The organism is Candidatus Poseidoniia archaeon (assembly GCA_030748895.1).
Lineage (GTDB): Archaea > Thermoplasmatota > Poseidoniia > MGIII > CG-Epi1 > UBA8886.
The window spans coordinates 42,345-155,192 of the sequence record JASMLC010000001.1; the positions used below are offsets into that span (position 1 = coordinate 42,345).

Genomic DNA, 112,848 nt, shown 5'->3' on the forward strand with positions numbered 1-112,848 from the left:
CGTGAGCGCCAGGTCATCGAGCCCCGGAATCGCCGCGAGCATCTGCACCAGCCGGTCGAGGTCAGTGCGCAACAGCGGCTCACCACCAGTTAATCGCACCCGCGAGACGCCCAGTTCCACCAGCAGCCGCACCACCCGCGCCAGCTGTTCGTAGCTCAGCAGCTCTTCGCGCGCGACGAAACAGGGCTCCGGCCCGTCGGCAGGCATGCAGTAGAGACAACGAAAGTTACAGCGGTCGGTGACCGAGAACCGCAGCTGGGTGAGGGGGCGGCCGTGGAGGTCACGCACCGGTCGCATAGCCGACTGAGCAGAGTTCATACCAATTCGCCAACAGGCCAGCCAGCGCTTTAAAGATAGGAGGTTGTGCGCGGTGCCGGCTCTCCAAAAGCATAAATATACGTTGCTAACTTGCATAGATAGCATCTATACGATACATCGCTCAAACACATTTCGGCGAACTATGCACCCCACCATACACCGATTGAAGTCTCGCAGAATCGAATCTTTGGCAGTACTGGAACGGCGTCAGAATACGGCTGCAATCCTAATCATAGTGCTGGTGGCTCTGGTGGTGGTCAGTATCACCCCTCAGAATGCTATTGGGAAGGAGGGCGGTACCAATGAGTATGACCAATGTGTTTGCCATGGTTCCAACCCCTCATCTGATGTGAAAGTCATTTTGGACCTGCCGGTTGGAGGCTATAACACTAGTGAAACCTACCTGATTGGTATTAGTTTCACTGGCGGCCCCGAGGAAAACCAAGATCCAGACACTGCACAGGGAGGCTTCTACCTCGATGTTGATTCTGGAACTCTGGCAGCCACTGGTTCTGATGTGACCGTAACGGCAGATGGAAAGGAAGCCAATCACACCGCAGCAGGGAACGGGAAGCGCAGCTGGAATCTGCAATGGACCGCCGGTAGCGCAGACTCCACGGTCTTCACCCTGCGAGTCAACTCAGTCAATGGCGATGGTCAACCCAATCTAGGAGATGAAGATAGATGGAACAAAATTACAGTCACATACAACAGCGATGGAACGACAGGTATCAAGCTGGCCGAGAAAGGATGGGAAGCTCCCGAGAAAATGCTCGAATGGGAGTTGACACTGGTGCTGCTCTGTCTGGCGGGAATCACAGGCTATACCATGCGCAAGGTCACCCGCGGCCGGAGGAGGGAGTAATTCATGGCTTCAGACAAGCTTGATGGTGCCCGCTGGTTCCGCGTTGCTCCCGAATCACGAACCTGGGAGCAGTTCTACCGCGACCGCTGGTCATACGATCGCACAGTCCGTACCAGTCACAGCGTTAATTGTTCAGGCTCCTGCTCATGGGAAGTTTTCGTCAAGGATGGGCTTATCTGCTGGGAACTGCAGAAAACCGACTGGCCCCAAATCAATGATGAAACGCCCAATTACGAACCGCGCGGTTGCCAGAGAGGTATCTCGGCCTCCTGGTATCCTTACTCACCTCTGCGCCCGAAGTACCCGTACGTCAGAGGAGTGCTGTGGGATTACTATCAAGAAGCGCGCAGCAATGGTCAGAACCCGGCGGCAGCCTGGGCTTCGATTGTTGACGACCCTGTAAAATCCGAGACATACAAGAATGCACGGGGCAAGGCAGGGTGGAAACGCGTCACCTGGGACGAGGCTGCTGAGCTTGCCGCTGCGGCCCAGATTCATACTATCAAACGCTACGGCCCGGACCATCTCGCTGCTTTTTCACCGATTCCTGCAATGAGCATGGTTTCGTTCATTGGAGGTCAGCGCTGGAATAACCTGATGGGGGGCGTGATGCTCTCATTCTACGAGTGGTACCACGACTTGCCACATATCATGCCAATGATGTGGGGGGACCAGACCGATGTAGCCGAGAGTGCCGACTGGTATCAGGGGACCTACTGGATAGTCATGGGCTCCAACTTGCCGATGACCAGGACTGCAGACGCTCACTTCGCTTCCGAACACAAGTACAATGGCGGCAAGATTACCAACCTCTCACCCGATTACTCGGATGTTACTAAGTTTGCCGATCTCTGGGTACAGATTAAGGAAGGGAGAGACGGTGCTTTCCTTAACGCTTGCATCCATGTGATTCTGAAGGAATACTATGTCGACCGGCAGTGTGAATACTTTCATGACTACGTTAAACGATACACCAATCTTCCTTTCTTGGTAGTGCTGGACAAAGAAGACAAAGTGTATCGTAACGGTCGGTTCCTGCGCGCCTCCGATATCAAAGCGTTTGTGGATGAGGAACACGGTGAATGGAAACCACTGCAGATGGATTCGAACGGTAAGTTGAAGATACCCACTGGTACCGTTGGCCACCGCTGGGAACAGGAAACCGAGGGGCGCTGGAACCTGACTCACCAGGATTCGTTGACTGGCAAGGATTACGACCCGGCCCTGACACTGCTTGGAAGCAAAAAGGCCAAGGAAGTACAAGTAGCATTTTCTGACTTTACCAATACCTACGACGAACTGGGACAGACCGAGAACACGGGAAACCCAGCGATTGATCGCTATCGCGGAGTTCCTGCAGTGGAAGTCGAGACAGCCGAAGGGAAATTGCTGGTAACTACTGCATTTGACCTTTTGATGGGTCAGTTTGGAGTTAACCGAGGCCTCTCTGGCGACTATCCAAAGGATTACGACGACCCAGAACAACCTTTCACGCCAGCTTGGCAGGAACAGGAGACTGGCGTCAGTCGGGATTTAGCTATCCGAGTCGGGAGGGAGTGGGCAGATAACGCTGAAGCGACAAAGGGAAAATCACTCTTCATCACTGGTTCAGGCATCCTGCACTGGTACCACGGCGGTTCTCTCATCTACCGTGCTGAGGCGGTGATGGGGATTATCTGCGGTTGCCAGGGCAATAATGGTGGCGGTTTCGCCCACTATGTCGGGACCGAGAAGATTCGTAATTACGCAGCCATTGGAATGCTCGGCGGTGCAACAGACTGGTACCGCCCGCCACGGCATCAGAATTCTACCTCTTGGCAGTACTTCCACACCGACCAGTGGCGCTACGACGGAATGCCACTCGATGCACTCTGGTCTCCTGGTGCGAAGTCACTGCCGAAGCATGGTCAGCACTCCGCCGACCTGAATCACCTGGCAGTGCGCAGCGGCTGGCTCCCATTCTTTCCGCAGTTTGACAAGAAAAATCCACTTGATGTGTACAAAGAAGCTGTTGCAGATGGTTGCAAAACCGATGCGGAAATCACCTCTTGGGTTGCGAGACAGTTCAAAGACGGCAAGATGGACTTCGCTCTGACTGACGTTGATCACAAGGATAACCATCCCAAAGTACTCACCATCTGGCGTGGCAACCTCTTCGGTACCAGCACGCGTGGTCAGGAGTATGGCCAGCGATATCTGCTCGGAACGCATGACAATGTGCTCGGTGGAGAACGCTCCAAGGAGATGGTGGAGGAAATAAAGTGGCATGACCAAGTTGATGCCGGCAAGCTGGATTTGGTGGTAAATTTCAACCTGCGCATGGATTCTTCGGCCAACTATGCTGACATTGTCCTGCCGACCGCCCACTGGTATGAGAAACATGACTTGACCTGCAGCGACCTGCACTCCTTCCTGCATCCTTTCAATCCGGCGCATGATCCACCGTGGGAGTGTAAAACTGACTGGGAAGGGTTCAAAGTACTGGCAAAGAAGTTCAGTGAACTGGCGGCTGACGAATTCGAAGGACCTGTGAAAGAGGTGGTGATGACCGCGCTCCAGACAGATACACCTGATGAGATGGCACAGCCGCTAGGTAGAGTACACGACTGGCGTGCAGGCGAATGCGAACCGGTTCCAGGCAAGACCTTCCCCAATGTGAAGGTGGTTGAGCGTGATTACGCGCAGCTCTATGACCGGCTTACCACGATGGGACCGCTCAGCTGCCAGCCCGGTGGCTATGGTGCCAAGGGCATCGACTGGGACCTGAGTGGAGTTTACGAAGAACTCAAAGATAATCGTCAGGTTGGTACCAAAGATGGCCGCCCTGACATAACCAGCGCCCAGCAGGTCTCCGAGGCCATCCTGCGCATCTCGCCCGAGTCCGATGGTGAGGTCTCCTACCAAATATTCAAGAATCTCGAGAAGCGAGTTGGGCTGCCATTGGCCGATATGGTGGAGCATGAGCGAGAGATTGCTCACTCCTACGTCGATCTCTCCTCGCAGCCGCGTCGCACACTAACATCGCCACACTGGTCGGCCATTGAGGCCGCAGGCCGTACATACGGACCGTGGACCATGAACGTCGAGAAACTGAAGCCGTGGCACACATTGACCGGCCGACAGGAAATCTACTTCGACCACGAAGGCTACGTTGACTTGGGTGAGGCACTCCCGACGTACAAGCCACCGATTGACACGGTCGCCATCGGCGATCTGCAGATGGACGAATTAAAGGATAGCAACGCCAAACTGTTACGCTTTCTCACCCCGCACGGCAAATGGCAGATTCACAGTAATTTCCGCGACACTTGGCAGATGACCAATGTCTTCCGGGGAGGCCCACTTGGTTGGCTTAACAACGAAGATGCCACCGAGATAGGTGTCGAAGACAACGACTGGATTGAGATTTTTACCAACAACGGTATTCAGGTCGCCCGAGCAGTCGTCAGTCACACGGTTTCCCGGGGCATTTGCATTGTTTACCACCAGAATGAGCGACATATCAATGTTCCATTCTCACCTCTCGCCAAGAAACGGGGCGCTACCGATCTGCGTGGAGGCGGCAATAACGCCCCGACGCGGGTGATGATGAACCCGGCCACTATGATCGGGGGCTACGCCCAGTTCACTTATTTCATCAACTACTGGGGCACCAGCCCTTCGGAGCGTGATATGGGAGTGCTGGTGCGCAAGATGCCACTAACCGCAGAAGGCAAGCCAGTCTATCAGGAAAGTGAGCTTTTCAAGCTCCCCACGGAGGCAGACTCATGAAAATCATGAAGCAGATGGGGATGATTTTCAACATGGACAAGTGTCTAGGGTGCAACACCTGTACCGTCGCCTGCAAGAATGTCTGGACCAATCGTGAAGGAGCCAAGTACATGTTCTGGAACAACGTCGAGACGAAACCCGGTATTGGTTACCCCAAAGAGTGGGAGAATCAGGAGGAGTATGGCGGCGGCTGGGAACTCACCGGTAAGAAAAACAAACCTCTGAAACTGAAATTGCATGGCAAGGGAAAGGCACTGCTCAACCTATTCTACAATCCTCGTCAACCAGAGATGGGCGACTATGTCAACCGTGATGGTACCTACACATTCACCTATGAAGACCTGCACAGTCCTAAACTGCACAAGCAGCAGCCCGTGGCGCGCCCCAAGTCAGAAGTGACTGGCGAGGAGGATATTCCCATTGAATGGGGAGTCAATTGGGAGGACAACGCCGCTGGGGCTCACGTGACCGGCCAGTGGGATTACAATTTCTCCGACATGAGTGAAGAGGCTCACAAGGCCATGCTTCAGTATCAGGACTCCTTCATGATTTACCTGCCACGCATTTGCAATCACTGTGCCAATCCTGCCTGTGTTGGGGCCTGCCCTAGCGCGGCAGCACACAAGCGTGAAGAAGATGGCGTGGTGCTCATTGACCAGACTCGTTGTCGGGGCTGGCGCTATTGCGTTTCGGCTTGCCCCTACAAGAAGGCCTACTACAACTGGCGCTCGGGGAAGATGGAGAAATGTATTCTCTGCTACCCCCGACTTGAATCCGGGCAACCACCTGCGTGCTTCCATGCCTGTCCAGGACGGATTCGTTACATGAGCCCCCTGCTCATAAATCGCGACAGAGTGATCGAAGTCGCTACGGCACCGGAGGCAGACTTAGTGGAGTTGCACCGCGAAATCGTACTTGACCCCCACGATCCAGAGGTCATCGCAGCAGCAAAGGAACAGGATATTTCAGAATCGTGGCTTGATGCTGCCCAGCGTTCCCCGGTCTACAAGATGTTCAAGGAGTGGAAGATCGCCCTGCCGCTGCATCCTGAATTCCGTACTGTTCCGTCGCTCTTCTATGTTCCGCCCGAGAGCCCAGTGTCGTCGTCACTGGACAAGGGAACTCGGCGTTCAGCAATAGGTGGTAAAACGGTCCTTCCTAACTTAGAGGAATTCCGGGTGCCAATCAAGTACCTCTCCCGATTGCTAGCAGCTGGCAATGAACAGCAGGTTGAACAAGCGCTCCAGCGACAGCTTGCCCTGCGCCGCTACCGCCGTTCACAGCGGGTAGAAGGCAAACCGGACATCGAAGTACTGGCACAAGTGGGTCTGACTGCCGACCAGGCCGATCAGATGCACAGACTACTATCGCTTGCTTTCCTCAACGAGCGCTTTGTGGTTCCTACTACCCGGCGTGAAGAGACTGGCAGCAGCCCGCATGTTGAGCGTGGTTTCGTCGGTTTCCATGAAATGTCTCCGTTATCTCCTATGTCACGACGCGAAGAATGGCATGTCGACCACCACCGTAAGGACAAGGTGGAACCATGAGTATACCCTTGGCAGTCCGAGAGGCAGAATCCGAGTCAACCGTAAATCCGACTCTGGAGACAGTTTACCGTCTTATCTCGGATCTGTTCAGCCATCCTGAAACCCTTGACCGACCGACGGTGGAAGCTACAGCTGCGGAAGCGTGCGCGGCGCTACGTGAGGAAAAAAGCCTTGCGGCAGCGAAAGCATTGGAACAATTTCTAACAGAGGTTTGGGAAATCTCACCCGACGTGTATCTGGCGACCCTCGAGCTCACTCCTGCCAGTCCACTCTACATAGGCCACTATGCCTTCGACACGCCTGCAAGTTGCGCCGGCCTGGGATTTTCAGAGCGCAATGGCTACATGATTGAGTTGATTAACCTCTACCGTCATTTCGGTTTTGCCGTGGACCACGGTGAACTGCCAGACTTCCTGCCGGCAATGGTGGAATTTCTCTGGCTCAGTCTGGACCGACCAGAAGAATTGCGCCAGAAATTCATAAGCGACTACCTGCTTCCCTACCTGCCATCACTCGTGGCTTCCCTACAGAAAATCGAGAGCCCTTACCTGCACCTGGTGAAGGCGCTTGAACTGACAGCCGAAGTGGATATAGCACGCCTTTCAAAGGGAGGTGACTGAAATGGCCGATTTCTGGTCAATCTGGGCGGATTTCTGGTTCGGCGTATTTCCGTATCTGGCATTGGGTCTGTTTCTGGGCCTCCCGATTTACCGGGCCTACCGGGGGCATCTGGTATACCCGTTCAAAGAACAGTGGACTGCACGGGGCGACTTCGAATGGACCCCCCGACCCAGTGGATTCTTCGGACGCCGCTGGATGGGGACTGCCAGTATGGCCCTCCACTGGGGTATCATTACTCTCTTCGTTAGTCACCTGCTGGGGTTGATTGGAGGTTACTACGGTAAAACCAACTGGATTGAGGCCTTCCACTGGCTGGGACTGGCGGCAGGCCTGCTATTCGTCTATGGCCTTTCCATTGCCCTGATTCGAAGGGTAAAGATTCCCGAGATGCGGGCCATGTCAAAGAACGAGGACTACATAATCCTGATTTGGCTACTCTCCATCGCACTGACGGCACTTTACCAGGTGATCGTCAACCGCTTTTTCGGTGCCTCAATGGATGTGGCACCGTGGGTAATCAGCCTCGTCAGATTCTCCCCTGATGTGGCGCTGGTGACCAGCAACTCGCTGATTACTCAGCTGCACCTTGGACTGGCCCTCGGTTTCTTCGCCTACTTCCCGTTTACCAAGATGGTCCATATGTGGAGCTACCCTTTTGGCTACATAACGAGGCCCTACATCGCCGTCCGGCAGTACATGCGCTGGGCGCGGTGATGCTCCTTGACAATCAACAACACTGTGGCCGACAAAGAAGCGTTTGAAGAACTCTATGAAGGGGCAGAAGCAACCCCTCAACGGGCAACCCGGATACTAATCCTCAATACATTTGCCTTCACGATTAATTTCGCCTGCTGGATGATGTACGGCGTGCTCATCACCCACCTCACCTTTGTAAACCAGCTTTACGACTGGGATCAGTCCGAGATTGGTTGGCTTATTGGCATTCCTGTGCTTACTGGAGCCTTGCTGCGATTACCAGTAGGTGGGCTTACTGACATGTACGGCGGTCGTAAGGTCTTCACAGGAGTAATGCTGGTTTCAGCCATCCCCATGTACCTCGTGAGTATGGCTAACAGCTTCTGGGGATTCTTCTTGGCCGGACTGGGCTTTGGAATCTGTGGAGCTTCATTTGCAGCAGGCATCGCCTACACCTCGATCTGGTTCCGCAAGGACAAGCAAGGCACTGCCCTCGGAATATTCGGAGCCGGCAATGCCGGAGCGGCGCTGACAGCCATCTGCGCTCCGAGGCTACTCGCCCATTTTACCAACGATGGTGCCAATCCAGACGGATGGCAGTCTCTGCCTCAACTGTATGCCGGGATGCTGGTCGTGACGGCAGTCCTCTTCTGGTTCTTCACTTACGAACGCAAAGTTAGAGGGGGGGAGGAGATTGCGATGAGGAAACGTCTGGAACCGCTTCGGGATGTGCGGGTCTGGCGGTTCGGACTCTACTACTTCCTCGTGTTCGGTGGTTTCGTCGCTCTCGCCCAGTGGCTGATCCCCTACTATGTCAATGTCTACACCGTTAGTGTGGCGACAGCTGGCATGCTGACTGCAATATTCAGCTTCCCTTCCGGAGTTATCCGCGCCCTAGGAGGCTGGATGTCGGACTATTGGGGTGCTCGCACCATAATGTACTGGATTCTCGGCGCATGTCTCCTTTCCTCAGTCTTGCTGCTTCCGCCTCGAATGGATGTCACCTCGCCGGGTGAGGGAGTTACTGCGCTTTCTGATGGCACGGTCATCAATGTGGACGAAATCAACCACACAATAATCGTCGAGGAGGCGAATGGGGTTAATCGCACCTACGAATATGATGGTGCGACCGAGGCAGAGTTAAAGAAACTGGAAGAAGGGTTTGGCAATGAGCTCCACATCCTTCCAGTTGTCAGCAGCTGGCAAGAGCCAATAGTCGAGATTGGCGATGAAATTGAACGGAAGGAATTGCTCGCCAAAGGAATCACATATATCGTTTTCCAGGCCAATGTCTGGATTTTTACCTTCTGGGTGTTCGTCCTCGGTATTGCGATGGGGATTGGCAAGGCTGCAGTGTACAAACACATCCCGGTCTACTACCCAAGGGATATTGGCGTGGTTGGAGGCCTGGTCGGCGTACTCGGTGGACTGGGTGGTTTTGTATGCCCTGTCATCTTCGGCTACCTGCTGGAGTGGACCGGGCTGTGGACCACCACCTGGGCCTTCTTCGTTTTCATCTCAGCCGCGTGTCTGTTCTGGATGCATCGCATCGTGCAGCGCATGACACATGCCCACGCTCCAAACATTACACGACTGATTGAGGATCCAGGGGCATCGTTCATTCCATCGATTAATATTCGCTGCCCACACGATGAGGTCGATGCCGAAGTACATTTGCGCGTTGTTACCGGTGACCCAGCCGTACTCCAGGTGTCATGGTGTTCTAACTGGGTCGATGATAAATGTCCTAATCACTGCAGTTCACAATGCTTGGTAGAGACAGAAATGTGATAAGTATGACAGAAGAAGATGAATCGAATAAGGAAATGGCTGCAACACCTGCTGTAGAATCCAAAGACCCGGGTACGGGAGTGCAGTTCGATTGCTGGGACCCGGAAGACGATGAGTTCTGGGAGGAGTCGGGTAAGGGGCTAGCGAATCGCAACCTATGGATATCTATTCCCAACCTGTTTTTGGGATTTGCGATATGGATGGTTTGGAGTGTGATTGTCACGAAAATTCAGGGCATCCATGATGCTAACGCTGATATCTATTCATTCAGTGGTTGGGGGGGCCTGACTGGGGATGAATACAAGGCTCTGCTGTACATACTTCCAGGTGTGGCAGGGCTTGCTGGTGCGACCTTCCGCATCACTAATTCATTCATGATTGAAATCTCTGGTGGTCGTAATGTCATCGCTGCCACAACACTGTTACTGCTGCTGCCGATGGTTGGAGCAGGCATCGCTCTGAAGGACCCCGATGTCTCATTCACGGTACTAATCATTTACGCATTGATGTCGGGAGTGGGAGGTGGGGCATTCGCCTCCTCGATGTCTAACATCTCCTTCTTTTATCCGCGCAAGATGCAGGGCCTTTCACTCGGCCTTAATGCCGGACTTGGAAATCTAGGAGTAAGCGCGATGCAATTCTCAGTCCCAGTTGTGATGGGATTTGCCCTGTTTGGAGGAATGTCTGGTTCTGCAATCGGTGGTTATTATGTGGGTAACGCTGCTCTGCTGTGGGTACCGTTCTGTGCCTTTTTCATGGTTGCCGCATGGCTATGGATGAACAACATGCCAGAGCATGATGTAGCCAATACAGCAAACTCGCTGAAGAAATATTTCTGGCTTGAAGCGATTGGTTACATGGCTGCAGGAATCGTCGTCGCTGGATTCGTTGCCACCCGTGACAGTTCCATTTTTGTTTCACCTTTAATGGGTATTGTTCGCATCTTCATAATGGTCGGGATAGCGGTGGCCGTCACTCTCGCCCTGATGCGATATGCTACACCGGGTCAGGTGAAGGAGAGTCTGTTAGACCAATGGAAGATATTTGGTAAAAAACATAATTGGTTGATGACCTGGCTCTACATCATGACCTTCGGATCGTTCATCGGCTTCTCCGCTGTCTTTCCCAAGCTCATTCTCGACGTATTCGGGTACTTGCCGGATGGCACAGACAACCCCTGGTACGACAACCAAGCATTGACTTACAGTTTCCTCGGACCGATGGTTGGTGCGGCATTACGTCCACCGGGTGGTTGGATGGCCGACAAGTGGGGTGGCGCTAGAGTAACTCACTGGGCAACTGTGGTGATGGTTATTGCTACAATTGGAGTCGGTTTGATCATTGTCGCGGCACAGGCATCTGAGACCCCACAGGATTACTTTGTCTCATTTATGGCTTTGTTCATGATTCTGTTCACCACCACCGGCATCGGGAATGGCTCGACATTCCGAATGATAGCCATCATATTCCCACGTAAACAGGCAGGCCCTGTTCTCGGTTGGACATCTTCTATCGCCGCATATGGGGCATTCATCATCCCGTCTGTATTCGCAGTCTCAATCGCCGCCAAAGTGCCTGAGTATGCAATGTATGGCTTTGCCGCTTACTATGTCTCCTGTCTCGGAGTCAACTGGTGGTACTATGCTCGTAAAGATGCTGAGATGCCCTGCTGACAACAGTTCAGGACCTCCTATTATTCTGTCAGTCACAGCTTCCAGAACAAAAAACTTACTTTTATACTAATCTTCGGCAGCCGCGGCCGTGTTGGCCATCAGCATCGCGACCGTCATCGGCCCCACACCGCCCGGCACCGGCGTCAGCGCGCCCGCCACGTCGGCGACGCCGGGCGCGCAGTCGCCGACCAGCCCACCCGCGGTGTGGTTGACGCCGACGTCCACCACCGTTGCACCGGGCCGCACCATCTCGGGCGTGACGGTATTCGGTCGGCCGGCAGCCACGACCAGCAGTTCGGCTTGCCGGGTGTGGTGCGCCAGGTCGGCCGTTGCGGTGTGGCAGACCGTCACGGTGGCGTTGGCCTGTGTAAGCATCACGGCGAGTGGCTTGCCGACGATGTTGCTGCGGCCAATGATGACAGCGTGCTTCCCTGCGGGCGAGTGGCCGCTGCGCTCGAGCAGCTCCATGATGCCGGCGGGCGTACAGGGGCGCAACCCCGGTTCGCCGCGCAGCAGCTTTCCGAGGTTCTCGGGGTGGAAGCCGTCGACGTCGCACGCTGGCGCGATGCGCGCCAGCGCCGGCTCGAGGCCATCCGGTAGCGGCAGCTGGACGATAATGCCGTGTTCGCTGGAGTTGAGCCGCTCGACAAGTGCCCTTAGCTCCCCGAGCGTGGTAGCGGCAGCGAGGTGGTGGTGCGCCAGCTTGATACCAACGCGCTCCGCGGCGCGTGACTTGGCGCGGATGTAGCTGGTCGAGGCGGGGTCTTCGCCTACCTGCACCACCGCCAGCCGGGGTGCGCTGCCGAGTTGGGCGACGCGCGCCTGCAGCTCGCTCTCGATGGCGGCCGCGACTGCCCGCCCGTCAATGATGGCAGCGCTCATTTGCCCCCCAAGGGGTCGAGGGTGTAGAGGCAGACTTCGACCCGCGGCGCGTCGCCCTGCGCGGCGCGCCGCTTGCGGACGACCAGCTCGGCGACCTGCCCGTCATCGTGGTAGAGCACGCCGCTCAGGCCATCCTTGACCGCCTTGGCGAGGTTGTCGGCGTCGGGGCGCTTGTCGTGGTGCTCTTCCGGCCGCGGGACGCGCTTGCGCCACTTGCTCCTGGGGCAGGGAAAGTAGGCCACGACGGTCAGGCCGAGGGGTCCTTCGAGCAGCCCGGCCACGCCAGCCTCCTCGCGGGCGCGCTGCGCCACGTAGGCGATATCGGCCTTGTAGACCTTCGACGCCTTGGGGTCGGTCGCCACGACGTAGCTGCCCTTGCGATAGAACCGCGGCCGCCCCTGCGCGACCGGCTTGCCGGGGATAGTGAACTCAATGCGCACGTCCACCGTAGGGGCGGGGGGATTATGGCTTTCCCGCCGTATCCCTTAATTACGAGAGCAGCAGCGGTGCGCCGATGCGAGTCGCAGTACTGCACGAGGACCGTTGCCAGCCCAAGCGCTGCATGAACGAGTGCTACAACTTCTGCCCGCCGGTGCGCAACGGGGTCGAAGTCATCACCTGGCGTGAGGACGACAAGCCACTGGTTTCCGAACCGCTCTGCATCGGTTGCGGTATTTGTATTCACAAGTGCCCACACGACGCGCTCACGATTATCAATCTCCCGGAAGGCGACGAGCGTGAGACAATTCACCGCTACGGACAGAACGATTTCCGGCTCTTCCGGCTGCCGGCGCCGAAGCAGGGGCAGGTGGTCGGCCTGCTCGGCGCGAACGGCACCGGCAAGACCACCGCCATCTCGCTGCTGGCGGGCGAGCTGGTGCCCAACCTGGGTGACTGGGAACTGGCGGGCGACTGGCCAGTGGTGCTGGAGCATTTCGCCGGCACCGAACTGCACGCCCATTTTGCGGCGCTGGCAGATGGCAGTGCCAGCGTCGCGCTCAAACCGCAGTACGTCGACCAGATTCCGAAGCGCTTCGCAGGCACGCTGCGCGAGCTGCTGGTGCGAGTCGCGGATGACGACAGGGTCGCCGAAGTGGTCGCCGAGCTGGGGCTGACCGGGCTCGACCAGCCGCTGGCGAAGCTCTCGGGCGGCGAATTGCAGAAGGGCGCTATCGCCGCGACGCTGCTGAAAGAGGCGGAGCTCTATTTCTTCGACGAACCCTGCTCGTATCTCGATATCGAGCAGCGGTTGCTGGTGGCGCAGCGTATCGCCGAACTCGGCGCCACGAAATCGGTCGTGGTCATTGAGCACGACCTTGCCATTCTCGACTATGTTACCGAGCAGCTGCACCTGCTCTACGGCGAGCCCGCGGCATACGGCATCGTCTCGCAGCCGCTGGGAGTCCGTCACGGCATCAACAGCTACCTTGAGGGGGAGCTGCGCGAGGAGAACGTGCGACTGCGCGACAGCCGCATCGAGTTCCTGGCGCACCCGCCGCGGACCGGCTGGGACGCGCAACCGCTCGTCAGCTGGCCGGAGTTGGAGAAGCAGCAGGGAAGCTTCAAGCTCAAAACGGCCACGGGCGAAATCCTGCAGGGGCAGGTGCTGGGCGTCGTGGGCGGTAACGCCACAGGCAAAACGACTTTCATGCGCATGCTGGTGGGCGACCTTGCGCCCGATACCGGGAAGGTTGAGCTGGCGCTGCAGGTTTCCTACAAGCCGCAATACATTACGCCGCAGTCGGACGTGCTGGTGGAGGAGTTGCTGCGTTCGACAGAAGGTTTCGACGAGCACTATTTAAAAACAGAATTGATGAATCCGCTTGCGCTGGAGACCCTGATGCGGCAGGACCTCGAGTCCCTTTCCGGGGGCGAATTGCAGCGCGTCGCGATTGCCGAATGTTTGCTGCGCGAGGCTGATTTGTATCTCTTCGACGAGCCCTCCGCGTATCTCGACGCGAACCAGCGCATGGTTGCGGCACGCACCATCCGGCGCTGCATGGAGCAGCGCACCGCTTCGGCGCTGGTGGTTGACCACGACGTCTACTTCATCGACTACGTTTCCGATGGCCTGTTCTGCTTCTCCGGCACGCCGGGGGAACATGGCCTGGCGGAGGGCCCATTCAGGATGCGTGTCGGGATGAACCACTTCCTGAAGCGGCTCGATGTCACTTTCCGGCGCGACCGAAACACCAATCGCCCGCGCATCAATAAGCCCGGCTCACGGCTTGACCGGGCGCAGAAGTCGGCTGGCGAATATTACTACTCCAGTTGAGGCTGCACTCTTATCAGCCAGTCGTAATGCGCCGGCGTGCTTCCAGAACTGGCTAGTGGGTTTACTCGAGCCTACACGCGCCTCATCCTGCGCAGCCCGTCGCTGACGGTACTGGTGCTCGTGCTGGTGACGCTGTTGCTGCTCAAGCCTGCCCTGACCTTCGAGCAGAATATGACTCGCGACATCGAAGTCTACCTGCCGGAAGGTGAGGAATCAACTGACCTACTGATTGAGGTGCGTCAAGACTGGGCCACGGACACAATCATCGTCTATATCGAGACCCGCAACGCGAACGACCCGGAGCGGTTCAACGACCGCGTAATACACAATATCACCTACGTCCCGACGCTCAAGGAGATTGCGCGGCTGGAGCAGCAAATTGACCCGTACGGCCAGTCGATGGACCAGGACAAATATCAGGCAGACCGCGGGATTCAGGACGACATAATTTTCACGCTCAGTATCTCGACGCTAATCAAGGAGTTCAACTCGACTAACGCTCGCTTCATCGAGGCCACCGAAGGGAAGGTGTTTGGTGGCCTCTCGGTTGAGCAGCGCGACGACGAACTGGTGAATGAGACCGGGCGCTACGCGATACCGAGCGACCAGGACCGGGTTGACCAGATTTACGCGCAGACTTCGGGTGCGCTCCAGAATTTCGCCATCGACACCAACGGCGACGGAATCCTCGATACCGCGTACATCATGTTTGCGCTCAAGTATTCAATCGGCGACAATGATGCGCGGCAGGCCGAAATCATCACCAACATCCAGCAGGTAATCGACTCACGGCCGAGCCCGGCGCGCACCGAGATGACACAGACCGGACTGGTGGTGGTGCTGCATGAAGTCACGGAGCGCCTTTACGAGGACCTGCTGGCGATGCTGCCGATTTCGCTCATTATCGTGCTGGGGATGATGCTCTGGTTCCACCGCAACGTCTTCGTCATCCCGGTGGTGCTCATCCCGATTTTCTTCGCACTTATCTGGACGCTGGGACTAGTGCGGATTTCAGGGGTGGTGCTGACGCCGATGATTGTCGCCGCCGGGCCAATCCTAGTGGGGATTGGCGTCGATTACGGGCTACACGTCGCCAATCGCATCGTCGAATTCCGCGAAGCGGGGCTCTCGCATTTCAAGTCGACCAGTAAGGCGATGCTGACCACCGGCAAGGCGACGCTGCTCTGCGCACTCACCGACACGATTGGCTTCTCAGCGCTCTTCATCTCGCCGATTGCGCCGATGCGTACGGTGGGGCTGACGATGATAGTTGGTGTCATCTGTTCGTTCATTCTGACGGTGAGCATGACTCCCGCCATCATGAAGCTCACTAACTACACCCGCCACCACCCGAAAACGTGGACCGGCATTGCGCGTGTTTCGTCGCAGCAGTGGCGCGTTATCCTGCTGGTGGTGCTGCTGGTGACCGGCTACTCGCTGGCGCGGCTTTCGGTTATGGACCAGGACATTCGCGGCGACGAGTCGGCGCCCGAGGATGTCGCCTCGATTCGCAAGCTGGCCGAATATTCCGAGAAGTTCGAGGCGGGGCAGACCGGCATCCTGCTCGTAGCGGGACCGCCCGATCGGCCGAAGCCGGCCGCCAAGGACCTCGACGTGCTGGACGTGATGAACTGGACTACGGTCGAATTGAATAATCTCACGATTAACAACCGCAATTCGGGTGACCCTATCAACGTCTCGGCGTTCTCAATCGTCGATTTTTTCAAGTCAGCGCACATTAGTATCGAGGTTGGGCAGGGCGGTGACGAGGAGCCTTTCTTTGTCTTCGACGGCAGCTTCTGGGAGTTCCTGCACCACGAGTTCTTTGACAGTCAGGCGTGCCAGATCGAGACCGGCCTGTTCTACACCTGCGAAGAATTGCGGCAGGACATGATTGACGTCTTCTACGATTCGTTCACGGGAGAGATGCGCGCGATGTTGCTGACCGATGACTACACCAAGGCGCTCATTTACGTCAGTATGCCGTATATCAACATAGATGATACCGCGTTGCTGGTCGAGCGCACCGACAGTATCGCCTACTACTACAACACCCTGCTCTTCGACGCCGAACTGTCGCAACTCACTGGCGGCCCACCGGTCACAATCGCCATCAATCAGGGTATCCAGGATACGCAGTACAAGACCATCGGACTGAGCCTTGTGCTGGTGCTAGTGACGATGGTCCTGATTTTCCGTTCGTTCCGGTTCGGCTTCATCACCTTCCTGCCCATCCTGATTGTTGTCCTGTGGTATCCCGCCACAGTCCATACCGGCGGGACCAACCTGAATATCTTCACCGCCATGGTTGGTACCATCATCATCGGCATCGGTATCGACAACTCAATCCAGATTACCGAACGTGTCCGCGAAGAAGGCACGCGTCCTGAAGGCATTAGGCGCGCCGTAGAACATACAGGCCAATCCGTGGTAGAAGCTACTTTCACAACGATGGGGGGCGTTCTGGCAGGTGTTATCATCTCGCTCTTCCGCACCCAATTTATCGGCTTGCGCAATTTCTTCGCGCTGATTATCACGCTGGTACTATTCTCGTTGCTGATGGCGGTCTTCGCGCTCCCCAGCTTCTATCAGGCACTGCATCACTACGGCGACAAGTTCAGTCCGCGACGCCTGAAAGTCAAGCGGAAAAGTTGAGCATTTCTGCGACGGCGTCGACCGCCTTGCGGGCATACGGAAGCAGCCGCGGCTCGATGTGCTGCGGCTCCGCCCCGGGGCCGATGACGCCCATGCCGACCGGCTTTCCGGTTGCGAGTTGCAGGTCGAGCACGGCCTGCACGACCGCCTGCCCCATCGCGAGCCCGTGCTGCGTCTCGCCGCGCTCGATGATGCCGAGCAGCACCGCGCCGGCGATATCGTCGCGCGCCAGCAGCCGTTGCAGCGCCAGCGGACATTCCAGCGCGCCCGGCACCCACCGTTCGGCGACGACCTCGAGCCCCAGCTCGCCGGCGCGCTCGCCCGCTGCGACTGCCATGCGCGCGACCGCTTCGCGGTGGTAGCTGCCGCAGACCAGCGCGATGCGGCTCAGCGTGCCTCCATGATGCGCGTGACGGTTTCGACGGCGGCGCGCGTCAGCGCGTCAACCTCGACGTTGAGCCGATCGCCCGGCTGGCGCGCACCAATCGTGGTGCGCGCCAGCGTCTCGGGAATGATGTGAACGACGAATTCGCCTGAATCGGGCCGGGTGCGGCCGACAGTGAGCGAGATGCCGTCGAGCGCCACGAAGCCCTTCTCGAAGATGCAGGCCATTGCGTCGCGCCCGACGCGCAGCCGCAGGTCGTGGACGCCCGCATCGGTTTCGACCGCCACGACCTCGGCGACGGCCGCGACGTGCCCCGAGAGCAGGTGACCGCCCAGTTCGTCGCCCAGCTTCGCTGAGCGCTCCAGGTTCACCGCGCCGCCGTTGGCGAGCCGCTCGCCGAGCGTCGTACGGGAGAGCGTTTCGGCGACGACGTCGAACTCCAGTGTACCGTCGCCAATCGCACTGACTGTCAGGCAAACACCGTCGACCGCTACGCTTGCGCCGGTCGCGATGCCAGCGGCGAAGCGGGCGGGTGGTTCGACCGCGATGCGCTGCGCGCCGTCGCCCTCGACGGCGCGCAGCGTGCCGGTGGCGGTCACGATGCCGGTGAACATCCTACTCCTGTCTGAAGATGCGCAAGATGCGCGCCACGATTTTGCGCGTCCCCGCCAGGCCATGCTCGAGCTTCGGCAGCCGCACGACTTTGGCGACGTGGCCGCGCTCGGCCAGCTTTGCCTCCAGCGCCTTGGGCTCGAACAGCTCCTGGTCGTGCCCCAGCGCGATGATATGCGGCCTGATTTCCTCCACGATGATGCCGAGCATGTCGCCCTCGCGCCCCACCACGGCGCGGTCGACCGGCTTCAGCGCTGCGACCATCTCGGCCCGGATTGCGGCTGGCACGACCGGCTCGCGCTTCATGCGCCGCACCGTCGCGTCGTTGGCGATAATCACCACCAGTTCGTCGCCCAGTTCGCGGGCGGCTCGCAGGAAATGAATGTGTCCGGGGTGTAGCAGGTCGAAGACCCCGGTGGCTACTACGCGCTTGCGTCCCACGCGGCAACAATTTCATGCCCCTCCAAAAAAGGATATCTCTCTGCTTCAGCCCATGCGGCTGCTGCCTCGGGCGGCAGCCGCCCCCCGTCGTCAGCGAGCATCTCGCACCCGAAGGCGACCGGCGGTAGCCCCGCCATTTCAGCCAGCGCGACCATCAGTTCGGTGTGCCCCTGCCGCCCCGCCAGCCCATCGGGGTGCGCGACGCAGACCGGCACGTGTCCGGGGGACCGGAACCGCTCGCCCAGCAATAGTTGCGCCGCGTCTAGCTCAAGGTTGGCGGCAGCCAGCTCGCCGAAGGCGGCGACGGTGCGCGCGCGGTCGCGGTCGGTGATGCCGGTGTAAGTATCACGCGCGTTCAGCCAGAGCGAGAACGACGAGCGGCTGTCGTACGGCAGGTCATCCGCACGCAGTGCGGCCAGCGCCGGGAAATCGGCGGCCGCCGAATCGAGCACAGCGTCCATGAACGGCAGTCCCAGCCGCTCCGCCGCGGAATGCGCAACGGCGATGAAGACCAGCCCCCCGCCGCGCTGTCGCAGCAGCCGCACTCGCTCTGGCGCCGCGTGCCGGGCGCCGAAGACGATGTCGGTCTCTCCCTCGCGCCCCGGGGCGTCGTAGAGCAGCAGCGGCTCGCCCGCCCGTAAGGCGGCTGCGGCAGCCTCGACTGGCTTCGCGATGGTAGCGTCCACGCTGCGCGACCCGCGCGCTATCTTAAACGGTTGCGTAGCTACGCGAAAATACGTAATTAACTAGTCGCTGAGGACCTTGAACTTCGGTTTCTCATCCGTGACCGCCTTGAATTGGGGAGCGTCATCCTCGACCGGCTGGAAGACCGGTACATCCTCATCGACTGCCTTGAACGATGGCTCATCCGCGACCGCCTTGAAGGTGGGGGCGTCGTCTTCGACCGGCGCGAAGGTTGGCAGGTCGGCTCCGCTTTCGCGCACCATCGGGGAGCCGGTGTCGACCGGCGTAAAGGAGGGCACACTGCCACCGATACCGTGCTCGAAGGCGGGCTCCTCGCCGTTGCCCTTGATTTCACGCATCGCAGCTACCGCGGCGTCCTTGACGTCCTTGACCGCGTCGTTGGTCAGTATCAGCAGCGCATCCATCACGCCGGAGGGCATCTCGAAGTCGATTGCCCGCGCCACGGCTCCCAGCGCCGTAGCGGCGGTGGCGCGCACGCGCTGGCTGCGGTTCGTGGTCTCTTCTACGTAGAGCCTTACCAGTTCATCGAGTTCGCCGGGCGGCAGTTCGGGAATCCGGGTCCAGAGCTCCTTCGCGGCGAGGTAATCGCCCGCCAGGACTGGCTTGAGCAGTGCCTTGACGGTGACCCCCTTTTCCGGCGCGGGTTGCTTGCGCGCACGTTTCACCTTGCGCACCTTGCGCTTGCGAGCGGCGGACTTGCGCTTGCGTATCGATACCTTCTTGGGGGGGACGAGCTCCATCCCTTCCTCTCCCTGTTGCAAATGCGCCTTGCGTCCAGTCAGCTCACGCACCTTGAAAACCTGGTTGTGCGGCATCTTGTCGTCGTGCTTGTCGAGTCCTGCATTGTGCCGGCGACTGGCAATATCCGCGCCGCTTTCGCTGTCGAGCCCCGGGGAGACCTCGAACTGAGGTCCCTCGTTGAGCATCACCACTCCCGGCCCCCCGTCGGGCTGCCCCGTCGGAGGGCTGATTGGCTGCGGGTCGAAGAAGGGCTCCCGCGCGAGCAGCGCCCGCAGGTTGCCGTTGTTGTAAGCGTCGAGTGCAATCGCATTACCGGTGACTAGCTTGAGCAGCTCGGGCGCATTTGCGCCGCGCACCAGCCGTTCGACCGCGTTGAGCAGCTCGGGCCGCTCCTTGGCTAGAGCGTGGAATTCGGGCGCCATCGCCCGGACTTCGGCCAGCTTCTGCTCCAGCCCGGTGTCAAGGCTGGGGCCGGAGCCGGGTTGCGGGGCGGTTGCGCCGCCAATCGAAACGACGTTGGTGAAAGTCTCCTCGAGGAATTCCTGCGGCGTGTAGGGCATGCGGCCACCGCCCTGCTCACGCAAGTCGCCCTCCAGCGCCCGCTCGCCGAGCGCCAGCACAAACATACAGCGCGGCAGGTCAAGGTAGCTGGCCATGAACTCAATCAGCTTCAGCAGCACCCCGGGAGCAGCCATATCGACGCCCTGCACCAGCACCACCAGCGGCGGCTGCGTCACCAGCCGGTCGAGCAGCTTGCTCATCGCAGCGTCGAACTCGCGCATCGCCTCCATGTGGGCGGTGCCGCGCGTCACGACGGCTAGCTGGTCCAGTCCCTCCATCAGCCGGTTGGTAATTTCGGTGACCGTGCTGTCGTGATCCGAGAAGTCCTGCAACTGGAGCAGTAGCTGCTGCGCCAGCGGGACGCCGAGGTTCGGCTCCGACAGGTGTCGCCGCGCGTTGAATAAAAGCACCGCCAGCCCGCGCTCTTGCAGTCGCGGTTCGAGCTCAACCAGCAGCCGTTTGCGCTCGGCCGGAGAACCATTGTAGAGTGCAACTGAGGACGGTGGTTTGCTTGCACCGGCCAGCTCTTCGAGACGCTGAAGGGCTTCTTGCATACAGAGTTTTGTCCTTGAGCAGAAAGCAGATTCCTGCTGCTGTCGCGGCAGTCACCATCTATTTTAAAGGTTCGGGAGGGGTGGAAACTGAGTGCGGGGGTCGCATAGCCTGGCCAATTGTGCCGGACTTAAGATCCGGTTCCTCAGGGATTCGTCGGTTCGAATCCGACCCCCCGCACCATCCTTTACCGTTCAGCTACGGCGCTGCGCTCGTCGCCAGTCGGTGCCGCCGTGCGGCGACACGCCGGTAGAGCCAGCGCAACAGCGGCATCACGCCGGGAAACCGCGAGAGCAGCCAGAGCGGCCAGCCCCACCAGATGTGGCGGCAGATTTCGACGAGCGCATCGGCGCCGCCGAGCACGCTGTCATCGGGGAGCAGCAACAACAACTCGTCCGGGGCGGCGGTCATGTCCGCCGCCCCGTCGTTCCGGGCGAGCCGCTCGCGCACCCACTCTGCCTCCAGCTCCGCCAGTGAGAAGCCGGCGCGCTGCGCCAGCCCGCCCCAGCGGTCGGCGAGCCCGCGGCAGAAGCTGCACTCGCCGTCATACAGCAGCCACCCCGCTCCAGACACGGTGCGCCAGCCGGCGCAGCGTAAAAGCGCGTTGCGTCGCCCTGTGGGGTCGCCCGCACGGCGTTACGCAGCTTAAATATCGGTCGTCAGAAAGGTGGAATGGTCCAGTAGACCATCGCGAGCGCCAGGATGCCGGCGACGATACCGCCCCACGCGGCGCTGCTCCACGCCATGATTTTGGAGCCGTCGAACGGCGGGACTGGAATCATGTTGAATCCGCCCAGGATGATGTTGATGATAACCAGAAAGCGCGCCAGCGCGCCGGCCCAGCCGAGTGGCCCGGCGGCGCCAGCCAGCAGCAGGTAGAACGGCAGCGCCGCCAGCGCCAGCGCGATGTTGGTGAGCGGTCCCACCGCAGCGATGTGGCCGTGCTGCCGCGGGGTGACGTGGCCGGCGACCATCACCGCGCCCGGCGCCGCAATCAGGAAGCCGAAGGCGCCCATCAGCAGCGCCAGCAGCAGCCCGTTGCGGTTGCCGCGGTATTCGGCCCAGCAGCCATATTTCTGCGCCATCCACTTGTGCGCCAGCTCGTGCAGCAGGAAGCCGGTCATCACCGCCGCGAAGGACATCAGCAGTTTCACTGCAAAAATCGAGAGATTCGCCAGCGCCGCGCCGAGTCCGCCGGCGAGTGCCAGCGCCAGCGCGACCGTCAGTATCGCCACCGACTCGGCAATCTGCGCCTTCTCGTAGTCGGAGAAGAGCATCCCGCCCGGCCGGCGGTTAACCTGTAGCGGCTCGCCCCAGCCGGCGGTAAACGGGGAATACTCGGCGCGGTAAGTCGCCTGCCGGCCCCGCGAGCGGTCGCTCCACACGGCGCGCCACCCTGCCCCCGTCTTAAGGAATTTGGCCGGCGCGCGACGCAAGCGCTTAAGCGCGCCAGCCATCGGCGCGCGTGGGCGAAGGTCAGGAGCAGCTGCGCACGCGCATCGCCGCGCTCGAGGCGCAGCTGGAGGAGCAGCAGGCGGTGCACGCTGCCGAGATGAAGCGCCTCAAGTCGGAGAACTACGCGGTGCTCGAGGCGTCGCAGACGCGCTATCAGGGTGAGCTCGCTATCCAGCACGCCAACTTCGAGCGACAGATTGCGGAGCTGAAGGCGAAGCTCCGGGCGTTCGACGCGTGAGTTCTCCCTTCTGGGCCGCCAACCTGCTCGGGATGCTGGTGCTCTTCGCTCCAGCGTTCTGGCTTTTCCTGCGCACCATCGCCCCCGTCGAGGAGCAGCTGGAGGAGCGCAAGCTCTATCTGGCGTGCGGCGGCGGCGCCATTTTCGGGACGATTGCCGAGGTGCTGATGCTGCTGGGCGGCTTCGACCGGCGCTCACCCACCGTGGGCTACGCGTCGCTGATGATTGTCGCGCCGGCGCTGGTGATGCTGGTGCTCTGGCTCGGGCTGCGGCTACGCACTTTCCGCGACGCGCGCTACGCCGGCTACTACGCGGCCGGCTTCGGCCTCTTCTTCGGCGCGGCGCACGAGTTCTGGAAGCTGCTTGTGCTCGAGGCGGGGCAGCCCGACGGAGTGCTGCCGTTCCCCGGCGGGCTGCTCGACGCCTGGTTCGGACTGGCGGCGACGGTGCTGCTGGGCGGCATGGCGCTCTGGCTTATGCCGGCGCTCCAGCGTGACAGCGGCGTCCGCACCGCCGCCCGGCTGGCGCTGCTCTACCTCGCCCTCGGCTTCCTGCGCATCTCGGCCATTGAGCGACCCGAGCCGGCGATTGACGCGGCGACGGCGCTCGCCTTCGCGGCGGGCGCCGCGGCGCTCTACCAGCAGGGAGTCGCGAGGCTACCGACGTGATTTTCACCATCATGCTCGTCCTGCTGTTCGTCGGGCTCATCGCCGGGATTTTCCTGTGGCAGAAGCTCTACAACCCCGGGGAGCTCTGCGCGGAGTGCTACCGCGTGCTCCCGCCGGACGCACGCGAATGCCCGTGGTGCGGCGAGTCGCGCGACGATTAATTCCGTCTCGGCTCCAAGATAATCATCAGCGCCCAGCCGGTCACGCCGCCGGCGAGCAGCCCCGTGATTATCCGCCGCGGATTGGTTGACTCGTAGTTGGTCAGCAGCTGGATGGTGCCATCGAGCCCGATGGGCACCAGCGCCAGCAGCACCAGCGGCAGCGACAGCTCCGGGCGACGCCGCAAGGCGACGGTGAAGCCCAGCGCAAGGCCGGCGAAGATGCCGAGGTCGCGCGTGCAGAACGGCATCTGGTTGCCTGCGTAGGCGTAGGAGCGGCTCGAAATCTGGTGGCAGTTTGCGTCGCCCAGCCAGTAGACCACCGCGGCGATGGGGTTCATCGCGTCAATCGTCTCGCGGTTATCGACGCGCCCGACGTAGCCCGACAGGTCCCCGGTCGCCCCCGGCTCGAGCAGCAGCGGCCCGCCTGCGACCAGTAGCACCCAGCCCCAGAGCAGCGCCAGCGCCACCTGTTCGCGGCGTGAAAGCGCGGTGACGAAGCGCGCCACTTGCGAAGCGGTCACACCTCGAACCGCTCACGGTCGCCGAGCAGCAAAAGTAATGCAGCTAGAGACAACAAACTGCCGAGCAGGAAGCCCCAGCTCAGGATGCCGGCGACCGCGCCGAAGAGCGCCAGCCGGAAGTGGCGCTCGAGCAGCGCCGCACCTGCTCCCATCAGCGCCAGCAGCGCCATCAGCGCCAGCACCGGCGCCTGCGCAGCGCTGGGCGGCCACGGTCGCGCGACGTTGCTGCGCTGGTCGATAATATCGTGACCGTCACCCGGCTCGAGCTGTGCGTTGAGCAGGTTGGTCGCAGCGGGCCGCAGGTCAATCCAGGTCGAGTGGGTGCGGAAGCCGGGGCTGAAGAAGGTCACCTTCAGTTCGCCGCTGGTCAGGTTGTGCAGGAAATAGCGCCCTTCCCCGTCGGTGAACGCCTGCTGGCCGCCCGCGGCGACCCGCACGTTCTCGAGCGCGGTGCCGTTGACGTCAATCACCGAGCCGTAAAGGCTGGCTGTCGCATCGCCTTCCCACGGCGAGTCGTAGCCGCTCCACTTGATGGCTGTCGCGGTCGCCGCGAACAGCCCGAGCACCGCCACCGCGAGCAGCAGCAGCCCCGCCAGCTGCGCCTTGCTGCGCGGGCCGTCGATGACCGATTGCAGCCGCTCTGTGCGGTAGGCGGTCGAGAGCTCGCCCAACAGCTCGAGTGTCCCGGGCGCGCTCGGCTCGGGCGGGACAGGTGGCTCATCGGGCGGTGCGGGCTCCGGCGGCGCGGTTTCCGGCTCGTCGCCTTCCGGCGCCTCCTCTTCGGTAGCCACTTCTTCGTCGCCTTGCGGGGATTCCTCTTCGGCCGCCTTTTCCGCTGCCGCCTCCGGGGCGGCTTCCACGGCGGGCGCTTCCTCGCCCGGGACGTTGAAGCCGTGGTCGCAGCTGGGGCAGGCGACCGACCGCCCCGGCCGGCGTCCGGTATCGAAGCGGATGAAGCAGACCGGGCACTCCAGTTGTTGCGTCACCATCGGCGCGGACTTGCACCCGCGTTAAATAAACGTGGCGACTCGCCGCGCGATGGAACCAGCGATAGCGTTGCTGCTCGGCATCGTGCAGGGGCTGACCGAGTGGCTGCCGGTCAGCAGCAGCGGCCACTTGGTGATTTTCGAGCACCTCAGCGGCGTGCGCCCGCCACTCTTCTTCAACATCGCGCTGCATCTCGGCACGCTGCTCGCCGCCGGCTGGCTGCTGCGCACCGACATTGCGGGCGCGCTGCGCGCGACGCCTGCTGCGCTGCGCGCAGTGCGCACCGGCACGACCGATCCTGACGAGCGCACCGTGCAACTGGTGCTGCTCGCGAGCATCCCGACGGCGATTATCGGCTTCAGCTTTGACGCCTTTGCGAGCGGCTGGCTCGGCTCGCTACAAATTACGGGAGTTGGGCTGCTCGTGACCGCTGGCGTGCTCTGGCTCTCGCGCGGTCGCGGCGGCACGCTCGACGTGGCGAGCGTGCCGCTCGTCGTCGGCCTCTGGATGGGGCTGGCGCAGGGGCTGGCGGTGCTACCGGGACTCTCGCGCTCGGGGCTGACAATTGCGGCCGGCATGGCGGCTGGCATGCGCCCGGTCGCGGCGGCGCGGCTCTCGTTCCTGATGTCGATGCCCGCCATCCTCGGCGCAACCGCCCTCGAGCTGCTGCAGGAGCGCGAAGGCGCGCTCGCGGGAGTCGCGCCGGCCGAGTTCCTGCTCGGGATGGCTGCCGCCGCCATCACCGGCTTCCTCGCGCTGCGCTGGCTGCTGGCGCTGGTGGAGCAGCAGCGGTTCCACTGGTTTGCGCCATATTGTGGGCTGGTCGGCGCGGCGCTCCTGCTGCTGTAACCTTGCAGCGCAGCCTATCTGTCCTCGCTTCGCTCGGCCAGCGGCTGCTCGCCCTCGTAGAGCAGCAGCGGTTCCACTGGTTTGCGCCCTACTGCGGGCTGGTCGGCCTCGTTATCCTGTCGCTCTAGCGCTGCAGGATTTCGGTCTGGACGACTAGTTCATAGTTGCCCGAATAGAGTTGCGAAGCGACCCCCTCCATCCCCGAGCCGGAGATGGTGATGGTCCACTCGCCCTCGACCGTGGGGAGCGGTGGCGAGTAGGGGCCGATTTCCTTCTCGTTGCCAGTCCAGTAGACGATTTCGTAGCAGGGCGGCTCGCGGTCATCACGGCAGAACACCTCGCCGTCCGGGGTGCGGAAGGTGAGGTCGAGCGTTCCCGCCGGCCCTTCCTCGGGTTGCTCGCCACCGATGAGCATGTAGTCAATCGTAATCTCGACTCGCAGGTAGCGCGCACCTTGCGGCAGCTCGAACTTGTGGGTATATTCGACCCACGAGAGGTTCTGCAGCGCCTGCTGGAACTGGAGCGGGTCCTCGGCAATATCCAGCACGGCCTCGATTAGCGTATCCTGGTCCTGGTCGGGGTCGGGCGCGAACTGCCCCTCGAAGTGGTTGAGTTCGACCTGCGTGTAGACCGCCTCCGGCTCGGGCACCAGCCGGTCCATCAGCCCGTTCATGGCGGGAACGTCGATGCAGCCCACCGTGGCGAGCATCAGCGCGACCGCCAGCATCCGCTTCATGTCCGCCCCGTGCGCTTGAAGGATTAAAGATTGTCGCCGTCGCCGCAGGCGGCAGCAGCCGCGTGTCGCGCGTAGCGGGACACGCCAGACTGCGCTTGCCAGCCTGCGACCGACGGGAGCGGGCGACAGCAGCCGCTGGCCGAGCAGGGCGAGGCCAGAGAGGTTGCGCTCGCCGCCGCCGCGAGTCGCGGCGGCGGCAGATTGATAACCCCACCATCGCCCTCGTCGCCGTGGAAGCGGAAGAGGCGCTGCGCGCAGCCGCATTGCAGGAGGCGGCGCGGCATGGTGCGGCGCAGCCGAAATCGGTGCTGGGGAAGGTGCTCGGCGCGCACCCGGAATTGCGGTCGCAGGCGCGTGAACTCAGTGCAGTCGCCGAGCGCATTGTCGCCGAAGTGAACGCGCTCTCGCCCGCGGAAGTGGCGGCACAGGCGCCCGCCCCACCGGAGCCCCGCCAGGCGACCGACAGCGGCCACCGCGGGCTCCCGCCGCTCGAGGCCGACGGTGCAGTGGTGCTGCGCTTCGCGCCCGGTCCGAGCGGGCCGCTGCACTTCGGCCACTCGCGCGCGGTGGCGCTGAACCACGCTTACCGCGAGCTGCACGACGGCAAGCTCATCCTGCGGCTGGAGGACACCAACCCGGCGGCGGTCGACCCCGGCGCGTACGACCTGATTGCGGCCGACATGGAGTGGCTCGGCGCGACGCCCGACGAGACGGTGGTGCAGTCGGATCGGCTCGAGATTTACTACGACGACGCCCGCGAACTGCTGTCGCGCGGCGCGGCCTACGTCTGCCATTGCGACGCCGAGGAGTGGCGCGAGCTGAAGCGCCAGAGCACCGCCTGCCCCTGCCGCGGCGGCAAGCCTGAGGCGCAGCAGGCAGCGTTCGAGGCGCTGCTTTCCGGGGACGACGACATCGTCGTCGTGAAGACTGACCTCGAAGACCGGAACCCGGCGCTGCGCGACTTCGTCGCCTTGCGGGTCGCTGAGGCGGAGCACCCGCGGCAGGGCGACGCGTGGCGGGTCTGGCCGACCTACAATTTCGCCGTCGCGGTCGACGATTACCGGCTCGGCGTGACGCACGTATTGCGCGGCAAGGACCATTTGAACAACACGCAGCGCCAGCAGTGGGTCTACCGCCACCTCGGCTGGGACGAGCCGCAATTCATCCACTACGGACTGGTCTCGATTCCTGACACGCTGCTCAAGACCAGCACCATCCGCGAAGGCCTCGCTGCCGGGGAATACTCGGGCTGGGACGACCCCCGCCTCGCGACGCTGGGGGCGCTGCGGCGCCGCGGCTACCAGCCGCAGGCTATCATGGATTACTGGGTCGCCGCCGGCGTCAAGGAGGCCGATATTTCCCTGTCATGGCAGAACCTGGAGGCGGCCAACCGCGCGCTCGTCGAGCCCGAAGCAAAGCGGCTATTCTGGGTGCCGGAGCCGGTCGAGTTGAGGCTCGACGCGCCACAGCCGCTGGAGAAGCATGCGCCGTTCCATCCCGACCGCGACGAGATGGGCGAGCGACGCGAAACGGTCGCGCCGGGTGCGACCGTTTCGCTGCCGGCGGCCGACGTGCAGAAGCTGGCAGAGGGCGACCTGCTGCGGCTGAAAAACCTCTGCAACTGCCGGCTGCGCGACGGCCGGCTCGAGCACGCCGGCGACGACCCGGTCAAGGGCGTGCCAATCGTCCAGTGGTGCGCAGCCGGCACACCGTTGCAGCTGCTGCGGCCGGACGGCTCGGCGACCGATGGCATCGCGGAGCCGGCGACGGCAGAACTGGAAGGCGAAGTGGTGCAGTTCGAGCGAGTTGGCTTCGTCAGGCTGGAGCGAGGGCGAGCGCTATTCCTGCACCGCTGATTCGCTGACGACTGATATATAAAATCAGGGACACACTTTTAACCCCATACGCCTGCCGTCCCGACAGGTAGAGCATGCCATCCAAAACAGAGGATTACAGGGCGGACCAGATTCAGGTTCTGGAAGGGCTTGAGGCGGTCCGCAAGCGACCGGCGATGTACATCGGCTCGACCGGCCGTGACGGGCTGCACCATCTGGTCTACGAAGTGGTCGACAACGCCGTTGACGAGGCGATGAACGGGCACTGTGATACCATCACGGTCGAGCTGCATAAGGATGGTAGCTGTTCAGTGCACGACAACGGCCGTGGCATCCCGGTCGACGAGCATCCGCAGTACAAGGTGCCGGCGCTGGAAATCGTGATGACCAAGCTTCACGCCGGCGGCAAGTTCGACAGTGACACCTACAAGGTTTCGGGCGGGCTGCATGGCGTTGGCGTCTCGGTCGTCAACGGCCTCTCGGAGTGGACGCGGGTTGATGTCCACCGTGACGGAGGGCACTTTCGGCAATCCTACAAGCGTGGCGAGACCGATTCCGGACTGGAGCGGGTCGCCGACAGCAAGGAGCACGGCACGCTGGTGCAGTTCCTGCCCGACAAGGAGATTTTCGAGACGACGCAACTGGAGTACGAGCTGCTACGAACGCGCTTCCGCGAGCTGGCGTACCTGAACGCTGGTATCAGCATCTCCATCGCCGAGGAGGGCGGCCGCTCTGAGAGCTTCCGCTTCGAGGGTGGCCTTGCGGAGTATGTCAGCTTCCTGAACGATAGCCGCACTACGTTGATGCGCGACCCGCTGCTCATCACCACCGAGCTGGAGCAGGTACAGGTCGAGGCGGCGCTGCAGTGGACCACCACCTACCGTGAGCACATCCACACGTTTACCAACAACATCGCCACCCGCGAGGGTGGCACCCACCTTTCGGGACTGCGTAGCGCGCTGACGCGCACGCTCAATAGCGTCGCACTAAAGCGCAAGCAATTGAAAGAGAAGGATGCGGCGCTCGACGGTAGTGACGTGCGTGAGGGTCTCACCTGCATCCTCTCTATCAAGGTGCCCGAGCCGCAGTTCGAGGGGCAGACCAAGACCAAGCTCGGCAACTCCGAGGTCAAGGGTATCGTCAACAAGGCTATCGGCGATGGCTTGGCAAACTGGTTCGAGGAGAATCCTTCCGACGCGCAGACTATTGTCGCTAAATGCATTCAGGCGTTCGCGGCGCGTGAGGCGGCCAAGAAGGCGCGTGACCTGACCCGTCGCAAGGGGCTGTTGGAGGGTGGTGGCTTGCCTGGAAAGCTTGCTGACTGCCAGTCCCGTGACCCTGTGCTGAGCGAACTGTTCGTCGTTGAGGGAGACTCGGCGGGAGGCACCGCCAAGCAGGGACGTAATCGCACGACACAGGCGGTTCTGCCGCTGCGCGGAAAAATCCTGAACGTCGAGAAGGCTCGCGTCGACAAAATGCTCGCCAACGCCGAAATTATGGCGCTGATTACCGCGATGGGGTGTGGGTGTGACATAATGCCTGACGACGGTGAGGATGACAATGTTGATGAAACCAACGGTGAGGAACTGAATCTCGAGCAGGCGCGCTACCACAAACTGATTATCATGACCGATGCGGATGTTGACGGGGCGCACATCCGCACGTTGCTGCTGACGTTCATCTACCGCTACATGCAGCCGCTGATTTACGCCGGCTACGTCTACATCGCGCAGCCACCGCTCTACAAGATTTCCCGCGGCAAGAAGGCGGCCTACGCCTACGACGACCTGCAGCTGGAGCGGCTGCAGGCGGAGTTCGGCGAGAACCACCACATCCAGCGCTACAAGGGACTCGGCGAGATGAACGCCATCCAGCTGTGGGAGACGACGATGGACCCCGAGCGGCGCACGCTGTTGCAGGTTACCATCCAGGATATCGAAGAGGTACTATGGCCAATGGTCGGCGCTGACGAAATCTTCCGCACCCTTATGGGCGACGATGTCGCACCGCGCCGCGAGTTCATCGAAGCGCATGCGACCGAAGTCACGAACCTGGATATCTGAGGCTGCTCCGGCGCGACTAGCTGTATTCCGTTTCCATCCGGAATAGCCGCAGCCCAATATAAATTATAATAGTCAAGTTCCAAGTCTGAACTCGGAAAGCAGCCCCCGCACGGTCGCGACTGCCGAGAGCGCCGCCAGGTGCGAAGTGCGTGGATTGCGCAGGCTCGGCAGGTTCGCGACCTCGACGCGCATGCGGCCGAAATCGCCCTCGACTGTGATGATGTGGGTGTTGCGCTCCGCGTCCGGGTCGGCGACGATGCGCACCCGCGTGCCCTCGGCGCCGAGCCCCGCCAGCCCGAGCGTCGCGGCGACGTTAACGTTCTGCGGAAAGCGGCGGCACGCTTCGGCGGCGGCACCGTCGAAGATGGTGCGCGGCTTGCGGATGCGTGCCAGCGCGCCGCCTTCCCACGCCTCGGTGCCCTCGAACATGCGCGGCGGCTTGCGCGTCTCCAGTTCGACGCTGTGCAAGTTGCCGACTTGAGCCGACTTGAGCCCGTCCAGTCCCGCAATGGCGCCCGACGGGACGTGGAAGTGGCTGCCGCCCTTGCGCGCTGCGCGCCTGAGCGCGCGCAGCGTTGCGGGTTCGGCGAGCGCACCGACCGACATCACGACCAGCTCGCGCCCCGCCTCGAGCACGGCGGGGCCGCGCGACCGCACCGCCGCCTGCGACGCCGCCTCGACAACCACCTCGACCTCATCGAGCATCGCGCCGAAGCTGGGGACATAGGTGATTTTGTCCATCGCACGCGCCAGTTCGCGAGCGCGGGTGCGGGCGCGGTCCCAGATGATGATTTCGCTGACACCCGGCTCCGCCTGCAGGAAGCGCGCCAGCGTCGAGCCGATTGAGCCGCAGCCAATCAGCCCGAGTCGCACAGCCGCTCCATCACGCGCGGGAAATGCTCGGCGAACCGCTCGACCTCGGGGGTCGGCAGCGAGAAGGAGACGCGCACGAAGCGGTCGCCGAAGCGCGCCGAGACGTAATTACCGGCGCGGATGAAAACCTGATGGTCGTAAAGCAGCGCATCCTGCACCGCCTGCGGCGAAACCCCGCACTCCGCGATGTCGATGACCATCATGCTGGCTGCCGACGGGTAGACCGGCAGGTGCGCGGCGTCGACGGCGTCGACGGCGCGCTTGATGATGGCCTGGTTGCGGTGGCAGGTTTCAAGGTTCCGCGGCAGCCACTCCGACTTTGTCTCGAGCGCGGCAATCGCGGCGCGCTGGCCGATAATTGAAATCCCCAAATCGGAGACCATACTGCCGGCGATGTCATCGATGAACTCCTGCGGTGCCACCAGCGCCCCCACGCGCAGCCCCGCCAGCCCGCAGTTCTTGCTCACCGAGTAGGCGATGATGGTGCGCTCCGGTGTGAACTCGGTCGCCAACGTGTGCTCTGGTGCGAAGTCGCGGTAGGTGATGTCATCGATAATCCACAGGTCGTGCTCGCGCGCGATTTCGCAGAGCGCGCGCACCTCCTCACGCGGGTAGGTCGAGCCGAGCGGGTTGAGCGGGTCAATCAGCAGGATGCTCTTCGTCTCCGGCGTAATGGCAGCCCGGACCGCGTCCAGGTCGAAGCGGCAGCTACCGCCGTAAATCGGCAGGTCGGTGCACTCGGCGCCGCCCATTTTCGCGAACTTGTGGATGATGAAATAGGACGGGTCTGACGTAATCATGCGGCTCCCGGGCGGCTGCAGGTAGCGCATCAGGCAGTAGAGCGCCTCAGTGCCGCCGTTGGTGATGTGCATCCCGAAGTCGGGCAGTCCCAGGTCTTCGCGGATGAGCTCGCGCAGCCGCGGCAGCCCCTGCGCGAGCGGATACTTGTTGAATTCCCGGCTGGCGGCCGAGTCGCGGATGGCCTGCTCGATGGCGGGATGCGTCGGCAGGTGGTTGGTGTTCTGCGCCATCCAGACGATGTCGTCGCGACCGTGCGCGTACGCGAAGTCCCCGCTCATCGCGGGCGACGCGTCAGGGCTGAATTAAGAGTGCGCCCGGCGCGGCGGCCCCCGGCTTCATTAAGCGCCCGAGCGGTTCGTCGGCGTGCGCGCGCCCCTGCGACTCTGGCTGCGATTCATCGGCGTCGAGTTCTGGCTGGTCGCGCTGGTGCCGTTCCAGATTGGTTTCATCGTCGGCGCGCAGGCGTGGAGCAGCGCCGCTGGCTTTCTGGGGCTGGCGACGGTGGCGCTGCTGACGTCGAGCAGTTTCGTCCTGAACCACCTCTGCGACCTCGATAGCGACCGGCGGAATCCCCGCAAGGCGTTCAGCCTGCTCGTGCGGGGCGACCTCACCCCGGCAGCCGGATGGGCGCTCTTCGGCGCGCTGCAGGCGGCGACGCTGGCGCTGGCGGCGCTCGCGGGGCGCGATTTTTTCCTGTGCCTGCTCGGCCTTACGGCGATTTCGCTCGCCTACAATATCGCGCCGCTGCGGCTCAAGGAAAGGCCGGGACTGGACATCGCTTCCAACGGCGCCAGCCTCGGCTTCCTGCTGCCGCTGGCGGGCTGGTCGCTCTCGCAGCCGCTGGCGGAATTCCCGCGACTCTACTTTGCGTCGGTCGTCTGCTATCTCGTCGCGTTCTACTGCCCCACGATGGCGGTCGACGTCGCCGCTGACCGCGCGGTCGGCACGACCACCTTCGCGACGCGCTTCGGCGCGGTGGCGACGATGCGGCTCTCGTGGGCTGCGACGACTGCCGGCGCCGGAATCCTGTTCTGGAGCGGCGCGACCGACGCGTTTCCGTGGGACCGCAACCTGCTCTGGTGGACCGGCTGGATTCTGCTGCTGCAGCCGCTGGCGCACTGGCGCGAGCTGCCGCCCAACGTTGCGCCAGACTACGAGACGGTGCGTCGCGGGTCGATTATCCTCGCGACGATTGCGGCACTCGCGACCGCGTCGTTCCTCTGGCTCTACCTCTCTGGCTCGCCGTCTCCACCCTTCAGGCGTTGACGAAGCCGAGAATCTTGCGGCAGTTCGCGCAGGAGATGGACATGACCTGCCCGCCGCCAGTATCCAAATCGATGGCACTGAAACGGTAGGTGTTATCGACCACGCCGATATCCTTCTTGCAGAAGGGGCATTTCTCCGGCGCGTCCGGGTCTGCCGAGCTGCTGAACATGGGTGCAGCGCAGGCTGCCGTGTATTTATGCGCGCGGTCGCTGCCCTTCGTGGCGGGACGGCTGTTGCTGGTGGGGACGGCGCACGTGATGGAGCTGGCGCTGCCGCTCGAGCGGGTGCTGCGCACTTTCGACCCCGACGTCGTCGCACTCGAGCTTGACCCCCAGCGCTGGGCGGCCTTGCGGGCGCCCGTCAGGCCGCGCCGCGGTCCGCTGTTGCTGCGGCTGCTCGCGTCGCTGCAGGAGCGGCTGGGCGAAATGCTGGGCGCGCCGCCCGGCAGTGACATGCTCGCCGCCGGCCGCACCGCGCAGCGGCTCGGTGCGCGGCTGGCGCTGGTGGACCTGCCGGTCATCCCGACGCTACAGCGCGCCTGGCGGGCGCTCGGCTGGCGCGAGCGGCTGGCGCTGGCGCGCGAGCTGCTGCCGCCGCTGCTGGGCGCGGATGCGCTGGCGAGCGGGCCGGCCGCCGCGAACCCGCTTGCGACCGGCGACTTCTCGCGCGAACTCGCTGAGTTCGCGCGCCGCTTCCCGTCGCTGCAACGCGAGCTGATTGACCGCCGTGACCGCCACATGGCGCGCCGGCTGGTGGCGCTGCTGCGCGACGGCCAGCGCGTGGCGGCGGTCGTCGGCGAAGGCCATTTGCCGGGGCTGGAGCGGCGGCTCGCTCGTCTGTCTCCAGATATGGTGCCGCTCAGCCGGCTGCTCGCGCTGCGCGGAAACGGCTAGCTTACTTGCTGGTGCCGCAGCAACCGCTGGCCGAGCTCCGCGAGGCCAGAAAGATTGCGCTGCGAGGCGAAGCTGAGCATGTTGTGCCAGCTATTTGCTGGCACCACAAGCACTGCAACCGCCGCCGCCACCGCCGCCCGCCTTGCCGCCGCCGGCGCCCTTGCCGGGCGCGAAGTAGGGGTCTTCGCCCTCCACATGGTCGGTGACGTCGACAACCTCGCTGATTTCCGGGACTTTCTGCCGCAGGTAGGATTCGATGCCGTGCTTGAGCGTCACGTCGGCCATGCCGCATCCCTGGCAACCGCCGCCCATCTGGACGAACGCCTTGCCTTCCTCGACCCGCTGTAGCGTGACGACGCCGCCGTGGTTGGCGATGCTGGGGTTAATCTCGTTGATGAGCACGGCCTGCACGCGCTCGAACAGCTCTTCGCCGCCCGCCGTGGCCGTTTCGCCCACGGCCGGCTCGCCGCTCGCAATTTGCGCGCGGATGGCGTCGCCAATCAGCTTGCCGATTTCGGGCCACGCCGCGTCGCCCTGCTTGGTTATGCTGACCGTGTCGCGCGCGATGGTGACTGCGCTGACGTCCGGCAGCGCGAACAGCGCCTCGGCCAGCGGCGCCCCTTCGGCTGCCGCTGCGGAAGCGAAGCTGGCGTTGCCACCGTGCAGGCTGCGGTCAACGACGAAGCGGCACACCTGTGGGTCGGCGGTCGGCTCGCCCCGGATGCGGATTTCGGACATCCTGCGGGGGCTGCGCTGTCGCGCTATTAAGTGCTTTGCTGGCTGAGTTCCAGCAGCGCCGGACTCGGCTCGGCGCAGCAGTACCAGCTCTCGGAGAGCCGCGGTCCCGCCGCCGCCGCCATCGTAGGCGGCGGCGCCTGTCCGGCAGCGGAGCGCGCCACGCTCCAGAGCGCGTGGAACAGCGTCGCATCATCGCCACCCTCTTCGGCGACCGCAACCGCCTCGCGGTGCAGCGCATCCATGCGCGGGTCGGGGTGCTCCCAGCGATGGCCGAAGTCAGCTGCGCTGAGTCCGCGCAGGTGCGGCGCCATCCCGGAGTGGTCGAGCAGCGCCGACCCGGGCGGCAGCAGCAGCCGGATGGTGAACTGCACCGGCTCGATGGCCCCCACCAGCGCGTTCGCGGCGGCGAACTCGAACAGCTCCAGATAGTCGTCAAGCGTCGTCCACGGTGTGAAGGCGACCAGCGACGGGCGCATCGTAATCCCCGCCGCGCGCGTCGCCGCCAGCGCCCGCTCGACGTCGAAGCGCGTATGCCCCTTGTCAAGGATTTCGAGCACGCGGTCGCTGAGCGACTCGACCGCCGTGACGATGAACAGGCAGCCGCACTCGGCCAGTTGCGGAAGCAAATCGGCGAAGCGCAGCAGGTGCTCGACCTTGGCGGTGACGTCAAACGTCAGCTGCGGGAACTCGGCGTGCAGCGCCTCGGCCACCCGCAAGGCGTGCCGCGGGCCGTTCAGGAAATCGGGGTCGCCGAAGGTGATATGCTGCGCCCCGCCGGCCACCTGCTTGCGCACCTGCTGTAGCACGTTCTCGACGGGAACCGCGAAAAAACGGCCGTTGTAGACCGGCGTGACTGGACAGTGGCGGCAGGTGTACTTGCACCCCCGCGTCGCCTCGGCGAAGCCAGCCGGCGCGGAGTGGCCGTTGTCCAACAACTCGGCGTAGCCGCCCGCAAGGCCGCTGCCGTCGGGAACCGGGTAATCCGGCCGCGCCAGCAGCGGTGCTGCCGACATTGGCGCAGATTCGCCCCGCGCCAGCGCCTCACAGAGCGCAACCAGCGCCTGCTCCGACTCCCCGCCAAGGCAGCTGTCGGCAACGTTGGCGAGCAGCCAGTCGCGGTTGAGCTGCGCGTAAAGGCCATGGAAGCAGATGTGCACCGCCGCGTTCAGTTCCCGAACGCGCCGGGCGACCGGCACCGCCAGCCGCAGCGCGGTGTGCATCGGGACCGAAATCGCAACCAGCTGCGCCTCGCGCACCGCGCCCTCGTCCAGCTCGCAGGTCGCCAGGTCCGTTACCCGCGGCGCGAAACCGGCACGCCGCAGGAATGCCGCCGGCCAGGCGATGCCGGCCGGCGCATGCCCTAGCTCGTAGCACGAGAGTAGCAGGATGCTGCCGTCGCCGTGCATAGCGGCCGCGGTGGCGCTCAAACCTCGAACGCCGCTGCGTCGGCCGCCGCATCGCCAATGGCGCGTAGTCGCGCGAACTCGAAGATGCCGCTGTTGTGCCCGTCGCTGAAGTCGAGTCGCACCGCGTAGCGCCCGATGCTGGCGGTCGAGGCGACCGTGATGTCGGCCGGAACCTGCTCTGGCTGCAGCAGTTTCTCGCCCGAGAACTCGTCGACGCAGCCAGCGCAGGGGCATTCGCTGCGCAGCGTGTGCGCCGGGATAATTTGCTCGGCACCGTCGCGCCACTTCACCTGCACCGCGCCACCCGCCACCACCGCCAGCTCCTGCGGCGCGGCCGGGTTGAGCGCCTCGCCCAGCGCCGTCGCAGAAGCGCGCGCCATAGCCTCGCCCGCCAGCGCAGCGAACGCGTCGCCGATTTCGCCCTCCGCGATTGGCTTGCCGGCGTCCATCGCCGCGGCGATGCTGGAGTTGAGCGGGATACGCGATAGCAGTGGAATGTCCAGTTTCTGCGCTGTGGCTTCGCCACCGCCTTCGCGAAAGATGGGATCGCTGTGGCCGCATTCTGGGCAGTGGTAGTAGGCCATGTTCTCGACGATGCCGAGTATCGGGACCTTTACCTGCTGGAACATGTGCAGCCCCTTCTCGGCAATCGTGTGCGCCACCTCCTGCGGCGTCGTGACGATGATTGCCCCGGAGAGCGGCACCGCCTGCGTCAGCGTCAGCTGGATGTCGCCCGTCCCCGGTGGTAAATCGACGAAAAGGTAGTCGAGTTCGCCCCACGCTACCGCGCTCAGGAACTGCTGCACCAGCTGCGACGCAATCGGCCCACGCCACACCAGCGGCGTTTCCTTCGTGGTCAGGAATCCCATCGACATCACCTTGAGGCCGTGCGCCGCGACCGGCTCAAGGACTCCATGCAGGCTCCCCGCCAGGCTATGGTCGCGCAGGCCAAGCATTCCCGGCACCGACGGGCCGTAGACGTCGATGTCCAGAATCCCGACGCGCGCGCCAGCCCGCGCGCAGGCGAACGCCAGGTTCACCGCCACCGTTGACTTGCCGACGCCGCCCTTGCCGCTCGCGACTGCGACAATCTGCTTCACCTGCGCCAGCGCGGCGGGCGTCGTCTGGGACTCGAGCGCCGGCAGCCGCGGCACCTCCCACGCCGTCTTGATATCGACGTCATCGACGCCGTCGAGCGCCAGCAGCGCCTCGCGGCACTGCCCCGCCAGCGCGTCGCCGTGCGGGGACGCGGGCGACGGCAGCCGCAGCGTGAAGCGCACGCGGCTGCCGCTAGCGGTCAGCCCGCGCACGTAGCCCAAGCTGATGACGTCCCGCTTCAGCAGCGGGTCTCTGACTGCGCGCAGCGCTTCTTCGGCTCCCATGGGCGGCACCACGGGACGTCCGTTGTATTTGGAGTTTTTCGTCAAAATGCTGATAATGACTGCGCGTTACGGCACAATGTTCTTTTTCGTCAACATTTTGCGTCCGGCGGTGCCACGGGCGCCGCCGGGCAGAAAAGGTTGGTTGACGGCGATCCCAGATTCCCGTGGGCTCTCGCACCACAGTACCGCCAGAAACGCTGGTGGACTTAACTTCCGTGTTCGGAATGGGAACGGGTGAACCCCACCGCTATGGCCGTCAGACCATCGGCTCGACCTTGGGGGGGTATTTAGAATTTAGCGCCCGGCGCCCGCTGGCATCCGCATTTCAGGCTTCGGCGGCCGCTTCGCGCACCTGCCGGATGCGCTCGGAAGCTTCGCGGCGGGCGATGCGCTCCTGCCGCCGCGACTCGACGCGCTCCATGATGAGCTTCATGTACATCGCGTCGTGCTCCATCAGCGGCGAGTCGGAAATCATGATAACGTTGTAGTCGTTCTCGAGGATTACCTCGGCCAGATGCTCGAACTTGATTTCGCCCCGCTTGACCGGAGCGTAGTGCCGCTCGTTGCCGTCGACGTCGAACTCGACTCCCGAGAAGTGGCAGTAGAACTTGTCGAGCCCGAGGTTGGCCTCGAAGAAGTCGAAGACGCGCTTGAAGCTCTCGCGGTCATTGAGCCAGCGGTTACCGCGTGCGTGGAGGTGCGGCCAGTTGATAATCGGCACCAGCCCGCGCACTCGCTGGCAGAGCTCGGTGATTTCGCGCAACGTGCCGAACAGGTCGGGTCGCCCCGAGAGCTCGACACCGATGCGCGGGCGGAAGTTGTGCTGCAGGTAGTGGTTGCGCAGCTCACGGAAGGCTGGCACCAGCGCCTCGATCGCCTCGCGCGAGGAGAAGTCATGGTAGGGGCCGATGTGAGTGACGATAGTGCGCGCGCCAATCTTCGTCCCGATTTCACCGGCGAACTGCAGGAACTTGCTCGACTTGTTACGCATGTAGCCATTGCCAAGGAAATCCATGTAGTAGGGCGCGTGGATTGCCATGTAGATGTCGAGCGAGTGGGCAATCTCGCCCAGCTCCTCGAAGTCATCCAGTTCGACGACCGCGCGGCCGCGCACCAGCTGGATTTCCATCGCGTGCAGTCCCAGCGCGTGGATATCCTCGATGCCGTCGCGGACGGTGCGTCCCTTGCACGAGAGCGGTATCCCCGCCGGCCCGAAGCGAATCATGGTTCGGCCCGCAAACCGGGGTTCTATTTTACCTGTTGGCCGTTTTATAACGGAGCGCCGACTGCCGCGGCCGTGAGCACCCCCGCACGGGAAGCGAAGTGGCAGCAGCGCTGGGACGCTGCGCGGCTCTTCGAGGCGGAGCCCGACCCCGGGCGCGAGAAATATTTCGTCACTTTCCCGTATCCCTACGTCAACGGCTACCCGCACCTGGGGCACGGCTTCACGCTCCTGCGCGCCGAGATGATGGCACGCTACCAGCGCATGCGCGGGCGCAACGTGCTGTGGCCCTTCGCATTCCACTGCACCGGCACCCCCATCGCCGCCGCGGCGCAGCGCGTTGCCGAGCAGGAACCGAGCCAGATGCGCGCGCTGGAGCAGATGGGCATCACCGGCGAGCTGGCGGAGTCGCTGGCGGAGCCGCAGGCGTGGTTCGAGCACTTTCCGGAGCGGTTCCAGCAGGACTTGCAGGCGCTGGGGCTGGCGGTCGACTGGCGCCGCAGCTTCATCACCACCGACCAGAACCCGGCCTACGACGCGTTCATCCGCTGGCAGTTCAACCGGCTGCGCGAGGGCGATTACCTGCGCAAGGGGTCGTTCCCGGTCGTCTGGTGCCCCGAGCGCGAGACGGTCGTCGGCGACCACGACCGCGTCTCGGGCGAGGGCGAGACACCGCAGGAATACTGCCTGCTCAAGTTCCGCGGCGACGCCGGTACGCTGGTCGCGGCGACGCTGCGGCCCGAGACGGTCTTCGGGCAGACCAACCTGTGGGTTGACGGCAGCGGCACTTACGCGCGAGCGCGGGTCGACGGCGAGGAGTGGATTTGCTCACAGCAGATGCCGGCCAAGCTGCGGTTGCAAGGGCACGCGGTCGAGGAACTGGGCACCATCACGGGCCGCGAACTTATCGGGCAGCGCTTTGCGGCGCCGGGGGTCGACCGCGAGCTGATTGTGCTACCGGCCGATTTCTGCGACGCCGCCATCGGCTCCGGCATCGTGACGTCAGTCCCGAGCGACGCGCCGGACGACTGGCAGGGGCTGGCGGACTTGCAGGAATCGGCCGCGCTCTGCGCCAAGTGGGGTCTGGACTATAAATATATAAAAGAAATCGAGCCGCTCGCCATCATTGATTCGGGCGAGCTCGGGACCGTTCCGGCGCCCGCGCTCTGCCGCCAGATGGGTGTGCGCGACCAGCATGACCGCGCCCGGCTGGAGGAGGCGAAGCAGCAGCTCTACCTGCACAGCTTCCAGCATGGCGCGATGCTCAAAACGGTCGATATGGGCTGCGCCGGACTGCCGGTGGACACGGCGCGCGAGAAGGTGCGCGCGGCGCTCATCGCCAGCGGCGACGCCGCGCGCTACTACGAGCTGACCGGGCCTGCACGCAGCCGCTGGCTCACCGACTGCACCGTCAAAATCGTCGAGGACCAGTGGTTCCTGAAATACGGCGACGAGGCGTGGACCGCGCGTACCCGTGAGGCGCTCGATGGCATGACGCTCTTCCCGCGCAAGGCGCGCGCGCAGTTCGAATATGTGCTGGGCTGGCTGCGCGACTGGGCCTGCGCGCGCGAGCAGGGCTTGGGAACGCGGCTGCCGTGGGACGAGAAGTGGGTCATCGAGTCGCTGAGCGACTCGACCATCTACATGGCCTACTACACTGTCGCGCATCACGTCAACTCGCTGCCGGCCGCAAAACTGGGTGGGGAGCTTTTCGAGGCGCTCTTCGGCGACGGCGACCCCGCCGTGGTACCGGGCATCGACGCGACACAGGTGGCCGCATGGCGTGCCGAATTCGAATACTGGTACCCTTACGACTTGCGCGTGAGCGGCAAGGACCTTATCCAGAACCACCTTTCGTTCAGCCTGTTCAACCACACCGCCATCTTCCCGCCCGAGAAGTGGCCGCGCGGTTTCGCGGTCAACGGCTGGGTACTGGTCGACGGCGAGAAGATGTCCAAGTCGCGCGGCAACATCTACACCATCCGGCAGCTGATTGACCGCTACGGCGCCGACGCAACACGGCTGACTCTTTGCAACTCCGGCGAAGGGCTCGATGACCCCAACTGGGAAGCGAGCTTCGCCGACACCGCCGGCCGCAAGCTGGAACGCTGGCTGCGCTTTGTCGCCGCCAACGCCGGCAGCGGACGCGACGAGCCGCACCCTGCCGACGACTGGTTTGCGGCGATGCTCTCGCAGGCTGCGCACGGCGCGCGGCGGGCGTGCGACCGGATGCGCTTCCGCACGGCGATGCGCCGCCTTTTCTTCGAGCTGCCGCGCCACTACCGCTGGTACCTGCGACGCTGTGGAAAGCCACGCAGGGACCTGCTCCACGACTATCTTTCGACCGTCACGCGCGGGCTGGCGCCGATAGTGCCGCACCTGTCCGAGGAGGCATGGGAGCTACTCGGCGGCGACGGTTTCGCCAGCGAAGCGTCCTACCCGGACGGCGATCCAGCGCCCGCGACGCTGCTGCGCGGCGAGGCGCTGGTCCAGCGCACCCACGCCGACATTGAAGCCATCCTGAAAGTGGCGCGCATCGAGTCGCCGCAGGCGATTACGCTGCTGGTCGCGCCCGACTGGAAGTGGCAGGCCGTCGGACTCGCTGCCGGACTGGCCGACGAGCGTGGCCGCGTCGATATGCAGCCGCTGATGAAGGCGGCGATGGCCGCGCTTCCCGCCGCGACCCGGAAGGAGGCGGCCGCCTTCCTGAAGCGATGGGTGATGCAGGAAATCCCTGCGCTCGGCCCCGGCTGGGCGGCGCGCTACGCCGAGCAGCTCGACGAGGAGGTGGTGCTCGAGCAGGCTTCCAACTTCCTCGCCGCAACGTTCGGCTGTGAGGTGGCGGTTGCGCCTGCCGGAGACGCGACAGGTGGAGCCGCCGGGAAGGCGCGGCAGGCGGCGCCGCTGCGGCCCGCTATCTTCGTGAAATAGTGATAGTGTCCCAACGATTATCGTTTTGCAATCTATATATATAGCCCCCGACTCGGCCGGCCCCCGGGTTTCCTGCCGGGAGTGATCACCATGACTCAACAGCGACAATCGCTCAAAGTCCTGCTAGCCACTGCGATGCTGCTCTGCGGAGCATTCGCGGGGCTGCTTCTCGCAACCAATGCGAGCGCGGCTACCTACGACCGGGACGGCTTCGTTCTGGCTGACGGCGCCGGCCTTTCTGGCGCGACAGTCAGTGCGTTCAACAGCGCTACCGGCGCGGTAACGAACACCTCAACGCTCGAAGACGGCTGGTACAGCCTCGACAACCTCGAGGATGGCGACTACCAGTTCGGTTACGAGATGGCGGGCTACCTCGCCGTCGTGAACGACGTCACCGTCGACGGCAGCGGCAGCATGGATGATGTTATCTTGGTCGCCACGATGGGCGGTTCCGACAGCTTTGCCGGCAACGTCACCGACGGCTCCTCGGCAATCGAGGGCGCCAGCGTCACGCTGGCAGGCGAGGAATCTGGCGACGACTGGTGGGGCGGCAGCGCCGCTTACGAGCGCAGCGCAACCACGGACGCCGACGGAAACTACAGCTTCAGCGGACTCGCCAACGAGTCCTTCACGCTGCGGGTCACGGCTGCGGGCTACTATTCCTCAATTAGCAGTTCAGCAAATGTCGTGCTTTCAGTGGTCAACGATGACAACCTGAAGTATGTGCGCATCCTTGACGGCGACGGCAACACGCTGCGCGACGCCGAGGTCATGCTCTACGAGGCTTCGACCGCCACCTGGGGCGCGGCCGAGAAGCTGGGCGGTGCGACGCACGTCGTGCGCCCCAGCGCAGCGAGCAACGGCAACTACATCTTCGCGTTCCACGCGGACTACGCCACCGGCGTAACCGTGGCTGGCGACGGCGCGGGCGAGAATCTGGAAATCGTGCTCGACACTGCTTCGAGCGGTACCCGGGTTGCGGCGCTGCCGGGCGTCCCCGCAGTCACCTCGAGCATTCCGGTAATGGACGTCAGCGGCATGACTGTGCTGCTGCAACTCAACCCCGGCCCGACGGCTGACGTCGTGGTCACCAGCGAGGCGAACATGCTCGCCGGCGCGTATGTCGTCGCAGTCGATGAAGCGGTCAGCTTCTCGGCGGCCGGCGCGAGCGCGACGGTCGGTATCACGCAGCTGGAGTGGGACTTCGGCGAGGGCGGCGCAAGCACCTACGGACAGGAAGAGCTCAACCATTCCTGGAGCGCGGGCGGCAGCTACACAGTCAACCTGACCGCGATGGACCAGTACGGCAACGTGGACACCGCCAACGTCACAATCCTGGTTGACGGCAGCGCGCCCACTTCCAACTTTACGACTACGGTCAAGGCTTCCATTGACGACGAAGGCGCAGCCTACAATGACACCAACGTCAACGAAGACACCTCGACGCTGGTCTTCAACGGCTCCGGCTCGAGCGACGGCGAGAGCGAGATTGCCTCCTGGGTGTGGGACTTCGGCGAAGAGGGCAGCGACAGCGGCTCGGTCGTCAGCAAGCAGTTCAGCGAACCCGGGGAGTATGAGGTCACGCTCACCACCACCGACGCGGCTGGCAACAGCGCCTCGGATTCGGCAACAATCATCGTGAACGACGTCACCATCCCCGACGCCAAGTTCACTTACTACTACGACATTAACGGCAACGGCACCATCGAGGCAGATGAACAAGCCTTGCAGAAGGCAATGGAGGGCGCTCCGGTAATCTTCAACGCCTCGAGCACCGAGGACAACTTCGACTCACTGGCTGACCTCACCTTCAACTGGGTGTTCGATGACGGCATGAGCGATTCCGGCGCCGTGGTTGAGCATGTTTACGCCGAGCTGCAGGAAGGGGGGTTCAACGTCGTCCTGACGGTCACCGACCGCGCTGGCAACGAAGCGGTCTTCGGGGCGCTGGTCGAGCCGGCGACGATGGTGCGGCCTGACCTCTTCATCTCCTCGCTCAACTTCACCAGCGACTCCCCGCAGGAGGGCGACAACCTCGTGATGGAGGCAACGCTCAAGCTGCTGCAGGAGAACATCTCCGGTAGCTTCAACGTCGCATTCTACGCCGACTCGATTGCAGCCGGCAACGAGTTTGCTAACATCTCGGTCGATGGCGCTAACCTCAGCGCCGGTATCGAGCACTCATACACGCTAACGGCTACGTGGAGTAACATCCCCAAGGGCGAGCACACGATTTTTGTCGTGGTCGACGCCGCTAACGTAATCGACGAGGGCGTTGAGAAGAACGAGCTGGTGAAACTGGTCACAGTCAAGGCTGCCGATGACGGCCGCGACTGGACCTCAATCGGGCTGATTGCTGCCATCGTGATGGCGGTCTTCGGAGCGCTGGGCTACATCTACCGCGACCAGATCTTCGGCAAGTAAACGCACCGCGCCTGCTGCTTTAGTGCCCGCGCGAAGCCATCTTCGTTTCCAGCGCCGCCTCTTCCAAGCCGTCCATCGCGCTGCCGAGGTCGTCCGAGACTTTCGCCACGACGTGTGGGTCGTCGAAGTGCGCGGTCGCCTCGACGATGGCGCGCGCGCGCTCGGCCGGGTCGTCAGACTTGAAGATGCCCGAGCCGACGAAGAGTCCGTCCATCCCGAATTGCATCATCAGCGCCGCGTCGGCCGGCGTCGCGATACCGCCTGCCGTGAAAGTGACGACCGGCAGCCGCCCCAGCTTCGCGACCTCGTCCATCAGCTCGGCGATTTCAGCCTCGATTTCGCTGCGCGGCATCTCGAACGGAGTCGCGCCAGCTGAAGAACCGAGGTTGGTTACCACCTCGCGGTCGAGCTCGAAATACTTGTCAACGACGCGGGTCGCCATTGCGGCGCGGTCGTCAGATTGCTGCACCGCTGCGATTTCGGCGTCGAGCAGCCGCGCGTGGCGCATCGCAGCGACGATGTTCCCCGTCCCCGCCTCGCCCTTGGTGCGAATCATGGCCGAACCTTCCCAGACGCGGCGCAGCCCCTCACCGAGCGAAGTGGCGCCGCAAACGAACGGGACGGTGAAGTTGCGCTTGATGACGTGGAAGTAGGGGTCGGCCGGCGTCAGCACTTCCGACTCGTCAATCATGTCCACTCCCAAAGCTTCGAGCACGCGCGCCTCGGCGGTGTGGCCGATACGGCACTTGGCCATCACCGGAATCGTGGTGCAGTCGATAATTTCGCGAATCTTCTGCGGCTCCGACATGCGCGCGACGCCGCCTTCGGCACGGATATCAGCCGGCACGCGCTCGAGCGCCATGACTGCGACGGCGCCGGCGTCCTCGGCAATCGCTGCTTGTGCAGCGTCGGTTACATCCATGATGACTCCGCCTTTCTGCATGCGGGCGAAGCCGCGTTTCACCAGTTCCGGGCCGTGTTGCAGCGAATGCAAATCAAGTTCGAGTGGCATGTTATGCTTCTGGTGGACCGGGCGGGATTTGAACCCGCGGCCTCCGCCTTGCGAAGGCGGCGATCTTCCGGGCTGATCTACCGGCCCACTCCCGCGGCGGCAGTTCCCGCCGGCAATAAGGTTTCACTTGTCGCTACGCCGCCAGATGTTCCTGCGCCGCCTCTGCCAAGGCATTGAATAGCTCTTCATCATCCACCGACTCATAGCCGCCACCCCTGGCGACGTGCAGGATATCCACTTCGAGCACATCCTCACCGCCGTCGGCGGGCGACATCACCGCATACTCCTCGCCTTCCATCTCGAGCGTGCCGTGGACCCGGAAGCGGTGCTCCCGCCCCTCGGAGTCGGTCAGCACCTCGATGTCGCCACCGTCCGGCGCTGCGGGAGCGTCCGCCGCCGCCTTGCTGCCGCCGAGGAACGGCAGGCTCCAGCCGCCCGCTGCGTCAGCGACGCTGATTTCGCGCCCCATCGCTTCGGACCAGCCGTTGATAATGGCCTTCTGGTCGAATCCCGAGGCGGCTTCGAGCTTGCTCCAGTTGTTGATTGCCCAGGGCGACCTCTCGAACTTGTCGGACAGGAGCCTCAGGAACATGCGCAGGTCGTTAGGGTTAGCTGTCCCGATTTTCAGCCGGAGGTAACAGTTGCGCGGGACGCCGTAGAAGCCCTTGTATTTCTGCGCTGAAAGTCGCGCCTTGAAACCGGCGAAGCGGAAGGCGGCGGTCCAGTTCATCTCGTCAAAGCCGCTCTCGCGCAGTTTCACCTTCGCGTCGGAATCGATTTCCTGCGCGCAGGCCCAGAAGGCGTCGAAGAAGTCGGTCAGCCAGACCAGCCCGAAGGTGCCCCGGCCGACTATCTCTAGCTGCCCTTTCTGTAGCAGCTTGCGCTTCGCCAGCGGGTGCTTTTTACGAGGCTGCGCCAGCAGGGTCACGACGTGCATTGTGCCGGCAGCATGGGGCTGGATAAAATGGCTCCGTCGCGGACCGCCAGCTTTAATTAGGTCCCGGTACCGGCCGGGTCGGCCTGCGGGCCATTACGGTAATCACTTTATCGACTCTCGGCAAAGAGTCCTGGACCAGACGTTCGGACTTGCTTGAGAGAGGCTCAGGCCGCACAAGCAAAAGGTGGAAAAATGACAGACCCCAACAGTAGTAAGTACGTTATCCAAGCCAGAATCACGGCCAGCGGCGTGGTTGAGCGATCAGACGTTGTCGGTGCAATTTTCGGTCAGACCGAAGGGTTGCTCGGCGACGAACTGGACCTCCGGGACATGCAGAAATCGGGCCGTATGGGCCGTATCGAAGTGGACATCAAGAGCACCAAGGGCAAGTCCACAGGTGAAATTACCATAGCCTCCAGTATGGACCAGGTGGAGACTTCGGTCTTTGCCGCCGCGCTCGAGACAGTCGAGCGCGTCGGTCCCTGCAAGGCGACCCTGAAGGTACTCAACCTCGAGGACAGTCGTGCTGGCAAGCGCGACCAGATTATCGAGCGCGCCCGCGAGCTGCTGCTCGGCATCGTGACCGAGTCCCGCAGCGCCGGAGTCAACATAACCGACTCCGTCAGGCAGCTAATCCAGACTGATGAAATCGTCACCTATGGCGGCAAGCTCCCCGCGGGGCCCAATGTCGATAAAAGCGACGCCATCATCCTGGTCGAGGGACGCAGCGACGTCCTGAACCTGCTGCGCCACAGTATCAAGAACGCTATCTCGGTCGAGGGGACCAACATCCCCAAGGAGATTGTCGAGCTGTGCAAGTCACGCACCGTCACTGCTTTCGTCGATGGCGACCGCGGTGGCGAAATGGTCCTGCGCGAGCTGTTTCAGGTCGCCGACGTTAATTACGTCGCGCGCGCACCCTCTAACACCGAGGTCGAACATCTGGGTCACAAGCAGATTATGAAGTGCCTGCGCGACAAGTCGACTACCGAGCTGTTCAAGGACCAGAACAAGTGGGCGCAAGATGGCAAGAAAAAACGCTCGCGACGTGGCGGACGCAAGTCGAAGACCAGCAAGGACACGAAAGCGCCCGCAGAGGCGCCAGCCGCTGAGCCCGAAGCGGCGGTGGAAGAGCCCGCAGCCCCGTCTGAGGCACCTGCAGAGAAGCCAGCCGCTGAGCCAGAGGCAGTCACGGCTGCCGCCCCCGCAGAAGCACAGGCACTGCTCAAGCACCTTGACGAGCTCAAGGGCAGCAAGAACGTGCGGTTGCTCTCGGGCGAGAAGCTAAGCGACGAACTCCCGATTACCAAGCTGCAGGAAAAGCTGCAGTCGAAGGGCAACAACGGCGTCACAGCACTGGTGATGGACGGTATCATCACCCAGCGGCTGGTCGACCTCGCCCCCGAGGCGGGCATCTCGACCGTCGTTGCCGAGAAGAAGGGACCGCTCCCGCGCAAGCCGGTCGGCCTTTCACTCTACACCCGCAGCGACCTTAGTTAAAGCGGCTCAGCCGCCTTGGCAAATGGTTAAATCCGGCAGTAGCCGTCGCCGCATGGCGAGAGCATGGCAGATGACACCAGCATAGACGAAGAGGGCCTGCGGCGCTCAGCGCGTAGCCAGATAATCGTGGACACCATCGAGCGCAGTCTCGAGAAGATGATGTTCGTCGAGGCGAGCATGGCGCGCGAGATGGATTCCAAGGACCTGTTTCAGGTCAAGCGCGAAGCGGTCGCGGCGGTGGCCGAACTGCGATACGCGCTCTCAATCCTGACCGGCAAGCTGGAAATCTGATGGGGTCCCGGCTGCTGCTGGCGCTGGACGAGACAGACCCGCAGCGTGCCTTTTCCGTAGCCGAAGCGGCAGCACCGCATCTGGCCGGTATCAAGCTGAACTGGCCGCTGCTGATGCAGGGCGGCCTCGAGACGGTCGCGAAGCTGGCTGAGCTGGCGCCGGTCATCTGCGACCTGAAGGTAGCGGACATTCCCAACACGGCGCGCCTCATCGCCGAAGCGGCCTACGGCGCCGGCGCGGCCGGCATCATCGCGCACGCGTTCCCCGGTGCCGGCCCACTGCGCGCCATCCGCGACGTGGCGCCCGAGCGCGACCTGTATGCGGTCATCACGATGTCGCACCCCGGCGGCGGCGAATTCTTCGACATCCCGGCACTGGCCGCCGTCGCGCGCGACGGCGGCGCAACCGGTGTCGTCGCCCCGGCAACGCGGCCCGAGGACATCGCCGCCGTGCGGGCCGCGGTCGGCGACCTGAAAATCATCGCCCCCGGTGTCGGCGCGCAGGGGGGTGACCCCCGCGCCGCGATTGACGCCGGTGCCGACCTCATAATCGTGGGGCGCGCCATCTACCAGGCGGACGACCCGGGCGCCGCTGCGCGGGAATACGCCGCCGCGCTGGGCGACTGATGCTCGTCGTCCGCGGGCTGCAGAAGGCGTTCGGCGCGCGGCGCGTGCTGCGCGGGCTCGACCTCGCTGTTGAAAACGGCGAAGTGGTACTGTTGCAGGGCGAGAACGGCGCCGGCAAGTCGACGCTGCTACGCATCCTCGCGACGCTCGACCGCGCCGACAGCGGCGAAGCCGCGGTCGACGGCTTCGCGCTCTCCGACGGCGTCGAGGTGCGGTCGCGCATCGGCTTCGCCGGCCACCGCCCCGGTTTCTACGGCGAGCTGAGCGGCCGCGAAAACCTGGCGCTCTGGGCGCGGCTGCACCAGCTGCCGGAGCACGCGGCGGAGATTGATGTTACTCTCGAGCGTGTCGGGCTCAAGGCGTTTGCCAATGACCGCACTTCCATCTATTCCCGGGGAATGTTGCAGCGACTGGCGCTGGCGCGCGCGTCGCTGCACCGGCCGACGACGCTGCTGCTCGACGAGCCGTTCGCCGCGCTCGACTCTGCCGGCCGCGAGCTGCTGCGCACGCTCATCTCCGAATGGCGTGACGATGAGCGGGCGGTGCTGGTGGTGGCGCACGGCAGCGGCCTCGCGGCGGACCGCACGCTGGCGCTCGCCGGCGGGGTGCTGGCGTGAACCCGCTGGCGGCGCTGGTGCGCAAGGAGCTGCGCGTCGAGCTGCGGTCGCTGCAGGGCACCGTCGCGGCGGCGCTGCTGGTGCTGGCGCTGCTGCTGCTGCTGCGCTTTACGCTCACCAACGACGAAATCGCCCGCGCGCGACTGGCGCCGGCGATTCTCTGGAGCGTGCTGCTCTTCGCCGGGCTGGGATTGCTGACGCACACCGCGCTGCGCGAAGGCGACCGCGGCACCGGCGAGATGCTGCGGCTGGCGCCGCTCCCGCGCGCGACGCTGTTCCTCGGCGCCTGGGCCGGCAACCTGCTGCTGCTCTCGGGGCTGACGCTGGTCGCTTTCCTGTTTTATATATTGCTCTTCGAGAACTCGTTCGGCCCCGCATGGCCTTCCGCGCTCGCAATCCTGCTGCTCTCAGCGGTCGGCGTTTCCGCCGCCGGGACGCTCACGACGCAGGCGGCGGCACCGCTGCCCGGCGCGTGGATGCTCGGGACGCTGCTCGCGATTCCGCTGCTGCTTTTCACCGTCGTCGAAGCATCGCTGCGCGCGTTGCAGGCGCTACTGCTCGACGATGGTGGCGTCGCGACCGCGCTGACGCTGTTGCTGCTTTACGACCTTGCGTTCCTCGCGGGCGGTGCGTGGCTCAGCGAACTGGCCGACTAGCGCCGCTCAAGCCGCAACGCGGCGGAGTTGATGCAAAAGCGCAGTCCCGCGGGCGGTGGTCCGTCGGGGAAAACATGCCCAAGGTGTGACTCGCAACCGGCGCAGGCGACCTCGATGCGGCGCACGCCGAGCGAGTCGTCCTCGTGCTCGGCGACCGCCCCGTCGGCGACCGCCGCGCTGAAGCTGGGCCAGCCGGTGCCCGAGTCGAATTTCGCTTCCGAGTCGAACAGCGTTGTGCCGCACGCTGCGCAGCGGTAGCTGCCGGCGTCATGGCAATCCCAGTATTCGTTGGCGAAAGGGGGCTCGGTCGCGCTACAGCGACAGACCTCGTATTGCTCGGGCGTTAGCTGCGCACGCCATTCGGTGTCGCTGAGCTTCATCGGCTGCGCATCGCCTTGCGGGTTTTCACAGCACTCCCGCCGCCTTGCCACCCGCCTCGAACGCCGCCAGCGCTTCGTCCAGGTCGCCGCGCTCGAGCCCGGCGTTCATGATGACGCGGATGCGCGCCTTGTCGCGCGCGACCATCGGAAAGACGATGGGCAGCGCGAAGACGCCGCGCTGCATCAGTTCACCGCTCAACGCCTGCGCCTGCTTCGAAGAGCCGCACATGGCAGGGATTATGGGGGTCGTGGAAACGCCAGTATCGTAGCCGAGTTGCTGCAGCCCACGGCGGAAATAGGCGGTATTCTTCCAGAGATTCACGACGTGCTGCGGCTCTTCATCGAGCACGTCCAGCGCAGCGGTGCAGGCGGCGACCGTCGCGGGCGGGGCGGAGCCCGAGAGCAGGAAGGTGCGCGACTTGTTGAAGGCGTATTTCGCGAGATGTTCGCTGCCGGCAGCGAGCCCGCCGACGACACCGAACGCCTTGGAGAAGGTCCCCATTTCGATATCGACCTTGTCTTCGACTCCATAATGGACCCCGATTCCGCGCCCCTCGCCCAGCACGCCTTCGCCGTGCGCGTCGTCCACGTAGGTCATTGCGCCATATTCTCCGGCGAGCGCGCAGATTTCGTCGAGCGGCGCGGTGTCGCCGTCCATCGAGAAGACGCCGTCGGTGATGATGAGCCGGCGCCCCGTGTCGGGAACCTTGCGCAGCAAATCTTCCAGCCTGCCCATGTCGTTGTGCGCGTAGATGTTGCGTGCCGCCTTCGTCAACCGCACCCCGTCAATAATTGAGCCGTGGTTCAGCTCGTCGGTGAAAAGGTGGTCGCCCTTGCCTACTAGCTGCGGAATCAGCCCGGCGTTGGCGGCGAAGCCGGTCTGGTAGTAGATGGCAGCGTCACGGCGCTTGAACTCGGCGATGCGCTGCTCCAGCCGGACATGCAGGTCCATGTTGCCCGCAATCGGCCGCACGCTGCCCGAGCCGGCACCGTGGCTCTCGACGGCGGCAATCGCCGCCTCTTTCAGCCGGGGGTGGTTACTCAGGTTCAGGTAGTTGTTCGAGCAGAGCATCAGCCGCTCGCGCCCGTCAACCAGGCAGCGGGGTGCGCTGGGGCCTTCCAGCACCGGCGGCCGCCAGTCCAGGCTCGCTGCCACGAGCGCCTCGTACTCGTCGCGCATCCAGCCCGTGGGGTCACTCATTGCGCCTCCCTCCGCAGGTTTTCAAGCATGTCGTCGACCATCTCCTCCAGCCCGAAACGGGGCGACCAGCCCCACTCCTCGCGCGCGGCGGAGTCGTCGACCGCGTCGGGCCATGAGTCGGCAATCGCCTGCCGCGAGTCGGGCGCGTAGCGGCACTCGAAGCCGGGGATGCGCTGCGCGATGGCGTCCGCTAGCTCCCGCGCCGCGAAGGACATCGCGCCGAGGTTGAAGTCGGCGCGGCGGTTCAGCGCCTCCAGCGGCGCGTCCATCAGGTCCAGAGTGCCTTTCAGCGCGTCCGGCATGTACATCATCGGCAGCCGCGTTTCGGGGCCGACAAAGCATTCGTAGCTGCCGTCCCGCAGCGCAGCGTGGAAGATGGCGATGGCGTAATCGGTTGTCCCGCCACCCGGGGCCGCCTGCCACGAAATGAGTCCGGGGTAGCGCACCCCGCGTGCGTCGACCCCGTAGCGCTGGAAGTAGTAGTCGCAGAGGATTTCACCGGCGACCTTGGTGACGCCGTACATCGTGCTCGGGTGAAGTGGTGTCTCCTGCGGCGCCACCGCCGGCGTATCGGGGCCGAAGACCGCAATCGAGCTCGGGCAGAACAAGCGTTGCCCTCGCTCGCGGGCGACCTCGAGCACGTTGCGCAGGCCGTTGAGGTTGACCTCGTAGCAGAGCGCCGGATTAGCTTCGCCGCCCACGGAAAGGATGGCGGCGAGGTGGTAGACTGTGTCAATATCGTGCTCCGCGACGGCTTGCGCGTAGCCCGCGGCGTCGGTGACGTCGCCCACCACCGAAGGGCCGCCCTCGGCGACCTCGGGAGCAAGCGGGCTGGAGCGGTACATCGCGACGACATCCCCGGCGGGGAAGCGCTCCCGCAAGGCGAGGACAAGCTCGGTTCCAATCTGCCCCGCGGCGCCAGTTACCAGTATTCGGCGCTGTTCGCGAGTGGACATGCGCCCGCCATTATGGCGCACTATTTTAGGCTCGGCGGCGCGCAACTTCCTTTTAGCGGCCGGGCTTCGCCCCGCATGGCGCTGCGCACGCCGCTGATGGTCGTCAACCTGAAGACTTACCCGCAAGGTCACGGTGAGGCGGGCTTCGCGCTCTGCCGCGCAATGGCCGCCGTTGCGGAGGAATCGGGCGCCTGCCTCGCGGCTGCGACCAGCGCGCTCGACCTGCGGCGCTTCGCGCACAAGGGCGGCGTTCCGGTGCTGGCGCAGCACGTTGACGCTGCGCCCGAGGGCGCGCACACCGGCGCGGTGCTTCCGGAGGCGGCCGTTGCGGCGGGCGCGGTCGGCACGCTGGTCAACCACGCTGAGCGACAGCTCGACTGGCCCACCATCGAGGCAACGCTGGCGCGCGCCCGCGAGGCGGGGCTGGCGACCGTGCTCTGCACCGCCGACGTCGCGGCGACCGCGCGCGGCGCCGCGCTGCGGCCGGACTATGTCGCGGTCGAGCCGCCCGAGCTCATCGGCGGCGACATCTCGGTCTCGACCGCGCGCCCCGAAGTCATCAGCGACTCGGTCGCAGCGGTGGCCGGGACCGGCGTGCCGCTGCTCTGCGGCGCCGGGGTCAAGACGCGCGCCGACGTCGAAAAGGCGATGGAGCTGGGCGCGGCGGGCATCCTGCTGGCGTCGGGCGTCGTGAAGGCGGAGGACCCGGGAATGGTGCTGGCGGAGCTGGTTCAGGGGCTGTCATAAACTATTAATATAAGGCTGGTTGACAACCGCCGGTTGCCTACCGGGAATACACACAAATCCTGAGGGTGACCCAGCAAAAATGGTGAAAAAAATGTCAGTCGGAATTGAGCCTTTGGGCGAGATGGTCCTGCTCGAGCTACAGGAAGCCGCGGAGAAGACAGATAGCGGTTTCCTGCTGCCCGAAGCAGCGCGCGAAAAGATGAACGTCGGCCTCGTGGCAGGCGTCGGCCCTGACGCAGAACACGTCAAGGCGGGCGACCGCGTGGTCTACAAGAAATATGCCGGGACGGAAATTGCCTGGCAGGACAAGGATTACCTGCTCCTCAAGTCGGAAGACTTGCAGGCGAAGGTGCTTTAGGAGGAAAAAATGGCTAAACAGATGGTATATGGAGAAGACGCACGACGCAAGCTACTGGGCGGTATCAACACCGCTACAGACGCAATCAAGGTCACGCTGGGACCGAAGGCACGCACTGTCGTGCTGGACAAGTCATTCGGCAGCCCGACCATCATCAACGATGGCGTGACGATTGCCAAGGACATCGAGCTGCCCGACCCGTACGAAAATATGGGCGCGCAGCTGGTCAAGGAAGTCGCGAGCAAGACGCAGGACAACGCCGGCGACGGCACCTGCACTGCCGCAATCCTGACGCAGGCGCTCTCAACCTACGGGCTGCGCGGCGTCTCAGCCGGCATGTCCCCGGTCAACCTGAAGGACGGCTTCGACCAGGCCATATCGGTAGTGGTTGACGAGCTGAAGAAGGCGGCCTCCCCGGTCGAGTCGGACGAGGTCATCGAGCAGGTGGCCGCAATCTCGGCCAACAACGACCAGGAAATCGGCAAGCTGATTGCTGACGCAGTCGGCAAGGTAGGCCAGGACGGTATCATCACCGTCGAGGAAGCCAAGGGGATTGAGACCACGCTCAAGCTGGTCGAGGGAATGGAGTTCGACAAGGGCTACGTATCGCCCTACTTCGTCACCGACCGCGAGAAGCGCGAGGCGACCGTCGAGAACCCGCTCATCCTGCTGACTGACCACAGCATTTCGTCGGCGCAGGACCTGCTGCCGGCGCTCGAGCTGGGAGTCAAACAGCTGAAGGCGCCCATACTGTTCATCTGCAAGGACCTCGAGGGCGAGGCACTGGCAACGCTGGTGCTCAACGTCGCTTCGCGGGTGCTCAAGGCATGCGCCGTAAAAGCCCCGGGCTTCGGCGACGACCAGAAGGAGCAGCTGGAGGACCTGGCTATCCTGACTGGCGGCCGCGTAATTGGCAAGGACCAGGGCATGGAGCTCAAGGAAATTACCGCCGACATGTTCGGCAAGGCTGACAAGGTAATCGTCGGCAAGAACAAGACCACGGTCATCGGTGGCGGCGGCGAGAAAGCGGCGGTCGAGGAACGTGCGCGCATCCTGCGTTCGCAGGCCAAGCTCGCCAAGTCCAAGTGGGACCGCGAAAAGCTCGAGAAGCGTGTCGGTCGCCTGCTGGGCGGCGTCGCGGTGCTCGAAATCGGCGCGGCGACCGAGACCGAGATGAAGGAGAAGAAGGCGCGCGTCGACGACGCACTCAACGCCACTCGCGCTGCGATGGCCGAAGGCGTCGTGGCGGGCGGAGGCGTGGCACTGCTGCGCACCCGCAAGGCGCTCGACAAACTCGCCAGCAAACTCGACGACGAAGAGGCGGTCGGTGTGCGCATCGTACGCGATGCACTCGCTATCCCGGCGAGCCAGATTGCCGAAAACGCCGGCGAGGACGGAGCGGTAGTGGTCTCGAAAATCAGCGAGTCCAAGCAGGCCAACTTCGGCTTCAACGCCCGCACCAACACCTACGAGGACCTGATGAAGTCCGGAATCATCGACCCCGTCAAGGTTGTGCGCAACGCACTCCAGGCAGCCGGCTCGATTGCGAGCCTGGTGCTGACCGCCGAGACACTCATCTCGGACATCCCCGAGAAGGAGCCCGCGATGCCGGACATGTCCGGCATGGGCGACATGGGTGGCATGGGCGGTATGGGTGGCATGGGCGGGATGATGTAGTCCCGTTTGTCACAAAAAAACCAGATCTGAACCGGCGGCGGGCATCAGCCCGCCGCCCTATGATAGCCTGATTTCCGAGAGATAGCCCGGCAACTCGATATCGCTGGCCAGCCCCGCTGCCGGCTCCGGCTCGCCGAGCACGGTTTCGACCGGGACCACTCCAGCCCAGACCGGCTGGTCCCGCTCTGCCAGTTCTTCACCGACCGGGATGGCACGAATCTTGGCTGCGCCTTCTCGTATATCCATCCAGAGCACGCCGGTCGCTTTCAGTTCCGAATCGCTCGGCTGGCGCACTTCCCCCCAGCGGCCGCGCGCGATGCGCTCCATGAGTTTCTCGAGCGATGCCAGCTTCTCCCCGGGGTCATCCACGCTCCGGGCAGTTCCGAAGAGCATCACCGAGCGGTAGTTGACCGAGTGGTTGAAAGCCGAGCGCGACAGCACGATGCCGTCGAGCAGGCTCACCGTCAGGCAGACCTCGCACTCCGTCTGTGTCTGTAGCGCACGGCTGGCAGCGGAGCCGTGCCAGAATATGCGCTCACCGTCGCGCCAGAAAAGCGTCGGCGTCACCAGCGGTGCGCCGTCGAGCACGTACCCGACGTGGCAGAGCAGCGCCGCGTCCAGAATTGCGTTGACCGTCTCGCGGTCGAAGCTGCCGCGCTCGGAGTGCCGCACGGGCTGGCTGCGGCCGGTCTGTTCGAGTTCAACCACGCTGCGCCTCCAGCTCCGCCAGCACTTTCGCCGCGTGCCCCTTCGCGCGCACGTTGGGCCACGCCCGCGCAACCGTGCCATCTGGCGCAATCAGGAAGGTCGAGCGCGCGACGCACTCCAGCGCCGCAAACTCCGCGCCGAGCGCCGTGAATTCCTGCGCCTCGACCGTGCAGCCCGGGGTGTCGTCGCGCGGGTAGAAGTAGAGCGCCAGCCAGCGGCCGGCGAAGTCAGCCAGCGAGACGGTTATGCCCTCCTGGTCGACCGCCTCGAAGGGCGGTGCGGAGTCGTTGGCCTGTGGGATTTCAGACATGGTTTTTCAAGAAGATAAGTATTAAAGTGGAATGTTGCCGTGCTTGCGCTTCGGCCGCGGCTCGCGCTTGCTGATGCAGCGCTCGAGTCCGCGCAGCAGTTCGGCGCGCGTATCGCGCGGGAAAATGACGCGGTCGATGTACCCCATTTCGGCCGCAATCCAGGGCGACGCGAACTTCTGGCGGTACTCGTCGGTTAGCTCGCGCCGCTTCTTCTCGGGGTCGCTCGCGGCGGCCAGCTCCTTGCGGAAGATGATATTCACCGCCCCCTCGGAGCCCATGACTGCGATTTCGGCGGTCGGCCACGCCAGGTTCAGGTCGGCGCGAATGTGCTTGGACGCCATCACGTCGTACGCGCCGCCGTACGCCTTGCGCGTTATCACCGTCAGCTTCGGGACGGTCGCCTCGGCGAAGGCGTAGAGCAGCTTGGCGCCGTGGCGGATGATGCCGCCATGCTCCTGCTCGCGCCCCGGCAGGAAGCCGGGGACGTCGACGAAGGTGACCAGCGGCAGGTTGAACGCGTCGCAGAACCGCACGAAGCGCGCCCCCTTCACCGACGCGTCGATGTCGAGACAGCCTGCCAGGTGCTGCGGCTGGTTGGCGACGATGCCGACCGGGCAGCCGCCGAGTCGCGCGAAGCCGATGACCATGTTCTGCGCCCAGTCCGGCTGCAGCTCCAGGAAATCCTCCTCGTCGGCGACCGCCGTGATAACCTCGCGGATGTCGTAGGGCGTGTTGGGGTTGTCCGGCATCAGCGCGTCGAGTTGCGGCAGCTGCGCGTCGCCTGGCGGGGGCGTTAGACGTGGCGGCTGCTCCAGGTTGTTCTGCGGCAGGAATGCGAGCAGCCGCCGCAGCTTGGCGAAGGCGGCCTGCTCATCGGCGGCGGTCAGGTGTGCGACGCCCGAAAGCGATGAGTGGGTCTGCGCACCGCCCAGTTCCTCGAAGCCGATTTCCTCGTGCGTCACCGTCCTGATGACGTCGGGGCCAGTGATGAACATGTGCGAAGTGCTTTCGGCCATGATGATGAAGTCGGTCATCGCCGGGCTGTAGACTGCGCCGCCGGCGCACGGCCCCAGAATCAGGGAGATTTGCGGGACGACTCCCGAGCACTGGACGTTGCGCCAGAAAATCTCGGCGTAGCCCCCGAGCGAAACGACGCCCTCCTGGATGCGTGCGCCGCCCGAGTCGTTGAGCCCGATGACCGGGGCGCCCATCCGTGCCGCAAGGTCCATCACCTTGCAAATCTTCTCGGCGTGCACTTCCCCGAGCGCGCCGCCGAAGACCGTGAAATCCTGCGCGAACAGGTAGACCGGCCGCCCTTCGATGGTGCCGTGGCCGGTCACCACCCCGTCTCCGGGCGGCCGTCGCTTCTCCATCCCGAAACCTGCTGTGCGGTGCTTCGCCAGCGCGTCCAGCTCGACGAAGCTGCCGTCATCGAGCAGCGCCTCCATTCGCTCGCGCGCGGTCAGCTTGCCCCGCGCGTGCTGCTTCTCGACCCGCGCCGCGTCAGAGCGCTGTGCCTGCGCCAGCCGCTGCTCCAGCTCCTCGATGCGCTCGCGGGTCGTCATCGGCCGGCAGCGGCTGGCGGCTATAACGGTGGCTGCGTCCGTTAACCCTAAACCCCTTCCCTCGCTCGTGGCAGCGTGAGCGACCTTCAGTCCGTGCGCGGGACCCGTGATTTCTACCCGGAAGAGATGCGACTGCGCGGCTGGCTTTTTTCGCATTTCCGCGCCGCGGCGCAGCTGCACGGCTTCGAGGAATATGATGCACCGATGCTGGAGCATGAGACTCTGTATACACGCAAGGCGGGCGAGGAAATTACCAACCAACTCTACACCTTTGAGGACAAGAGCGGTCGCCGCGTCGCGCTGCGCCCCGAGATGACGCCGTCGCTGGCGCGGATGGTGCTGGCGCGCGCCGGGGCGCTGCCGCTGCCCATCAAGTGGTTCTCGATTCCGCAGTGCTGGCGCTACGAGCGCATGCAGCGCGGGCGCGGGCGCGAGCACTACCAGTGGAACGTCGATATCTGGGGCTGCGCGGGCGTCGAGGCGGACGTCGAGCTGCTGGCGGTGCTCTGCACTTTCTTCGGCCGTGTGGGTCTGACGCCCGACGCGGTCGGAATCCGCGTCAGCAGCCGCAAGGTGTTGCAGGAAGTGCTCGACTCGGTCGGCGTCGCGGGCGAACAGTTCGCCGCGGTCTGCATCGTCGTCGACAAGCTCGGCAAGCTGCCGCCGGCCGAGGCGGCAGCGCAGCTCGGGAAACTGGGGCTGGACGACACGGCGGTCGCCACTATCCAGCGCGTGCTCGGGCTGCGCGACCTTGATGCGCTCGCGGCGGCGTTGGGCGACGACAGCGGTGCCGTCGCCGAGCTGCGGTCGCTCTGGGCACTGGCGGAGGGCTACGGCCTGACGGAGTGGCTCGATTTCGACGGCGCAATCGTGCGCGGGCTCGCCTACTACACCGGCCCCGTCTTCGAGGCGCATGACCGCAGCGGCGAGCTGCGCGCGGTCTGCGGCGGCGGCCGCTACGACAAATTGCTCGGGACCTTCGGCGGGAAAGACCTGCCGGCGACCGGTTTCGGCTTCGGCGACATGGTAATCCTGGAACTGCTCAAGGACCGCGACCGGCTGCCGCAGCTGGCCGGCAGCGTGCAGGACGTGGTCTTCGCGCTCAATCCCGAGTTGCGGCCGGCGGCGATGGACGTCGCCGGCCGCTTGCGCGCGCAGGGCCGCAGCGTCGACCTTGTGCTCGAGGAGAAGCGGCTCAAGTGGGCGCTGAAGCACGCCGACCGCTGCGGCGCGGAACGGCTGCTGCTGCTCGCGCCGAAGGAGTGGGAGCGCGGGCTGGTCAAGGTGCGCGACCTTGCCAGCGGCGTGGAGAGCGAAGTCGCGCCGGACGCGCTCTGAAGCGGGGCAAGCGTTGAAAAGCGGCCGTGGATGCGGAGCCGCATGGAGTTCGATAACCGGCGGATTTTCCGCATCGTCGCGCTGGCGCTGGTCGGTTACTACTGGCTGCTGTCGGTCGTCATCGGCGGCGATGGCCCCGCCGCGGGACGCTGGGCGGGCGGGCTCTCCTTCCTGTCGAACTGGAACCTGACCCTGAACCTGCTGGTGGCGCTGGGCGCCATCAAGTACGAGTTTGACGGCCAGAAGCGGCTGGACATCCCCCTCCTCGGCGCCGCCATGGGCATCAACATCATCGTCGTGCTGCTTTTCTGGACGCTGCGGGCGATGGGCGCGCTCGGCGAGGTGCAGGCGTATGATTCCTTCGCCGCCCTGTTCCAGAACTACTACGTCCATCTCGGGACGTCGATTTTCCTGTTTGTCGAGGCGGTGCACTACAGTCAGCCGTTCGAGGAGTGGAAGCGCTCGTACGGAATATACATGGTCATATTTTTCGGATATATTTTCTGGATGGAGGCGTTCGTCTCGCAGCGGGACAGCTTCCCGTGCGGTGAGGTAAGCTGCGGCTTTCCCTACGAGTTCCTGAACGACCTTACCACCACCGGCCGCATCATCTTCTACGGCGGAATCTTTGCCATGGGCAATCTCGCCTTCGCCGGCAGCTACTGGCTGGCGCAGTTCTGGGAAGAGCGCCGGGATTCCGGGGACGCGACCGAGTAGTTTCAGCGCCCCAGCCGTGCCCGGAGCGCTTGCGCCCGCTCATCTAGCGACTCGCGCAGGCGGGCGCGCACCAGCCCGTTGCGCTCCTGCCATTCGGCCATGCGGGTGCGCAGCCGGCGCGAATGCCAGTAGTCGCCCGCCTCCTCCGAGAGCGCGGTGATGGCGTCCATGATTTCGTCGGTGAATTCGCGCAGCGCCGCGCGGTTCGCCTCTTCGGCCGTGAAGTAGAGCGGCTCGCCGAACTCGTAGTAGAAGCGGCGCCAGAGCCGCGGGACGCGCTTGCCGACCGGGATGACGCGGTCGGTCTCCCGAATGGCGACCGGCACGACCGCCGCGCCGGTGGCGGCCGCCAGCCGTGCCGCGCCGGTGCGACCGCGCCCCGGCTGCCCGTCGCGGGACCGGGTTCCCTCGGGGAAGATGCCGACCGCGCCGCCGTCGCGCAGGACCGCCTCGGCCGCGCCCAGCGCGTCGCTGGCGTCGCCGTCGCGGTCGACCGGGATGACGCCCATGCGGCCGAATAGCGCGCCGCGCAGGCGGCCTTCGAAATGCTCCTGTTTGGAGAGGTAGCTGACCTCGCGCGAGGTGGCGGTCATGATGAACGCCGGGTCGATGTGCGAGAGGTGGTTGGCGGCGATGATTACCGGCCCGTCGGGCGGCACCGACTCCTGCCCGCGATAGCGCGGTCGGAAGCAGAGGTGCAGCGCGCGGCCGAGCGTCTGCCTGACGAGGTTGTAGTCGCGCGACGCGCCCATTGACCGCGGCAGCCGCGCCGGGTTCTTAATCCTTGAGCGCAGACGAAACGAGTTTCGGCAACAGCCGAATCGGCGACCGAATCAGAGCAGCGACTGCTCGAGCAGCTCGACCGACTGGATGCTTTCCAGCGACGCCAGTCCGGCTTCGACTTCGTCGACCAGCCCGGCCCGGTCAGGGCCGATTACCAGCGCGTCAATCGCCATCAGCCCGAAGGCGAAGGGCGAAACTTCGTGCGCGCCCAGTTTTGCGTCGGCCGGCAGCGTTGCCGGCAGCGCCGCGACGACCGCCGCGGTATCGATTGCCGGGGATTCCGGCATCAGCCTGTATTTCAGAGCAACTTCGCCCATGGCGGCGCCACCGCAGGCGGGGCGATATAGCAGTTTCGCGGTCCTGAATAGCATTATTAACCGCCTCTGAAATCGGCCCGCAGCATGGCCATCGACGAGAACTACCTTTCGACCTACGAGCAGTCTGCGACCTACGACGGCGAGAACCAGCCTATCGAAATCTGGACCAGTGCTGACCAGCCCTACGAGGGCGTCGGGTCGGACAAACTCGCCATCTGGGGCACCATCGTCGGCGTCGACTTCGACCTTTGCATCGCCGACGGGGCGTGTATCGACGCCTGTCCGGTCGAGGTGTTCGAATGGCTCGACACGCCGGGGCACCCCGCCTCGGAGAAGAAGGCCATCATGATTCGTGAGGAAGAGTGCATCATCTGCCGCGCCTGCGAGTCGGTCTGCCCGGTCGAGGCAGTCCTGATAAGCGAGGATTAATAGCGCAGGCAGCAAAGGGGGCGCAGCATGGATGATAGCGACTTGCGTCTCGGCGGCTGGAAACGCCCGCGTCGCATCACGCTGGCGCGTATCCTCGGCCTGCTAATCACGGTCGGGCTGGTTGTGGTGCTGGTTGGTCCGCAACTGGTCGACCCCTTCACTGCGAAAGTGGGCAATATCGAATCATTCTGGCAGCACACCGATGAGACTGACTCGCAGGAGTACAATGGCCTGCTAAAGCTACGCACGCAGGAATACGAATCTGCCGATGGAAAGACCGGGCTGCTCTACGTCATCTCGCTCAGCTCGCTGGTCCCGCTCGCCGACCTGCCGCTCGACCTTGAGCAGGCGGTCGCTGACCGCGTACAGGAAGAGGCGGAGCTACAGCAGGCCGAGCTGAGCAATGGCCGCCGCGTCGGCACGCTCTCCATCTCGCAAGGCCACACTGCCGAGCTGCTGCAGTGGGACGCAAAGGTCGCCGGCAGCGGCGGCTTCTTCGGCTGGCTTGGTGTTGGCAGCGACCTACAGCTGCGCGCTGCCTACTGGGAGGTCGAGCAGGGACTGGTAATCTGCGTCGCCTTCGGGACCGAACTGGTCCGCATTGACGAGGCGACCCGCATGGTCCAGTCGGTGCAGGCATGATGATTTGCCCCGGTTGCAAGGGCTTGCTCTACCCTCAGGGCGACAAGCTGGCGTGCCGCCGCTGCGGCCACACGCAGTCAAAGGGCGCGGCGCAGGTGGTCGACCATGAGCGCGAAGAGCAGGAGCAGGTGGTGATGGATTCGGTCGACGGCACGTTGCCGCGCACGACCATCATCTGCGACAAGTGCGGGCACGGTGAGGCGACCTGGGTCCTGCGGCAGACGCGCGCAGCCGACGAGCCGGCGACGCGCATCTATCAATGCACTGGCTGTCGCCACAAGTGGCGCGAATACTAGGCGAGCCGTCCGCCCGCCTCGAGCAGCCGGTTGCGCAGCACTGACTGCAGCTCCTCGAGCAGCTCCTGCGCCGCTTCGCCCTGCGAGGCGCGGCACAACAATTCGAGCTCGATCCCTTCGTCGCCGTGCGGTTTTGCAACGACCATCGCCAGATAGACAGTCTCGTCGAGGTTCGAGCGCGCGGCGAGGTAGCTGATGTCGCTCCCCTCTTCGTGGCGTTGCCCGCAGACCGCCAGCCCCGTCAGGCCCTCCAGCGCCTCTGTCGCGGCGGCGAGGGTGACGGCGTCGAGCCGCAGTTCGCTGCTGGCGCTCTGCTCGCGATGCTCGGCGCGCAGGTCGGCATGCTCCTCCTCGGAGAGCGGCAGCGGCACCAGGTAGCAGCCCGGCAGCGCCGCGTCGAGCGCGCCGAGGCTGGCCGTGCAGTGCTGCCCGGTCGCGTCGCGATACTGCGCCACCAGCACCGCCCGCGACGGGTCGCGGCTGAGCGGGTTGAAGCTAAAGCTGACGCTGGTGCGCTCTCCCGACGCCAGCAGTCCCGGGCGCACCACGCCGTCGGCGGGCGCGGTGAGTGCGAGGCCATTGCCCTCGAGCTTCAGCCGCAGCGCCACGCCCTCCAGTTGCTCATCGCTGGTGTTGTGCAATTGCGCCTGCAGCTTCACTCCTTCCTTGTCGGCGCTGAATGCCAGCTGCTCGAGTCGCAGCTGCTCGAAGCGGTCGGACATCTCGACGAAGGCGGTGATGCCCTCGACCCGCTCGCGGATGCGGTCGCACGCCGCCAGCGCCGCCGCCTCCTGCTCGCGCACCGCCTGCAACAGCTCGGGCTGGCTGGTGGCAGAGCCGGAGGTCATCCAGTCCATCGCCACCTGCCGGGCCGCCTCCTCGACCTGCTTGCGCCCGGTGCGCCGCTCCTTCAGCAGCGCCCGCACCTTCTTTCGCTCGGCGGGGAGCGCCGCGAGCGCCTCCTCGATGCAGGCGAGCTTGCGCTGTAGCTCGTCGCTGCCTTCGCGGTCGCCGAAGGAGTCGGCCACCTTGCGGAGCCGTGCGAGATATTCGCTGATTTCCTTGTCGAGCGCGCCCGGTGCGCCGCTCCCCGACAGCTGCTGGTGCCGTGAATAGAAGGGGTAGAGCCGGCTCGCCAGCGCCTCGGGCTGGCCCTCGGGCAGCCCCAGCTGCTGCATGAAGCGCGGCAGCTGGTCGATGTAGCCGACATGCTGCTGGTGCAGCGCCTCGAGCTGCGCCCGCAATTTCTCCAGCGCGCTGAACGCCTCCTTGAGTGCATCGAAGCGGCCGCCCGCCTTCGCCTCCGCCTGCTCGAGCGCGTGCGCGACGCCCTCCGGCTCCGGCTCCCACGCGGTGACCTTGCGGTGGAGCTGCCGCACCTGCGCCAGCAGTTCGCTCACGCCGCGCTTCAGGAACTCGCCGTTGCGGAACCAGCAAACGCGGCTGCCGATGCCGGCGACCAGCTCGCCGCCGTGGCCCGGCAGCGCGAGGCAGCTGATTTCCTCGCGACTGGAATAACTCTCGAGCACCAGCCCTTCGCGGTCGAGCAGCCGCAGCTCCCACTTGCCGAACACCTCGCCGCCAGCGACCAGCGCCGCCAGCTCGCCCGAGGCGACCGCGGCGGCGGTCTCGACGAATTTTTCCTCCTCGATTTGCCACAGTAGCTGGCCGTTGACCTCGAAGCAGTGAATGCCGCCGTCGGTCGCGACCAGCAGCGCGCCGCCGCCTCGCGTGAAGCGCAGGCTGCGCAGCGGCCCCACCTCCTCGCGCCAGAGCAGTTGCCCGCCGCTGGTGAGGCAGTATACCTGTTTGCCCGAGGAGCAGGCGACATGCTGCGCGTTAGCGTCGACCCCCAGCACCAGCTGCCCGCTGCGCAGCTCCCACTGCTGCGCGCCGGCCGCGTCGTAGCAGCGCACGCCGCGCTCGAAGCCGCAGAGGCAGCTCCCGTCGGGGGCGAACGCCACCCCGCCGACGAAGCTGCCCGCCGTCGCCTCCCACTGCGGCTCGCCTTCGCGGTCGAGCAGCACCAGCCGGTCCCCGTCGGCAACCAGCGTGCGGCTGCCGTCGGGCGCGAGTGCGACGTCATGGACGTCGCGCTCGGTCGCGTAAGCCCACTTGGGGTTGCCCCACAGGTCATAGCAGTGTAGTCCGTCGAACGCCACCAGCACGATGCGGCTGCTGTCAGCCGCTATGCGTACCATACGGTTGCCCTCGTGCTCGACCGCCGCTAGCTGCTGCCGCTGGCTGTAGGTGAAGAGGGTGCTGACGGTGATGGCGGCGACCATCTCGCCGCTGGAATCGCACGCAAGGTCGACGACCGGTGCGCCCACTTTCTGCTTCGCGAAAGGCTTGAAGCCGCCGAACATTAGCCATCCTCCCGCATCAGGTAGTAGACGTCCTTGAGCGAGACCGGCGCGGTGACGTAGTCCTGCACCCGCTCGCCCAGCAGCTTCAGCACCCGGCGCGAAATGCGGTGCACCGCCTGCTCGTCGGCGGCGAAGTAGCGCAGCGTCATCTCGTAGCGCCGTAATGGCTGCGCCACCTTTGCAGCGAGTGCATCCTCAACGTCGCGCTTCAGGTTCACCTCGACCGTGAAGCGGTACGGGACTTCATCCATAAGCTCGCGTACCGAGGTGAAACGGTGGATGCGGCCGCCCTTCTGCAACACCAGGATGCGGTCGCAGAGCCGGTCCACCACGTATGGGTCGTGGTCGACCATCAGCAGCGTCAGGTCCTGGAACGCCTCCAGTTCCTCGAGCATGCCAATCACCTTCTCGCGTCGCGCCAAATCAAGGTTCGCGACCACCTCATCGAGGAACAGCACCCGCGGCTGCTTCAGGAAGGCGATGGCGAGCCGCAGCATCGCCTTCTGCCCTTCGGAGAAGCCTTCCAGCCGCCGGTCCCACATTGCGTAGAGCCCGGTCCGTTTCAGGAACGGGATTACAGTTGCGGGGGGCTTCTGCAGCACCGTCGCGAAGAACTCGATGGTCTGCCGCAGCGTCAGCTTGGCCTGGAAGTTCAGCGCCGGTGAGATGAACGCGAAGGCGCGCCGCGACCGCTCACTCTGACGCCAGTTAAAGACGTCCTGACCAAAGATACGCACTTTGCCAGCGTCGGGGCGATAAATCGTGGCGATGGTACGCAACAGCGTGGTCTTGCCGCAGCCGTTAGGGCCAATAATTGCGACATGCTGCCCCTTCTCGACGGTGAAGGATACGTCATCGATAATTCGCACGGGCGGCCGGCGCCAGCCGCCGGGGAACTCCTTGACGACGTTCTCGACTTCGACCGCCAGCATCAGTAAAACTCCAGAGTCCCCCAGCTCTGTGCCTTGCGCTCGAGGTACTTGTAGAGCACCCCGGCGACGACCCCCGTAACGAGGATGCCGACCAGCATCGGCTCGAGGTAATTCGCCCACAGCACCTCGAAGCCGGGCTTCGGGCCGGGCACCAGCACCATGTCGCGCAGGAAGACCAGCCCGGTGATAATCGGAATATGCGTCTTGAGCCAGATGGCGACGCCGGTACCGAGGTAGCCGTCGAGCGCCTCTATCGGGAAGTAGTAGCCGCTCAGCACCTTGAGCGCCGTCACGACCATGTTGGCGAAGGGCGTGATGCGCTTGGAGACGATGTTGAGCGAGGCGACCAGCAGCGAGACCATCAGCATGAATACCCAGATCAGGAGGAAGACGCCCACGATGAGCGGCAAATCCGCAAGGCCGAAGCCGGCAAAGAGTCCGCGCTGTCCCGGCATGCCGCCCTGCGCCAGGTCGACCACCAGCAGCACCGGCAGGACAATGAAGAGCGTCGTCAGCAACGTTTTCACCATGGAGGCGATGTTGCGCGCCAGCAGCAGCGTCGAGAGGCTGACGTTGTTCGTCACGAGAAAGCCGATGGTGCCGCGCGACGCCTCTTCCGGCAGCGCCGCGACAGTATCCTCGTACGCGCGCTGGTAGAGCGCCCAGAAGAGCACCCCCATCAGCAGGAAGCCCTGCAGCCCGTAGTCGATGCCGAGTTCCCCCGGGTCGGCCGCCTCATCGACGAACGCCCCCAGTACGGTGAAGGCGACGATTATCAGCAGCATGTCGATGACATCGGTCACCAGCTGGAACTTGTAGTTCAGGTCCACTTGCAGGTTGCGCTTGACCGCGCCCTTGAGGACCTTCGCATAGTGGAATGGATGCATCGTTCGCCTGCGGGAAAGGGGCGAGCGCGCCGCGATTAATAAGGAATGGAGCCACCGGAGGGAGTTGAACCCTCGACCTGCCGTCGGCTGTGCCGACGGCGGGCTCGCGACCATAAGATTGTTCGACTCCCCGAAGCCAGTAGCCCCGCCTCGCTGCGCTTGGCGAGGACATGGAGCCACCGGAGGGAGTTGAACCCTCGACCTGCCGCTTACAAGGCGGCCGCTCTGGCCGGCTGAGCTACGGTGGCCCGGTGTGCCGAGAGCGGCGCGGCAATAGCGGTTTCGTCGGGTGCGGCGCGAGTGCGGCAGCGGCGCAATGGAGGCCGGCGCGCAGCGCTGAAACGCAGTTATCGTCGGGCGCCGTTGCCGAACGCTATAAATACAGACCCCTTCTGCGCGAAAACCTCCGCTCGTCGGGGAGAGGCAAATTTGGCCAAGGGACTCTACACCTCCGCGCAGGCTCGCAAGCACCGCCAGAAGCAACGCTGGAACGACCGCTACTATCGCAAGCGGGTGCTCAAGCTGAAGCAGAAGGCGGACCCGCTACAGGGCGCGCCGCAGGCGAAGGGCATCGTGGTCGAGAAGGTCGGGGTCGAGGCTAAACAGCCCAATTCCGGCATCCGCAAGTGTGTGCGAGTGCAGCTCATCAAGAACGGCCGGCAGGTGACTGCGCTGGCGCCGGGCAACCTCGCCATCAGCTTCATTGACGAGCACGACGAGGTGGTCATCGAAGGCGTCGGCGGACGCATGGGGCGCTCGTACGGCGACCTCTCCGGCGTGCGCTACCGGGTCCTGAAAGTTAACAACGTCTCGCTGCGCGAGATGGTCCGCGGGCGCAAGGAGAAGCCGATTCGGTGAGCGCGGTCGCGGAGGCCGGGGCGGCCGGGGCGGACGCAGCTCCCGAGGCGGAGCCGGAAGCACCGCCCGAGCCGGAGCTGCCGGTACTGCCGCTCTTCGGCAAGTGGGACCTCAGCGAGGTCGAGGTGGAGGACCCGACGCTGCGCAAGTACATCAACCTCAACGCTTTCCAGGTGCCTCACACCGGCGGTCGCCGCGCGCGGACGCGGTTTGGCAAGCATCGCATGACTGTCGTCGAGCGCCTCATCAACAACCTGATGCGCTCCGAGCGCTACACTGGCAAGAAGGCGCAAGCCTACAAGGTGCTGCGCAACTCGTTCGACATCGTCCACGCCAAGAAGAAGCAGAACCCGATGCAGGTGCTGGTCCGCGCGCTCGAGAACGGCGCGCCGCGCGCCGAAGTGGTTTCGCTGCGGTACGGCGGCATCCGCGTCTACAGCGGCGTCGACGTCTCGCCGGCGCGACGGCTCGAGACCGCCATCGGCAACATTTGTCGCGGCGCGATTGCGTCGGCGCCAAAGCAGCGCTCAATCGTGAAAGCGCTCGCGCGCGAAATCATGCTTGCTGCTGAAGGGAATCCGGACTCGTTCGCCGTCGCCAAGAAGGAAGACAAGGAGCGCCAGGCGGAAGCCGCGCACAACTGAGCCATGGGCCGCAAGGAAGATAACGTCAAGCGCGCGCAGGCGCTGTTCCGCGAACTGGGACAGATTCGTAACATCGGCACCGCGGCGCATATCGACCACGGCAAGACTACGCTCTCGGACAACCTGATTTTCGGCGCCGGGATGATGTCGGAAGACCTCGCCGGCAAGCAGCTGATGCTCGATTTCGACGAGCAGGAATCGGCGCGCGGCATCACCATCAACGCCGCCAACGCCTCGATGGTCCACGAGCACAAGGGCACCGATTACCTCATCAATCTTATCGACACGCCGGGGCACGTTGATTTCGGCGGTGACGTCACCCGCGCGATGCGTGCGCTCGACGGTGTCATCATCGTCGTCTGCGCGGTCGAGGGCATCATGCCACAGACCGAGACGGTCATCCGGCAGGCGTTGAAGGAGAAGGTCAAGCCGGTGCTTTTCATTAACAAGGTGGACCGGCTGATTGCCGAGTTGCAGGTTACGCCCGAGGACATGCAGCAGCGCTTCGGGAAGATTATCACCGAGGTCAACAAGCTCATCATGGGGCAGGTGCCCAAGGAGTTCCGCAAGGAGTGGAAACTGGACGCGGCTGCCGGTACGGTCGCCTTCGGGTCAGCCTATCACAACTGGGCCACCTCGATTCCATTCATGCAGAAGAAGGGCATCTCCTTCAAGCAGATTTACGATTACATGACGGAAGAGGACCGCAAAGGCCTTGCACACGCCGCACCGCTGCATGAAGTTCTGCTCGATATGATTGTCGAGAAGATGCCTTCAGCCGAAGTGGCGCAGAAGTACCGCATCCCGCATATCTGGCACGGCGACCCCGAGTCAGCCGCCGGCAAGGCGATGGTCTCCGCTGATGACAAGGGTGTCACAACTTTCATGGTCACCAAGGTGGTCATCGACCCGCATGCGGGCGAAATCGCCGTCGGGCGGCTCTTTTCGGGCACAATCGCCAAGGGCGACCAGCTCTACGTTTCCGGGATGCCCGCGCCCAACCGGGTCCAGTCGGTGGGCGTCTTCGTCGGCGCCGACCGGATTGCGACTGAGCAGGTGACCGCCGGCAACATCGTCGCTATCGCCGGGCTGCGCGACGCCATCTCCGGCTCGACCGCCACCTCCCAGCAGGACCTTGAGCCGTTCGAGCGCATCGTCCACCACTCGGAGCCGGTCGTCACGACCGCCATCGAGGCCAAGCATACGCGCGACCTGCCAAAGCTGGTCGGGGTGCTGCGCGCGGTCTCCAAGGCCGACCCCTCGATCCAGATTGATTCCAACCTCGAGACGGGCGAGCACCTGATGTCGGGGATGGGTGAATTGCACCTCGAAATCACCGAGTACCGTATTGCCAAGGAGCACGGCGTCAAAATTACCACCTCGCCCCCCATCGTGGTCTACCGCGAGGCGGTCATGGAACCCTCGCCGGGCGTCTTCGAAGGCAAGTCACCAAACAAGCACAACCGTTTCTTCGTCACGGTCGAGCCGCTCGAGCCGGACGTGCTCGCTGCCATCCAGGAGGGTACAATCCCGTCAGGCGACATCAAGAAATCGCGCGAAGTGGCGCGACAGCTGATGGAGTACGACTGGGACCGCCCCATCGCGCGCGGCGTGCTCTGCATCGAGAACGGCTGCGTCTTCATCGACGCCACGAAGGGAGTACAGAATCTGTTCGAGACGCGCGAACTGCTGATTGAAGCTTTCAAGGAAGTCGTCAACCGCGGCCCTCGCTCGAATGAGCGGCTGCTGGGAGTCAAGGTACTGCTGCGCGACGCCAAGCTGCACGAGGACGCCATCCACCGCGGCCCGGCGCAGACGATTCCCGCCGTCCGTAACGCCATCAACGGCTCGATGCTCATGGCGGGCGTGGCGCTGATGGAGCCGAAGCAGAACGTCTACATCAGCGTCCCACAGGACCTGATGGGAGCCGTCACGGGCGAGATGTCGCAACGCCGCTCGGTGATTGCCGGGATGGAGACCGAGGGCGATCTCGCTACGATTACGGCCAAGGCGCCAGTCAAGGAGATGTTCGGCTTCGCGGGCGAGATTCGCTCGGCGACTGCCGGCCGCGCGCTCTGGTCAACCGAATTCGCCGGCTACGAACCGCTGCCGCGCGAGCTGCTGGATGATGTCACGGCCGAAATCCGGGAGCGGAAAGGGCTCAAGCCCGAGGTTCCGAGACCCGAGAACTACGCCTGATTTTCCGTCGAGAAGCAAGTTAATCTTTATTTACCCCCTGTCCTGCGGCCCCACCTGACCAAAGGAGGTCAAAAATGGCAAGCAAACCCCACATGAATGTAGTATTCATCGGTCACGTCGACCACGGCAAGTCTACCTCAGTCGGCCGACTCCTTCTGGAGACTGGCGCAATCGAGCAGCACCTTGTTGACAAGTATCGCAAGGAAGCGGAAGAGCGCGGCAAGGGCGGCTTCGAGCTGGCGTACGTGATGGATAACCTGAAAGAAGAACGTGAGCGTGGCGTCACGATTGATGTAGCACACAAGAAGTTCGAGACTGACAAGACCTATTTCACGATTATCGATGCCCCGGGGCACCGAGATTTCGTCAAGAACATGATTACCGGCACCTCGCAGGCTGACGCCGCAGTGCTGGTGGTCGCGGCCGACGATGGCATCAAGGCGCAGACCAAGGAGCACCTCTGGCTCGCCAAGGTGATGGGCGTCGAGCAGCTGATTGTCTCAGTTAACAAGATGGACATCACCAAGCCCGCCTACTCCGAGAAGCGTTTCGAGGAGGTCAAGGCTGACCTCGAAAAGATGCTTAAGATGGTCGGCTTCCGCGACGAGCAGGTGACCGTCCTGCCCGCTTCAGGCTGGAAGGCGGACAACATCAAGGATAAGGGCGACAACCTCGGCTGGTGGAGCGGCGACACGCTGCTGGCGGCGCTCAACAAGCTCTCACCCCCCAAGGGGCAGGAGGGTGATTCGCTGCGTCTGCCAATCCAGGACGTCTACAAGATTTCGGGTATCGGCGCCGTGCCGGTCGGCCGGGTCGAGACCGGGACGCTCAAGCCCGGTATGAAAGTCAGCTTCCGCCCCTCCGCCCATCAGGGTGGCAAGGTCGGCGAAGTCAAGTCGGTCGAGATGCACCACGCCGAGGTTCCGCAAGCGGTACCGGGCGACAACGTCGGCTTCAACTTGCGTGGCGTATCGCACACCGATATCCGCCGCGGCGATATCTGCGGTCCCGAGAACGACCCGCCCACCGTGGCGCGTGCGTTCAAGGCACAGGTCATGATTCTGGACCACCCTAACGTGATTACCAAAGGGTACACCCCGGTATTCCACAGCCACACCGCACAGGTGGCGTGCACCTTCGACACCCTGCTGGCGAAGATGGATCCCCGCACCGGAGAGGTGACCGAGGAAAATCCCGACTACCTGAAGAAGGGCGACGCGGCGATGGTACTCATCAAGCCCACCAAGCCGCTCGCAATCGAGGAACAGGCCAAGTTCAAGCAGCTTTCGCGCTTCGCTATCCGCGACATGGGTAAGACCGTCGCGGCCGGCATGTGCCTCAAGATTGAGGAGTCCTGGGACTGAACTGATTAATGGCGAAGAAGGGAGATACGCGGGCCTGCATCTCCCTGCACGCCCTTGACCACGGCTCGGTTGACCTTGTCTGCGAGCAGATTCGCACCATCTCCGACCGCACCGGCGTCCAGATGACCGGCCCGATTCCGCTCCCGACGCGCAAGCTGCGTGTGCCCGTGCGGAAATCCCCCGACGGCGAAGGCTCCGAGACGTGGGACCGCTGGGAGGCGCGGCTGCACAAGCGACTCATCTATATTGACGCCGACGACCGCGCACTGCGCCAGCTGATGCGCATCCAGATACCCGACGGCGTCAAGATATCTATCCAGATTCAGTCGAAGTAGAACGGCGTTACAGATACGGCGACAGCAGCATGCAGAACATCGCCGCCGAGCCGTAGAGCGGGAGCCATGAGAAGCGCGCAACCTGCACGACGGCGTTCGCGGCGGCCGAGATGCGGTCCTGCATCCCCTGCCCCAGGATTTCGACGCCGTCGACCGTGACGCGCCCCATCGCGCTCTCGGCCGGCGCGAGGTCCGCCAGCGCCTCCGCCAGCGCCGCCTGCGCCGCGGGGAGGATGAAGTCGGCGCCCGAGAGCGGGTTGTGGCCGCCGGGGCGGATATTGACGTAGTGGTTGTCGGTCGTCGCCAGTAGCAGCGTATCGACGCTGTCGGCGAGGCCTTCCCGCAAGGCAGCGTTCATCCCCGGCGCGAAGCCGTTGGCGTCCCACAGCAGCAGCGCGCTGGTCGCGCCGCCGGTTTCGAGCGCGAGCACGCGCAGCCCGCCGGGGCCGATACCGTGCTCGAGGTCCTCGCCCGGCAGCCGCGCGACGCCGGCGCGCAGTTCACCGATGGGGGCGGCGCGGCAGCCGTCGGCCGCCGCGCCCATCGCTTCCGCCAGCGCGCTGCCTTCCGCGGTGCCGGCCGGGAGCGGGGGGCGGCCCCAGCCTTCCTGATTATGCAGGTCGACGAGCAGCCGCTCGCCGTCGCCGCGGGTGGCGCTGCCTTCGAGGATTGAGCCAAGCGCGGGGTGGATATCATCGCTGTCGTCCGGCTCGGCGAAGAGCAGCAAGTCTTCCCCAAGGCCGAGCGCGTGCGCGTCCGGTACCGTGCCGGCCGACGCGGCGGGGCGGCCGCCGCCACCGTGCGCGGCGTCGGCGGCCGTCTCCGCCATCGCATTGCCGATGCGATTGACGTCCTCGGCGCGCAGCGGGTTCTGGTCGTTGGTCGTCGCGCCATGCAGCGCGAAGCCGAGACCAGGGAGTTCGGGATCAATCTTCGACGGCAGGTTGCTGCCACCCAGTTCGCCGAGTGGGCCAGGGTGCAGCCCGGGGATAGCGAGGAACGCCAGCGGCTCCCCGTCGCGGCGCAGCGACGCCCAGCCGCTCTCGACGCGCACCGTCTGGCAGATTTCCCGCAAGGCGCGCGTCAGCCGCCGCCCGTCGCCGGTCGAGTAGAATTCGATGAACGCCGCCATGTGCCGCATGCCCGAAATGCCGACCGCACGCTGATAGGGGGTGTCGACGAAGAAGAGGAAGCCGTAACTGGCGGCGGTGAACGTGACCAGCGAAACGAGGCCGACATTAAGCCAGTGCTCGGAGTTGTCGCCGAAGAGCCCCCACAGCGACGCCAGCGGCGCCACCATCGCGAGCGAAAGGGCGACCCAGCCCGGCGCGGAGCCGTGGGTGCGCAGCGTGAGATACCAGAGCCCGCCGGTCGCGCCGACGCCGAACGCCAGCCCGCCCATCGTCGAGAACCACCACTCACCGCCAGCGAGGGTGCAGAAGAGCATAATCAGCGCGCCGGTCGCGCCAGTCTGCAAGCCGTAGCGCAGCGGGTAGCGACCGTCCCACGCCCACGCGAGGTTGGCGGCGAGCGTTGCGACCAGCAGCGGCGGCAGCGCCAGCGTGACCGCGCCGAGCAGCAGCCGGTCGGAGACCGCCTCGGTGATGAGTGGGAAGTCGCGCAGCCCGATGACCGCCAGCGCCAGCGTTGCGGCCGCAAATAGCGCACCGCTCAGTTCGCGGCGTGGGGTGTGCAGCAGGTAGCCCGAGAGCCGCGCGGGGGGCGGCACATCAGGGTCGACTACGAGTTCGGGAGCCATTCAGCCGGCGTGCACCGCCCCGATAATGGGCTGCAACTCCTCCTTGACCATCGACGCCCGTTCGACCAGCGTACCCGTGACGACCATGTCGGCGCCCGCGGCGACCGCGGCAGCTGCCGAGTCGACGGTGCGGATGCCGCCGCCGACTATCAGCAACGCCTTAATCGCCTCGCGGACCGCGGCGACAATCGCGGGCGGCACCGGCGCGCTGGCGCCCGAGCCCGCCTCGAGGTAGATGAAGCGCATGCCGAACAGCTCGCCCGCCATCGCGTGCGCGACTGCCGGCGCCGGGTCGTCGCGCGGTAGCGGCTGCGCCTTGCCGACGCGCGCGGCAGCCATGCCGGGCTCGACAATCAGGTACGCCATCGAGAGCGGCTGGAGCCCCGACTGGTGGACCATCGCGGCGCTCGCAATCTGCTCGCCGACGAGGAAGCGCCGTTCGGTGCTGTTGAGCAGCGACATGAAGAAAATCGCGTCCGCCTTCGTGGAAACCGCCTTCGCGACGGTCGGGAAGAGGATTACCGGCAGGTGCGACTGCTCCTTGATTTCGTCCACCGCCGCGTCGACACGCTCGAGCGAGAGGCCGGTCGAGCCGCCGACCATGATTACGTCGGTGCCCGCCTCGGCTGCGCCGTGCGCCATGCGCCCGATGGTGGCGGTATCGCTCTTGCCGGGGTCGAGCAGCGTCAGGTGCAACGGCCGCTCGCGGCGCAATTTCCGCAGTCGTTGATAGACTTCCAAACGCGCGGGGAGCGCCAAGGGCCCCCTAAAAGCGGTTTCACTCCCAGTCGAAGTCGAAATCTTCCTCTTTTTCCTCGACTACCGCCACCGCTTCAGCCGCTACGGGCGCGGCTGCCACCGCCACAGGCTCCGCTGCGACCGCGACCGGTGCGGCGGTCGCCACCACCGCTTCGGCCGCCACCGGCTCGGCAGCCTCGGCCGCCTTCTGTGGGTCCGGGAAACCGGCCATGCGGCGGCCGGGGAGCTGCGCCATGCCGTCGTCGGGCGTCATCTCGTTGCGCAGCTTCAGCACGGTGTCCTTGTCGACCTGAACGTAGGTGTCGGCGTAATCGCCGCCGCCGACAAAAACGGGATAGCTGACGTATTCACGCCGCCGTCGCGCAGCGCGCACGGGACGTGGGGGGAGCGGGACACGCGGTTGCGCGGCCGCCGGCGCGGACACCGCGCCGGCGGCCGTGGTAACGGCGGGTGGACCTGCAACAGCATCAATCGAGGGCTTGCGCCGCCGCTTGCGCCGCCGCTGGCCGCCGCCCTGCGGGGCGGAGGTGCGCAGCCACATCAGGAAGAATATCGCCGCCAGTAGCGTCATCGCCAGTACCGCGGCGACGCCGGTCTCGATAGCGCCGAGCACGGTCAGGAAGATGACTGCCAGCACCACGATTATCGAGACTGCCATCAGCAGCAGCACCGGACGGCCACCGGCTGGCGGTTGGCGCTTGCGTCCCTGTTTCTTCCTGCGAGCCATGGTTCGACGGGCGCCGAGCACTCTCGACTTGGTATAAGGGTTACCCGGGGGGCAGCCCTTTATCCGGCAGGCGCGTCGCGGAAACATGGAGCTGGCACTAGTGCACGCCGGGAGCCCTTACTCCGAAGGACGCAAGCGCCAGCCGGGCGGCGACTGAATGGCGATGATTACCGTTGACGTCGGGGCCGAAGCGGTCCACGAATACGCCCGCGGCATCACCGCCGGCGAGGTTATTGCCAACGTCCACGGCCGCAAGTCGGGTGCGGTCGCCGCGCTTGTCGACGGCGAGGAGCGTGACTTCTCGCACGTCCTCGACGGCGACTGTAGCGTCGCCCCCATCCCCGGAGAGTCCGACGCGGGGCTCTACATCCTGCGCCATTCGTGCGCGCACCTGCTGGCGCAGGCGGTCACCGAGCTGCACCCGGACGCGCAGCCGACCATCGGGCCGCCTATCGAGCACGGCTTCTACTACGACTTCCATATGGAGCCGATTAGCGAAGAGCAGCTGCGCGCCATCGGGAAGCGCATGAAGCAGCTGGTGAAGCAGAACCTCAAGCTCGAGCGCGAGGAGCTCGACAACGCCGCGCTGCGCAAGATGTTTGGCGATAACCAATTCAAGCTCGAAATCCTCGACGACAAACTCGGTCACGATGTCGGCTCGTCCGCCTACCGGCAGGGCGACTTCGTCGACCTCTGCCGCGGCCCGCACGTTCCCAGCACGGCGCACCTGCGCTGGTTCAGGCTCACCAGCACCAGCCAGGCGTACTGGCGCGCCGACCGCGAACGCGAGTCGCTTGTCCGCATCTACGGCCTCTGCCACGCGACGAAAGAGGGCTTGCAGAAGCGCGAGCAGCAGCTCGCGGAAGCCGCGAAGCGCGACCACCGCAAAATCGGGCGCGAGATGGAGCTCTACATGATTGACGAACTACTCGGCAAGGGGCTGCCGGTCTGGCTGCCCAACGGCGAGGTGCTCAAGGGCGAAATCGAGCGCTACGCGGTCGAGGTCGAGGAGGCGTACGGCTACGTCCGCGTCACGACGCCGGTCCTCGGCAAGCAGCAGCTCTTCGAGGCGAGCGGACACCTGCCGCACTACGCCGACTCGATGTATCCGCCCATGGAAATGGACGACGGCACCTACTACTTGAAGGCGATGAACTGCCCCATGCACCATCTCGTCTTCCGCCACGGCAAGCGCTCCTATCGCGAACTGCCGTTGCGCATCGCCGAATACGGCACCGTCTACCGCAACGAACTTTCGGGAACGCTCACGGGGCTGCTGCGCGTGCGCATGCTTTCGATGAACGATGCACACATCTACTGCACGCTGGAGCAAGTGACTTCAGAGGTGGAGGCCAACATCCGCATGGCGCGGGACTACTACGCCACCTTCGGCTTCAACGACTACAGCTTTCGCCTCTCGCTCTGGGACCCCGAAAAGAAGGAGAAATACATCGACCAGCCCGAAAACTGGGAAGCGACGCAGGACCACCTGCGGGGCATCCTCGACGACCTCGGCGTCGAATACGAGGAAGCCATCGGCGAGGCGGCCTTCTATGGGCCGAAGGTCGACATCCAGTTCACCACCGCGCTCGGCCGCGAGGAGTCGATAGCGACCATCCAGCTCGACTTCGCCGCCAAGGAGCGCTTCGGCCTCTCCTTCATGGACGAGACTGGCACGGAAAACGGCGAGGTGTTCGTCATCCACCGCGCTCCGCTATCGACCCACGAGCGTTTCGTCGCGTTCCTCACCGAGCAGTGGATGGGCAACTTCCCGACCTGGCTCGCGCCGGTGCAGGTGCAGGTCGTCACCATCTCTGAAAAGCACCGCGACTACGCCGCAAAGGTGCGCGACGCGCTTGCGGCCGCCGATATCCGCGTGAGGGTCGACGACAGCGACCATACCATCGGCAAGAAAATCCGCACGCACCGCAAGATGAGGCCGGCCTACATGCTCATCCTCGGCGATGAGGAGGTCGCGGGCAACACCGTCGGCATCCGCGCGCGCGACGGCCGCCAGCGCAACGGCGTCCCGCTCGCCGACTTCGTTGCTGCGCTCGCCGTCGAGGTCGCGAGCCGCAGCCCGGAGCTGCGGCTCGTATCGGGCGAGTAGTCCGAACCGACCTTTTCCGACGGTCATTTTATTCAATCAAATTAAAAAAACAGTGGCGCAGAGGGATTGATCCGAACGGACCTTTTTAGAAAAGGCCCATCAAAATTGCGGGTTCGATTCCTCTCGAATCGCACATGGTGCAACCTCTGGTTGCACAGTGGCGCAGAGGGAGGGATTTGAACCCCCGTGAGCGATGCTCACCGGCTTTCAAGGCCGGCGCCATACCGGGCTAGGCGACCTCTGCAAAAATGAATCGCGCTGGCCCAGCCAAGGGGGGCGGGCAAAAAGGACTGGCTGCCGTCTTCTCGACGACAGACCTAGCGGCGGCCTCGCGACATCGGGGACCGGCTTACATCGCCACTCTTGTCGATGTAGTACAGATAGCCGTCTTCCCTCGAGACGCCAGCGGTCGCGACCAGTTCGGGGCCGCCACCAGTTCTTTTTCCACCACGGGCCATCGCTGTTCTCCAGACGTGGCCGTCCTTGCCCAGGTAATAGAGGTACCCGGCCTGCTTGCTTACTCCGGTTGATTTGACTACTTCAGCCATGTGGAGTCACCGGAACAGCGGGTGTATTTCGCCCTATATAAGTCTGCCTCTGCTCACGACGACGCTATCGTCGAGAGCCAAACCGGCTTAAATCCGCCCGGAATCGGGGCGTATGGCGGTCGGCTTTATCCTCATCAAGACCGAGCCCTCCAAGGAGCAGCAGGTGTACGAGGCGCTCGGAAGCGTGGAGGAAATCGTGGAGTTGCACCCGCTGTTTGGCGAATTCGACCTGTTGGCCAAGGTTGACACCGGCGATTTCTACGACCTGGGACAGGTGGTGGTGCAGAAGATTCGTACCGTCGAGGGAGTCCAGGACACGCAGACCCACCCGGCGACCAAGCTTGAACGGCCGGCTGAGGCCGCCGCCGCTTCCGACAGTAGCCTAATAAGGCGCAGCCAAATCGCCGGACGATAACTATGGACCTCAGCATGGAACTACTGGGCTACACGTGGAATTTTGAATTCTTCGTAGCCGCATTCCTGTTCGGCCTCGGGCTGGCTACGCTCGGCTCAGGCCTGTTCACCGCCTATTTCGGCGCCGGCAAGTCGCAACAGATTGGCTTCGGGCTGATTGTGGTGGCGATACTCGTGCTGGGCCTCCAGTACCACCAGACCTACATCGCCGACCCGGCGACCCTCGACGCGGCCAGCTTCCGCTACGGCCTGATTGCCGCGGTAGCGGCGATGGTCGGGATGGCGGCCGGGATGTTTGCAGTGCTCTTCATCCTGATGAAAGTCGATACGGTCGACGACCTCGAAGACCTCGACCTCGAAGACCTCGAAGATCTGGACCTGGACGAGGAGCTGAAGAAGCTCGAAGAGGAACTGGCAGCCGAGGATGATGGTGATGACGCCTCCGCTGACGACGCAGACGAGGGAGGCAAGGCATGAGTGCCGAGATGACGCTGGCGCTGACGCTCTTCACGGTCGGCTTCGCCATCGTGATGTTCGGGATGGGTGCGCTCGTGGCGTACTACGGCAGCCAGAAGACGCGCAACGCCGGCTTCGGCTTCATCCTGCTCGGGGTGGTGGCGACTTACGGCTGGTACTACCAAACCTATGTCGATGGTGTCTGGAGGGCTGTAGTGATGCCCGATGCGCTGCTGGCGATAGCAGGTGGCTTCACCGGTGCGATTGTGGGTGTGGTAATCTTCCTCGTGGCGATTATCAAGTCCTGAAACCTTAAAGTACGGCAGTTCGCCGTGCCGCCGTGGCTTCACTCTGGAGCGCGGGCAAGCCCGCCGGTAACGATGACGGCGAGCCCGGGGACGTTGAATTAGTCGCTGAAGTGGTCGAGGAGATAGAAGCCGAAGACGCTGAGCAGATAGCCGAATCCGGGAAGGAGGCCGATTCGCCTGACGAAGATGCAGAGGCTGTAGTCCCGGAGGAGGCGGAAGCCGAGCCCGAAGAGGCTGGCGCAGAGCTGGACTTGGGCGGCAGCGAAACTGGCGAAGCCGACAGAGAGGAGGAGCCGCTGGAGGCGGAGCTGGACCTCTCCAGCGATGCGCTACAGCCGGAGCGAGACGAGCCGGCTGTAGCGCCCGCCGCGGCGCCTGCCGCTTTTCCACCACTGCTCCAGCGCGTCGAAAACCTCGACATGCGCGTCCTCGGCGCTATCGGCGCGGTTGGCATCCTGCTGCTGACCGCCGTCGCGGTGGTGATTCTGGGCGGCGCAGTCGAGGTGACGGTGCCCAGCGAGCGCTACGGCGATTCTGCGACTTACACGGTGACGGGGCAGGTTGACCTCGAGAGCCCGGTCGGCATCCCGCTGCCGTTTCTGGGGGAGGATGTCGAGGTGAACGAAATCCACGTCAAGTGGGGTGGGACGCTCGAGGCGGGAACCGAGGAGCTGACGTCGCTGGTCGAAGATGGCTACGGGCAGAAGCATCCCGTTTTCAGGCGCTACATCGAGCAGGACTGGGACCCGGTCAGCGGCAGCGTTGCCGAGGAGGGGTCGTCGCCCACCGACATCAATAACGGGCGAGTCAACACCACTCACGAGCAGTTCGTGCGCGAGGACAGCCTCGAAATCATCAAGGAACGGGTCGAAAATTACGCATATTACGAAGAGACGCTGACTGGCGAGAAATGGTCGCTGGAGAAGCTGACCAGCTGGGTTCCGCGCGCCGACGAAAAGGGAATGATGCCGCACGCACAGCTCTACGTTGGCCAGCAGCTGCGCGAAGGCGACAGCGGCAGCTTCGTGAGCAACGGGCTGGCATTCAGCTGGGAGGCGCTTGACGGAGGCAAGGTTGACGGCAGCGCCACCATCAAACTGCGCGTCAGCAGCAGCAGCTCGGCCGACCTGCCATTCAACTACCACTACGGCCACACGCTGCGCTACGACCTGTGGGTTTCCGAGCGCAGCGCCTACCCGCTCAAGTTCGATATCACCGTAACCTCTGACGCCGCCAGTCCGACGGGCGAGCTCTACTCGTTCTCGGGCCGCTACAGCGGCACCATCAATGGCCTCACTGCCGGCTACAAAGACGTGCCGCAGGCGGACGGCTCCAGTACGAACGGTCCGCACATTGATGCCGAACTCGAGGCGTGGGACTACCACGCGCCCGCCTTCGGGAACTCCACCAGCAGCCTCGACTCCGGCTTTGCGCTGCAGGACGCCATCAACGACGCGCGGCAGGAGCTGCCGCCGTCGGACCTCGACGACTACCTCACCGATTACCCGCAGGCGTTCGTGACCCGCGCGAGTTACGACGGAGAGCGCGACGAGTGGAACCTGACGCTGGCGCGCCACAGCGAGAGCAAGCGCGAGGTGACCGGCTGGGAACTGCTGGTCAACCGCACCAACGCCAGTGGCCGCGAGGTCGAAATGGACAACCCGCTGGTCAACCCGGCCGAGCTGGAGCAGCCGCTGACAGTCTCCTCGGCCGAGGAGCTGCTGATGTCGCGCACGATTGTCGCCGGCTGGGCCGGCAGCGCCGGCGTTATCGACCACGTACGGGTCAACCTCTCGCTCGGGCAGAACCTCGCCTCGCGCGAGAACCTGTTCGACCCGCTGGCGTTCCTGAACATCGACTCGACGACCATGCTGAAGCTGCTCGGGGACCTCGCCAGTGGCGATTTCGACCTCGACGATTACGGCAGCAGTGTCGACGCTAACGGCGGCTACGGCTACTACATCGAGCAGGTCGACGGCAGCACGCGCCACGGCGCCGCCGTGGACGCCTCCGACGGGCTGCTGCTCTTCAACGCCGAGCACCGCGCGTCAGGCTAGCGCTGCCGCCAGCGCTTCGAGCGCCGCTTCCAGCTTCGGCCGCGGAATCCCCCACCCGAGCCGCAGATGCCCCGGCATTCCGAAGAACTCGCCGGGGCACGCCACGACCCCGGCCGCGGCAAGCCTCTCCGCCAGCGCCAGCGTGTCGCCCTCGACGCGCGGGAAGCCGATAATCGATTCGCTGGCGAACCACTCCCACCCCAGCCCTGCACACGCATTGCGCACCAGCGCGCCGCCACCGGAAGCGCATTCGCGCACCGCCGCCAGCCGCGCTTCGGCTTCGCGCAGGATGACGAGCCCGGCGCGCTCGCCCGTCGGGAAGACGCCGGGATTAGTCCACTTCTTCAGCGCCTCCAGCCGCGCCACCAGCCCCGGCTCGGCGATGACCCAGCCGACGCGCGTCGCGGTGCCGCCGTAGCACTTGCTGAGCGACCCCGTGACGGCGATGCCGGGCGCCCCCGCCACCGTCGGCAGGTCGGCCGCCAGCGGCCGGAAAATTTCGTCGACCACCAGTAGCCCCCCGCCCGCCGCCATCGCCGCGCCCAGCTCGCGCAGCAGCGCCGGGTCGGCGCGCACGCCCGACGGGTTGTGCAGGTTGGTGACGAACGCCAGCCGCGCCGGCAGCAACGCGCGGAACCGCTGCGGGTCAATCGCGAAGCCCTCGTCGGGACGCCGCAATAATTCGCGCGGCTCGGCGCCGAAGCCGTGCGGCAGCCCGCGCAGCGGCGGGTAGCCCGGCGTTTCGACGATGCAGCCGTCGCCCGGCGACAGCAGCGCCGCCGCCAGCAGGAAATTGGCTTCGCTGGCGCCGGCGGTCACCAGCAGCTGCTCGACCGCGACGCCATGCAGCGCCGCCAGCTCCTCGCGCAGTTCGGGCAGCCCCTGCTTCTCGTTGTAGTCGCGCGAATGCGTGACTGCGACGGGCGACCCGAACCAGTTCGACTCGGCAAGGTTGTGCACCCCCGGCTTCACATGCGCGCGCAGGAAGCGCAGCAGCTCGAACTCGGGGAACTCCACGACGCGGCAGCAAAGCCCGGGTTAAGAGCGCTCAGCCGATATAGTTGAAGTCCTGCTTCTCGTCGCCCGGCTCGGATTCCATCTCGCGCAGCTGGGTCGTGATTTCATCGACCTGCTCGGCGCGCTTCTCGAGTTCGGTCAGGTCAATCTCGATGCCAAGCAGCTTCTGCAGCGTCACCAGCAGCGCCTGCGCCGATTTCGGGTCGACCATGTAGCCGCTGGTCTCGCCCATCAGGCAGCCACCCTCGATGCCGCGCAGCTTCCCGAGGCCGAGCAGCAACCCCGAGGCGCCGACGATGCCGGCGCCCGGTTCGCCCTCGATGAACTCGACGCCCGCCTTGCGGAGCCGCTTGACCATGTCGGGGCCGGTCGCGGCGCCGAGGACGCGCGGCTCGGGGACCAGTTTGCCCTGCCCGTAGCCGCCGAGGGTGTAGATGGTCGTGACTCCCATCTCCTTCGCCAGCTCCAGCATCTTCAGCGTCAGTTCGTACTGCCCCGACGCCTCCATGCCCTGGTACTCGCCGGTCAGGAACAGCAGGTCGCGCGCGCCCTCCTTGCCGCGCCAGTAGAAGAGTTCGTTGTTGACCAGCCGCACCTCGCCGCTCTCCTCGATGAGCACCTGCGGCGGGAAGTGCGACGAGTAAATCTCGGTGCACTTGGTGGCGCCCAGCTCCTCTATCAGGTGCGCCGTCGCCAGCTTGCCGACGTTCCCGACGCCCGGCAGCCCTTCCAGCAGCACCGCGTTCTCGAGCTGCACCTCCTCGTTGACGACGATTTCGGTGAAACTCATTTCTGCGCCAGCATCCTGCGGTACTTGCCGTAGCGGTCCTCGGGCGAGTAGCGCGGCGGCAGCGGACTCGCGGTCGCCGAACCGCACTCCGGGCACTCCTTCGCGAGCGTGTAGCGCGCGCATTCGCCGCAGCGGAACATCAGCGTGCGCATCAGAGCCTCTCGAAACTCGCTTCGCCGCCGCTCGGCTTGAAGCCCTTGAGCACCGCGTCCGTGGCTGCCTTCAATTCGCGCTCCGCCTGCTTGAAGTCAGGCGCGCGAACGCGGATGCGGTAGTCGGGCGCACCATCGCTGCTGATTTCGAGCGTCGTCTCTTCTTCCTGCGCGGCGGGCGCGGTCAGCGCCTTCCGCAGGTGCTCGACCCCGTCAGGCGCCCAGCTGGAGAGCGTCAGACGCCCCTCAATGGTGACGAAGGGGGGCGTGATGTTCGCCGCCGCGGTCGCCAGGAATGGCTTGACCCACTTGCCCTTGTATGCCTTCGTGAAGTCATCCTGCTCCATCACGGCCGCCTCGAAGGCGCCGTAGAGCGTTCCGTAATTCTCGCGGAAGGAGGCCGAAACTTCCTCCAGCAGTGCCGCCGGCTCGAGCTTGGCCTCGCCCGCTACCAGCTCAATCAGCTTGGTCGCACGCTGCTCGTTCTTCCACTCGCGGATGCGCGCCTGCTTGCGGTGGCCCGAGACCTGCCGCACCGACATGTCGACGATGTGGCGCTTGCGCTTGACGCGGGTGACCTTGGCGACCACCATCTGCCCTTCACGAATGAAATCGCGGATGTACTTGACCCAGCCCGAAGCGACTTCTGAAATGTGGACGAAGCCTTTCTGGCCCGGATATTCGAGCAGGTCGACGTTGGCGCCTTGGTGCCTTACCTCGGAAACCCGGCCGATTACGAATTCACCTTCTTCTGGAAGCTCTGCCGGACTCACTCCAGTTCCTCCACCACCTTCGCGATGATCCGGGCGCGGCCGCCAGCAGATGTGGCGAGGGTTGAGCCGCAGAGTTCGCAGTTCACGGTCGTGGCGCTGTTGCTAAAGAGTACCGACTCGTTCTCGCAACTGGGGCAGTTCACTTTCAGGAATTTACTGTTAACCATGTTTACTCCATCAACTCGAATTTCTTTGCACGTATATTTGGCCTGTGCCACGCCTTGTTGCAGCTGGAACAGCGGTAGCGCAGGTAGATGCGTTTGGTCGGTTTCTCCCGCCCTTCGGGCTTGGGACGCGGGAAACCACCGTAGCCGGCGGTGACGCGGCGGAAAAGTCGCTGTCCGCGCGCACGCTCGGAAGCGCGCTTCTTCTTGACCTGCTCCACTTCGTGCTGGTTGTGCGCCTTGCACGCGGGGCAGTAAGTGCTTATTCGACGGGGGAGCTTCATATCAGGGGACCGGCCGAGCCAGCCGCTTTTATAAAACTAATCTAAGCCGACGCCAGTTCGCGGTGGCGCATTCCGAACAGCGCCTGCACCGCCGCCAGCGGCAGCCGCAGCCAGAAGTCGCGCATCGCTTTTCCTTCGTATTCGCCGCGCGTCATCGTCGCCAGCAGCCCGAAAACCGCCGGCGTCCCGCCGAGCGCGAAGCCGAGGCGCATGAAGAAGGGGCGATAGATGCGGTGCTTGCTCCTCGCGGCGCGGTACATCTCGCGCGCGTAGTGCTCGCGCCAGTACTCTTCAAAGTGGGTCGGGTCGCCCTCGGCGACCGCGCGCGCCGCGAGCCTCCCGCCGAGCGCGGCGTGGTTCAGCCCTTCGCCGTGGATAGGGTTGACATGCCCCGCCGCGTCACCGACCAGCACCCATCCGTCGCCCGAGACCGGCTGGTCAAACAGCGCCGGGTCGTTGTAGGAGGGAATGGCGGAGCCGAAGCGGGTGCATTCGACCTCTTCGCCGCTCGCGAGCCGGTACCTGCCGGGGGCGGTGAACTCACCCGGCCAGCGGTCGTGTAGCAGCTTCTCGAGCGCCTCCTTCATGCCGGGCGTCCCGGCGTTGTAGCAGTAGCCGATATTGTAGTGGTCCGCCTTCGGGAAAACCCAGAGATAGCCCTCGCCCGGAAGCGCGCCGAGGATGAACTCGACCTCGTTCTCGACCGGCTTCAGCCCAAGGTAGTAGCCGGAGGCGGCGAAGAGGTGTTCGCGCGGAATCGCTCCCACGAAGTGGCGGCGCGTGAAACCGTTGACCCCGTCGGCGCCGATGATGTAGCGTGCGCGGTGCGTGCCGTTGATAACCCACGCGTTGCCGTCGCGCTCGAGCTGCTTTACGCGCTCCGCGACATGCGTTGCGCCCGCCTCGGCAGCACGCTTGAACAGGTAGTGGTCCCAGTTATCGCGTCGAATGAGCTTGCCCTTCGCCACCGGCACCTTCAGCTTGGTGCTGCCGTGAGTGAAGCTGATGGAACTCATGTGGCACTCGATAGCCTCATCGGGGGCGTCCATCCACTCGATGCCCTTGACCGGCAGCCCGCCACCACACGCCTTGCGCCGTGGGTGGGCGTGGTCGAAGAGCAGCGTATCGAGGCCGCGCTCGGCCGCTTCGCGTGCCGCCGAGGAGCCGGCCGGCCCGCCGCCAATGACTGCTACGTCGGCAATCGCCACGGTCGGCCGACTTGCGCCGCCTGATAAAATCAGCGGCGGTACTTGAGGTGGCAGGAAATCGAGCGCGAAACCATCTGGCATCCCTGCAGCACCAGGTCCCGCTCGCCCTTGCGGCTGACGACGTAAATCACGCGCGGCTCGCCTTCGCCCAGCAGCCGCGTCAGCTCGGGGTCGGGGTTCTGCAGATCGAGCTTCATCGTCCCGTCGGGCTGCACTTCCAGCACCTGGAAGTCGAAACCACGCCCGTCGATGAAGATTCGGTGGGTCTCGCCGGTGAAAGTGCGCGTCTCGTCAGGCAGGGGCTCGAGGTGTTTCACCACGTCCCGCTCCAGAGGCGCGAAGCTTAAAGGGCTTCTTCGGGAAAATTGAGCGCCATGAAGGCGGGCCCCCACTTGAACGCGCCCATCAGCTGCGCCGCGTGCGCCCGCTCGCCGAGGATGGCCAGCGCCCCCGCCAGCGCTTCCGCGGTCGTCAGCTTGCCCAGCTTGCTCGCATTCACGGGGTTGGTCGGCACCAGCCCCGGCAGGCTGCGCGGCTCGAGCCCGTGCAGTCGCAGCCGCGCAAAGGTTTCCGAGGCGCGGTTCCAGGAGCAGTCGACCCCGATCAGGCCGCCAACCTGCGCCAGCTCGAGGTCGGCCAGCGACAGCTCGCGCTCCGCGAACGGGTCCAGCGCAATGCCCATCGGCGGCAGCCGCGTCGGCGCCGGGTAGCTGCGCGCCAGCTCCATGCGGGCGAGCCGTCGCGCGGTGCACTTGCGCGGGTCGTCCTGCCCCAGCTCGAGCACGCGCAGCTCAATCGACATGCAACCCGAAGTCGACCGGTGGGGCGCCGAGCGTCAGCACCCCCAGCGAGAGGCAGTCGCCGTGAGGGGCGTAGTCGGCGACGTTCTCCAGCGTCAGCCCGCCCGAAAGCTCAATCGCGACCTCGAAGGGCCGCAGCTGCGATGCAGCTGCGGCCGCCTCCCCGACGGAGAAGTTGTCGAGCAGCACTCGGTCGGCGCCCGCCTCCGCCGCCTCCAGCGCCTGCGCGACGGTGTCGGCCTCGACTACCAGTTCCAGCCCCGGCTGCGCCTCACGCGCGCGTCGCACCGCCTCGGTAATGCTGGCGCAAAGCCGCAGGTGGTTGTCCTTGACCAGCAGAGCATCGTCGAGCCGCATCCGGTGCGTCCCACCGCCGCCGTCGACGACCGCCTGTTTCTCGAGCACGCGCAAGCCGGGAATGGTTTTGCGCGTCGCCAGCACTTCCACGGCGGGATTGGCGGCCTTCGCGCGCGCGATGACCGCAGCGGTGAGCGTGGCGATGCCCGAGAGGTGCGCCAGCAGGTTCAGCGCCAGCCGCTCGCGCGCCAGGATTTCGCGCGCCGGCCCCGCCAGCCGCGCCACTTCGACGTCCGCCGGCAGCGTGTCGCCGTCGGAGAACGCCATGTCGCAGCGCACGCCGCCCTGCGCGAAGAGCAGCTCAGCGGCGGCAGCGCCGGAGAGCGTGCCGGGGCCGCCGCGGATGGCCGCCGTGCAGTCGTGCTCGTCGACGACCGCCTGCGAAGTCACGTCGCCCGCGCCGAGGTCTTCGGCGAGCCACTGCTCCAGCGCCGCTGCCAGTTCCATTACCGCGCGAGGCTACAGCCGGTTATGAAGGCTTCAGCCGTTGAGCGGCGGCTTATACCGGCCCCGGCTCGCCACGCAAGCGCTGCGAGAGCCACCAGGTGCAACCGCTGGCCGAGCCCTGCGAGGCCAGAAAGGTTGCGCTGGCGACGGCTTATGACGCCGTCCCTGGTTCACCACGCAGCTTCTGGGAGAGCCACCAGGTGCAGCCGATGGCGGCTATCCAGAGCAGGATGTTGGCGCGGTAGGTCCAGTGGTAGGCGTCGAGGTCAGCCATGCCGCTGTCGAGGAACCAGCCCATCATCAGGTAGCCGAGCGCGATGCCGAGCGCCTGCCCGACGAGCGCGGTCGCGCCCGCCATCCCGAGGCCGCGGTTGCGCTCGCGCGCAGTGGTGAAGCGCGCCAGCAGCGCGTCGTCCGACACGAGCAGCATCGGGTAGATGGGAATCACGAAGATGATAATTGCGAGCGTCAGTGGCAGTCCCAGCGCGAAGAGGCTCCAGAGCCCGCCGTACGCGAGCGCCGACCAGAGCAGCACTCGCTCGGCGCCCATGCGGTCGCAGACCCTGCCGATGACTGCGTAGAGTATCAGCACCATCAGCACCGCCCACGCCTCGAGCAGCGCTGAGAAGTCGACGGCGCCGCCGCGCACCTCGAAGTAGCGCAGCGTCGTCAGCACGACTGCGCCGCGCGGCATCGCCACCAGCAGCACCCCCAGCAGGATGAGCGGCGGCCAGCGGCTCTCGAAGGTGAAGAGGGCGCGCAGCCCCGCCAGCCGCGCAGCGATTCCCGACGGTGCAGCGCCCGCCGCGGCGGGCGCTGCGCCCCGCACCGCCCACGCCGGCCGCGCGAACTCGTCGCCGCGCAGCGCCAGCACCAGCCATGCCGCGACCAGCAGCAGCGGCACGACCAGCGCCGCCAGCCCCAGCATCGCGTCGGACGCACCGCGCGCGTCGAGCAGCCGGTCGTAGACCTGCCCGGCGGCGAGCGCGACCAGCGCCGAGACCAGGCTCGCGACGGCGTAGAGCAGCCCGATCGCCTCGCCCTTGCGGTCGGGATACCACTCGGTCACGGCGGCGAACGCCAGCCGCGCCGACGAGAGCAGCGCCACTTGCAGCATCGACGCCGCCATGAACGCTTCCAGCGAGAGCCACGGGAAGAGCAGCGCCAGCAGCGCAGCGCCGCCCAGCGCCCCCAGCATCATCCAGCGCCGCTGCCCCCAGCGGTCGGCCGCAGCGCCCCACAGCGACCCGCAGCCGCCGACGGTCAGCGCCAGCAGGCCGGTGTGCAGCAGGACGAGGTCCTCGCGCGCGCCCAGTTGCCGCGAGTGGAACGAGTACATCACCAGCGCGGTGTTAACGCCCATCACCAGCAGCGCCCCCGCCAGCAGCAGCCGCGGCAGGTCGCCCGGCGCCGACGGCCCCGCGACCGCCGCCAGCGCGCGGTAGCGGCCGCGCAGCCACCAGCCGATGCCGCCCATCAGCGGCAGCGTCAGCAGGTAGAGCGCCCCGAGCAGGTCGGCGGAGATTATGTTCGGCTCATCGGGGGGTTCGGTCGGGGGCGGAGTCGGTGCAAAGGGCAGGTAATCTGCAACATAGAAAGTCACGCCAGTCTCGTTCGCTCCATCGTGGAGTGTCTCACTGGTTGTATCAGAAGGCCGCGTCCAGGAGAATTCGAGCTGGATTGTGGTATTGTATCGGATGATTCCCTCATCCAGATTGATTGTCAGGTCTGCCTCATAGACACCATTCCCGCCAGCTGTCAGCTCTGCTTCGGAAACTATGGTGCCATTAACGTAAAGGCGAACATCGACACTGTTGCAGGGGGAAAATATACAGTTCCGTTCCAGATGCAGGCGGACATGTACAATGTCTTCTTCTAGTTGGACATCGCCGGAGAGCGGTTCACTCTCATACACCAGGTCAGTCGAGCCTTCATCCCAGTTGCCGCTTCCGCCGACCGCCTTGCTCTCATTCGCCGAGAGGCCACCGCTCCCGTTCTGCATCGTGTCATATGCCCACAACCCACCATGCTCGGGAGTGGGGTCGTCGTCTTCGCCTGCGCTAGCAACAGGCAGGACTGCAACGAGCAGCAGCGCGACTAACAACGCGGGCCGCGCTGCCTGCAGCGGTAGTACTACGGCGTGTCCTGTTCGCACGTGCCGGTAGCAGCAGGGCGCTTTAGTCGCGCCGGCGCAGAGCTAATCCCAGCGCGGAAAGCGCCGCCAGCAACCCGAAGCCGGGGATTCCGCCTTCTTCCTCGGTGCCGGTGTCAGTCTCCTCGGGCTCTTCACCCTCGGTCTCCTGCTCGGCTATCTTGACCGAGAGGTCGCCGCTGGTGGCGATCTCGACGTCGTCGCTGGCGGTCGCCTGCACCTGGAAGGTGTAGGTGCGGCCGGAGAGCGAGGTCACGTCAGGCGCAAGGTTGACCGAGATGGTCACCTGCCCCTCGGATGGGACTGGCACGGAGGTGTACTCGAGCGTCGCCCAGGCGGGCGCATCGACCAGCACCAGGCTGGCGGTGTCGTAGCCGTTACCGTTGTTGGAGAGGATTACCTGCAGCTGGAGGGTTGTCGACTGCGCGACTTCGACCGAGTTGACTTCGGCGCCGGTGGCGTTGAGGGCGTAGCTGAAGGCGAGGTCGTGTATCTGCCGTACGGAGACCGTGACCATCTCGGTGGCGTTGCTTTCGCCGTCCTCCGAGGTGACGGTGACGGTGATATTGCCGCTGGTGGCGTGCGCCTCTTTGCCGGTTGGCACCGACACGGTCAACGCGAAGTTGCCACTGCCTAATGCATTGACGTCGAGGCTGCTGACGTCCGCGGAGGGAGCCCAGAGGCCGGGACCATCAACCGCGATTGCGTAGCTGTCGACTCCGTTGCCGGGATTCCCGACGGTGAAGAGGAAGGTGGCGTTGCTGCCGGGGCTGCCGACCTTGCTCGCTTCGTCGACCGAGAGTGAGAGGCCATAGTACTGCGTCACCGTGGCGGTGAAGGTCTGCGACGCGGTCTTCGCGGGGTCGTTGACTGAAGTGGCGGTCAGCGTCAGCGTGCCGCTGTCGCCCGCGCCCGCACTGGCGGGAATGCTCACATTCAGCTCGAAGCCGAAGCTGCCGCCCGCGAGGCGCCAGCCGAGTGAGCCGGAAGTGGCCGGCTGCCCGGGTGCACTCCAGCCGCTGGGCAGGTCGCTGTTCCAGCCGAGGTTGAATTCGTCGTCGGTGTTACCGAGGTTGCGGACGCTGACGTCCCACGCCGCAAAGGCTGCGCCGCCGGAGACGTCGACATCCTGCGAGCTGGCGCCAGTCACGGTCACACCGTAGAGTGGCTCAACGCTGGCGAAGAGCTTGACCGGGAACGGCTGGTAGTAGGGGAAGCCGAACGGGTCGTCCGGGTCGAGGCTACTTGCCTGGAAGCCGATTTCCTGCGGTCCGGCGTGGACCGAGTCGTCAAAGAGAGTCACGGTGACGGTCGACTCGTACGCGAGGCCGGCGTCCATGCCATGCAGCACCATGCTCTGCGTGCCGGGGTCCCAGTCGCTGCCGCTGACGCGCCAGCCACCGGTTCCGGCATACTGCACGGTGATATCGTCAGCGATGGCGACCGCAGTGCCATTCTCGTCGACCGCGATGTTCTCAACGGTCAACGAGTAGTCGTGCGCGTCGCCCACTTCGAAGGAATGCACGGCGACGTCGTCGCTCCATGCAATCCAGTTAGTTACCGTAACTGTGAACTGCTGGTCAGCACTGTCGCCATCGGCACCGACAGTAATGGTGACCTCGGTCTGCTTGCCGACGTCGCTGCCAAAGGGCACCGAGACGTCCACGGCTAGCACCGCGCTACCGCCGGCGTCGAGCGTGCCGAGGTCCATCATTCCCTGACTGTAGTTGCCGGTGGACTGGATGGTAAAGTTGACCAATTCGGCCGGCCATTCGGGGTCGTTCGTCTCGGCGCTAACCTGTACCGCGCTGTATCCCTCATTACCGCTGTTGGCAATGGTCATCGTGAACATGGCAGTGCCATTGGCCGAAGCGAACGACACCTGCTCGTGGTAGCCGCTGCCACTCACGTCCAAGTGTGGGCCATCCTCACCTTGCGCCTCAGCCGAGGGGAGCGCTGTAATTAGCGCGAGTAGGGCGAAGGCGGCCAGCAGGCCCCTAGTGGTGGTACTCAAGGGACTGCCTCCAGTTCAGCGCCGCCTGAGCAGCAGTGCTGCGCCAAGCGCGGAGAGTACCGCCAGCAGGCCGAAGCCGGGTAGCCAGCCCTCATCTTCATCGTCGCCGATGTCGTCCGTACCCGGGTCGCCGCCGCCAGTCGCTTTCTCGGTGACGTCAACTGTCAGGATGCCGCTCGAAACAGCCGTTCCGCTGCCGCCGGTGGCGGTGACAGTGAAGCTGCTGCTGCCGGTCGCGTCATCTACGCTCGGTGCGATAGTTGCCGTGACAGTGATGGTCTGGCCGGGGCCGACGACGCCCTCGGTCGCGCTAAGTCCAGCGAACGCGGGCGCGCCGTCAAGCGCGAAAGTGACAGTCTCGGGGCCGTTACCGCTGTTGGTCAGGTTGAAGACAACCGAGACCGAAGCGTCCTGCGCCACTGAAGCTGTCTTGGCACCTCCGTCGAAAGCTAGGGCGAAGACCTGCGCGGTCGTCACGCCCACCGTAGTGCTGTTCGACGTTGCGCCGTCCTCAGAGGTGACGGTGACGGTGATGTCACCGCTCTTGCTGTGCGCCTGCTTGTCGGCCGGGACCATCGCCGAAACGACGAACTGCCCGGTCGCGCCAGCCGCAACAGTCACCTCAGCCGCGTCGGACGCGGGCCCATAGGCGGAGGGACCGTCGACGACGACTGTGTAGCTGTCCTCGCCGTTGCCGGTGTTGCTGATGGTGAACGCAAATTCGGCGGTGCCGCCCGGTGCCTCGGTCGCCTCGTCGGCCGAGGAGGCCAGCGACAGGCCGTAGGACTGGTTTACGGTCGCGCTGAACGCCTGGTCAGCTGCCGCTGCGCCGCTGGATGAACTGACGCTCATCGTGAAGCCGTGGCTGGTGCCGGCACCGAGGCCGTCCGGGACGGTCATGGTGACGGTGAAGCTATGTTCCGAAGCTTCGCCGCTCCCCTTCCAGTCGAGGTAACCGGTGTTCCCACCGCCAGTGCCGGTAGTGGACCAGCCAGCTGCGTCGGCGTCAGAAGTGTCGAAGCTGATGTCGAAGTTGTCGCCAGTATTGCCCATGTTCTTGATGGTCACGTCCCAGCTCACTTCACCACCGCCAGCCGCAACATCCTTGCTGCCGCTGCCGGTCGCCGTGACTGCATGGAAGTCGGCAACGGTCGCCTCGAATATGATGAAGAACGGTTGGACATAGCCATTGTCATCGTGTGCCTGGAACGCGATGGTCGCGTTACCGGCGTCAGAACTGGCCGGGACGTTGACGCCCACGAGCGAGATTTCGAGCGAGATGTTGTACTCATCCCCGCCCGCCATGCCAAAGAGAGTGGCGGTCTTGTTCATCGCGTCCCAGTCATCGCCAGCGACGAGCCAGCCCTCGTCAGCACCAGCGAAACCAATCGTGATTTCGTTGGTGATATCCGCCTCGTTCAGGTTGACAACGGTGATGTCGTAGATGTTGCACGAGGCCGAGGTAGCGCAGTCCTCCTCGGGGTCACCCTCCTCGTAGGACTGTGCTTCGTCCTCGGAGAAGGCTACCCAGTCAGTCACGACCAGGGTGAAGTCCACCGCGGCGAGATCGCCATCGGCATCAAACGTCGCCGTGAAGGTCACGCTGTCGCCGTTCTCGGCCGTTGCGGGAATCGAGACGGTGGCCATGACGATATCGTAGACCTCCGTTTCCAGGGGGCCGAGGTCGGCGGTGCCGTTACCGTGGTCACCATCCATATAGCTCTCGAAGTAGACCTGATCGGCGGTCCATGAAGCGTCGTCGAACGAGGCCGAGATGGTGACTCCGGTGTAGTCTTCGTCACCGAGGTTCATAGCATAGGCCATGAACATTGCCTCACCGCCGGCCGGGCCGAACGACGTTAGGTCGTCGTCGCCCTGACCATCTACATAGAGCATTGCGCCGGCGCTTGCGTTGGGCACTACAAAGGCAGCCGCGAGCATCAGCATCGCGATAGCCAGTACGCCCCGAACATTCTTGCTGTTTTCCATTTTATTCACCTTTTTTGCGTCCTTTATCGGGTCTCCGCAGGAGACCGCGGTAACGCCGTCGATTATGGGTGCGCTATAAAAGGTTTCGATTTCTCCGCCTGTTTGGCTGGTAATCGGTTTTGACAATCCGTGCGGGGCACCCTGCTGTAACACTCATTGGCGGCGCGGCAATTCAGGGAAACCTTTTTTATGGGGGCGAGTACCGCCGCGGTCCCGTCGCCGGGAGAGGCCACAAATGGAGAAGCACAGCAGGTTCGAAAAAGCCCGAATAATTGGCTCACGCGCCCTCCAGATTTCGATGGGCGCTCCCGTGGACATTGAAGTCCCGGAAGAGATTATTGACCCGGTCCTCATCGCCCAGATGGAGTATGACCAGCAGGTTATCCCAATCACCGTGGTCGACCGCGAGAAGAAGTGATTATCGAGGATATCACCCTGCGGCGCATCCTCGATTCACGGGGCAACCCGACAGTCGAGGCAGACATCACGACCAGCTCCGGCTTCGGTCGCGCTGCCGCACCCGCGGGCGCGTCCACCGGCACACACGAGGCGCAGGCGTGGCCCGAGGGGGGCATCGACGCCGCCCTCGAGCTGGCGCGGCAGGAAGTCGTGCCGGAGCTCATCGGGGTCAGCGCCGACGAACAGGCGCAGGTCGACGCGCTGCTGCACGGAGTGGACTCCACCGCCAACTTCAGCCGCATCGGTGGCAACCTGGCGGTCGCAATTTCGCTCGCAACCGCGCAGGCGGCTGCCGCCAGCCAGGGCGTGCCGCTCTTTCGCTACGTCGCCGGGATGGGGCCCTATGTCCTGCCGGCGCCGATGGGGAACGTGCTCGGCGGCGGCGCGCACGCGGTCGGCGGCACCGATATTCAGGAATTCCTCGTGACCAGTTTCGACGACGACGTTTCGCGCGCTATCGAGGCTAACGCCGCGGTTCATCGCGCGGTCGGTGCGGCGCTCCGCGCGCAGTTCCCCGACACGGCGCTCGGCAAGGGCGACGAAGGAGCATGGGTCGCGCCGCTCGAGAACGTCGCGGCGCTCGAGCTAGTCGTCGAGGCGGCGCGCAGCGTCGCCGACGAAACCGGCGTCGACATCCGGCCGGGACTCGACCTCGCCGCGAGCGAATTCTACCGCGACGGGAAGTACCACTACCGCGACCGCAGCCTGACTCCCGAGGAACAGGTCGACTTCGTCGTCTCACTGATTGAGGATTATAACCTCCACTCGGTCGAGGACCCGCTCGACCAGGAGGATTTCGAGTCGTGGGCGGCGCTGACGGCGCGCACCGACGCACTGGTCATCGGCGACGACCTCTACGTTACCAACGTCGCGCGGCTCGCGAAAGGGATTGAGCTAGAAGCGACGAATGCGATACTCATCAAGCCCAACCAGATTGGGACGCTGACCGACACCATCGAGACAGTTACACTCGCCCGCGAGGCGGGGCTGGCGACCGTCATATCGCACCGCAGTGGCGAGACCACCGACACCGCCATCTCGCACCTCGGGGTCGCCTTCGGGTGCCATGCCATCAAGACCGGCGCGGTGGGTGGCGAGCGAATTGCAAAACTTAATGAACTGGTCCGCATCGCCGGCGAACTGAGATGACCGAAGCCGTAGCCGAACAACCGCTGCTCATCGACGAGGATACCTTCCTCAACTGCGGGGTACACATTGGCACCAAACAGAAGAGCAAGGACATGCAGCCCTACATTCATCGCATCCGCGATGACGGCCTGCGCATCCTCGATGTTAGCTGCACTTCGCGGCAGATTCGCGTCGGCGCAGAGTTCCTGAACGGCTTCGAACCGGCCGAAATTCTGGTGGTCTCGGCGCGGCAGTATGGCTGGAAGCCCGCACGGCAATTCGCGGAGACAACGGGCGTCACCTGCATCCCCGGTCGCTTTACGCCGGGTCGGCTGACCAACCCCGAGATGCAGAACTTCATCGAGCCCCGCACAATCCTGCTCACCGACCCCGCTGCTGACGCGCAGCCGTTCCGCGAGGCGCTTAACATCGCAATTCCGGTCGTCGCCATGTGCGACGCCAACAACCTCACCAACGGCGTCGACCTCGTCATCCCGGGCAACAACAAGGGGCGGCGTGCGCTGGCGCTAATCTACTGGCTGCTCGCCCGCGAGATGCTGCGGCTGCGCGGCGACCTCGGCGCCGACGAAGACCTCGAGGCGACCGTGGACGACTTCGAGGCGCCGCTGGTTTGATTTTTATACTGGTCGTCGAGAGACCCCGACTGGTTCCGGCGTTGCCGGGCAGCTTACTTAACCCCGTGCAGCTACCGCCGTAATGGCTGCCGCCGTGGAGTGCCGGGCGCTGGAGCGCGGCTATGGCTCGCTGGAAGTGCTGCGCGGGCTCGACATGACGGTCGCTGCCGGCAGCATCTACGGCCTGCTGGGGCCGTCGGGCTGCGGCAAGACCACGCTGCTGAAAGTTCTGCTGGGGCGGCTGGTGCCGTGGGGCGGGAGTGCGCTGGCGCTCGGCGGCGCGCCGGGCGAGCCCGGCGCGCCAGTCCCCGGGCCGGCCGTCGGGTACGCGCCGCAGGAGCTGGCGCTCTACGAAGATTTAAGCATCGGCGAGACGCTGCGCTTTCACGGGCGGTTGCAACTACTGGCTGCGGCGCAGGTCGCACAGCGCGAGGCGTGGCTGCTCGACTTCCTCGACCTGCCCGACCCGGAGCGCGTCGTCGGCAAGCTCAGCGGCGGGCAGAAGCGGCGCGTCTCGCTGGCGGTGGCGCTGCTGCACGAGCCGCAGCTGCTGCTGCTCGACGAGCCGACTGTGGGGGTCGACCCCGAGCTGCGCGCGCGCCTCTGGGACCACTTGCGCACGATTGCCGACGGGGGGACGACGGTGGTCCTCACGACGCACTACATCGATGAGGCGGCACAGGCCGACTCCGTCGGGCTGATGCGCAATGGGCGGCTGCTGGCGGAGGATGCGCCGCAGGCGCTGATGGAGCCGCACGGCCACGTCTCGCTCGAGCAGACCTTCCTGCTGCTCTGCCGGCGTGAAGGGACGGAGACATGAACTTCGCCCGCATCCGCGCCATCGCCGCGCGCAAGTTTGCATCGCTACGGCGCGACAAGCGCACCTTCGGCTTTATCGTCATCATGCCCGCCATCCAGATTGTGCTGATGGGCATCGCCATCGGGCAGGTGCCGACCGGGCTCGACATCGCAATTATCGATGACGGGCCGGCCGGAATGGGCGCGACCATCAGCGACCATCTCGCGGACTCGGAGTCGCTGGTGGTCCATGCCGACTACGACTCTGTGGCGGAAGCGCGTGACGGAATCGAGGCCGGGGATTTGTGGGCGGCACTCTATATCGCTCCGAACGGCACGCTTGAGCTGCATCTCGACAACTCCAACCAGCAGGTCAGCGCCACCATCCTGGTCGAGGTGCGCAACGCGATGACGGCGGCGCTGGAGGAGCAGGGCGGCGCGCTGCCGCTGACGGTAGCGCAGCCGGTCTACGGCGAGCGCGACCCCGCCTTCATCGACTTCCTGGCGCCGGGCATCATGACCATGGTCTGCTTCATGTTCTCGCTCATCCTGACCACCATGGCGTTCGTCGGCGAGCGTTACGACGGGACGCTCGACCGTGTTTTCGCCGCCGGTACCCAGCCGGTGGAAGTGCTGCTGGGGCATCTGGCGGCGTTCTCGACCGTGCTGGTCGGGCAGGTGACGGTCGTAATCCTGATTGCCGTCTATGGTTTCGATATCCCGATTCACGGCTCGCTGCCGCTGCTGTTCCTGCTGGCGCTGCTGCTGGGCTGGTCGGCGATGTGCTTCGGGTTGTTCGTCTCGACCAAGGCGCGCAGCGAGTTCCAGGCGATGCAGCTGAACATGCCGGTCATGTTTCCCGTAATGCTGCTTTCGGGAATCCTGTGGCCGGTGCAGGCGCTTCCCGGCTGGGTCCAGCCAATTTCGTGGGCGCTGCCGTCGACCTGGACCGCCGAGGCGTTCCGCTCAATCATGATTCGCGGCTGGGGGCTCGAGCACTCCGAAGTGGCGACGGCGTTCGCGTTCGACCTGCTCTTCGCGCTGCTGGCGCTGGGTGTCGCGGCGCGCTCGCTGAAGGTGCGCGACTGATTTTATAGCGGGCAGGATTGCGCGGCCGTGTTGTGGCAACTGGAGCTGGCCCGCTTCGGGGTCCTGCTGGTGATTAGCCGCGTCCGGGCGCTCTGGCTCGATGAGCGGCAGATGCGCAAGGTGCTGCGCGACCTGTGCCGGCGCGAGCTGAAACGGCATAACGTCGAGCTGCTGGTGCACGGGAAACCGGTGCGCGGGTTTCTGGCGGCGAACCATACCAGCTACCTGGACGGGGTGGTCTCGGTGGCGCTCTTTCCGGCCGGATTCATCGGCAAAATCGAGGTGAGCGGCTACCCGCTCATCGGTCCGCTGGCGGCATCGCTGGGGATGCTCTGGGTGCGGCGCGAGGAGCAATCGTCGCGCGATGCTGCCAAGGCGGCGCTCAACGCGCGCGACGCGACCGCGGAGCCGCTCTGGATTTACCCCGAAGGGAAGACGACGACCTTCGGCACGCTCGGCGAGTTCAAGATGGGAGTCTTCAAGGCGGCCGAGGCGAGTGGCCATGCGGTGCAACCGCTGGCGATGTGCTACAACGACCGCTACATTGACTGGACTGGCAGCAAGTCGGTGCTGCTCGGTATTCGCACATTCTACCAGACGCAACGCCCGCTGAAGGTGCGCTGCATCTGGCTGGAGCCATTCCATGTCGCGCCGGGCGAGGCTTACGCGGCGGCCGGGCGGCTGAACCGCACGCTGCGCGCCTACGTCGAGCGGTTCGAGGTGGAGGGGCTGTGAGCCGCAAGCGCTGGGAGAAGGAGACGCTGCAGCTGGCGCTCGACCGGGGCGGCGAGCGCGCCGGCGCGCAACTTGACGGCGCCGAGCGGCTGCACACGCCGGAGGACGCGGCGTCGCGCGACGCCGAGTGGCCGGGCGAATTCCCGTTCACGCGCGGGGTGCACCCGACCGGCTACCGCGGGCGGCTCTGGACGATGCGGCAGTATGCTGGCTTCGGGACCGCCGCTGAGAGCAACGCGCGTTACCGCTACCTGCTCGAGCAGGGCACTTCGGGGCTGTCGGTGGCGTTCGACCTGCCGACGCAGATTGGCTACGACAGCGACCACTCCATGGCGGCGGGCGAGGTGGGCAAGGTGGGGGTCGCCATCGATTCGCTGCGCGACATGGCGACGCTCTTCGACGGGGTGCCGCTCGAGCGCGTCAGCACCAGCATGACCATCAACGCGCCAGCAGCGGTGCTGCTGGCGCTCTACGTCGCCGTGGCGAAGCAGCAGGGGGTCGTGCCAGCGAAGCTGCGCGGGACAGTGCAGAACGATATCCTGAAGGAGTATATTGCGCGCGGCACCTACATCTGGCCGCCGCGCGAATCGTTGCGGCTGACGACCGACCTGATGGCGTGGTGCCATGCCGAGGTGCCGCAGTGGAACACGATTTCCATATCGGGCTACCACATCCGCGAGGCCGGTTCCACGGCGGTGCAGGAGCTGGCGTTCACGCTCGCCAACGGCGTCGCCTACGTCGAGGCGGCGCTGGCGCGCGGGATGGCGGTCGACGACTTCGCGCCGCGGCTGGCGTTCTTTTTCAACTGCCACAACGACCTGCTGACCGAGGTCGCCAAGTTCCGCGCCGCGCGACGTTTGTGGGCCGGCATCATGCGCGACCGTTTCGGCGCGCGCGACGAGCGGAGCCTGCGGCTACGCTTCCACACGCAGACCGCCGGCTCGAGCCTGAGCGCGCAGCAGCCGTGGAACAACGTCACGCGCACCGCTATCCTGGCGCTGGCCGCCGTGCTCGGCGGCACGCAGTCGCTGCACACCAACGCGCTCGACGAAGCGCTCGGCCTGCCGTCGGAGAAGGCGGCGCAACTGGCGCTGCGGACGCAGCAGATTATCGCGCACGAGACCGGCGTCGCCAACCTGGTCGACCCGCTCGCCGGTTCATGGACCGTCGAGGCGCGCACCGACGAGCTGGCGGCGGAAGCGGAGGCGCTCATCGGCCGCATCGACGGGATGGGCGGGATGCTGCCCGCCATCGAGCAGGGATGGGTACAGGCACAGATTGCCGAGGCGGCATTCGCCTACCAGCAGCAGGTCGAGAGCGGCGAGCGCACCATCGTCGGCGTCAACGCCCACACCGAAGGCGACGCCACCGCGGCGGAGCCGCTCACCATCGACGGCTCGGTCGCCGCAGCGCAGGCCGCGGCGCTGGAAGAGCTGCGCGCCAGCCGTGGCGACGTCGCCGTGCCGCTCGAAACGCTCGGCGCGGCGGCCGATGGCGACGAGAACCTGCTGCCCCACATCCTGACGTGTGTCGAAGCGGAGGCGACGCTGGGAGAGATTTGCGACACGCTCCGCACGGCGTGGGGCGAATACCGGCCGGCGGTTTAGAATGGGATAAATTATTCGCTCCGGGTTGTGAAAAAGAAGAACGGCAAGTTCGTCGAGTTGAGTAGAGAAAAGAGAACCTATCCGGATGCAATTGGATGGCGCAATTATTTCTATGAAGGAGTATTCGGAAAAGAAGGACGGAAAAAAATTACGGCATTAATTGGTCGCGACTTTAATTATGATTTTTATGATGAAGCGGTATATGACGAAGATGTAGAAGTCAATACAGGAGATGCTGTATTTTATGTATATGACGAATCATATAATCCCCGGGATATTCGTAATGCCATATTCTCTACATTGAAAATCCTGAAGGCACATCAAGAGGAATTTCCAATCAACTATTGGTTCAGATGGCCTGGACCACTCCATGAATGGGGAGAAGCAAGATTGGACAGTGGTTCAATATTCCTGGACGGCTCCCTTGCGCATCTTTACGGCGATTGGGATGAATGTTGCATTTACAAAGACGGAGTGCAAGAGGATATCCGTAACGTTGCGCGCATCAAAGGTAAGAAAGCCATACGGACTTATTTGAAAGAAGAAAAAAAGTCAATCTATATTCCCGACGAAGACGTAGTTGTCGAGATAGACCCCTGCACATCTTATCAGATGTTCAGGGAGCCCCTTGAAGGTATGATTAAAACGTGTGATTTCGCGATTGAAAATGGTTATTATGTCGTTGGAACTACAGGATAATTCGAGAAGAAAATACTACCCGTAAACCTGCTTCCGGTGCCCCACCAGCAGCACCAGAATGAGCAGCTCGCGCTCGCGGATATCGGCGATGATGCGGTAGTCGCCGGTGCGGAAGCGGTAGTAGGGCGACCCGACCAGCCGCCGTGCGTAGTGGCGCGGGCGGACGCGGACGCGCTCGAGCGTACGGACGATGCGCTGCTGCACTTCGCGGTCGAGCCGCGCCAGCTGCTTGCGCGCCTTCGCAGCGAACTTGATGGCGAAGGTCACGGGCGCCGCCCGGCCTGCCGCTCGCGGGGCGAATGGGGCGCCTGCGGCTGCCCATCGGCGCGCTGCGGGGGCGCGGCCGCTGGAGCCGCAGCGGCCGCGCCAGCCGTTGCTCCGGATGCTGTGCCGGTCACAGCTCCAGCTCGCGCTTCACGGCGTCCAGGTCGTGCAGCCGGCCCGCCGCAACGTCGGCTTCAGCTTCCGCCAGCGCGGCCTGTGCCTGCGCCGAGAGCTCACGGCCGTCCTCGATGAGGTTCCAGATGACCTCTTCGTAGGTCTCTCGGTCATAGAGCTTTAGCTGCCCCAGTTCATCTTTCAGCCGTTCGCTGGCCTGGATGGTGCTCGCCATACCGCACTATAGTTCGCTATAGTATAACTAGCTTGCGCCGGTCGCCAGCTTTATCTGCCCCGCTTCATCGACGCGGCAGCGGCAGGCTCACCGACGGCCGCTCTCGTGGCTCCGGCTGCCCGCGTCCATGGCGGGGTTAGCAGCCGGTGGTCGAGCAGAGCGAGACCACTCAAGCTGCGCCCGCCGCTCCAGTGGCGGGGTTAGGCTAGTTGTGGTAAAACTGGGGGACTGTGGATCCCTCGTCCCGGGTTCAACTCCCGGGCCCCGCCCCACGTCTTTCTGATGCTGCGTCTACGGCGGGGTTAGCGACTGGTAGCCGAGCAGCGCAAGGCCATCCAAGTTGCGCCCGCCCTGAATGCGGCGGGGTTAGCAGCCGGTGGTCGAGCGCAGCGAGACCACGCAGGCTGCGCTCCGGAGCGTAGCGACAAGACTAGTTGTGGTAAAACTGGGGGACTGTGGATCCCTCGTCCCGGGTTCAACTCCAGCAGCCGGACGGGCGACCGGCGCAGCCGCAGCGCCCGGCCCAGGCTGCGCTCCGGAGCGTAGCGACGCGGGGGCCGCCCCATCACTGCTTGAACAGCCCCACGACTTCGTCGCTCGCTGTCGTGGTTTCGGGCGTCTTGTCGTCGCGCTGGCGCTTGTAGCGCGGGAAGCGCACGGCGTAGCCGCCTCCGCAGGTGTGGATGGGCGACCGCGAAATCTCGGCGCCGAGCAGCTCGAGCACCAGTTCGGGCTCGAACCAGACGTCGGGCTCCAGATTCCACTCCAGCCCGGCGGGCGGCCCGGCGCGCTGGAGCGGGGCGAGCCGCTCTTTGAGCGCGGCCAGGTCCTCGTCGCTGAAGCCGGAGCCGAGCTTGCAGACCGTCTCGAAGCCGGTCGGCGTGCGCGTCGCCATCAGCAGCGCGCCCCAGAAGCCGCCGCGCCGGCCGCGGCCGTGGAAGCCGCCGACGACCACCGCGTCGATGGTGTCGGCCAGGTCGCTGCGGTAATCCGGCTTGTACTTTATCCACTGCCAGCCGCGCGCGCCGGCGCGGTAGCTACCGTCGAGCGCCTTGGCCATCAGCCCCTCGCAGCCGCCGTCGAGCGCGTCCAGCAGGAACTGCTCCGCCTCGGCCTCGTCGGCAGTGCGCAGCAGCGTCGTGCAGGCGACGCGGTCGGACGGCGCGAACAGCCCTTCGAGTTGTTCACGCCGCTCCGTAAAGGGCGTGTCGAGCGTCTCCTGCCCGTCGGCGTAGAGCACATCGAAAAGGCGCACGCCGGCCGGGATTTCCTCCAGCTTCTCCGCCAGCCCATGCTTGCGGCCGCGCCGGCGCGCGATGACCTGAAACGGCAGCAGGCCCCCCCCTTCGTCGATGGCGAGCGTTTCGCCCTCGACGATGACGCCGGCCGGCAGCGCCTGCTCCAGCGCTTCGGCCACGTCGGGGAACTGTGGCGTCAAATCTTCCAGACTGCGCGAGAAGAGCCGCGTGCCGCCGGGAAGCAGGTGCGCCTGCACGCGCAGGCCGTCATACTTCCACTCGAAACAGGACTCGCCCGCGTGCTTCTCCAGAACGGCCTCGGCCGACGAGAGCCGCTCGCCCAGCATCGGCCGCAGCGGGATTCCCGGCTCGACCCGTACCGCGTCCAGCGAGCCGAAATCAGCCGCGGCGCGTTGCGCCAGCCAGCCGATATCGGGGTGGCGATTGTAGGCCGCCTCGACCATCCCGCGTTCCTCGCGGCTGCCGAACGCCTCCGCCAGGCCATCGACCAGCAGCATCTGGCTGAAGCCGAGTCGCAGCTTGCCGACCGCGGTGCGGCAGATGTAGCGCGCGTCCTGCGGGGTGCCGTCGTGCAACAATTCGGCCAGCGCACGGAACTTGCGTTCCTGCGAACCGGTGCCGGTCTCGTGCGAGAGCGCGTGCAGCCGCTCCCATACGCGGCCCACGGTCAGCGGCGCCTCGAAGAGCGACTGCTGCGACTTGGCCGCCAGTGCCTCCTCTGCGACAAGGCCGATGTCGCCCGCCGCGGCGTAGCTCTCCTGCAACTCTTCGAGCGGGATGCCACTGGCGAGCGCCAGCGTGCGGAGAACGCTCTTGTCGGAGAGCCCCACTTCGCGCGAATCGTAGGCGGGGCCGAGCTGGCCGAGGCAGAGATGCGCCACTGCCGCCAGTTCCTCCGGTGGCGTGTCGCTGAAGAGGTCGGCCAGCAGCGTCGCCAGCTCGAGCCGGCTGCGCGTCTGCTCCATATCGGCGTAGGCTGCGGTCAACCGTCCGTACTCCACGCCGGGGGAACACCAGATGGTATTAAGAATATGCTGCTGCCGGGTGGATGTTTGTTTAAATATTTATCGTTATAAAATTTGATACGTTTTGTTCAATTCCGTCTGGAGCTTCATCTTGCACTTTCAGAACTGTTTTTTGAGGTGGCGTCAGGTTTGTTTAGAGTGCAGAGGCGAATTCAACAGATACATATTAACCACAGTACCAATGGCCTCGGTCCGCTCCCGGAGCCGTGATAGAAGTGGACAAGTCAGGCAAAGTCGGCAGCAATCGCAGCCACGGGTTGCGTTTGGCTGATACTGGCTTCACTAATGGCAACGGCCTGACCAATGGCAACGGCCTGACCAATGGCAATGGGTTGACAAATGGCAATGGGTTGACAAATGGCAACGGCCTGACTAACGGCAACGGCCTGACGAACGGCAATGGCCTGACCAATGGCAATGGCCTGACCAATGGCAACGGCTTGACGAATGGTGCCGGAATCGGCGGCTTCGTGCGGGTCCCGCTCGCCCCTGTCGCTTCGCGAAACGCGCTGGCGGCGACCGCCGCCGCGGTGGTCCTGCTGCTGGCCGGCGTTTCGTTTCTGGTGCTCTGGGAAGCCGACGATGCCAGTCGCGTTACCGTCGACGGCAGTCTCGCCGACTGGGAGGGCGTCGCGCGCAACGCCGATGCGCAGGGCGACGCCGGCAATGCCAATATCGACCTCGTAGCGACAGCGGCGCAAGCGGACGCAGTCTACCTCTCGCTGCTGACGACTACTGCCGAGCCAATCTTTACCACTCAGGGTGGGCACACATTGCGCATACTCATCGACTCTGATACCGACGCGGCGACCGGCTACGCGCTTCCCGGACTGGGCGCCGACCACCTCATCGAGATTTATGGTCGTTCACAGGCGGTGCTGACTGCGACGCTCTACACATTCGACGACAATCGCGACAGCCATGACTGGAATGGCTTTGCTGCGCTCACCACCCTCAACGCCCGCACTGCCGGTGCCTCGCTCGAGACGCAGGTGCCGCTCTTTGACCTCGGGATGGATGATGGCGACGACGTACGGCTCCTGTGGCAGACTGCCGACGACTTCGGGAATAGCGATTTTTCGGATTTGGTAATTGGCCTCGTATCGGAACCGAAGTCCGTCACCGCAGCGGTTGCCGCAGCGCAGGCAACCGGCAACGCCTATTATGAAGGGGAAGAAATTACGATCGACGGTGAATTCGAAGACTGGTCGCACGTGGAAAAATATGCTGACCGGGACAGCCCTGGAGACGCTGAAAATCCTGACATTGACATCCGGGAATACGCTGGCGTTACCTATGGGGCTGATTCATTCTTTTACCTGAACGTCGAGGGAAATATCCTGACCGGGACTGCCGTTCCTGCAAACAGGGCGCGCAATGCGCCTGATACTGGAACCCGGGACGAGAAGCTGGCGCCAGTCCCGGTTTCAACCACGAGTAACCAGGAATCAAGTCCCCTCCCAGTCCTGACTGGGGAAGACAGCCTATACGTTTTCCTTGATACCAATGGCGAAATTCCATTCGGATACAGGGTCAACGAGTTTTTCTACGCCAGCCAGATGATTGAAATAACGGGAAAACAGGGGATTATCCTGGCTTCCAACCTCTATAATTACAGCTCATATGGCGACTCCGAATCGTGGGAATGGCAGTTTCAGGAGCGCATCAATTCGGCAACGGGCCAGAACGAAATTGAAATCCTGGTCAGGGAGCTACCATTGCAGTATGCAGTCCATTTCCACCTAGTTTCCTGGGAGACGGAATACGATAATTCCACGATTTTCCTGATTGACCGAAGCGCGGGGATGTCCCGCGGTACGCTGGATACCGAGGTCCAGTTCCACAGCAGTGATATCGCAGAGACCCTCGGCAGTACGGTCCAGTCCACGTTTGATTCTTCGAACAACCGCATCGTCCTGATATACGACCAGGCTAGTGACGACGACGGATACGCCGTCGTCGGGGAAGTAAAGAGCGACGGTTCCATCTCCTTTGGAACTCCGGTAGAGTGGAGTGCCAACCAGAATGTAGCATATTACGACGTAACGTTCGATTCGAACGTAGATAAGGTGGTCATCATCTACAGGGACGCCAGCGGCCACGGAAACGGCATCGTCGGAACCGTAGATTCCAGCGATAATTCCATCTCATTCGGCTCTGAATACCAGTTCCAGACCGGGTCTACGCTGTTCCCCTCCGCGACATTTGATTCAGGCAATAACAAGGTCGTATTCTGCTACGCCGAAGGGACTTCGGGCGGTCTCTCCTGTATCATAGCAACGGTCTCTGGAACAGAAATCAGTTACGGTACGGAAGCGAGCATAACCACAGATGATACCGACTGGACTGATGTTGTGTATGTCGGCAGCAGCAAGTTCGTCACTGTCTGGGAAGATGCGACAAATTCGGTGGGTGAGGCGATTGTCGGCAGCATTTCGGGGACCGCCATTACCTACGGCTCGGCAGCCGAATTCGAGTCGGCGGCTGTGCAGTTCGTCAAGATTGACTACAGCTCATCCGACGACAAGGTGGTTGTTGCATACCAGGACGATGCCGACGGTGATGACGGAACCGCAGTCGTGGGTACGGTTTCCGGAACTTCCATCTCGTTCGGGACGCCGGTGGATTTCAGTACGGTCGCCGTGGATTACCCTGACGTCTGCATTGCGAATGGTGTTGTTGTAATCGCATACGAAAAAAAATCCGCCAATACCGGCTGGGTTGTTGAAGGCGTGATTGACGGCACATCGCTGGACTTCAGCCAGGGTTCCTCCAGCGCCCAGCAATTCAGTTCGAACAACATCCAGCGCATAACGGTTGTCCATGATCCCAATGTCGACAAATTCGCAATCGCCTACAGGGATACGACCGATTCCGAAGGCAATGCCCTTTCGTTCACGTCCGCCATCCCCGAGTTCCCGACCCTGCTGCTGCCGATAGCCTCGGTGCTGGCGATAACCTCTTTCCATTGGCGGCGCTCCCGCAATCCATGACTCGTCGTATTTCCTCCGGCTCCGACTGGGAGCGGCGCGCGAGCTACTCGCGCGCCGTGGTCGCGGGCGAGTGGGTGTTCGTCTCGGGAACAACCGGCTTCGACTACGCGACGATGGAGATTTCCGATGACGTCGCCGAGCAGGCGGAGCGGGCGCTCGACAACATCGTCGCAGCGCTGGCGGAAGCGGGTTGCAGCCTGGACGACGTGGTGCGCGTGACTTATATACTGGTTGATGAGAATGATTTCAAGTGTATCGTGCCGGTAATCGGCTGCCGCTTTGCCGTCGCGCGGCCAGCGGCGACCGCGCTTATCGCGAAGCTGGTCGACCCACGCATCCGCGTCGAGATTGAAGTTACGGCGCGGCTGCCGGCCGGTGAACGGTAAGGCTCAGGCGCGGACGACGCGCGCCTTCACGTCACCGAGCGCAGCCATGACGTTGCGCGTATCGACCACCAGTGGCGCGTGCTCGCCGACCAGCGCGTAATCGACGTCATTGTGGTCGGTGACAATGAGCACGCCGTCGCAGTCGCGCAGCACTTCCGCAGTCAGCGGTGTTGATTTGCGGCTGCGGTATTCGGCGACGAATGGGTCATGGTAGCTGACACGGGCGCCCTTGACCTCGAGCAGCTCTAGCAGCCGCCCGGCAGGCGATTCGCGGGTGTCGTCGATGTTGCGCTTGTAAGCAGCCCCCAATAGCAGGACGCGGCTGCCGCGAATCGCCTTGCCGTCGTCGTTGAGTGCGCGGAGCAGGCGGTGGCCAACATGCTCGGTCATCGCCATGTTCAGCTCGCCCGCGAGCTCGATGAAGCGTGCGGTGGTGTTGAACTCTTTTGCGCGCCACGCCAGGTAAAACGGGTCGACCGGGATGCAGTGGCCACCCATGCCAGGGCCGGGGTAGAAGGGCATGAAGCCGAAGGGCTTGGTCGCGGCGGCGTCGACTACCTCCCAGATGTTGACGTCCATGCGGTCGAGCACCAGCTTGAGCTCGTTGACCATAGTGATGTTCACGGCGCGGAAGATGTTCTCCATCAGCTTGGTCGCCTCCGCAGTTTCCGGGCTGGAAACGGGGATGGTGCGCGGCACTACCGATTCGTAGAGCGCGACCGCCATATCGCGGCAGGTATCGGTGTGGCCGCCGACCACCTTGGGGATGTCGCCCATCCCGTAATTTGCGTTGCCGGGGTCCTCGCGCTCGGGCGAGTACGCCAGGAAGAAGTCCGCGCCGGCGCGCAGCCCGCTTGCCTCGAGCCGCGGCAGAAGCAGCTCGCGCGTCGTGCCGGGCCAGGTCGTCGATTCGAGCGCGACCAGCTGTCCGGGGCGCAGCGTCGCAGTGATGGCATCCGCGGCCGCCTCGACATGGCTCATGTCGGGCTGGTGGTGCTGGTCGAGCGGGGTCGGGACGCAGATGAGTACCGCGTCCGCCTCGCCCAGCCGCGCGAAATCGGTGGTCGCCTCTCCGCCCTGCGCCAGTTCGCGCATCGCCTTGCGGGGAATGTGTCGCATCACCCGCTCGCCGCGGTTGACTTGCGCGACACGCTGCGAATCGGTGTCGAAGCCGAGCACGGGAAAGCCGGCGCGCGCGAAGCCGATTGAGAGCGGCAGCCCGACGTAGCCCAGTCCGACGACGCCGACGGTGGCCTCGCGGGATTTGATGCGCTGCTGGAGCTGTTTTGCGGGGGTGCTCACGGCGCTTGCCAGCCGACGGGGATTTTAAACTTCGACGACCCAGCCGAACTCGTCGGGTGCGTCACCGTGCTGGATGGCGGTCAGCGCCTCGTAGAGCGCGCGCGTGCGGGGACCGACTTTGCTGCCGCTGAACTGGTGGTCCTCGCCCTCGTAGCTGATGCAGCCGATGGGTGAGATGACCGCGGCGGTGCCGGAGCAGAAGAGCTCGTCTGCCTTGAGCGCCTCGTCGACGGAGACGTCTCGCTCCTCGACCTGCATCCCGAAGCGCTCCGCCGCCAGTTGCAGCACTGAGTCGCGGGTCACGCCGGACAGGATGGAGCCGCTCAATGCGGGCGTTACGAGTGTGTCGCCAAAGAGCGCGAAGAAATTGGCGGCGCCGACCTCCTCGATGTAGCGGTCCTCGGCGGCGTCAAGGTAGACCACCTCGGCGTAGCCCTTGCGCTTGGCGTGGCTGCTCGGCAGCATCCCGGGAGCGTAGTTTCCGATGGCCTTGACACCCCCGGTCCCCTTCGGGGCGGCACGGTGGAAGTCGCGCGTCACCAGCAGCCGGATGGGCGTCAGCCCGCCCTTGAAGTAGGGGCCGACTGGCGATGCGTAGACCAGGAATGCGAACTCGGGCGCCGGCGCGACTCCCAGGATGGCGCCGCTGCCGAACACCAGCGGGCGAAGATAGAGTGCACCTTCGTCGCTGGGTGGGATGAAATCGCTGTTTTCGCTGACGACGTCGCGCACCGCGGAGAGAAACATTTCCTCAGGAACAGGGGGCATCGAGAGTCGGCGGCAGCCAGCGCGCAGCCGCGCCGCGTTCATCGCCGGCCGGAAGAGCAGGATGCGCCCATCGTCAGCGCGGTACGCCTTCAAGCCCTCAAAGAGTCCCTGCCCGTAGTTCAGCACGCACGCTGCCGGCGATAGTTCAAGGTTCTGGAACGGCTGCAGCTCGCCCGGCTGCCACTCGTCGCCCAGTTCGCAGCGGGCGATGAACATCGTGCGGGTGGGGGTGAACGAGAAAGTCAGCTCGCCGAAGTCGATGCTCACGTCCTCGCCTCGCTGAACTGCGCCAGCCGCCCTTCCAGCACCGGATACTCTTTCTCGCTGACGAACGACACGCATACCCGCAGTCCGTCCCGTGAAGAGCCGGCCGACTTTAGCGTGATGGTCGAAATCCCGTAGCGCAACAGCTCGAGCAGCAGCTCGCCCGACTCGAGCCCGGGGTGGTCGAGCGTAAGATAGAAGCCGTCGCCAATTGGTGCGCCGTTGTCGTCGCCGTAAACCAGTTCGAAGCCGGCCGACAGGAACATTTTCCGTACGCGGCGGGCGCGCTCGCCATACTCCCGTGTCCGCGCGACGAAGTCCAGTTCGCCGTCGCTGGCCGCCTCGAGCATCGCCGCCAACCCGTGCTGCGCGGTGTGCGACGCGCCCGACGTCGTGACGTAGAGCCCGCCGTGCGCGAAGGCGTGGCCGAACTGCGCGGTGCCGCAGCTCGCCTCGAGCGCTGGGAATTCGCGCTTGCGCAACCCCGGCGAGACGACGGCCAGCGCACAGCGCTGGCCGGGATACGAGAACGCCTTTGAAGACGAGAGCAATAGCACCCAGTTCTGCCCGTAACGCCCGACGGTCGGGACGAACGGCGGCTCGCCCGGCTGCGAATAGTCGGCGCGGAAGTCCATCCCGAGATACGCCTGGTCCTCGATAGCGAGCGCGTCGTGCGCGTCGCACAGGCGGGCGATGCCTTCCAGCTCCGCCTCGGTCAGGCAGGCCCAGCTGGGGTTGTTGGGCGACGACCAGAAGACGCCGCCGATGTCGCCGCGTTCGAGCCGCGCCTCGAGCGCGGCAAGCAAAACGTCGCCGCGCAGGTCGCCCAGCTCGAGCCCGTCGCGCGGCAGCCCGAGAAAGCGTGCCTGCAACTGGCTGACGGGGAAGGTCGGGTCGAGAAACAGGATGGTCTCGCGTCCGGGGTGCATCCGCGCCGCCAGGGCTTGCGCGACGAAGCCGCCCTGCATCGAGCCGCAGGTGGCGACGACGCACTCTTCGCCTACGGAAAGGTCAAGGAACGCCTTCAGGAAGCGCACGCCGGCGCGCTTCAGCCGCGGGATGCCGTCGAAGGGGGGGTATGCGCCGTGCGTCCCCGCCTCGAGCGCCTCGCGCTCTGCTTCAGCGGCCTGCGGCGGCGGCGGGATGTTGGGAATGCCGAACTCCATGCGCACGAACTTGATGCCGGTCTCCGCCTCGAGCAGGCTCGCCAGCCGGTTCACCTCGCGGATGGCGAGCCGCCCGCTGTCGAAGCCGGTCTGTGCGAGCAACGCTTCCAGCGTCTGCCGGGGAATCGGGATGTCGTGCATGCCTCGCGCCGGCAGGCCCGCCTCGGCTAATAACCTTGCACCACCGATATACCTATAAACCGCTTCTGGAATTTGATAAGCGGTTAATATGATACCGACCGAACTGAACGGAAACCTCCTGAAAGAGCTGCGCGGCCGCACCTGCCGCCTGCTGGCGCGCGAAGAGTGGACGCAGGCGCAGCTCGGCCGCGCGCTCGGCGTCTCGCAAGTCATGGCGGGCAACTACCTCGCCGGGATGCCGACGCCGCTGCCCGAGCCGACCGAGAGCGACTTGCAGCAGGCTGCGCGTCGCCTGGCGGGGGCGCTGCGCGACGGCGCGGTGCGCGAGTGGTCGCTGGCGCTGCTGCTCGACGGCGAGCCACTGACGGTGCGGCTCCCTTCGGGGGGGGCGCGCGAAGCGGTGCTGGCCGACCTGGCGCGGGCGCGCAAGCGGCTCTCGCCGTTGCTGGCGCACCTCTCGCCCGAAGTGCGCTGCAACCTGGCGTGTGCGCTGCCCGAAGCGAAGGCGGCGGACGGCATCGCCGCGTTCCCGGGCCGGCTGACGCCGGTCGGGGGCGAAGCGCGGCCGCTCGCGCCGGCCGAGTTCGGTGCGTCGCACCACCTCGCCGAACTGCTGCTGCTGCTGCGCCAGCGGATGCCTGCCCGTAAGGCGATAGTCAACCTGCGCTGGGACGCGGTCGTCGAAGACGCGCTGCCGCGCGCCGGCCTGCCGCTGGCACGGCTGGTGCGCAAGGGCGAGCGCCTCGAGCTGCCGGGCGGGGGCCTCGCGCCAGCGCTGGTCGACGAGGGCAGCGTCGGGTGGGAGCCAGCGCTCTACCTGCACGGCGACACGCTCGACGAAGTGGCGACGCAGGTTGAAGCGCTCGCGACCACGGCGGAGCTGGCATGAGCAGCGGCTTCGCGCTGCTACTGATGCTGGCGACGCTCGGTTTCTTCGGCTTCATCGGGTGGCAGGCGGGCCGCGAGCGGCAAATCGACCGCGACTACTTCCTCTCGGCGCGCGGAACGCAGCCGTGGCAAGTCATCGGGCTCTCGCTCTTCGCGTCGGGAATGGGAATCTGGATTCTCTTTTCGCCGTCGGAAGTGGGTTACTACGCTGGCTTCTACGACGTCTTCGCATACGCGCTCTCGGCGGCGACGCCGTTCCTGCTGCTGGCGCGGCTGGGCCCAATGGTGCGCGAGCGGCTGCCCGACGGGATTACGCTCGCCGACTATGTCCGCACGCGGCTGGGGCGGCAGATGCAGGTGTACGTCGGCTGCATCGCCGTGCTCTATATGTTCACCTTCCTTTTCGCCGAGTTTACCGCCATCGGCAAGGCGCTGCACGTTTTGGCAGGCATTGAGCCGATTATCCCGATAGTCGCCGTCGCAGCCGTGACAGCAGCCTATACCGCCTACGGGGGACTGCCGGCGTCGCTGGGCACCGACCGCATTCAGGCCTGGTTCATCATCTGGCTGCTGCTGGTGGTAGCGCTGCTGATGCTGGGTGAAGGCCCGCGTGACCTGTGGGACCGCGCCGTCGCCTTCAACCCGGAAGACGACTGGAGCATCGGCAGCATAACCTTCACCAGCCCCGAGACGCTGAAGAGCGGGCTGGCGTTGCTCATCGCGATTACCGCCGCCGAGATGTTTTCGCAGGGGAACTGGCAGCGCACCTGGGCTTCGCGCGACGACGACGCGCTGCGGCACGGCGCCTACCTTGCGGCGGGCCTCTGCTTTGTGGCGGTGTTGGTGATGGGATTCCTCGGCACCGTCGTCGCGGGTGATGGCGCCGTCGAAGACCCTTCGGCGGCGTTCTTCTACCTGCTCGCTGGCTATCCGGCGCTGCTACTGGCGTTCTTCGTCGTGCTGGGAGTGGCGCTGGTCTGCTCTAGTGTCGACACCTTGCAGAACGCGATTGTCGCCTCGATTTCGCAGGACCTCTCCGACCAGCGACTGACGCTGGTGCAGGCGCGGCAGATGTCGCTGCTGCTCATCCTGCCGGCCATCTGGCTGGCGCTTGAGATGCAGGCGGCGTCGGTCTTTGCCATCTTCCTCTTCGCCGACTTGCTGGCGACCGCAACCGTGCTACCGGTGCTGCTCTCGCTCTGGGAGCGCGTCGTCCCGCAGGCGGCGCTGGCGGGCGCCGTTGCCGGGCTGCTATCGGTCGTGGCGTACGGCGCCGCGACCGCCGACGTGGCGACCGGCGTGGGATACCTGACGTCACCGACCAACGCGTGGGGGCTCGCCAACCTTGGTGTTTTCCTCTCGGCACTACTCGGTTCGGGCATCGTCACGGTAGGCGGCTCGCTGGCGCTCGCCCCGAAG

General features: G+C 64.4%; 111 protein-coding genes, 5 tRNA genes and 1 rRNA gene (2 of these 117 running past the window's edge). 57 read left to right on the forward strand and 60 right to left on the reverse strand.

Going from position 1 to position 112,848, the window contains the following annotated elements:
• Positions 1-297, reverse strand: partial view of a GTP 3',8-cyclase MoaA gene (gene moaA / locus QGG57_00220; protein ID MDP7006611.1) — the 5' end (the start) only. The gene continues 801 nt to the left of window position 1, outside the view; the window shows 297 of its 1,098 coding nt (coding positions 1-297); the start codon lies at positions 295-297; its stop codon lies beyond the left edge, outside the window.
• Positions 298-559: 262 nt separating this feature from the next.
• Here moaA and QGG57_00225 point away from each other — a divergent pair, with 262 nt between their 5' ends.
• The 7 genes from QGG57_00225 (at position 560) to QGG57_00255 (ending at position 11,282) form a co-directional block, all read left to right on the forward strand.
• Positions 560-1,183, forward strand: a complete 624-nt coding sequence (locus QGG57_00225) for a hypothetical protein (protein MDP7006612.1) — start codon at positions 560-562, stop codon at positions 1,181-1,183.
• Between the two features lie 3 nt (positions 1,184-1,186).
• Positions 1,187-4,954 (forward strand): nitrate reductase subunit alpha, encoded by a 3,768-nt coding sequence (locus tag QGG57_00230; protein ID MDP7006613.1) that lies wholly within the window; start codon positions 1,187-1,189, stop codon positions 4,952-4,954.
• Positions 4,951-6,501, forward strand: coding sequence for a nitrate reductase subunit beta (gene narH / locus QGG57_00235; GenBank protein MDP7006614.1), 1,551 nt, complete (start codon positions 4,951-4,953; stop codon positions 6,499-6,501). The genes QGG57_00230 and narH overlap by 4 nt, the downstream gene beginning before the upstream one ends.
• A 119-nt stretch (positions 6,502-6,620) precedes the next feature.
• Entirely contained in the window at positions 6,621-7,121 is a 501-nt protein-coding gene (locus QGG57_00240) for a hypothetical protein (GenBank protein ID MDP7006615.1), read from the forward strand.
• 1 nt (position 7,122) lies between these two features.
• Positions 7,123-7,836 carry a respiratory nitrate reductase subunit gamma gene (locus QGG57_00245; protein ID MDP7006616.1) on the forward strand — a complete coding sequence of 238 codons (714 nt, stop codon included), beginning with the start codon at positions 7,123-7,125 and terminating at the stop codon, positions 7,834-7,836.
• Between the two features lie 6 nt (positions 7,837-7,842).
• Positions 7,843-9,609 (forward strand): MFS transporter, encoded by a 1,767-nt coding sequence (locus QGG57_00250; GenBank protein ID MDP7006617.1) that lies wholly within the window; start codon positions 7,843-7,845, stop codon positions 9,607-9,609.
• Between the two features lie 5 nt (positions 9,610-9,614).
• Positions 9,615-11,282 carry an MFS transporter gene (locus tag QGG57_00255; GenBank protein MDP7006618.1) on the forward strand — a complete coding sequence of 556 codons (1,668 nt, stop codon included), beginning with the start codon at positions 9,615-9,617 and terminating at the stop codon, positions 11,280-11,282.
• A 66-nt stretch (positions 11,283-11,348) separates the two neighbouring features.
• Here QGG57_00255 and QGG57_00260 read toward each other — a convergent pair whose 3' ends face one another.
• Positions 11,349-12,164: a bifunctional 5,10-methylenetetrahydrofolate dehydrogenase/5,10-methenyltetrahydrofolate cyclohydrolase gene (locus QGG57_00260; GenBank protein MDP7006619.1), complete on the reverse strand. Its 816-nt coding sequence runs from the start codon at positions 12,162-12,164 to the stop codon at positions 11,349-11,351.
• Positions 12,161-12,604, reverse strand: a complete 444-nt coding sequence (locus tag QGG57_00265) for a RusA family crossover junction endodeoxyribonuclease (protein MDP7006620.1) — start codon at positions 12,602-12,604, stop codon at positions 12,161-12,163. Before QGG57_00265 ends, QGG57_00260 begins: the two co-directional genes overlap by 4 nt.
• 74 nt (positions 12,605-12,678) lie before the next feature.
• On the opposite strand from QGG57_00265, the gene QGG57_00270 reads away from it, so the two are divergent.
• The gene (locus tag QGG57_00270) at positions 12,679-14,439 is read left to right on the forward strand and encodes a ribosome biogenesis/translation initiation ATPase RLI (GenBank protein MDP7006621.1); all 1,761 of its coding nucleotides are present in this window, start codon (positions 12,679-12,681) and stop codon (positions 14,437-14,439) included.
• Between the two features lie 36 nt (positions 14,440-14,475).
• Positions 14,476-17,094, forward strand: a complete 2,619-nt coding sequence (locus QGG57_00275; GenBank protein ID MDP7006622.1) for an MMPL family transporter — start codon at positions 14,476-14,478, stop codon at positions 17,092-17,094.
• Here QGG57_00275 and QGG57_00280 read toward each other — a convergent pair.
• Genes QGG57_00280 through QGG57_00300 form a run of 5 tightly spaced genes read right to left on the reverse strand, consistent with a single transcriptional unit; the run spans position 17,078 to position 21,093 of the window.
• On the reverse strand, positions 17,078-17,431 hold the full coding sequence (locus QGG57_00280; protein MDP7006623.1) for a 6,7-dimethyl-8-ribityllumazine synthase: 354 nt from the start codon (positions 17,429-17,431) through the stop codon (positions 17,078-17,080). The genes QGG57_00275 and QGG57_00280 overlap by 17 nt on opposite strands.
• A gap of 50 nt (positions 17,432-17,481) precedes the next feature.
• Entirely contained in the window at positions 17,482-18,093 is a 612-nt protein-coding gene (locus QGG57_00285; GenBank protein ID MDP7006624.1) for a riboflavin synthase subunit alpha, read from the reverse strand.
• Position 18,094: 1 nt separating this feature from the next.
• Positions 18,095-18,532 (reverse strand): FAD synthase, encoded by a 438-nt coding sequence (locus QGG57_00290; protein MDP7006625.1) that lies wholly within the window; start codon positions 18,530-18,532, stop codon positions 18,095-18,097.
• Positions 18,514-19,218, reverse strand: a complete 705-nt coding sequence (gene ribB, locus QGG57_00295; GenBank protein ID MDP7006626.1) for a 3,4-dihydroxy-2-butanone-4-phosphate synthase — start codon at positions 19,216-19,218, stop codon at positions 18,514-18,516. Before ribB ends, QGG57_00290 begins: the two co-directional genes overlap by 19 nt.
• 60 nt (positions 19,219-19,278) lie before the next feature.
• Entirely contained in the window at positions 19,279-21,093 is a 1,815-nt protein-coding gene (locus QGG57_00300) for a hypothetical protein (GenBank protein ID MDP7006627.1), read from the reverse strand.
• Positions 21,094-21,186: 93 nt separating this feature from the next.
• On the opposite strand from QGG57_00300, the gene QGG57_00305 reads away from it, so the two are divergent.
• A tRNA-Leu gene (locus QGG57_00305) sits at positions 21,187-21,274 on the forward strand.
• 15 nt (positions 21,275-21,289) lie between these two features.
• Here the strand turns inward: QGG57_00305 and QGG57_00310 are convergent.
• Together QGG57_00310 and QGG57_00315 are read right to left on the reverse strand one after the other, a co-directional pair.
• A complete protein-coding gene (locus tag QGG57_00310) occupies positions 21,290-21,664 on the reverse strand; it encodes a DCC1-like thiol-disulfide oxidoreductase family protein (protein MDP7006628.1) in 375 nt (124 codons plus the stop codon).
• 86 nt (positions 21,665-21,750) lie between these two features.
• The gene (locus QGG57_00315; GenBank protein ID MDP7006629.1) at positions 21,751-22,476 is read right to left on the reverse strand and encodes a site-2 protease family protein; all 726 of its coding nucleotides are present in this window, start codon (positions 22,474-22,476) and stop codon (positions 21,751-21,753) included.
• Between the two features lie 80 nt (positions 22,477-22,556).
• On the opposite strand from QGG57_00315, the gene QGG57_00320 reads away from it, so the two are divergent.
• Genes QGG57_00320 through QGG57_00330 form a run of 3 tightly spaced genes read left to right on the forward strand, consistent with a single transcriptional unit; the run spans position 22,557 to position 23,613 of the window.
• Complete coding sequence (locus QGG57_00320) at positions 22,557-22,784, forward strand: hypothetical protein (protein ID MDP7006630.1); 228 nt, start codon at positions 22,557-22,559, stop codon at positions 22,782-22,784.
• Entirely contained in the window at positions 22,781-23,452 is a 672-nt protein-coding gene (locus QGG57_00325; GenBank protein MDP7006631.1) for a hypothetical protein, read from the forward strand. Before QGG57_00320 ends, QGG57_00325 begins: the two co-directional genes overlap by 4 nt.
• On the forward strand, positions 23,449-23,613 hold the full coding sequence (locus QGG57_00330) for a hypothetical protein (GenBank protein ID MDP7006632.1): 165 nt from the start codon (positions 23,449-23,451) through the stop codon (positions 23,611-23,613). The genes QGG57_00325 and QGG57_00330 overlap by 4 nt, the downstream gene beginning before the upstream one ends.
• Here QGG57_00330 and QGG57_00335 read toward each other — a convergent pair.
• Together QGG57_00335 and QGG57_00340 are read right to left on the reverse strand one after the other, a co-directional pair.
• A complete protein-coding gene (locus tag QGG57_00335; GenBank protein MDP7006633.1) occupies positions 23,610-24,119 on the reverse strand; it encodes a DUF2085 domain-containing protein in 510 nt (169 codons plus the stop codon). The two genes, QGG57_00330 and QGG57_00335, sit on opposite strands and share 4 nt — an antisense overlap.
• A gap of 11 nt (positions 24,120-24,130) precedes the next feature.
• Positions 24,131-25,123 (reverse strand): carboxypeptidase-like regulatory domain-containing protein, encoded by a 993-nt coding sequence (locus tag QGG57_00340; GenBank protein MDP7006634.1) that lies wholly within the window; start codon positions 25,121-25,123, stop codon positions 24,131-24,133.
• A gap of 49 nt (positions 25,124-25,172) precedes the next feature.
• Between QGG57_00340 and QGG57_00345 the strand changes: the two genes are divergently transcribed.
• Together QGG57_00345 and QGG57_00350 are read left to right on the forward strand one after the other, a co-directional pair.
• Complete coding sequence (locus QGG57_00345; GenBank protein ID MDP7006635.1) at positions 25,173-25,970, forward strand: undecaprenyl-diphosphate phosphatase; 798 nt, start codon at positions 25,173-25,175, stop codon at positions 25,968-25,970.
• Positions 25,971-25,972: 2 nt separating this feature from the next.
• On the forward strand, positions 25,973-26,098 hold the full coding sequence (locus QGG57_00350) for a hypothetical protein (GenBank protein MDP7006636.1): 126 nt from the start codon (positions 25,973-25,975) through the stop codon (positions 26,096-26,098).
• On the opposite strand, the gene QGG57_00355 is transcribed toward QGG57_00350, so the two are convergent.
• Positions 26,095-26,706: a hypothetical protein gene (locus tag QGG57_00355; GenBank protein ID MDP7006637.1), complete on the reverse strand. Its 612-nt coding sequence runs from the start codon at positions 26,704-26,706 to the stop codon at positions 26,095-26,097. The genes QGG57_00350 and QGG57_00355 overlap by 4 nt on opposite strands.
• Positions 26,707-26,936: 230 nt before the next feature.
• Here QGG57_00355 and QGG57_00360 point away from each other — a divergent pair, with 230 nt between their 5' ends.
• Entirely contained in the window at positions 26,937-28,562 is a 1,626-nt protein-coding gene (locus tag QGG57_00360) for a glutamate--tRNA ligase (GenBank protein MDP7006638.1), read from the forward strand.
• 74 nt (positions 28,563-28,636) lie between these two features.
• The gene (gyrB, locus tag QGG57_00365; GenBank protein MDP7006639.1) at positions 28,637-30,604 is read left to right on the forward strand and encodes a DNA topoisomerase (ATP-hydrolyzing) subunit B; all 1,968 of its coding nucleotides are present in this window, start codon (positions 28,637-28,639) and stop codon (positions 30,602-30,604) included.
• A gap of 72 nt (positions 30,605-30,676) precedes the next feature.
• Here the strand turns inward: gyrB and nadX are convergent, their stop codons facing one another.
• Together nadX and QGG57_00375 are read right to left on the reverse strand one after the other, a co-directional pair.
• Positions 30,677-31,477 carry an aspartate dehydrogenase gene (nadX, locus tag QGG57_00370; protein ID MDP7006640.1) on the reverse strand — a complete coding sequence of 267 codons (801 nt, stop codon included), beginning with the start codon at positions 31,475-31,477 and terminating at the stop codon, positions 30,677-30,679.
• Entirely contained in the window at positions 31,462-32,556 is a 1,095-nt protein-coding gene (locus QGG57_00375; GenBank protein MDP7006641.1) for a pyridoxal phosphate-dependent aminotransferase, read from the reverse strand. The genes nadX and QGG57_00375 overlap by 16 nt, the downstream gene beginning before the upstream one ends.
• Positions 32,557-32,641: 85 nt before the next feature.
• Here QGG57_00375 and QGG57_00380 point away from each other — a divergent pair, with 85 nt between their 5' ends.
• Complete coding sequence (locus tag QGG57_00380) at positions 32,642-33,544, forward strand: UbiA prenyltransferase family protein (protein ID MDP7006642.1); 903 nt, start codon at positions 32,642-32,644, stop codon at positions 33,542-33,544.
• On the opposite strand, the gene QGG57_00385 is transcribed toward QGG57_00380, so the two are convergent.
• Positions 33,534-33,713 (reverse strand): hypothetical protein, encoded by a 180-nt coding sequence (locus QGG57_00385; GenBank protein ID MDP7006643.1) that lies wholly within the window; start codon positions 33,711-33,713, stop codon positions 33,534-33,536. The two genes, QGG57_00380 and QGG57_00385, sit on opposite strands and share 11 nt — an antisense overlap.
• Here QGG57_00385 and QGG57_00390 point away from each other — a divergent pair.
• Entirely contained in the window at positions 33,712-34,437 is a 726-nt protein-coding gene (locus QGG57_00390; GenBank protein MDP7006644.1) for a TraB domain-containing protein, read from the forward strand. The two genes, QGG57_00385 and QGG57_00390, sit on opposite strands and share 2 nt — an antisense overlap.
• Before the next feature lie 90 nt (positions 34,438-34,527).
• On the opposite strand, the gene QGG57_00395 is transcribed toward QGG57_00390, so the two are convergent.
• The 5 genes from QGG57_00395 to QGG57_00415 all read right to left on the reverse strand — a co-directional run bounded on the left by QGG57_00395 (position 34,528) and on the right by QGG57_00415 (position 39,188).
• Positions 34,528-35,175 carry a NifU family protein gene (locus tag QGG57_00395; protein ID MDP7006645.1) on the reverse strand — a complete coding sequence of 216 codons (648 nt, stop codon included), beginning with the start codon at positions 35,173-35,175 and terminating at the stop codon, positions 34,528-34,530.
• Positions 35,176-35,201: 26 nt separating this feature from the next.
• Entirely contained in the window at positions 35,202-36,602 is a 1,401-nt protein-coding gene (locus tag QGG57_00400; GenBank protein ID MDP7006646.1) for a CUAEP/CCAEP-tail radical SAM protein, read from the reverse strand.
• Positions 36,599-37,963 (reverse strand): P-loop NTPase, encoded by a 1,365-nt coding sequence (locus QGG57_00405; GenBank protein ID MDP7006647.1) that lies wholly within the window; start codon positions 37,961-37,963, stop codon positions 36,599-36,601. The genes QGG57_00400 and QGG57_00405 overlap by 4 nt, the downstream gene beginning before the upstream one ends.
• A gap of 140 nt (positions 37,964-38,103) precedes the next feature.
• A 5S ribosomal RNA gene (gene rrf / locus QGG57_00410) occupies positions 38,104-38,224 on the reverse strand.
• Positions 38,225-38,288: 64 nt separating this feature from the next.
• Positions 38,289-39,188: a TIM barrel protein gene (locus QGG57_00415; protein MDP7006648.1), complete on the reverse strand. Its 900-nt coding sequence runs from the start codon at positions 39,186-39,188 to the stop codon at positions 38,289-38,291.
• 72 nt (positions 39,189-39,260) lie between these two features.
• Here QGG57_00415 and leuS point away from each other — a divergent pair, with 72 nt between their 5' ends.
• Positions 39,261-42,116 carry a leucine--tRNA ligase gene (gene leuS, locus QGG57_00420; GenBank protein MDP7006649.1) on the forward strand — a complete coding sequence of 952 codons (2,856 nt, stop codon included), beginning with the start codon at positions 39,261-39,263 and terminating at the stop codon, positions 42,114-42,116.
• Positions 42,117-42,206: 90 nt separating this feature from the next.
• Positions 42,207-44,540: a PKD domain-containing protein gene (locus tag QGG57_00425; GenBank protein MDP7006650.1), complete on the forward strand. Its 2,334-nt coding sequence runs from the start codon at positions 42,207-42,209 to the stop codon at positions 44,538-44,540.
• Positions 44,541-44,559: 19 nt separating this feature from the next.
• Here the strand turns inward: QGG57_00425 and pdxS are convergent, their stop codons facing one another.
• The 3 genes from pdxS to QGG57_00440 all read right to left on the reverse strand — a co-directional run bounded on the left by pdxS (position 44,560) and on the right by QGG57_00440 (position 46,489).
• A complete protein-coding gene (gene pdxS / locus QGG57_00430; protein ID MDP7006651.1) occupies positions 44,560-45,525 on the reverse strand; it encodes a pyridoxal 5'-phosphate synthase lyase subunit PdxS in 966 nt (321 codons plus the stop codon).
• A 37-nt stretch (positions 45,526-45,562) separates the two neighbouring features.
• Positions 45,563-45,639: transfer RNA gene (locus QGG57_00435), tRNA-Ala, on the reverse strand.
• Positions 45,640-45,685: 46 nt separating this feature from the next.
• Entirely contained in the window at positions 45,686-46,489 is an 804-nt protein-coding gene (locus QGG57_00440) for a DUF1292 domain-containing protein (protein MDP7006652.1), read from the reverse strand.
• 192 nt (positions 46,490-46,681) lie between these two features.
• On the opposite strand from QGG57_00440, the gene dnaG reads away from it, so the two are divergent.
• The 5 genes from dnaG to QGG57_00465 all read left to right on the forward strand — a co-directional run bounded on the left by dnaG (position 46,682) and on the right by QGG57_00465 (position 50,179).
• On the forward strand, positions 46,682-47,989 hold the full coding sequence (gene dnaG, locus QGG57_00445) for a DNA primase DnaG (GenBank protein MDP7006653.1): 1,308 nt from the start codon (positions 46,682-46,684) through the stop codon (positions 47,987-47,989).
• Positions 47,990-48,052: 63 nt separating this feature from the next.
• A complete protein-coding gene (locus tag QGG57_00450) occupies positions 48,053-48,280 on the forward strand; it encodes a hypothetical protein (GenBank protein ID MDP7006654.1) in 228 nt (75 codons plus the stop codon).
• Entirely contained in the window at positions 48,280-48,906 is a 627-nt protein-coding gene (pyrF, locus tag QGG57_00455; GenBank protein MDP7006655.1) for an orotidine-5'-phosphate decarboxylase, read from the forward strand. Before QGG57_00450 ends, pyrF begins: the two co-directional genes overlap by 1 nt.
• Positions 48,906-49,523, forward strand: a complete 618-nt coding sequence (gene ccmA, locus QGG57_00460; GenBank protein ID MDP7006656.1) for a heme ABC exporter ATP-binding protein CcmA — start codon at positions 48,906-48,908, stop codon at positions 49,521-49,523. The genes pyrF and ccmA overlap by 1 nt, the downstream gene beginning before the upstream one ends.
• Positions 49,520-50,179 carry a heme exporter protein CcmB gene (locus QGG57_00465; protein MDP7006657.1) on the forward strand — a complete coding sequence of 220 codons (660 nt, stop codon included), beginning with the start codon at positions 49,520-49,522 and terminating at the stop codon, positions 50,177-50,179. Before ccmA ends, QGG57_00465 begins: the two co-directional genes overlap by 4 nt.
• Here the strand turns inward: QGG57_00465 and msrB are convergent.
• The 3 genes from msrB to QGG57_00480 are packed head-to-tail and all read right to left on the reverse strand — an operon-like array spanning position 50,176 to position 52,716.
• A complete protein-coding gene (gene msrB, locus QGG57_00470; protein ID MDP7006658.1) occupies positions 50,176-50,559 on the reverse strand; it encodes a peptide-methionine (R)-S-oxide reductase MsrB in 384 nt (127 codons plus the stop codon). The two genes, QGG57_00465 and msrB, sit on opposite strands and share 4 nt — an antisense overlap.
• A gap of 25 nt (positions 50,560-50,584) precedes the next feature.
• Complete coding sequence (locus QGG57_00475; GenBank protein ID MDP7006659.1) at positions 50,585-51,760, reverse strand: aminotransferase class I/II-fold pyridoxal phosphate-dependent enzyme; 1,176 nt, start codon at positions 51,758-51,760, stop codon at positions 50,585-50,587.
• Positions 51,757-52,716, reverse strand: a complete 960-nt coding sequence (locus QGG57_00480) for an NAD-dependent epimerase/dehydratase family protein (GenBank protein MDP7006660.1) — start codon at positions 52,714-52,716, stop codon at positions 51,757-51,759. Before QGG57_00480 ends, QGG57_00475 begins: the two co-directional genes overlap by 4 nt.
• A 75-nt stretch (positions 52,717-52,791) precedes the next feature.
• On the opposite strand from QGG57_00480, the gene tpiA reads away from it, so the two are divergent.
• From tpiA to groL, 3 genes are all read left to right on the forward strand, one after another.
• Entirely contained in the window at positions 52,792-53,463 is a 672-nt protein-coding gene (gene tpiA, locus QGG57_00485) for a triose-phosphate isomerase (protein MDP7006661.1), read from the forward strand.
• A 91-nt stretch (positions 53,464-53,554) separates the two neighbouring features.
• Positions 53,555-53,821: a co-chaperone GroES gene (locus tag QGG57_00490; GenBank protein MDP7006662.1), complete on the forward strand. Its 267-nt coding sequence runs from the start codon at positions 53,555-53,557 to the stop codon at positions 53,819-53,821.
• A 9-nt stretch (positions 53,822-53,830) separates the two neighbouring features.
• Positions 53,831-55,498: a chaperonin GroEL gene (gene groL / locus QGG57_00495; protein MDP7006663.1), complete on the forward strand. Its 1,668-nt coding sequence runs from the start codon at positions 53,831-53,833 to the stop codon at positions 55,496-55,498.
• A 57-nt stretch (positions 55,499-55,555) separates the two neighbouring features.
• Here groL and QGG57_00500 read toward each other — a convergent pair whose 3' ends face one another.
• Genes QGG57_00500 through QGG57_00510 form a run of 3 tightly spaced genes read right to left on the reverse strand, consistent with a single transcriptional unit; the run spans position 55,556 to position 58,082 of the window.
• A complete protein-coding gene (locus tag QGG57_00500; GenBank protein MDP7006664.1) occupies positions 55,556-56,206 on the reverse strand; it encodes a pyridoxamine 5'-phosphate oxidase family protein in 651 nt (216 codons plus the stop codon).
• On the reverse strand, positions 56,199-56,516 hold the full coding sequence (locus QGG57_00505) for a peroxiredoxin (protein MDP7006665.1): 318 nt from the start codon (positions 56,514-56,516) through the stop codon (positions 56,199-56,201). The genes QGG57_00500 and QGG57_00505 overlap by 8 nt, the downstream gene beginning before the upstream one ends.
• A 21-nt stretch (positions 56,517-56,537) precedes the next feature.
• Positions 56,538-58,082, reverse strand: coding sequence for an acyl-CoA carboxylase subunit beta (locus QGG57_00510; GenBank protein ID MDP7006666.1), 1,545 nt, complete (start codon positions 58,080-58,082; stop codon positions 56,538-56,540).
• A gap of 75 nt (positions 58,083-58,157) precedes the next feature.
• On the opposite strand from QGG57_00510, the gene hisS reads away from it, so the two are divergent.
• Positions 58,158-59,420 (forward strand): histidine--tRNA ligase, encoded by a 1,263-nt coding sequence (gene hisS, locus QGG57_00515; protein MDP7006667.1) that lies wholly within the window; start codon positions 58,158-58,160, stop codon positions 59,418-59,420.
• A 42-nt stretch (positions 59,421-59,462) separates the two neighbouring features.
• Positions 59,463-60,137 (forward strand): hypothetical protein, encoded by a 675-nt coding sequence (locus QGG57_00520; GenBank protein ID MDP7006668.1) that lies wholly within the window; start codon positions 59,463-59,465, stop codon positions 60,135-60,137.
• A gap of 2 nt (positions 60,138-60,139) precedes the next feature.
• Here the strand turns inward: QGG57_00520 and QGG57_00525 are convergent, their stop codons facing one another.
• A complete protein-coding gene (locus QGG57_00525; protein MDP7006669.1) occupies positions 60,140-60,889 on the reverse strand; it encodes a lysophospholipid acyltransferase family protein in 750 nt (249 codons plus the stop codon).
• Between the two features lie 81 nt (positions 60,890-60,970).
• Positions 60,971-61,237 carry an elongation factor 1-beta gene (gene ef1B / locus QGG57_00530; GenBank protein ID MDP7006670.1) on the reverse strand — a complete coding sequence of 89 codons (267 nt, stop codon included), beginning with the start codon at positions 61,235-61,237 and terminating at the stop codon, positions 60,971-60,973.
• 84 nt (positions 61,238-61,321) lie between these two features.
• Between ef1B and QGG57_00535 the strand changes: the two genes are divergently transcribed.
• The 3 genes from QGG57_00535 to QGG57_00545 are packed head-to-tail and all read left to right on the forward strand — an operon-like array spanning position 61,322 to position 62,604.
• The gene (locus QGG57_00535; GenBank protein MDP7006671.1) at positions 61,322-61,666 is read left to right on the forward strand and encodes a ferredoxin family protein; all 345 of its coding nucleotides are present in this window, start codon (positions 61,322-61,324) and stop codon (positions 61,664-61,666) included.
• Between the two features lie 27 nt (positions 61,667-61,693).
• Positions 61,694-62,308: a hypothetical protein gene (locus QGG57_00540; protein MDP7006672.1), complete on the forward strand. Its 615-nt coding sequence runs from the start codon at positions 61,694-61,696 to the stop codon at positions 62,306-62,308.
• Positions 62,305-62,604, forward strand: a complete 300-nt coding sequence (locus QGG57_00545) for a transcription factor S (protein MDP7006673.1) — start codon at positions 62,305-62,307, stop codon at positions 62,602-62,604. The genes QGG57_00540 and QGG57_00545 overlap by 4 nt, the downstream gene beginning before the upstream one ends.
• Here the strand turns inward: QGG57_00545 and QGG57_00550 are convergent.
• The 4 genes from QGG57_00550 to QGG57_00565 all read right to left on the reverse strand — a co-directional run bounded on the left by QGG57_00550 (position 62,601) and on the right by QGG57_00565 (position 67,037).
• On the reverse strand, positions 62,601-64,970 hold the full coding sequence (locus QGG57_00550; protein ID MDP7006674.1) for a PQQ-binding-like beta-propeller repeat protein: 2,370 nt from the start codon (positions 64,968-64,970) through the stop codon (positions 62,601-62,603). The genes QGG57_00545 and QGG57_00550 overlap by 4 nt on opposite strands.
• Positions 64,970-65,902, reverse strand: coding sequence for an ABC transporter ATP-binding protein (locus QGG57_00555; GenBank protein MDP7006675.1), 933 nt, complete (start codon positions 65,900-65,902; stop codon positions 64,970-64,972). Before QGG57_00555 ends, QGG57_00550 begins: the two co-directional genes overlap by 1 nt.
• Positions 65,902-66,789 carry a hypothetical protein gene (locus QGG57_00560; GenBank protein ID MDP7006676.1) on the reverse strand — a complete coding sequence of 296 codons (888 nt, stop codon included), beginning with the start codon at positions 66,787-66,789 and terminating at the stop codon, positions 65,902-65,904. The genes QGG57_00555 and QGG57_00560 overlap by 1 nt, the downstream gene beginning before the upstream one ends.
• Positions 66,790-66,960: 171 nt before the next feature.
• Positions 66,961-67,037, reverse strand: a tRNA-Thr gene (locus tag QGG57_00565).
• Between the two features lie 181 nt (positions 67,038-67,218).
• Here QGG57_00565 and QGG57_00570 point away from each other — a divergent pair.
• From QGG57_00570 to rpsJ, 5 genes are all read left to right on the forward strand, one after another.
• Positions 67,219-67,647, forward strand: coding sequence for a 30S ribosomal protein S12 (locus tag QGG57_00570; protein MDP7006677.1), 429 nt, complete (start codon positions 67,219-67,221; stop codon positions 67,645-67,647).
• Positions 67,644-68,291: a 30S ribosomal protein S7 gene (locus QGG57_00575; protein ID MDP7006678.1), complete on the forward strand. Its 648-nt coding sequence runs from the start codon at positions 67,644-67,646 to the stop codon at positions 68,289-68,291. Before QGG57_00570 ends, QGG57_00575 begins: the two co-directional genes overlap by 4 nt.
• 3 nt (positions 68,292-68,294) lie before the next feature.
• Positions 68,295-70,490, forward strand: coding sequence for an elongation factor EF-2 (locus tag QGG57_00580; protein ID MDP7006679.1), 2,196 nt, complete (start codon positions 68,295-68,297; stop codon positions 70,488-70,490).
• 74 nt (positions 70,491-70,564) lie between these two features.
• Positions 70,565-71,854, forward strand: a complete 1,290-nt coding sequence (gene tuf / locus QGG57_00585; GenBank protein ID MDP7006680.1) for a translation elongation factor EF-1 subunit alpha — start codon at positions 70,565-70,567, stop codon at positions 71,852-71,854.
• An 8-nt stretch (positions 71,855-71,862) separates the two neighbouring features.
• On the forward strand, positions 71,863-72,189 hold the full coding sequence (rpsJ, locus tag QGG57_00590; protein ID MDP7006681.1) for a 30S ribosomal protein S10: 327 nt from the start codon (positions 71,863-71,865) through the stop codon (positions 72,187-72,189).
• Between the two features lie 7 nt (positions 72,190-72,196).
• Here rpsJ and QGG57_00595 read toward each other — a convergent pair whose 3' ends face one another.
• From QGG57_00595 to QGG57_00605, 3 genes are read right to left on the reverse strand one after another with little or no spacing between them, the layout of a single operon-like run.
• Positions 72,197-73,948: a DUF2070 family protein gene (locus QGG57_00595; protein MDP7006682.1), complete on the reverse strand. Its 1,752-nt coding sequence runs from the start codon at positions 73,946-73,948 to the stop codon at positions 72,197-72,199.
• Positions 73,949-74,689, reverse strand: a complete 741-nt coding sequence (locus QGG57_00600; GenBank protein ID MDP7006683.1) for a geranylgeranylglyceryl/heptaprenylglyceryl phosphate synthase — start codon at positions 74,687-74,689, stop codon at positions 73,949-73,951.
• Between the two features lie 37 nt (positions 74,690-74,726).
• Complete coding sequence (locus QGG57_00605) at positions 74,727-75,434, reverse strand: hypothetical protein (protein MDP7006684.1); 708 nt, start codon at positions 75,432-75,434, stop codon at positions 74,727-74,729.
• Positions 75,435-75,591: 157 nt separating this feature from the next.
• Here QGG57_00605 and thrS point away from each other — a divergent pair, with 157 nt between their 5' ends.
• Entirely contained in the window at positions 75,592-77,544 is a 1,953-nt protein-coding gene (gene thrS / locus QGG57_00610) for a threonine--tRNA ligase (protein MDP7006685.1), read from the forward strand.
• A gap of 158 nt (positions 77,545-77,702) precedes the next feature.
• On the opposite strand, the gene QGG57_00615 is transcribed toward thrS, so the two are convergent.
• Positions 77,703-77,788: transfer RNA gene (locus QGG57_00615), tRNA-Ser, on the reverse strand.
• Between the two features lie 73 nt (positions 77,789-77,861).
• Positions 77,862-78,092, reverse strand: a complete 231-nt coding sequence (locus QGG57_00620; protein MDP7006686.1) for a hypothetical protein — start codon at positions 78,090-78,092, stop codon at positions 77,862-77,864.
• A gap of 112 nt (positions 78,093-78,204) precedes the next feature.
• Between QGG57_00620 and QGG57_00625 the strand changes: the two genes are divergently transcribed.
• Genes QGG57_00625 through QGG57_00640 form a run of 4 tightly spaced genes read left to right on the forward strand, consistent with a single transcriptional unit; the run spans position 78,205 to position 81,327 of the window.
• Positions 78,205-78,507 carry an Lrp/AsnC ligand binding domain-containing protein gene (locus QGG57_00625; GenBank protein ID MDP7006687.1) on the forward strand — a complete coding sequence of 101 codons (303 nt, stop codon included), beginning with the start codon at positions 78,205-78,207 and terminating at the stop codon, positions 78,505-78,507.
• 2 nt (positions 78,508-78,509) lie between these two features.
• Entirely contained in the window at positions 78,510-78,983 is a 474-nt protein-coding gene (locus tag QGG57_00630; protein ID MDP7006688.1) for a hypothetical protein, read from the forward strand.
• Positions 78,980-79,270, forward strand: coding sequence for a hypothetical protein (locus tag QGG57_00635; GenBank protein MDP7006689.1), 291 nt, complete (start codon positions 78,980-78,982; stop codon positions 79,268-79,270). Before QGG57_00630 ends, QGG57_00635 begins: the two co-directional genes overlap by 4 nt.
• Before the next feature lie 32 nt (positions 79,271-79,302).
• Entirely contained in the window at positions 79,303-81,327 is a 2,025-nt protein-coding gene (locus QGG57_00640; protein MDP7006690.1) for a hypothetical protein, read from the forward strand.
• Here the strand turns inward: QGG57_00640 and QGG57_00645 are convergent.
• The 13 genes from QGG57_00645 to QGG57_00705 form a co-directional block, all read right to left on the reverse strand.
• A complete protein-coding gene (locus tag QGG57_00645) occupies positions 81,319-82,344 on the reverse strand; it encodes a pyridoxal phosphate-dependent aminotransferase (protein ID MDP7006691.1) in 1,026 nt (341 codons plus the stop codon). The two genes, QGG57_00640 and QGG57_00645, sit on opposite strands and share 9 nt — an antisense overlap.
• A 31-nt stretch (positions 82,345-82,375) precedes the next feature.
• The gene (locus QGG57_00650) at positions 82,376-83,134 is read right to left on the reverse strand and encodes a proteasome assembly chaperone family protein (GenBank protein ID MDP7006692.1); all 759 of its coding nucleotides are present in this window, start codon (positions 83,132-83,134) and stop codon (positions 82,376-82,378) included.
• Positions 83,131-83,286, reverse strand: coding sequence for an RNA-protein complex protein Nop10 (locus tag QGG57_00655; GenBank protein MDP7006693.1), 156 nt, complete (start codon positions 83,284-83,286; stop codon positions 83,131-83,133). Before QGG57_00655 ends, QGG57_00650 begins: the two co-directional genes overlap by 4 nt.
• The gene (locus QGG57_00660; GenBank protein MDP7006694.1) at positions 83,286-84,059 is read right to left on the reverse strand and encodes a translation initiation factor IF-2 subunit alpha; all 774 of its coding nucleotides are present in this window, start codon (positions 84,057-84,059) and stop codon (positions 83,286-83,288) included. Before QGG57_00660 ends, QGG57_00655 begins: the two co-directional genes overlap by 1 nt.
• Positions 84,056-84,226, reverse strand: a complete 171-nt coding sequence (locus tag QGG57_00665; protein ID MDP7006695.1) for a 30S ribosomal protein S27e — start codon at positions 84,224-84,226, stop codon at positions 84,056-84,058. Before QGG57_00665 ends, QGG57_00660 begins: the two co-directional genes overlap by 4 nt.
• Positions 84,227-84,228: 2 nt before the next feature.
• Entirely contained in the window at positions 84,229-84,507 is a 279-nt protein-coding gene (locus tag QGG57_00670) for a 50S ribosomal protein L44e (GenBank protein MDP7006696.1), read from the reverse strand.
• A 41-nt stretch (positions 84,508-84,548) separates the two neighbouring features.
• Entirely contained in the window at positions 84,549-85,715 is a 1,167-nt protein-coding gene (locus tag QGG57_00675) for an NAD(P)/FAD-dependent oxidoreductase (protein ID MDP7006697.1), read from the reverse strand.
• 29 nt (positions 85,716-85,744) lie between these two features.
• A complete protein-coding gene (locus QGG57_00680; protein MDP7006698.1) occupies positions 85,745-86,032 on the reverse strand; it encodes a hypothetical protein in 288 nt (95 codons plus the stop codon).
• 26 nt (positions 86,033-86,058) lie between these two features.
• A complete protein-coding gene (locus QGG57_00685; GenBank protein ID MDP7006699.1) occupies positions 86,059-86,517 on the reverse strand; it encodes a DUF367 domain-containing protein in 459 nt (152 codons plus the stop codon).
• Positions 86,507-87,319, reverse strand: a complete 813-nt coding sequence (gene nadC / locus QGG57_00690) for a carboxylating nicotinate-nucleotide diphosphorylase (GenBank protein MDP7006700.1) — start codon at positions 87,317-87,319, stop codon at positions 86,507-86,509. The genes QGG57_00685 and nadC overlap by 11 nt, the downstream gene beginning before the upstream one ends.
• Before the next feature lie 151 nt (positions 87,320-87,470).
• Positions 87,471-89,474: an MFS transporter gene (locus QGG57_00695; protein ID MDP7006701.1), complete on the reverse strand. Its 2,004-nt coding sequence runs from the start codon at positions 89,472-89,474 to the stop codon at positions 87,471-87,473.
• A 22-nt stretch (positions 89,475-89,496) separates the two neighbouring features.
• Complete coding sequence (locus QGG57_00700; GenBank protein MDP7006702.1) at positions 89,497-91,485, reverse strand: hypothetical protein; 1,989 nt, start codon at positions 91,483-91,485, stop codon at positions 89,497-89,499.
• 15 nt (positions 91,486-91,500) lie between these two features.
• Positions 91,501-93,474, reverse strand: coding sequence for a hypothetical protein (locus QGG57_00705; protein ID MDP7006703.1), 1,974 nt, complete (start codon positions 93,472-93,474; stop codon positions 91,501-91,503).
• A 235-nt stretch (positions 93,475-93,709) separates the two neighbouring features.
• On the opposite strand from QGG57_00705, the gene QGG57_00710 reads away from it, so the two are divergent.
• The 8 genes from QGG57_00710 to QGG57_00745 all read left to right on the forward strand — a co-directional run bounded on the left by QGG57_00710 (position 93,710) and on the right by QGG57_00745 (position 100,624).
• Positions 93,710-93,892 (forward strand): DNA-directed RNA polymerase subunit K, encoded by a 183-nt coding sequence (locus tag QGG57_00710; GenBank protein ID MDP7006704.1) that lies wholly within the window; start codon positions 93,710-93,712, stop codon positions 93,890-93,892.
• Positions 93,889-95,082: an enolase C-terminal domain-like protein gene (locus QGG57_00715; protein MDP7006705.1), complete on the forward strand. Its 1,194-nt coding sequence runs from the start codon at positions 93,889-93,891 to the stop codon at positions 95,080-95,082. The genes QGG57_00710 and QGG57_00715 overlap by 4 nt, the downstream gene beginning before the upstream one ends.
• Positions 95,079-95,696, forward strand: coding sequence for a 30S ribosomal protein S2 (gene rpsB / locus QGG57_00720; protein MDP7006706.1), 618 nt, complete (start codon positions 95,079-95,081; stop codon positions 95,694-95,696). The genes QGG57_00715 and rpsB overlap by 4 nt, the downstream gene beginning before the upstream one ends.
• Positions 95,697-95,778: 82 nt before the next feature.
• Positions 95,779-96,516 carry an ABC transporter ATP-binding protein gene (locus QGG57_00725; protein ID MDP7006707.1) on the forward strand — a complete coding sequence of 246 codons (738 nt, stop codon included), beginning with the start codon at positions 95,779-95,781 and terminating at the stop codon, positions 96,514-96,516.
• Positions 96,513-97,583: an ABC transporter permease gene (locus tag QGG57_00730; protein ID MDP7006708.1), complete on the forward strand. Its 1,071-nt coding sequence runs from the start codon at positions 96,513-96,515 to the stop codon at positions 97,581-97,583. Before QGG57_00725 ends, QGG57_00730 begins: the two co-directional genes overlap by 4 nt.
• Positions 97,584-97,610: 27 nt before the next feature.
• Positions 97,611-98,318, forward strand: a complete 708-nt coding sequence (locus tag QGG57_00735; protein ID MDP7006709.1) for a lysophospholipid acyltransferase family protein — start codon at positions 97,611-97,613, stop codon at positions 98,316-98,318.
• 26 nt (positions 98,319-98,344) lie between these two features.
• Entirely contained in the window at positions 98,345-99,925 is a 1,581-nt protein-coding gene (locus QGG57_00740) for a methylmalonyl-CoA mutase family protein (GenBank protein ID MDP7006710.1), read from the forward strand.
• 27 nt (positions 99,926-99,952) lie between these two features.
• Entirely contained in the window at positions 99,953-100,624 is a 672-nt protein-coding gene (locus QGG57_00745; protein MDP7006711.1) for a hypothetical protein, read from the forward strand.
• A gap of 15 nt (positions 100,625-100,639) precedes the next feature.
• Here the strand turns inward: QGG57_00745 and QGG57_00750 are convergent, their stop codons facing one another.
• Positions 100,640-100,891, reverse strand: coding sequence for a type II toxin-antitoxin system RelE/ParE family toxin (locus QGG57_00750; GenBank protein ID MDP7006712.1), 252 nt, complete (start codon positions 100,889-100,891; stop codon positions 100,640-100,642).
• Between the two features lie 127 nt (positions 100,892-101,018).
• On the reverse strand, positions 101,019-101,237 hold the full coding sequence (locus tag QGG57_00755) for a hypothetical protein (protein MDP7006713.1): 219 nt from the start codon (positions 101,235-101,237) through the stop codon (positions 101,019-101,021).
• 194 nt (positions 101,238-101,431) lie between these two features.
• Between QGG57_00755 and QGG57_00760 the strand changes: the two genes are divergently transcribed.
• Positions 101,432-101,509: transfer RNA gene (locus tag QGG57_00760), tRNA-His, on the forward strand.
• Between the two features lie 293 nt (positions 101,510-101,802).
• Here the strand turns inward: QGG57_00760 and QGG57_00765 are convergent.
• Positions 101,803-103,497 carry an ATP-dependent DNA ligase gene (locus QGG57_00765; protein ID MDP7006714.1) on the reverse strand — a complete coding sequence of 565 codons (1,695 nt, stop codon included), beginning with the start codon at positions 103,495-103,497 and terminating at the stop codon, positions 101,803-101,805.
• Between the two features lie 230 nt (positions 103,498-103,727).
• On the opposite strand from QGG57_00765, the gene QGG57_00770 reads away from it, so the two are divergent.
• Positions 103,728-106,514 carry a hypothetical protein gene (locus QGG57_00770; GenBank protein ID MDP7006715.1) on the forward strand — a complete coding sequence of 929 codons (2,787 nt, stop codon included), beginning with the start codon at positions 103,728-103,730 and terminating at the stop codon, positions 106,512-106,514.
• Complete coding sequence (locus QGG57_00775) at positions 106,511-106,900, forward strand: RidA family protein (GenBank protein MDP7006716.1); 390 nt, start codon at positions 106,511-106,513, stop codon at positions 106,898-106,900. Before QGG57_00770 ends, QGG57_00775 begins: the two co-directional genes overlap by 4 nt.
• A gap of 3 nt (positions 106,901-106,903) precedes the next feature.
• Here the strand turns inward: QGG57_00775 and QGG57_00780 are convergent, their stop codons facing one another.
• From QGG57_00780 to QGG57_00790, 3 genes are read right to left on the reverse strand one after another with little or no spacing between them, the layout of a single operon-like run.
• Positions 106,904-108,202 carry a nucleotide sugar dehydrogenase gene (locus QGG57_00780; GenBank protein MDP7006717.1) on the reverse strand — a complete coding sequence of 433 codons (1,299 nt, stop codon included), beginning with the start codon at positions 108,200-108,202 and terminating at the stop codon, positions 106,904-106,906.
• A gap of 24 nt (positions 108,203-108,226) precedes the next feature.
• Positions 108,227-109,237, reverse strand: a complete 1,011-nt coding sequence (locus QGG57_00785) for a branched-chain amino acid aminotransferase (GenBank protein ID MDP7006718.1) — start codon at positions 109,235-109,237, stop codon at positions 108,227-108,229.
• Positions 109,234-110,541, reverse strand: coding sequence for a pyridoxal phosphate-dependent aminotransferase (locus QGG57_00790; GenBank protein ID MDP7006719.1), 1,308 nt, complete (start codon positions 110,539-110,541; stop codon positions 109,234-109,236). Before QGG57_00790 ends, QGG57_00785 begins: the two co-directional genes overlap by 4 nt.
• Before the next feature lie 88 nt (positions 110,542-110,629).
• Between QGG57_00790 and QGG57_00795 the strand changes: the two genes are divergently transcribed.
• Both QGG57_00795 and QGG57_00800 read left to right on the forward strand, forming a co-directional pair.
• Positions 110,630-111,430, forward strand: coding sequence for a thiamine-phosphate synthase family protein (locus tag QGG57_00795; GenBank protein ID MDP7006720.1), 801 nt, complete (start codon positions 110,630-110,632; stop codon positions 111,428-111,430).
• Positions 111,427-112,848, forward strand: the 5' portion of a protein-coding gene (locus QGG57_00800) for a sodium:solute symporter (protein ID MDP7006721.1). 12 nt of this gene lie beyond the right edge of the window; the window shows 1,422 of its 1,434 coding nt (coding positions 1-1,422); the start codon lies at positions 111,427-111,429; its stop codon lies off the right edge, out of view. The genes QGG57_00795 and QGG57_00800 overlap by 4 nt, the downstream gene beginning before the upstream one ends.

What these genes read in the sequence shown, in the direction of transcription:
- QGG57_00230 (MDP7006613.1), top strand. Translation starts at nt 1,187, where the DNA reads ATGGCTTCAGACAAGCTTGATGGTGCCCGCTGGTTCCGCGTTGCTCCC.
- narH (MDP7006614.1), top strand. Translation starts at nt 4,951, where the DNA reads ATGAAAATCATGAAGCAGATGGGGATGATTTTCAACATGGACAAGTGT.
- QGG57_00245 (MDP7006616.1), top strand. Translation starts at nt 7,123, where the DNA reads ATGGCCGATTTCTGGTCAATCTGGGCGGATTTCTGGTTCGGCGTATTT.
- QGG57_00255 (MDP7006618.1), top strand. Translation starts at nt 9,615, where the DNA reads ATGACAGAAGAAGATGAATCGAATAAGGAAATGGCTGCAACACCTGCT.
- QGG57_00260 (MDP7006619.1), bottom strand. Translation starts at nt 12,164, where the DNA reads ATGAGCGCTGCCATCATTGACGGGCGGGCAGTCGCGGCCGCCATCGAG.
- QGG57_00270 (MDP7006621.1), top strand. Translation starts at nt 12,679, where the DNA reads ATGCGAGTCGCAGTACTGCACGAGGACCGTTGCCAGCCCAAGCGCTGC.
- QGG57_00280 (MDP7006623.1), bottom strand. Translation starts at nt 17,431, where the DNA reads ATGGCAGTCGCAGCGGGCGAGCGCGCCGGCGAGCTGGGGCTCGAGGTC.
- QGG57_00285 (MDP7006624.1), bottom strand. Translation starts at nt 18,093, where the DNA reads ATGTTCACCGGCATCGTGACCGCCACCGGCACGCTGCGCGCCGTCGAG.
- QGG57_00300 (MDP7006627.1), bottom strand. Translation starts at nt 21,093, where the DNA reads ATGCAAGAAGCCCTTCAGCGTCTCGAAGAGCTGGCCGGTGCAAGCAAA.
- QGG57_00340 (MDP7006634.1), bottom strand. Translation starts at nt 25,123, where the DNA reads ATGGTGACGCAACAACTGGAGTGCCCGGTCTGCTTCATCCGCTTCGAT.
- QGG57_00345 (MDP7006635.1), top strand. Translation starts at nt 25,173, where the DNA reads ATGGAACCAGCGATAGCGTTGCTGCTCGGCATCGTGCAGGGGCTGACC.
- QGG57_00355 (MDP7006637.1), bottom strand. Translation starts at nt 26,706, where the DNA reads ATGAAGCGGATGCTGGCGGTCGCGCTGATGCTCGCCACGGTGGGCTGC.
- gyrB (MDP7006639.1), top strand. Translation starts at nt 28,637, where the DNA reads ATGCCATCCAAAACAGAGGATTACAGGGCGGACCAGATTCAGGTTCTG.
- QGG57_00375 (MDP7006641.1), bottom strand. Translation starts at nt 32,556, where the DNA reads ATGAGCGGGGACTTCGCGTACGCGCACGGTCGCGACGACATCGTCTGG.
- QGG57_00390 (MDP7006644.1), top strand. Translation starts at nt 33,712, where the DNA reads ATGGGTGCAGCGCAGGCTGCCGTGTATTTATGCGCGCGGTCGCTGCCC.
- QGG57_00385 (MDP7006643.1), bottom strand. Translation starts at nt 33,713, where the DNA reads ATGTTCAGCAGCTCGGCAGACCCGGACGCGCCGGAGAAATGCCCCTTC.
- QGG57_00395 (MDP7006645.1), bottom strand. Translation starts at nt 35,175, where the DNA reads ATGTCCGAAATCCGCATCCGGGGCGAGCCGACCGCCGACCCACAGGTG.
- QGG57_00405 (MDP7006647.1), bottom strand. Translation starts at nt 37,963, where the DNA reads ATGGGAGCCGAAGAAGCGCTGCGCGCAGTCAGAGACCCGCTGCTGAAG.
- QGG57_00415 (MDP7006648.1), bottom strand. Translation starts at nt 39,188, where the DNA reads ATGATTCGCTTCGGGCCGGCGGGGATACCGCTCTCGTGCAAGGGACGC.
- QGG57_00425 (MDP7006650.1), top strand. Translation starts at nt 42,207, where the DNA reads ATGACTCAACAGCGACAATCGCTCAAAGTCCTGCTAGCCACTGCGATG.
- QGG57_00440 (MDP7006652.1), bottom strand. Translation starts at nt 46,489, where the DNA reads ATGCACGTCGTGACCCTGCTGGCGCAGCCTCGTAAAAAGCACCCGCTG.
- dnaG (MDP7006653.1), top strand. Translation starts at nt 46,682, where the DNA reads ATGACAGACCCCAACAGTAGTAAGTACGTTATCCAAGCCAGAATCACG.
- QGG57_00450 (MDP7006654.1), top strand. Translation starts at nt 48,053, where the DNA reads ATGGCAGATGACACCAGCATAGACGAAGAGGGCCTGCGGCGCTCAGCG.
- pyrF (MDP7006655.1), top strand. Translation starts at nt 48,280, where the DNA reads ATGGGGTCCCGGCTGCTGCTGGCGCTGGACGAGACAGACCCGCAGCGT.
- ccmA (MDP7006656.1), top strand. Translation starts at nt 48,906, where the DNA reads ATGCTCGTCGTCCGCGGGCTGCAGAAGGCGTTCGGCGCGCGGCGCGTG.
- msrB (MDP7006658.1), bottom strand. Translation starts at nt 50,559, where the DNA reads ATGAAGCTCAGCGACACCGAATGGCGTGCGCAGCTAACGCCCGAGCAA.
- QGG57_00475 (MDP7006659.1), bottom strand. Translation starts at nt 51,760, where the DNA reads ATGAGTGACCCCACGGGCTGGATGCGCGACGAGTACGAGGCGCTCGTG.
- QGG57_00480 (MDP7006660.1), bottom strand. Translation starts at nt 52,716, where the DNA reads ATGTCCACTCGCGAACAGCGCCGAATACTGGTAACTGGCGCCGCGGGG.
- tpiA (MDP7006661.1), top strand. Translation starts at nt 52,792, where the DNA reads ATGGCGCTGCGCACGCCGCTGATGGTCGTCAACCTGAAGACTTACCCG.
- QGG57_00490 (MDP7006662.1), top strand. Translation starts at nt 53,555, where the DNA reads ATGTCAGTCGGAATTGAGCCTTTGGGCGAGATGGTCCTGCTCGAGCTA.
- groL (MDP7006663.1), top strand. Translation starts at nt 53,831, where the DNA reads ATGGCTAAACAGATGGTATATGGAGAAGACGCACGACGCAAGCTACTG.
- QGG57_00505 (MDP7006665.1), bottom strand. Translation starts at nt 56,516, where the DNA reads ATGTCTGAAATCCCACAGGCCAACGACTCCGCACCGCCCTTCGAGGCG.
- QGG57_00510 (MDP7006666.1), bottom strand. Translation starts at nt 58,082, where the DNA reads ATGACGACCCGCGAGCGCATCGAGGAGCTGGAGCAGCGGCTGGCGCAG.
- QGG57_00520 (MDP7006668.1), top strand. Translation starts at nt 59,463, where the DNA reads ATGGAGTTCGATAACCGGCGGATTTTCCGCATCGTCGCGCTGGCGCTG.
- QGG57_00525 (MDP7006669.1), bottom strand. Translation starts at nt 60,889, where the DNA reads ATGGGCGCGTCGCGCGACTACAACCTCGTCAGGCAGACGCTCGGCCGC.
- ef1B (MDP7006670.1), bottom strand. Translation starts at nt 61,237, where the DNA reads ATGGGCGAAGTTGCTCTGAAATACAGGCTGATGCCGGAATCCCCGGCA.
- QGG57_00535 (MDP7006671.1), top strand. Translation starts at nt 61,322, where the DNA reads ATGGCCATCGACGAGAACTACCTTTCGACCTACGAGCAGTCTGCGACC.
- QGG57_00540 (MDP7006672.1), top strand. Translation starts at nt 61,694, where the DNA reads ATGGATGATAGCGACTTGCGTCTCGGCGGCTGGAAACGCCCGCGTCGC.
- QGG57_00545 (MDP7006673.1), top strand. Translation starts at nt 62,305, where the DNA reads ATGATGATTTGCCCCGGTTGCAAGGGCTTGCTCTACCCTCAGGGCGAC.
- QGG57_00550 (MDP7006674.1), bottom strand. Translation starts at nt 64,970, where the DNA reads ATGTTCGGCGGCTTCAAGCCTTTCGCGAAGCAGAAAGTGGGCGCACCG.
- QGG57_00555 (MDP7006675.1), bottom strand. Translation starts at nt 65,902, where the DNA reads ATGCTGGCGGTCGAAGTCGAGAACGTCGTCAAGGAGTTCCCCGGCGGC.
- QGG57_00560 (MDP7006676.1), bottom strand. Translation starts at nt 66,789, where the DNA reads ATGCATCCATTCCACTATGCGAAGGTCCTCAAGGGCGCGGTCAAGCGC.
- QGG57_00580 (MDP7006679.1), top strand. Translation starts at nt 68,295, where the DNA reads ATGGGCCGCAAGGAAGATAACGTCAAGCGCGCGCAGGCGCTGTTCCGC.
- tuf (MDP7006680.1), top strand. Translation starts at nt 70,565, where the DNA reads ATGGCAAGCAAACCCCACATGAATGTAGTATTCATCGGTCACGTCGAC.
- rpsJ (MDP7006681.1), top strand. Translation starts at nt 71,863, where the DNA reads ATGGCGAAGAAGGGAGATACGCGGGCCTGCATCTCCCTGCACGCCCTT.
- QGG57_00595 (MDP7006682.1), bottom strand. Translation starts at nt 73,948, where the DNA reads ATGGCTCCCGAACTCGTAGTCGACCCTGATGTGCCGCCCCCCGCGCGG.
- QGG57_00605 (MDP7006684.1), bottom strand. Translation starts at nt 75,434, where the DNA reads ATGGCTCGCAGGAAGAAACAGGGACGCAAGCGCCAACCGCCAGCCGGT.
- thrS (MDP7006685.1), top strand. Translation starts at nt 75,592, where the DNA reads ATGGCGATGATTACCGTTGACGTCGGGGCCGAAGCGGTCCACGAATAC.
- QGG57_00620 (MDP7006686.1), bottom strand. Translation starts at nt 78,092, where the DNA reads ATGGCTGAAGTAGTCAAATCAACCGGAGTAAGCAAGCAGGCCGGGTAC.
- QGG57_00625 (MDP7006687.1), top strand. Translation starts at nt 78,205, where the DNA reads ATGGCGGTCGGCTTTATCCTCATCAAGACCGAGCCCTCCAAGGAGCAG.
- QGG57_00630 (MDP7006688.1), top strand. Translation starts at nt 78,510, where the DNA reads ATGGACCTCAGCATGGAACTACTGGGCTACACGTGGAATTTTGAATTC.
- QGG57_00635 (MDP7006689.1), top strand. Translation starts at nt 78,980, where the DNA reads ATGAGTGCCGAGATGACGCTGGCGCTGACGCTCTTCACGGTCGGCTTC.
- QGG57_00650 (MDP7006692.1), bottom strand. Translation starts at nt 83,134, where the DNA reads ATGAGTTTCACCGAAATCGTCGTCAACGAGGAGGTGCAGCTCGAGAAC.
- QGG57_00655 (MDP7006693.1), bottom strand. Translation starts at nt 83,286, where the DNA reads ATGCGCACGCTGATGTTCCGCTGCGGCGAATGCGCGCGCTACACGCTC.
- QGG57_00665 (MDP7006695.1), bottom strand. Translation starts at nt 84,226, where the DNA reads ATGGTTAACAGTAAATTCCTGAAAGTGAACTGCCCCAGTTGCGAGAAC.
- QGG57_00670 (MDP7006696.1), bottom strand. Translation starts at nt 84,507, where the DNA reads ATGAAGCTCCCCCGTCGAATAAGCACTTACTGCCCCGCGTGCAAGGCG.
- QGG57_00685 (MDP7006699.1), bottom strand. Translation starts at nt 86,517, where the DNA reads ATGTCGATTGAGCTGCGCGTGCTCGAGCTGGGGCAGGACGACCCGCGC.
- nadC (MDP7006700.1), bottom strand. Translation starts at nt 87,319, where the DNA reads ATGGAACTGGCAGCGGCGCTGGAGCAGTGGCTCGCCGAAGACCTCGGC.
- QGG57_00705 (MDP7006703.1), bottom strand. Translation starts at nt 93,474, where the DNA reads ATGGAAAACAGCAAGAATGTTCGGGGCGTACTGGCTATCGCGATGCTG.
- QGG57_00710 (MDP7006704.1), top strand. Translation starts at nt 93,710, where the DNA reads ATGGAGAAGCACAGCAGGTTCGAAAAAGCCCGAATAATTGGCTCACGC.
- rpsB (MDP7006706.1), top strand. Translation starts at nt 95,079, where the DNA reads ATGACCGAAGCCGTAGCCGAACAACCGCTGCTCATCGACGAGGATACC.
- QGG57_00725 (MDP7006707.1), top strand. Translation starts at nt 95,779, where the DNA reads ATGGCTGCCGCCGTGGAGTGCCGGGCGCTGGAGCGCGGCTATGGCTCG.
- QGG57_00730 (MDP7006708.1), top strand. Translation starts at nt 96,513, where the DNA reads ATGAACTTCGCCCGCATCCGCGCCATCGCCGCGCGCAAGTTTGCATCG.
- QGG57_00755 (MDP7006713.1), bottom strand. Translation starts at nt 101,237, where the DNA reads ATGGCGAGCACCATCCAGGCCAGCGAACGGCTGAAAGATGAACTGGGG.
- QGG57_00775 (MDP7006716.1), top strand. Translation starts at nt 106,511, where the DNA reads ATGACTCGTCGTATTTCCTCCGGCTCCGACTGGGAGCGGCGCGCGAGC.
- QGG57_00790 (MDP7006719.1), bottom strand. Translation starts at nt 110,541, where the DNA reads ATGCACGACATCCCGATTCCCCGGCAGACGCTGGAAGCGTTGCTCGCA.
- QGG57_00795 (MDP7006720.1), top strand. Translation starts at nt 110,630, where the DNA reads ATGATACCGACCGAACTGAACGGAAACCTCCTGAAAGAGCTGCGCGGC.